Origin of the sequence: Streptomyces sp. HmicA12 (genome assembly GCF_000373565.1) — a bacterium.
Classification (GTDB): Bacteria; Actinomycetota; Actinomycetes; order Streptomycetales; family Streptomycetaceae; genus Streptomyces.
In genome coordinates this window covers 341229-456571 of sequence record NZ_KB891831.1, presented here as the reverse complement: position 1 = coordinate 456571, position 115343 = coordinate 341229, and the positions used below count along the sequence as shown (strand labels likewise).

99 protein-coding genes, 1 tRNA gene and 1 pseudogene (2 of these 101 cut by a window edge) are annotated in these 115343 nt (G+C 72.2%); 51 read left to right on the top strand and 50 right to left on the bottom strand.

Annotation, left to right across the window (positions count from 1 at the left end):
• Positions 1-1849, bottom strand: partial view of an ATP-binding protein gene (locus B072_RS0132235; RefSeq protein ID WP_026246526.1) — the 5' portion only. 218 nt of this gene lie to the left of the window's left edge; only the first 1849 of its 2067 coding nucleotides appear in the window; its start codon is at positions 1847-1849; its stop codon lies off the left edge, out of view.
• 227 nt (positions 1850-2076) lie between these two features.
• Between B072_RS0132235 and B072_RS0132230 the strand changes: the two genes are divergently transcribed.
• Positions 2077-3483 (top strand): DEAD/DEAH box helicase, encoded by a 1407-nt coding sequence (locus B072_RS0132230; protein WP_018534097.1) that lies wholly within the window; start codon positions 2077-2079, stop codon positions 3481-3483.
• 24 nt (positions 3484-3507) lie between these two features.
• Here the strand turns inward: B072_RS0132230 and B072_RS0132225 are convergent, their stop codons facing one another.
• From B072_RS0132225 to B072_RS0132215, 3 genes are all read right to left on the bottom strand, one after another.
• The gene (locus tag B072_RS0132225; protein WP_018534096.1) at positions 3508-4203 is read right to left on the bottom strand and encodes a type 1 glutamine amidotransferase domain-containing protein; all 696 of its coding nucleotides are present in this window, start codon (positions 4201-4203) and stop codon (positions 3508-3510) included.
• An 82-nt stretch (positions 4204-4285) separates the two neighbouring features.
• Positions 4286-4453, bottom strand: coding sequence for a helix-turn-helix domain-containing protein (locus B072_RS47000; protein ID WP_199791113.1), 168 nt, complete (start codon positions 4451-4453; stop codon positions 4286-4288).
• The gene (locus tag B072_RS0132215) at positions 4450-4665 is read right to left on the bottom strand and encodes a hypothetical protein (protein ID WP_158689270.1); all 216 of its coding nucleotides are present in this window, start codon (positions 4663-4665) and stop codon (positions 4450-4452) included. The genes B072_RS47000 and B072_RS0132215 overlap by 4 nt, the downstream gene beginning before the upstream one ends.
• Before the next feature lie 90 nt (positions 4666-4755).
• On the opposite strand from B072_RS0132215, the gene B072_RS48405 reads away from it, so the two are divergent.
• On the top strand, positions 4756-5016 hold the full coding sequence (locus B072_RS48405; RefSeq protein ID WP_158689269.1) for a hypothetical protein: 261 nt from the start codon (positions 4756-4758) through the stop codon (positions 5014-5016).
• On the opposite strand, the gene B072_RS0132210 is transcribed toward B072_RS48405, so the two are convergent.
• The 4 genes from B072_RS0132210 to B072_RS44600 form a co-directional block, all read right to left on the bottom strand.
• Positions 4946-6385 (bottom strand): AMP-binding protein, encoded by a 1440-nt coding sequence (locus B072_RS0132210; protein WP_018534094.1) that lies wholly within the window; start codon positions 6383-6385, stop codon positions 4946-4948. The genes B072_RS48405 and B072_RS0132210 overlap by 71 nt on opposite strands.
• A 97-nt stretch (positions 6386-6482) precedes the next feature.
• On the bottom strand, positions 6483-6959 hold the full coding sequence (locus tag B072_RS0132205) for a (2Fe-2S)-binding protein (protein ID WP_018534093.1): 477 nt from the start codon (positions 6957-6959) through the stop codon (positions 6483-6485).
• A gap of 15 nt (positions 6960-6974) precedes the next feature.
• Positions 6975-9290 carry a molybdopterin cofactor-binding domain-containing protein gene (locus tag B072_RS0132200; RefSeq protein WP_018534092.1) on the bottom strand — a complete coding sequence of 772 codons (2316 nt, stop codon included), beginning with the start codon at positions 9288-9290 and terminating at the stop codon, positions 6975-6977.
• Between the two features lie 106 nt (positions 9291-9396).
• Positions 9397-10398: a YihY/virulence factor BrkB family protein gene (locus B072_RS44600; protein WP_018534091.1), complete on the bottom strand. Its 1002-nt coding sequence runs from the start codon at positions 10396-10398 to the stop codon at positions 9397-9399.
• 197 nt (positions 10399-10595) lie between these two features.
• Between B072_RS44600 and B072_RS0132190 the strand changes: the two genes are divergently transcribed.
• Positions 10596-11060 carry a GNAT family N-acetyltransferase gene (locus tag B072_RS0132190; RefSeq protein ID WP_018534090.1) on the top strand — a complete coding sequence of 155 codons (465 nt, stop codon included), beginning with the start codon at positions 10596-10598 and terminating at the stop codon, positions 11058-11060.
• A gap of 11 nt (positions 11061-11071) precedes the next feature.
• On the opposite strand, the gene B072_RS0132185 is transcribed toward B072_RS0132190, so the two are convergent.
• From B072_RS0132185 to B072_RS0132160, 6 genes are all read right to left on the bottom strand, one after another.
• Entirely contained in the window at positions 11072-11842 is a 771-nt protein-coding gene (locus B072_RS0132185) for an NAD(P)H-dependent oxidoreductase (protein WP_018534089.1), read from the bottom strand.
• Positions 11843-11928: 86 nt separating this feature from the next.
• Positions 11929-12534, bottom strand: coding sequence for a DJ-1/PfpI family protein (locus B072_RS0132180; RefSeq protein ID WP_018534088.1), 606 nt, complete (start codon positions 12532-12534; stop codon positions 11929-11931).
• Positions 12535-12547: 13 nt separating this feature from the next.
• Positions 12548-13516 carry a GlxA family transcriptional regulator gene (locus B072_RS0132175; RefSeq protein ID WP_018534087.1) on the bottom strand — a complete coding sequence of 323 codons (969 nt, stop codon included), beginning with the start codon at positions 13514-13516 and terminating at the stop codon, positions 12548-12550.
• Between the two features lie 110 nt (positions 13517-13626).
• The gene (locus B072_RS0132170) at positions 13627-15219 is read right to left on the bottom strand and encodes a carbohydrate-binding protein (RefSeq protein ID WP_018534086.1); all 1593 of its coding nucleotides are present in this window, start codon (positions 15217-15219) and stop codon (positions 13627-13629) included.
• A 194-nt stretch (positions 15220-15413) separates the two neighbouring features.
• A complete protein-coding gene (locus B072_RS0132165) occupies positions 15414-15746 on the bottom strand; it encodes an ANTAR domain-containing protein (protein WP_018534085.1) in 333 nt (110 codons plus the stop codon).
• Positions 15747-15820: 74 nt separating this feature from the next.
• Positions 15821-16780 (bottom strand): helix-turn-helix transcriptional regulator, encoded by a 960-nt coding sequence (locus B072_RS0132160; RefSeq protein ID WP_018534084.1) that lies wholly within the window; start codon positions 16778-16780, stop codon positions 15821-15823.
• Between the two features lie 255 nt (positions 16781-17035).
• Between B072_RS0132160 and B072_RS0132155 the strand changes: the two genes are divergently transcribed.
• Positions 17036-17356 (top strand): ANTAR domain-containing protein, encoded by a 321-nt coding sequence (locus B072_RS0132155; RefSeq protein WP_018534083.1) that lies wholly within the window; start codon positions 17036-17038, stop codon positions 17354-17356.
• Positions 17357-17383: 27 nt separating this feature from the next.
• On the opposite strand, the gene B072_RS0132150 is transcribed toward B072_RS0132155, so the two are convergent.
• Positions 17384-17905 (bottom strand): GNAT family N-acetyltransferase, encoded by a 522-nt coding sequence (locus B072_RS0132150; RefSeq protein WP_026246524.1) that lies wholly within the window; start codon positions 17903-17905, stop codon positions 17384-17386.
• Between B072_RS0132150 and B072_RS0132145 the strand changes: the two genes are divergently transcribed.
• The gene (locus B072_RS0132145; protein ID WP_043245069.1) at positions 17904-18479 is read left to right on the top strand and encodes a helix-turn-helix domain-containing protein; all 576 of its coding nucleotides are present in this window, start codon (positions 17904-17906) and stop codon (positions 18477-18479) included. The genes B072_RS0132150 and B072_RS0132145 overlap by 2 nt on opposite strands.
• Positions 18476-19690, top strand: coding sequence for an MFS transporter (locus tag B072_RS0132140; RefSeq protein ID WP_018534080.1), 1215 nt, complete (start codon positions 18476-18478; stop codon positions 19688-19690). Before B072_RS0132145 ends, B072_RS0132140 begins: the two co-directional genes overlap by 4 nt.
• A 150-nt stretch (positions 19691-19840) precedes the next feature.
• On the opposite strand, the gene B072_RS0132135 is transcribed toward B072_RS0132140, so the two are convergent.
• The gene (locus tag B072_RS0132135; RefSeq protein WP_018534079.1) at positions 19841-20239 is read right to left on the bottom strand and encodes a DUF5997 family protein; all 399 of its coding nucleotides are present in this window, start codon (positions 20237-20239) and stop codon (positions 19841-19843) included.
• 58 nt (positions 20240-20297) lie between these two features.
• Between B072_RS0132135 and B072_RS0132130 the strand changes: the two genes are divergently transcribed.
• Complete coding sequence (locus B072_RS0132130; protein WP_078506649.1) at positions 20298-21128, top strand: LysR family substrate-binding domain-containing protein; 831 nt, start codon at positions 20298-20300, stop codon at positions 21126-21128.
• Between the two features lie 31 nt (positions 21129-21159).
• Here B072_RS0132130 and B072_RS0132125 read toward each other — a convergent pair whose 3' ends face one another.
• Positions 21160-21738 carry a TetR/AcrR family transcriptional regulator gene (locus tag B072_RS0132125; protein ID WP_018534077.1) on the bottom strand — a complete coding sequence of 193 codons (579 nt, stop codon included), beginning with the start codon at positions 21736-21738 and terminating at the stop codon, positions 21160-21162.
• Positions 21739-21917: 179 nt separating this feature from the next.
• Between B072_RS0132125 and B072_RS0132120 the strand changes: the two genes are divergently transcribed.
• From B072_RS0132120 to B072_RS0132105, 4 genes are read left to right on the top strand one after another with little or no spacing between them, the layout of a single operon-like run.
• The gene (locus B072_RS0132120; protein ID WP_018534076.1) at positions 21918-22517 is read left to right on the top strand and encodes a (2Fe-2S)-binding protein; all 600 of its coding nucleotides are present in this window, start codon (positions 21918-21920) and stop codon (positions 22515-22517) included.
• Positions 22514-23524 carry an FAD binding domain-containing protein gene (locus B072_RS0132115; protein ID WP_018534075.1) on the top strand — a complete coding sequence of 337 codons (1011 nt, stop codon included), beginning with the start codon at positions 22514-22516 and terminating at the stop codon, positions 23522-23524. The genes B072_RS0132120 and B072_RS0132115 overlap by 4 nt, the downstream gene beginning before the upstream one ends.
• Positions 23521-25647: a xanthine dehydrogenase family protein molybdopterin-binding subunit gene (locus tag B072_RS0132110; protein WP_018534074.1), complete on the top strand. Its 2127-nt coding sequence runs from the start codon at positions 23521-23523 to the stop codon at positions 25645-25647. The genes B072_RS0132115 and B072_RS0132110 overlap by 4 nt, the downstream gene beginning before the upstream one ends.
• The gene (locus tag B072_RS0132105) at positions 25640-26734 is read left to right on the top strand and encodes an XdhC family protein (RefSeq protein ID WP_018534073.1); all 1095 of its coding nucleotides are present in this window, start codon (positions 25640-25642) and stop codon (positions 26732-26734) included. Before B072_RS0132110 ends, B072_RS0132105 begins: the two co-directional genes overlap by 8 nt.
• Before the next feature lie 202 nt (positions 26735-26936).
• On the opposite strand, the gene B072_RS0132100 is transcribed toward B072_RS0132105, so the two are convergent.
• From B072_RS0132100 to B072_RS0132075, 6 genes are all read right to left on the bottom strand, one after another.
• On the bottom strand, positions 26937-27446 hold the full coding sequence (locus B072_RS0132100; RefSeq protein WP_026246522.1) for a DinB family protein: 510 nt from the start codon (positions 27444-27446) through the stop codon (positions 26937-26939).
• Positions 27436-27855, bottom strand: a complete 420-nt coding sequence (locus tag B072_RS0132095) for a VOC family protein (protein WP_026246521.1) — start codon at positions 27853-27855, stop codon at positions 27436-27438. Before B072_RS0132095 ends, B072_RS0132100 begins: the two co-directional genes overlap by 11 nt.
• A gap of 130 nt (positions 27856-27985) precedes the next feature.
• Entirely contained in the window at positions 27986-29347 is a 1362-nt protein-coding gene (locus tag B072_RS0132090) for a nucleobase:cation symporter-2 family protein (protein WP_026246520.1), read from the bottom strand.
• A gap of 4 nt (positions 29348-29351) precedes the next feature.
• A complete protein-coding gene (locus B072_RS0132085; RefSeq protein ID WP_018534069.1) occupies positions 29352-30338 on the bottom strand; it encodes an isopenicillin N synthase family dioxygenase in 987 nt (328 codons plus the stop codon).
• Positions 30339-30548: 210 nt separating this feature from the next.
• A complete protein-coding gene (locus B072_RS0132080) occupies positions 30549-31865 on the bottom strand; it encodes an amidohydrolase family protein (RefSeq protein ID WP_018534068.1) in 1317 nt (438 codons plus the stop codon).
• The gene (locus B072_RS0132075; RefSeq protein WP_078506647.1) at positions 31862-33208 is read right to left on the bottom strand and encodes a uracil-xanthine permease family protein; all 1347 of its coding nucleotides are present in this window, start codon (positions 33206-33208) and stop codon (positions 31862-31864) included. Before B072_RS0132075 ends, B072_RS0132080 begins: the two co-directional genes overlap by 4 nt.
• 292 nt (positions 33209-33500) lie before the next feature.
• Between B072_RS0132075 and B072_RS0132070 the strand changes: the two genes are divergently transcribed.
• The gene (locus tag B072_RS0132070) at positions 33501-34562 is read left to right on the top strand and encodes a chitinase (protein ID WP_018534066.1); all 1062 of its coding nucleotides are present in this window, start codon (positions 33501-33503) and stop codon (positions 34560-34562) included.
• A 72-nt stretch (positions 34563-34634) separates the two neighbouring features.
• Here the strand turns inward: B072_RS0132070 and B072_RS0132065 are convergent, their stop codons facing one another.
• The 6 genes from B072_RS0132065 to B072_RS0132040 form a co-directional block, all read right to left on the bottom strand.
• Positions 34635-35294, bottom strand: coding sequence for a histidine phosphatase family protein (locus tag B072_RS0132065; RefSeq protein ID WP_018534065.1), 660 nt, complete (start codon positions 35292-35294; stop codon positions 34635-34637).
• Between the two features lie 91 nt (positions 35295-35385).
• Positions 35386-36789 carry an MFS transporter gene (locus B072_RS0132060; RefSeq protein ID WP_018534064.1) on the bottom strand — a complete coding sequence of 468 codons (1404 nt, stop codon included), beginning with the start codon at positions 36787-36789 and terminating at the stop codon, positions 35386-35388.
• A gap of 103 nt (positions 36790-36892) precedes the next feature.
• Positions 36893-37852, bottom strand: coding sequence for a formimidoylglutamase (gene hutG / locus B072_RS0132055; RefSeq protein ID WP_018534063.1), 960 nt, complete (start codon positions 37850-37852; stop codon positions 36893-36895).
• A complete protein-coding gene (hutU, locus tag B072_RS0132050) occupies positions 37849-39516 on the bottom strand; it encodes a urocanate hydratase (RefSeq protein ID WP_018534062.1) in 1668 nt (555 codons plus the stop codon). Before hutU ends, hutG begins: the two co-directional genes overlap by 4 nt.
• A gap of 172 nt (positions 39517-39688) precedes the next feature.
• The gene (locus B072_RS0132045; RefSeq protein WP_018534061.1) at positions 39689-40474 is read right to left on the bottom strand and encodes an IclR family transcriptional regulator; all 786 of its coding nucleotides are present in this window, start codon (positions 40472-40474) and stop codon (positions 39689-39691) included.
• Between the two features lie 96 nt (positions 40475-40570).
• Positions 40571-41941, bottom strand: a complete 1371-nt coding sequence (locus B072_RS0132040) for a sugar porter family MFS transporter (RefSeq protein ID WP_018534060.1) — start codon at positions 41939-41941, stop codon at positions 40571-40573.
• A gap of 137 nt (positions 41942-42078) precedes the next feature.
• On the opposite strand from B072_RS0132040, the gene B072_RS0132035 reads away from it, so the two are divergent.
• From B072_RS0132035 to B072_RS0132010, 6 genes and pseudogenes are all read left to right on the top strand, one after another.
• Positions 42079-42735 (top strand): maleylpyruvate isomerase N-terminal domain-containing protein, encoded by a 657-nt coding sequence (locus tag B072_RS0132035; protein ID WP_026246518.1) that lies wholly within the window; start codon positions 42079-42081, stop codon positions 42733-42735.
• 81 nt (positions 42736-42816) lie between these two features.
• Positions 42817-43266, top strand: a pseudogene (locus B072_RS44595) (hypothetical protein).
• Between the two features lie 209 nt (positions 43267-43475).
• Positions 43476-43667 carry a hypothetical protein gene (locus tag B072_RS0132025; protein ID WP_018534056.1) on the top strand — a complete coding sequence of 64 codons (192 nt, stop codon included), beginning with the start codon at positions 43476-43478 and terminating at the stop codon, positions 43665-43667.
• Positions 43668-43787: 120 nt separating this feature from the next.
• Positions 43788-45833 (top strand): SPFH domain-containing protein, encoded by a 2046-nt coding sequence (locus tag B072_RS0132020; RefSeq protein WP_018534055.1) that lies wholly within the window; start codon positions 43788-43790, stop codon positions 45831-45833.
• A 101-nt stretch (positions 45834-45934) separates the two neighbouring features.
• Positions 45935-50812 (top strand): DNA repair ATPase, encoded by a 4878-nt coding sequence (locus B072_RS0132015; RefSeq protein ID WP_018534054.1) that lies wholly within the window; start codon positions 45935-45937, stop codon positions 50810-50812.
• A gap of 89 nt (positions 50813-50901) precedes the next feature.
• Entirely contained in the window at positions 50902-51960 is a 1059-nt protein-coding gene (locus B072_RS0132010; RefSeq protein WP_018534053.1) for a PucR family transcriptional regulator, read from the top strand.
• Between the two features lie 4 nt (positions 51961-51964).
• On the opposite strand, the gene B072_RS0132005 is transcribed toward B072_RS0132010, so the two are convergent.
• Together B072_RS0132005 and B072_RS0132000 are read right to left on the bottom strand one after the other, a co-directional pair.
• Entirely contained in the window at positions 51965-53311 is a 1347-nt protein-coding gene (locus tag B072_RS0132005) for a VWA domain-containing protein (protein ID WP_018534052.1), read from the bottom strand.
• Complete coding sequence (locus B072_RS0132000) at positions 53308-54183, bottom strand: AAA family ATPase (RefSeq protein WP_199791117.1); 876 nt, start codon at positions 54181-54183, stop codon at positions 53308-53310. Before B072_RS0132000 ends, B072_RS0132005 begins: the two co-directional genes overlap by 4 nt.
• Positions 54184-54348: 165 nt before the next feature.
• Here B072_RS0132000 and B072_RS0131995 point away from each other — a divergent pair, with 165 nt between their 5' ends.
• The 3 genes from B072_RS0131995 to B072_RS0131985 all read left to right on the top strand — a co-directional run bounded on the left by B072_RS0131995 (position 54349) and on the right by B072_RS0131985 (position 56515).
• Entirely contained in the window at positions 54349-54846 is a 498-nt protein-coding gene (locus B072_RS0131995; protein ID WP_026246517.1) for a winged helix-turn-helix transcriptional regulator, read from the top strand.
• A gap of 95 nt (positions 54847-54941) precedes the next feature.
• Positions 54942-55463: an SRPBCC family protein gene (locus B072_RS0131990; RefSeq protein WP_018534049.1), complete on the top strand. Its 522-nt coding sequence runs from the start codon at positions 54942-54944 to the stop codon at positions 55461-55463.
• Positions 55463-56515, top strand: a complete 1053-nt coding sequence (locus B072_RS0131985; RefSeq protein ID WP_018534048.1) for an LLM class flavin-dependent oxidoreductase — start codon at positions 55463-55465, stop codon at positions 56513-56515. Before B072_RS0131990 ends, B072_RS0131985 begins: the two co-directional genes overlap by 1 nt.
• Before the next feature lie 254 nt (positions 56516-56769).
• On the opposite strand, the gene B072_RS44590 is transcribed toward B072_RS0131985, so the two are convergent.
• Both B072_RS44590 and B072_RS0131975 read right to left on the bottom strand, forming a co-directional pair.
• Positions 56770-57759, bottom strand: coding sequence for a hypothetical protein (locus B072_RS44590; RefSeq protein ID WP_043245063.1), 990 nt, complete (start codon positions 57757-57759; stop codon positions 56770-56772).
• Between the two features lie 30 nt (positions 57760-57789).
• Positions 57790-60927, bottom strand: a complete 3138-nt coding sequence (locus B072_RS0131975) for an acetyl-CoA carboxylase family protein (protein WP_018534046.1) — start codon at positions 60925-60927, stop codon at positions 57790-57792.
• Positions 60928-61004: 77 nt separating this feature from the next.
• Between B072_RS0131975 and B072_RS0131970 the strand changes: the two genes are divergently transcribed.
• Both B072_RS0131970 and B072_RS0131965 read left to right on the top strand, forming a co-directional pair.
• Complete coding sequence (locus B072_RS0131970) at positions 61005-61649, top strand: TetR/AcrR family transcriptional regulator (RefSeq protein ID WP_018534045.1); 645 nt, start codon at positions 61005-61007, stop codon at positions 61647-61649.
• Between the two features lie 21 nt (positions 61650-61670).
• On the top strand, positions 61671-63326 hold the full coding sequence (locus B072_RS0131965; RefSeq protein WP_018534044.1) for an AMP-binding protein: 1656 nt from the start codon (positions 61671-61673) through the stop codon (positions 63324-63326).
• On the opposite strand, the gene B072_RS0131960 is transcribed toward B072_RS0131965, so the two are convergent.
• The 5 genes from B072_RS0131960 to B072_RS44575 all read right to left on the bottom strand — a co-directional run bounded on the left by B072_RS0131960 (position 63274) and on the right by B072_RS44575 (position 68556).
• Complete coding sequence (locus B072_RS0131960; protein ID WP_018534043.1) at positions 63274-63981, bottom strand: HAD family hydrolase; 708 nt, start codon at positions 63979-63981, stop codon at positions 63274-63276. The genes B072_RS0131965 and B072_RS0131960 overlap by 53 nt on opposite strands.
• A 34-nt stretch (positions 63982-64015) precedes the next feature.
• Complete coding sequence (locus B072_RS0131955) at positions 64016-64501, bottom strand: Lrp/AsnC family transcriptional regulator (RefSeq protein WP_018534042.1); 486 nt, start codon at positions 64499-64501, stop codon at positions 64016-64018.
• A gap of 94 nt (positions 64502-64595) precedes the next feature.
• A complete protein-coding gene (locus B072_RS44585) occupies positions 64596-65147 on the bottom strand; it encodes a flavin reductase family protein (RefSeq protein WP_018534041.1) in 552 nt (183 codons plus the stop codon).
• On the bottom strand, positions 65144-67345 hold the full coding sequence (locus B072_RS45800) for a tetratricopeptide repeat protein (protein ID WP_018534040.1): 2202 nt from the start codon (positions 67343-67345) through the stop codon (positions 65144-65146). The genes B072_RS44585 and B072_RS45800 overlap by 4 nt, the downstream gene beginning before the upstream one ends.
• Positions 67342-68556, bottom strand: a complete 1215-nt coding sequence (locus B072_RS44575) for a hypothetical protein (RefSeq protein WP_063746478.1) — start codon at positions 68554-68556, stop codon at positions 67342-67344. Before B072_RS44575 ends, B072_RS45800 begins: the two co-directional genes overlap by 4 nt.
• 584 nt (positions 68557-69140) lie before the next feature.
• On the opposite strand from B072_RS44575, the gene B072_RS0131930 reads away from it, so the two are divergent.
• Positions 69141-70814 carry a glycoside hydrolase family 13 protein gene (locus B072_RS0131930; protein WP_026246516.1) on the top strand — a complete coding sequence of 558 codons (1674 nt, stop codon included), beginning with the start codon at positions 69141-69143 and terminating at the stop codon, positions 70812-70814.
• 62 nt (positions 70815-70876) lie between these two features.
• On the opposite strand, the gene B072_RS0131925 is transcribed toward B072_RS0131930, so the two are convergent.
• Entirely contained in the window at positions 70877-72166 is a 1290-nt protein-coding gene (locus B072_RS0131925) for an SGNH/GDSL hydrolase family protein (RefSeq protein ID WP_018534037.1), read from the bottom strand.
• A gap of 143 nt (positions 72167-72309) precedes the next feature.
• Here B072_RS0131925 and B072_RS0131920 point away from each other — a divergent pair, with 143 nt between their 5' ends.
• From B072_RS0131920 to B072_RS0131890, 7 genes are all read left to right on the top strand, one after another.
• On the top strand, positions 72310-73122 hold the full coding sequence (locus B072_RS0131920) for a MerR family transcriptional regulator (protein WP_018534036.1): 813 nt from the start codon (positions 72310-72312) through the stop codon (positions 73120-73122).
• Positions 73123-73204: 82 nt separating this feature from the next.
• Complete coding sequence (locus B072_RS0131915) at positions 73205-73666, top strand: MarR family winged helix-turn-helix transcriptional regulator (protein WP_018534035.1); 462 nt, start codon at positions 73205-73207, stop codon at positions 73664-73666.
• Between the two features lie 74 nt (positions 73667-73740).
• A complete protein-coding gene (locus tag B072_RS0131910) occupies positions 73741-75051 on the top strand; it encodes an MFS transporter (protein ID WP_078506660.1) in 1311 nt (436 codons plus the stop codon).
• A gap of 48 nt (positions 75052-75099) precedes the next feature.
• Positions 75100-75678, top strand: coding sequence for an isochorismatase family protein (locus tag B072_RS0131905; RefSeq protein WP_018534033.1), 579 nt, complete (start codon positions 75100-75102; stop codon positions 75676-75678).
• A 218-nt stretch (positions 75679-75896) separates the two neighbouring features.
• Positions 75897-77339: an NCS1 family nucleobase:cation symporter-1 gene (locus B072_RS0131900; protein WP_018534032.1), complete on the top strand. Its 1443-nt coding sequence runs from the start codon at positions 75897-75899 to the stop codon at positions 77337-77339.
• Between the two features lie 26 nt (positions 77340-77365).
• Positions 77366-78094, top strand: a complete 729-nt coding sequence (locus B072_RS0131895; RefSeq protein ID WP_018534031.1) for an aspartate/glutamate racemase family protein — start codon at positions 77366-77368, stop codon at positions 78092-78094.
• 73 nt (positions 78095-78167) lie between these two features.
• On the top strand, positions 78168-78770 hold the full coding sequence (locus B072_RS0131890; RefSeq protein WP_026246513.1) for a uridine kinase family protein: 603 nt from the start codon (positions 78168-78170) through the stop codon (positions 78768-78770).
• A gap of 51 nt (positions 78771-78821) precedes the next feature.
• Here B072_RS0131890 and B072_RS0131885 read toward each other — a convergent pair whose 3' ends face one another.
• Both B072_RS0131885 and B072_RS0131880 read right to left on the bottom strand, forming a co-directional pair.
• Positions 78822-80102 carry a YeeE/YedE family protein gene (locus B072_RS0131885; RefSeq protein WP_026246512.1) on the bottom strand — a complete coding sequence of 427 codons (1281 nt, stop codon included), beginning with the start codon at positions 80100-80102 and terminating at the stop codon, positions 78822-78824.
• Between the two features lie 334 nt (positions 80103-80436).
• Positions 80437-81855 (bottom strand): amino acid permease, encoded by a 1419-nt coding sequence (locus B072_RS0131880; RefSeq protein WP_018534028.1) that lies wholly within the window; start codon positions 81853-81855, stop codon positions 80437-80439.
• Positions 81856-82131: 276 nt separating this feature from the next.
• Between B072_RS0131880 and B072_RS0131875 the strand changes: the two genes are divergently transcribed.
• Entirely contained in the window at positions 82132-83859 is a 1728-nt protein-coding gene (locus B072_RS0131875) for a tannase/feruloyl esterase family alpha/beta hydrolase (protein ID WP_018534027.1), read from the top strand.
• A 143-nt stretch (positions 83860-84002) separates the two neighbouring features.
• Entirely contained in the window at positions 84003-85721 is a 1719-nt protein-coding gene (locus B072_RS0131870) for a tetratricopeptide repeat protein (protein ID WP_018534026.1), read from the top strand.
• 46 nt (positions 85722-85767) lie between these two features.
• Here the strand turns inward: B072_RS0131870 and B072_RS0131865 are convergent, their stop codons facing one another.
• The gene (locus B072_RS0131865; protein WP_026246511.1) at positions 85768-86262 is read right to left on the bottom strand and encodes an FBP domain-containing protein; all 495 of its coding nucleotides are present in this window, start codon (positions 86260-86262) and stop codon (positions 85768-85770) included.
• A 71-nt stretch (positions 86263-86333) separates the two neighbouring features.
• On the opposite strand from B072_RS0131865, the gene B072_RS0131860 reads away from it, so the two are divergent.
• The 10 genes from B072_RS0131860 to B072_RS0131815 all read left to right on the top strand — a co-directional run bounded on the left by B072_RS0131860 (position 86334) and on the right by B072_RS0131815 (position 95146).
• Positions 86334-86909 carry a TetR/AcrR family transcriptional regulator gene (locus B072_RS0131860; RefSeq protein ID WP_018534024.1) on the top strand — a complete coding sequence of 192 codons (576 nt, stop codon included), beginning with the start codon at positions 86334-86336 and terminating at the stop codon, positions 86907-86909.
• 11 nt (positions 86910-86920) lie between these two features.
• A complete protein-coding gene (locus tag B072_RS0131855) occupies positions 86921-88078 on the top strand; it encodes a GDSL-type esterase/lipase family protein (protein ID WP_043245172.1) in 1158 nt (385 codons plus the stop codon).
• 27 nt (positions 88079-88105) lie between these two features.
• Positions 88106-89557, top strand: coding sequence for a glyceraldehyde-3-phosphate dehydrogenase (locus B072_RS0131850; protein WP_026246510.1), 1452 nt, complete (start codon positions 88106-88108; stop codon positions 89555-89557).
• 282 nt (positions 89558-89839) lie between these two features.
• Positions 89840-90145: an SAV_915 family protein gene (locus B072_RS0131845; protein WP_018534021.1), complete on the top strand. Its 306-nt coding sequence runs from the start codon at positions 89840-89842 to the stop codon at positions 90143-90145.
• On the top strand, positions 90142-91470 hold the full coding sequence (gene lysA / locus B072_RS0131840) for a diaminopimelate decarboxylase (RefSeq protein ID WP_018534020.1): 1329 nt from the start codon (positions 90142-90144) through the stop codon (positions 91468-91470). The genes B072_RS0131845 and lysA overlap by 4 nt, the downstream gene beginning before the upstream one ends.
• 72 nt (positions 91471-91542) lie before the next feature.
• Positions 91543-91671 carry a hypothetical protein gene (locus B072_RS49690; RefSeq protein ID WP_018534019.1) on the top strand — a complete coding sequence of 43 codons (129 nt, stop codon included), beginning with the start codon at positions 91543-91545 and terminating at the stop codon, positions 91669-91671.
• 122 nt (positions 91672-91793) lie between these two features.
• Entirely contained in the window at positions 91794-92777 is a 984-nt protein-coding gene (locus B072_RS0131830) for an ABC transporter substrate-binding protein (RefSeq protein ID WP_018534018.1), read from the top strand.
• Positions 92774-93553, top strand: coding sequence for an ABC transporter permease (locus tag B072_RS0131825; protein ID WP_018534017.1), 780 nt, complete (start codon positions 92774-92776; stop codon positions 93551-93553). The genes B072_RS0131830 and B072_RS0131825 overlap by 4 nt, the downstream gene beginning before the upstream one ends.
• Positions 93550-94356 carry an ABC transporter permease gene (locus B072_RS0131820; protein ID WP_043245058.1) on the top strand — a complete coding sequence of 269 codons (807 nt, stop codon included), beginning with the start codon at positions 93550-93552 and terminating at the stop codon, positions 94354-94356. The genes B072_RS0131825 and B072_RS0131820 overlap by 4 nt, the downstream gene beginning before the upstream one ends.
• Positions 94340-95146, top strand: coding sequence for an ABC transporter ATP-binding protein (locus B072_RS0131815; RefSeq protein WP_018534015.1), 807 nt, complete (start codon positions 94340-94342; stop codon positions 95144-95146). The genes B072_RS0131820 and B072_RS0131815 overlap by 17 nt, the downstream gene beginning before the upstream one ends.
• Here the strand turns inward: B072_RS0131815 and B072_RS44570 are convergent.
• On the bottom strand, positions 95119-98163 hold the full coding sequence (locus tag B072_RS44570) for an NACHT domain-containing protein (protein WP_158689268.1): 3045 nt from the start codon (positions 98161-98163) through the stop codon (positions 95119-95121). The two genes, B072_RS0131815 and B072_RS44570, sit on opposite strands and share 28 nt — an antisense overlap.
• 157 nt (positions 98164-98320) lie before the next feature.
• Between B072_RS44570 and B072_RS0131805 the strand changes: the two genes are divergently transcribed.
• The 5 genes from B072_RS0131805 (at position 98321) to B072_RS0131785 (ending at position 104601) form a co-directional block, all read left to right on the top strand.
• Positions 98321-100075, top strand: coding sequence for a sensor histidine kinase (locus tag B072_RS0131805; protein ID WP_018534014.1), 1755 nt, complete (start codon positions 98321-98323; stop codon positions 100073-100075).
• On the top strand, positions 100066-100710 hold the full coding sequence (locus B072_RS0131800; protein ID WP_018534013.1) for a LuxR C-terminal-related transcriptional regulator: 645 nt from the start codon (positions 100066-100068) through the stop codon (positions 100708-100710). Before B072_RS0131805 ends, B072_RS0131800 begins: the two co-directional genes overlap by 10 nt.
• A 319-nt stretch (positions 100711-101029) precedes the next feature.
• On the top strand, positions 101030-102217 hold the full coding sequence (locus B072_RS0131795) for a thiolase family protein (RefSeq protein ID WP_018534012.1): 1188 nt from the start codon (positions 101030-101032) through the stop codon (positions 102215-102217).
• A 42-nt stretch (positions 102218-102259) separates the two neighbouring features.
• Complete coding sequence (fabG, locus tag B072_RS0131790; RefSeq protein ID WP_018534011.1) at positions 102260-103018, top strand: 3-oxoacyl-ACP reductase FabG; 759 nt, start codon at positions 102260-102262, stop codon at positions 103016-103018.
• A 68-nt stretch (positions 103019-103086) separates the two neighbouring features.
• A complete protein-coding gene (locus tag B072_RS0131785) occupies positions 103087-104601 on the top strand; it encodes a long-chain-fatty-acid--CoA ligase (protein WP_018534010.1) in 1515 nt (504 codons plus the stop codon).
• A gap of 168 nt (positions 104602-104769) precedes the next feature.
• On the opposite strand, the gene argG is transcribed toward B072_RS0131785, so the two are convergent.
• A complete protein-coding gene (gene argG / locus B072_RS0131780; RefSeq protein WP_018534009.1) occupies positions 104770-106215 on the bottom strand; it encodes an argininosuccinate synthase in 1446 nt (481 codons plus the stop codon).
• 128 nt (positions 106216-106343) lie between these two features.
• On the opposite strand from argG, the gene B072_RS0131775 reads away from it, so the two are divergent.
• Positions 106344-107108: a sulfite exporter TauE/SafE family protein gene (locus B072_RS0131775; protein ID WP_018534008.1), complete on the top strand. Its 765-nt coding sequence runs from the start codon at positions 106344-106346 to the stop codon at positions 107106-107108.
• Positions 107109-107122: 14 nt separating this feature from the next.
• Here B072_RS0131775 and B072_RS0131770 read toward each other — a convergent pair whose 3' ends face one another.
• Positions 107123-109198, bottom strand: coding sequence for an MDR family MFS transporter (locus tag B072_RS0131770; protein WP_026246506.1), 2076 nt, complete (start codon positions 109196-109198; stop codon positions 107123-107125).
• 70 nt (positions 109199-109268) lie between these two features.
• Positions 109269-109757, bottom strand: a complete 489-nt coding sequence (locus B072_RS0131765; protein WP_018534006.1) for a DUF309 domain-containing protein — start codon at positions 109755-109757, stop codon at positions 109269-109271.
• 129 nt (positions 109758-109886) lie between these two features.
• On the opposite strand from B072_RS0131765, the gene B072_RS0131760 reads away from it, so the two are divergent.
• A tRNA-Pro gene (locus tag B072_RS0131760) sits at positions 109887-109960 on the top strand.
• Positions 109961-110043: 83 nt separating this feature from the next.
• Here B072_RS0131760 and B072_RS0131755 read toward each other — a convergent pair.
• Both B072_RS0131755 and B072_RS44565 read right to left on the bottom strand, forming a co-directional pair.
• Entirely contained in the window at positions 110044-110493 is a 450-nt protein-coding gene (locus tag B072_RS0131755) for a hemerythrin domain-containing protein (RefSeq protein WP_018534005.1), read from the bottom strand.
• 10 nt (positions 110494-110503) lie between these two features.
• Positions 110504-112201: a PP2C family protein-serine/threonine phosphatase gene (locus tag B072_RS44565; RefSeq protein WP_018534004.1), complete on the bottom strand. Its 1698-nt coding sequence runs from the start codon at positions 112199-112201 to the stop codon at positions 110504-110506.
• A 236-nt stretch (positions 112202-112437) separates the two neighbouring features.
• On the opposite strand from B072_RS44565, the gene B072_RS0131745 reads away from it, so the two are divergent.
• Complete coding sequence (locus B072_RS0131745; protein ID WP_018534003.1) at positions 112438-113328, top strand: aminoglycoside phosphotransferase family protein; 891 nt, start codon at positions 112438-112440, stop codon at positions 113326-113328.
• A 27-nt stretch (positions 113329-113355) separates the two neighbouring features.
• On the opposite strand, the gene B072_RS0131740 is transcribed toward B072_RS0131745, so the two are convergent.
• Positions 113356-114447, bottom strand: coding sequence for a mechanosensitive ion channel family protein (locus B072_RS0131740; protein ID WP_018534002.1), 1092 nt, complete (start codon positions 114445-114447; stop codon positions 113356-113358).
• Positions 114448-114802: 355 nt separating this feature from the next.
• A protein-coding gene (locus tag B072_RS0131735; RefSeq protein ID WP_043245164.1) for a Gfo/Idh/MocA family protein crosses the window boundary here: on the bottom strand, positions 114803-115343 show its 3' portion. The gene runs 473 nt beyond the window's last position; only the last 541 of its 1014 coding nucleotides appear in the window; the start codon falls outside the window, past its right edge; the stop codon is at positions 114803-114805.

Genomic DNA, 115343 nt, shown 5'->3' with positions numbered 1-115343 from the left:
GGCCGGGATCGTCCAGTGCGCACCAGCCGGTGGCCAGCAGGTCGAGGCCCATGGCGATGCCGAACTGGTCACCGATGCGCCGCTTGGCATCGAGCATGTCGCGCGCATGGCCGACCGCCGCGTGATGGTGGCCCTCGGCCAGGGCGATCAGGGCGAGCTGGTAGTCCAGATACGACCGTGTCCAGTACTCCTGCAGGTCGACGCAGGTCTCGCGCTGCACCTGCGCCTCCCGCCGGGCCTCCGCCAGACGTCCGCAACCGGCGAGGGCGAAGACGCGAACGAGCCTGCACAGCACCAGTCCGAACGTGCGCGACGACTCCGGTGCGACTGTTCCGGACCCGCCGGCGTCGGGCGGCACGGCGCCTCCCGCGCGCAGCGCTTCGTCGGCACTGCGCAGCGCTCCGTCCGGCTCGCCGTCGAGGAGGGCCGCCAGCCCTTCGAGGTAGACCGCCTGTCGGACCCCTTCGACGTCGCCGGCCCCGAAGGCCGCTCGCAGACTCGCGTTCGCGTGCCCGCGCCCCGACGCGTGGTCGCCCTGGAGGATCCGGGCCAGGCCCAGCGCCCACAGCGCCCGCGACCGCCCCGGGGCCTGGAGCGGAGCCACCTCCAGAGCGAGCTGCGCGTAGTACGTCACCTCGTGCAGGTGGCCCGAACAGACCCAGAAGAAGGCGGTGTTCCCCGTGAGTTCGAGCGCCGACGGGGCCTCCGAGTCGATCAGATGGCGCGTGGCGGCGCACACGTCGTGGTACAGATCCCGCATCCGGTCGTACCAGTGCTGCTGCTCGGAGGTCAGCCACCCTTCGTGGGCACGGCGGCTCGTGTCCAGGATCGCGGCGGCGTGCCGGTCGGCGACGACCGGCTCTTCGCCGAGTTCACGCAGCCACATGCGGCCGTAGGCGCGCACGGCGTCCAGCATGCGGTACCCGCCGTCGTGCGCGACGACCACGGACTTGCGGACCAGACCGGTCAGCACCTCCCGCAGCGTGTCGGCCGTCAGCGGTCCGCCGAGACACACCTGGGAGGCGAGTTCTACGTCGAAGGACCCGGGAAACACGGCGAGCCGCGCCCACAGCAGGCGTTCCGCCGGGCGGCACAGTTCGTGGCTCCACCCCACCGCCGTGCGCAACGCGCCGTGCCGCGAGGGGAGGGGGCCCGGCGCGTGGCCGTCCAGCACCTCCAGCCGTTCCTCGGTCAGTTCCCAGGCCTCCTCCAGCGTCCAGCGCCGCAGCAGGCCCGCCGCCAGTTCCAGAGCCAGCGGAACCCCTTCCAGGTGGAGGCTCAACCGCCCCGCCAGCAGCCGGTCCGTGGTGTCCCGCAGCGGCCGTCCCGCCGCTGCGGCCCGCGCCTCGAAGAGAGCGACTCCCTCGGTCGCCGGGTCCAGCGGACCCAGTTCGACCACCTTCTCGTTCACCACGTCCAGCGCTTCCCTGCTCGTGGCGAGCACGGTCAACCGGGGGCACACCGTCAGAAGATCGGCCACGAGCGTCCGGGCCGCCGCCACGAGGTGCTCGCACGAGTCCAGGACCAGCAGGACGCGGCGATCCCCGATCCAGTCGCAGATCGCGTCCGCCAGCGAGCGCGACGTGTGGTCGGACAGGTCCAGAGCCTGCGCGACGGCGGCGGCCAGCAGATCGCCGCCCTGGACCGGCCACAGATCCGCCCAGCACACCGCGTCGAATCCGGCCCAGTCACCGCCGTGCACACCGCGGAGCGCCAACCGTGACTTCCCTATGCCCGCCCCGCCGGTCACCGTCACCAGCCCCGGCTCGCGCAACAACTCCCGCAACTCGAAAAGCTCGGCGGCCCGGCCTACACAGCGCGTCGTCTCACAGGGAACTCTGGTCAGCACAGGAGGATTCTCCCCGCGCGGTGGTCGACGTGTCCCCCACTCCGGGGAATGCCCCGCACGGGCACCGGCGGCACGGGCGAGGCCACTACCGGCAGACGGCCCCGTGCTAGCGTGGAGCGTTTGCAGCGCCCTCGTCCCGGACCCTCGCCCGCTGCCGGGACCGGGCACCGGTCGCTGCCTCCCCGCCGCGCCTTCCTCGGTACGGTCCCTTCGGAGGAAGGCTCTTTGTGAGCGATTCAGCACGCGCCGGCGACCGGCAGGACGACCTGTCCGCGGCATCGACCCCGGCCCCCGCGACGACCTTCGCCGAGCTCGGGCTGCCCGCCGCGGTGCTCCGCACACTCGACGGACTCGGCGTGACCACGCCCTTCCCCATCCAGGCGGCGGCCCTCCCCGACGCCCTCGCGGGCCGGGACGTCCTCGGCCGGGGCCGCACCGGATCGGGCAAGACGCTCGCCTTCGGCCTCGGACTGCTCTCCCGGATCGCCGGACGGCGCGCGGAGTCCAAGCAGCCGCTGGCACTGATCCTGGTGCCCACCAGGGAGCTGGCGCAGCAGGTCGGCGGAGCGCTCGCCCCGTACGCCGAGGCGCTGCGGCTGCGTCTGACGACCGTGGTCGGCGGGGTGTCCATCGGGCGCCAGGCCGCCGAGCTGCGCGAGGGCACCGAGGTCGTCGTGGCCACCCCCGGGCGGCTGCACGACCTCATCGAGCGCAAGGGCTGCCGCCTGGGCCGTGTGCGGATCACCGTGCTGGACGAGGCCGACCAGATGTGCGACATGGGGTTCATGCCGCAGGTCACCGAGATCCTGGACCAGGTGCACCCCGACGGGCAGCGCATGCTGTTCTCGGCCACCCTCGACGGCGACGTCGATCAGCTGGTCGGCAGCTACCTGCACGAGCCCGCCGTGCACGAGGTCGACCCGTCGGCCGGTTCGGTCTCCACGATCGAGCACCACGTCATGGTCGTGCACGGACCGGACAAGTACGCCGTCGCCACCGAGATCGCCGCCCGCGACGGCCGCGTCCTGATGTTCCTGGACACCAAGCACGGGGTCGACCAGCTCACCCGGCACCTGCGGGCCAGCGGAGTCGCCGCCGCGGCCCTGCACAGCGGCAAGGCACAACCGCAGCGCACCCGGACCCTGGCCCAGTTCAAGGACGGTCAGGTCACCGCGCTGGTCGCGACCAACGTCGCCGCGCGCGGCCTGCACGTCGACGACCTCGACCTCGTGGTCAACGTCGACCCGGCGACCGACCCGAAGGACTATCTGCACCGCGCGGGCCGCACCGCGCGGGCCGGCCGCTCCGGCACGGCCGTGACCCTGGTGCTGTCGGGCCAGCGCCGGGAGGCGGGCCAGGTCCTCGCGGACGCCGGTGTCGCGGCCAGGACCACCAAGGTGCGGTCCGGCGAGGCGGAGCTCAGCCGCATCACCGGCGCGCGCAAGCCGTCCGGCACCCCTCTCGACGGCGGGCCCGCCGCGGCGCGGCCCAAGAACCACAATGCCCCGTTCCGCGGCCTGGGCACCAGCAAGGACACCAAGAGCGGCTCCGGCGGCAAGCCGTCCCGCAAGGGCGGCGAGGCCCGCAAGCTCGCGGAGGCCCGCAAGGCGGCCCGCGTCCGCCGCGGCGGCTGAGCCGAGCGGCCCCGGCCGCTCGGCTCAGGCCAGCTTCTTCAGCACCTCGGCGGCCAGCGGTGCGGAGGACGCCGGGTTCTGGCCGGTCACCAGGTTGCGGTCGACGACCACGTGCGGTGCCCAGGGCTCGCCGACCTTCACCGTCACACCGGCCTCGGTGAGGCGGTCCTGGAGCAGCCACTTCGCCTTGTCGGCGAAACCGCCCTGGGTCTCCTCCTCGTTCGTGAACGCGGCCACGTCGTAGCCCTTGAACGCGTTGCCGCCGTCGGCCCCGGTCGCGGCGAGCAGCGCGGCCGGGCCGTGGCAGACCACCGCGAGGGGCCTGCCGGACGCGAGGGCGCGGGTGAGCAGCTCGCCGGATACGGCGTCGACGGCGAGGTCCTCCATCGGGCCGTGGCCGCCGGGGTAGAAGACGGCGGCGTAGTCGTCGAGGTCCACCTCCTCCAGCTTCAGCGGGGAGCGCAGCTCGGCCATCGCGGCGAGCGCGTTCGCGATCCGGTCGGCGCCTTCCTGGCCGCCGTTGACCTCGGGCGCCAGGCTGCCCTTGTCGACGGTGGGGACGACGCCGCCGGGCGTGGCGACGACGACCTCGTGGCCCGCGGCCCGGAACGCCTCGTACGGGGCGACGGCCTCCTCGGCCCAGAAGCCGGAGGGGTGCCGGGTGCCGTCGGCGAGGGTCCAGTGGTCGACGCCGGTGACGACGAAAAGAATCTTCGACATAGGGGGCTCCGTGTTCCGGGATGCGGTGCGAACAGTGACGTACCCGACCGTAAAGCCGGCCCCGCACGGGAAGCCAACGGGCTCACGCAGGTGAGGGACGGGGCACCCGATGACACCCCATCCGCGCGAGCACGAGCATCGTCTCCAGACGGTTGTCCGCGCTGGGCAGCGCGTCCCGGGTCACCTCGGCGATCTGCCGCAGCCGATAGCGCACGGTCTGCTCGTGCACGAACAGGCGCCGGGCCGTCACCACGGCGTTGTCGCCGCTGTCGAGATACGTGAACAGCGGGCCTCGCCTTCCTGCCGCTCGCCGGGGCGCTCCTCGCGTGCACGCCGTTCGCCGAACGCGCCGCCCGGCTCGTCGGCGCGCACCGCTCCATCGCGGCCGGGCTCGCGCTGGTCGCCGCGGGTCTGCTCCTCGTCTCCCGCACCGGCGCGCACGCCTCGTACGCGGAGCTGCAACCGGGGCTGCTCCTGATCGGCGTCGGCTCGTCGCTCACCACGCCCCTGACGGTACGTTCCGTCGCCGGTGTCCCCGCCACGCGTACCGGCATGGCGTCGGGCCCGGTCAGCGCGGCGCGGGAGATCAGCGGCGTGTTCGGCGTCGTCCTCGTCGGCATCGTGCTGACCCGCACCGAGCACGACCGGTCGCGCGGCGGCGCGGACCCGCGCACCTCGTTCCTCGACGGCTACGACACCGGGCTCCAACTGGCCTCAGGCTGCGTACTGTTGGGCGCCGCCGTCACCTGGCTGACGCTGCGCCGTCAGGGCCGCCACCGTCGGGATCGGCACGGTCGTCGTCGAGGAGCGTGACGAACCCGTCGGGCCCGCGCAGCTCCAGCCGTCCCGTACGCACCCAGCCACCCGGCAACGCGTCCTGATACCCGCCGACCCGGAGCCTGCTCACCTGCGGTCCGCGCAGCAGCAACTCACCCGCGTGCCCCGGCAGCGCGTCCGCCGCCAGGGTCCCCTCCACCGCGATCCGCACCTGCGTGCCGGGCAGCGCGAGCCCCGCCGTGCCCGAACGGGCGTCGGCCGTCGGCGGGTTGGCGAGCGCGACGCCGCACGCCGCGGCCGGACCGTACCCCGCGATCACCCGGGCGTCGACGACCGCCCGCAGGCGTGCCCCGGTGACCGTGCCCAGCGGGGCCGTGACCACCGTCCGGATCGTGGCGAGCGCCTCGTGCTCGTGCGCGGGACGGGCCAGCAGGCCGCGCAGGGTGGCGGGCGACGCCGCGAGCACGGTGGGCGCGGCCCGGCGCGCGGCCCGCAGCGCGGTCGCCGGCGACGGGTCCACCACGAGCACGACCCGCGCCCCGACGAGCGGCGCCACCAGCGCGCCCAGCACCAGCCCGCGCACCGTCCACAACGGCACCAAGGACAGCATCCGCGCCCTGCCCCCGGCCAACTGCGGATACCAGGAAGCCAGTTGATGCGCCGCGGCGACCAGGTGCCGGTGGCACAGGACGATCGGGGCGCCCTCGCGCCGGTGCAGCACGGCCGCGATGTCATCGGCCTGAGGATCACGGGACCACTGCCCGTGCGCCACCTCCGGCAGCGTCCCGGCACGTCGCCGGTCGAGATCGCGATAGGCGACGACCACCGCGGTTGCCGAGGGACGCGATGCGACACGCACCCGGGAACTGCCCGCCGTACCGGACTCCTTCCCCGCGTCGTCGACGGCCCAGGACGGCCGCGCACGGGGCGGCACCGCCACCCCCACCGTCACCACAGCCACGCACCCCCAACGGCCCGCGACCTCCGCCGCCCGCTCCTCCGGCACCACGGCCACCGCCGACCCCGCTCGGGCCGCGAGCGCCGCGGCGGCCGCGCCGTGGTCGGTCGGGTCCCACGGCACGGCCACCGCGCCGATCCGCCACGCGGCCCGGTACAGAACGACCAGCTCCGGGCAGTCCGGGAGCAGCAGGAGGAGCCAGGTGCCTCGGCGCACACCGAGCCGTTCGAGGTTCGTCGCGACCCGCAGCACGGACCGGTGCAGTGCGCGGAAACCCGTCCGGCGGCCGCGGTGGGAGAGCGCCGTGCGGCCCCCGTGTCCGCGGGCCGCCTCGTCGAGCAGCGCGGGCAGGGTCACCTCGGGCACCGACAGGTGCGGCGACACCCCGGCGGCGTAGAAACGCGGCCCCGGCTCACCGCCGGGCCGTCGCGCGAAGACGTCCGTCATGCACGGATGGTGGCGCAATGCGCGCGGTCGCCTCTTGTGCCCCGCCCCCGATACGTACGGGCGTCCGTTGTCATCCCGCTGACAAACGCGGCCCCGCTCACATGCGCTCGGCGCCCGCCCTGATCGCCTCGCGGATACGGACGTACGTGCCGCACCGGCAGATGTTGCGCAGGGAGTCGAGGTCGGCGTCCGTGATCGTGCGGCCCTCCTCCTTCACCCGGCGGACCAGCGCCACCGCGGCCATGATCTGGCCGGGCTGGCAGTACCCGCACTGCGCGACGTCCCGTTCCAGCCACGCCTCCTGCATCGGGTGCAGTTCCGCGCCGACCGTGGCGGGCAGCCCCTCGATCGTGGTGACCTCGTCGGTGGGTCCGAGGTCGCCCACGGGGATGGAGCACGGGTTGGCGGCCTTGCCGTTGACATGGCTGGTGCACGCCTTGCAGACGTTGATGCCGCAGCCGTACTTCGGCCCGGTGATGCCGAGGAGGTCGCGCAGCACCCACAGCAGACGTTCGTCGTCGTCGGCCTCGACGGTGACCTGTTCGCCGTTGACGCGGAAGGTGTGGTGAGGCACAGCGGCTCCAGAGGATCAGCGGAGGTGGTCGAGGCCGTCGGTGGGCGACGCGGGTACCGGCGGCACGGTCGGCTTCGGTGTGAACGACAGCGTGCCGTGGTTGATCGGGAAGCTGGTCGGCATCGTGCCGGTGGCGCGGCCGTACGCACAGGCCACCGCCGCCATCGAGGCGGCCACCCCGAGCTCACCGGCCCCGCCGGGAGCGCCCGTCGTCGTCGGCATGACGATGATCTCCAGCTCGGGCGGGGTGTTCCACTGCCGGGTGTAGAAGTAGTTGTCCCAGCTGGCCTCCAGGAAAGCGCCGCCCCGCAGATGGAGGCTGGAGGTCAGCGTCTGGGCGATGCCGTCCATGAGGCAGCCCATCATCTGCGCCTCCAGACCGCGCGGGTTCACCGCCAGGCCCACGTCCACGGCGAGCACCGCCTTCGTCACCCGCGGCCCGGCGACCCCGTCCCGGATCGGCCGGTTGACGGTCTCCTCGCGGCAGTCGAGCTCCACCAGGACCGCGCAGGCCGAGTGGTACTCGCCGTGGAAGGCGATGCCCTGGGCCGTGCCGGACGGCATCGTCCGGCCCCAGCTCCCGGCCTCAGCGACCTTGTCCAGGACCGCCTTCGCCCGGTCGTCGCGCACGAAGTCCCGCCGGAAGCGGTACGGGTCCTTGCCCATCTTCGCCGCCAGCCGGTCCACGATCAGCTCGCGCGCACACGTCACGTCGGGGGAGTAGACGCCCCGCATGCTGCCCGTGTTGAAGCCCTTGTCGACCTCGGACAGCAGCCTGCTGTACGCGCCGAAGCCGTACGGCATCGACTGCGACAGCTGGAAGAACGTCTCGGAGAAACCGATGTCCCCCACCGGCAGCTTCGCCGCGAGCGCGGTGAGCGCCTCGCCGAGCCCGTGCCCGAGGTCGGTGGAGACACTCGTGTGCCGTTGCTTGAAACTCAGCACCGAGCCCCCGACATGCGTCGCGCGGACCCGGGACGTCGCCATGGGATGGACGCGGCCCTGACGTGCGTCGTCGGCCCGGTGCCACATCAGCTTCACCGGCTTGCCCAGCTCTCTGGACACCTCGGCCGCCTCGAGCGCCGCGTCGAAGAACAGTTTCCGCCCGAACGAGCCACCGCCCTCCGTGACATGGACGGTGACCGCGCCCTGCGGCAGGCCGAGCTTCGCCGCGACGGCGGCCTGCGCCACGATCGGCGACTTGAGACCGGACCAGATCTCCGCCCGGTCAGCCCGCACGTCGGCGATGGCACAGTTGGTCTCCAGCGCACTGTTGCCACGGAAGTGGAACGTGAAGGTCTCCTCCACCGAAGGCGTCAACGACGGCAGCCCCATGGGCAGTTCCGCCTTGCGCAGCTCCTCCCGCACGCTCGCGTCGGACGTGCCTTCCGCGGTGCCCGCCCGCCAGGTCACCCGCAGCGCGCGCACCGCGTCGATGCACCGGCCGAACGTCCGCGCCCGCACCGCGACCCCGGTCGACACGACGGCCACATCGGTGACCCCGGACATGGCCCGCACCTCGTCGAGGTTCTCCACCGAGCCGACCGTGCCGTTCACCGTCGGCGGCCGGCACACCATGGTCGGCAGCGCGTCCGGGACGTCGAGGTCCATGGCGAACCGCTTGCGCCCGGTGACGGCGGCGAGCGCGTCGATCCGGTTCCGCGGGGTGCCGATGACGGTGAAGTCCGCCCGCTCCTTCAGCTCCACCGACACCGGACGCTCCGTGCCGCTCGCCGCCTTCCGCGCGAGTTCGCCGATGCCGATCGTGTTGCCGAGCAGGTCGGTGACGGCGCCGGCCTTGATGGTCAGATCCCGTACCGGCGCGCCGAGTTCGAGCGCCGCCGCGTCGAGCAGCCGTCCCCGCGCCACGGCGGCCGCGACCCGGACGGGCGTGAACGTCGAGATGGTGGTGTTCGAGGCGCCGGTGAGCTGGTTGAACAACAACTCGGGCCGCGCGTCGGCCAGTTCGACCCGCACCCGGTCCAGCGGCACGTCCAGCTCCTCGGCGATCAGCATCGCCGTGGACGTCGTGATGCCCTGTCCGACCTCGGCCCGCGGCAGCGCGAACGACACCGTGCCGTCCGTGTTCACCGTGACCTTGACGAGGTTCGACGTCGGCTTCGCCGCCAGCGTCAGGACGTCGTTGAGGTCGACCACATCGGTGACCTCCAGGGACGGAACGCCGTCCGCCGCGGCCCCGGGAGCCGCGCCGAGCTCCGCCGCGGTCACGAGCGTCGGGGCCGCCAGGACGTAGCCGAGAAAGCGGCGCCTGCCGATGCCGCGCGTACCGGCCCCGGGCTCCAGGGCCTCCGCGCGCCCACCTCTGCCCATCGGTAACGCCCTTCCCGTCGGCCTCGTGCGCCGCATGTCCGGGAGGGCAGCATCTCACCTTCGTTCGCGCCCGGGATCGTGAGAATGTGAAGATTCTGAATCATCGTCAGGCCGGCGGCTTGGCGTCCCGAGCCGCCCGGCGGCGCAGCCTGGCCGGCCACTTGCGGGTGTCGCGCGGCTCGACGTACGGCTCCTCGCCCTCGGGATGTCCGCCGGTGATGGCTCGCTGCCGGGCCAGCTCGGCGTCGAGTTCCAGGCCCAGCAGGATCGCCAGGTTGGACAGCCACAGCCAGATCAGGAAGATGACGACACCCGCCAGCGTCCCGTACGTCCTGTTGTACGAGCCGAAGTTGGCGACGTAGAGCGCGAAGCCGCCCGAAGCCACCAGCCACAGCACGACCGCGAGGACGCTGCCCGGACTCAGCCAACGGAACCCCGGGCCACGGACGTTGGGCGCCCGCCAGAACAGCAGCGCGACCATCAGGGCGACCAGCACGAGCAGCACCGGCCACTTGGCGACGTTCCAGGTGGTGAGCGCGGCGTCACCGACACCGAGCGTGTCACCGGCCCGCCGGGCGAGCGGCCCGGTGAACACGACGATCACCGCGCTCACCGCGAGCAGCACCATCAGCGCGACGGTCAGCGCGAGGCGCAGCGGCGTGAGTTTCCACACCGGGCGGCCCTCCGGCAGGTCGTACACCGTGTTCGCGGTCCGGATGAACGCGGCGACATAGCTGGACGCCGACCACACCGCCGCCAGCAGGCTCAGCACGGCGACGACACCGCTGGCGCCGCTCGCGTCCCGCAACTGCCGCACCGATTGACCCAGCAGGTCGCGGGCGGGGCCCGGCGCGAGATGGCGCAGATTGTCGAGGACGGCATCGGTCGCCGCCTCACCGATCACACCGAGCAGCGACACCATGACGAGCAGCGCGGGGAACAGCGACAGCACGCCGTAATAGGTGAGCGCGGCCGCCTTGTCCGGCAGGTCGTCGTCGAGGAACTCCTTGGCCGTGCGCCGCAGCACCGCGGTCCAGGACCGGGCGGGAAGATCCGTCGGGCCCGCCACTTCGGTCCCTGGGACCTCGTCGCGCTCGTCATGGTTCATGCGCCTCTCCTCGGATCCTCGGGACGGGTCGTGCGGACCGCCCGAGTGCCCGCGGAACCCTTGCTCACGCAGGACGGCGGGGAGAGAGAGGGCGCCGTCCCGGCCGGCCATCGCCACCGGGCCCCGCTCGACGTCGTACGGGACGGCGGCCCAGGTGGGAGCGGGTCCCGCCGCGTGCCCCGGGTAGGGTCGTGTGCATGGCGGACTGGGAGATACGACCTGCTCACGCGGGCGACGTCGAGGCGATCGTCGAACTGCGGGCCGTGGTGATGCGACCCGATCTGGAGCGGCTCGGCCGGTTCGACCCGCACCGGGTGCGGCAGCGGTTCCGGGACAGCTTCGTGCCCGCGTACGCCTGGGTGATCGAGGTCGGCGGCGCGTTCGCCGGATGCGTGGCCCTGCGCCCCGCCGACGACTGCCGCTGGGTGGAGCACTTCTTCCTCTCGCCGCACCTCCAGGGCAGCGGCATCGGCACGGCCGTGCTGCACCACCTCCTGGAACGCTGCGACCGGGACGGTGTCGTGGTCCGGCTGAACGTGCTGCGGGGCAGCCAGGCCCAGCGGCTCTACGAGCGGCTGGGGTTCACCGTCGAGTCCGAGGACCCCGTCGACGTGTTCATGGTCCGCGCACCGCAGACCTTCGCGCCCCGCACGCTCGGATGACGCGGCGGGGCTCAGCCCCGCAGATGCACGCCCAGGCCGTCGCGGCCCGCCGCGAGGCCGGGCCGCAGGACGAGCCCCTCGTCGTACTCGCCGCCCGCCTCGGGCCGGAAGTCCAGCGGCTCGGCGTCGGGCAGGGTGCGCAACCGCTCCCGCAGCGCGGCGGACGTACGGGCGTAGTCCGCCGCACCGTGCCGGTCCGCCCCGTACGCGACGAACGGCTCCAGCGGCGCCATCCCCGTGTACCAGAACGTGCCGTGCAGCAGCGGGAACAGCACCTCGTCCACGTGCCCGTGGATCCCGCGCGGTCCGAACCCGGACGGCCGCGCCCCCACCGACGTGACGACCAGGGCCCGCTTCCCTGCCAGACCGCCGTCGCCGTACCTGCGGGTGTGTCCGTCCGCAGCCTTCACGCCGAACCCGAGCCCCTGCACCAGGACCCGGTCGAACCAGCCCTTGAGGATCGCCGGAGGCCCGAACCACCACAGCGGGAAGTGGAACACCAGGACGTCGGCCCAGGCGATCTTCTCGATCTCGGCGCGGATGTCGGCACTCAACTCGCCCTCCGCGTACGCACGTTCCTGCTCGGCCCCGACGAACAGCCGCTCACGCCCGGCCGTCCCGCCGAAGTCGTCGGCGTCGACCACCGCCTTCCACTTCATCGCGTACAGGTCGGACACCCGGTGCGCGTGCCCGAGCCCGTCGAGGGCGGCGAGCGCGTCGGTCATCAGGGAACCGTTGAGGGAGCGCTGTTCGGGATGGGCGAAGACCCAGAGGAAGTTCATGCCTCCGATCGTGCGCCCTCGCCCCGGCCGCCATCAGTGGCCAGACGGCCATGAGGCGAAAGAATCTGGCCGCGCCGGACATCGGCTCAGGCGGCGGGCTCGTCCGCCAGGTACGGCGGCGCCGGCTCGTACTGCAGAGCGCTGCGCACCGCGCGGGCATGGTCACGGCCGTGCAGCCGCCCGACGAGCCAGAGCGCGCTGTCGATGCCCGCCGAGACGCCCTGGCTGGTCAGCAGATCGCCGTCGACGACATAGCGGGCGTCCCGCACCACGGTGACGTCTCCCAGCGCCTCCAGCCGCTCCTCGTGGTGCCGGTGCGTGGCGACGCGACGCCCTCGGGTCAGCCCGGCGGCATGCAGCAGAAAGGCGCCGGTGCACACACTGTGCGTCCACCGCGCCCGCTCCGCGGTCTTGGCGAGCCAGCCGGTCACCACCGAGTTGTCCACCTGGGCGGTGCGCGCGCCCACACCACCGGGCACGACGACCACGTCCAGCGGCGGGTGGTCGTCGAGGGTGTGGTCGGGCAGGACGCGCAGCCCCTTCGCGAAGCGCACGGGGCCGAGGCGCTCGGCGACGAGCACGGCGCTGTCGGCGCCTCCGCGCAGCTGCGCGGAGGTGGTGAACACCTCCCACGGTCCTACGACATCCAGGTCCTCGGCGTCGTCGAAGACGAGCAGTCCGTACACGGTCATGGTGAACTCCCTCTCAAGAGGCGTTGGTCGAACGGAAGCGGGCCCGGTACTCGGACGGGGCGACGTCGAGCCTGCGGTGGAACGTGCGCCGCAGCGTCTCCGCCGTGCCGAAACCGTGCCGCCGCGCGATCGACTCCAGCGGCTCGTTCCCCTCCGCGAGCGAGCGCTGCGCCGCCTCCACCCGTACCTGCTCCACGTACACGGCGGGCGTCACGCCCACCTCGGCGGTGAACCGGCGCTGCAGGTGCCGCGGGCTCAGCGCGGCGTGCGTGGCCAGGTCGGAGATGCTGTGCCGGGCCCCGGGGTCCGCCTGGATCGCGGCGACGGCGGCCCGGATCGGGTCGGTGCCCGGCTGCCGCGTCGCCATGGCCACGCTGAACTGCGCCTGGTTGCCCGGCCTGCGCAGGAAGAGCACCAGGTCGCGGGCGACGGTGTGCGCGAGGTCGCGGCCCAGATCGTCCTCGACCAGTGCGAGGGCGAGATCCATGCCGGCGGTGACCCCGGCCGAGGTCCAGATGTGCCCGTCGCGGATGAAGATGGGCCCGCAGTCCGCGACGATCTCCGGGTGCTCCGCGGCGAGTTGACGCTCGCGGGACCAGTGCGTGGTGACCCGGCGCCCGTCGAGCAGACCGGCCGCCGCGAGGAGGAACACCCCGCTGCACACCGAGGCGACGCGCCGGGCCCCGAGCGCCGCCTCGCGGACCCAGCCGACCAGCTCCGGATTTTCCCGGGCCCGGTCGACCCCCCGGCCCCCGGCCACCACGAGCGTGTCCACACCCGCCGGATCCCGCTCGGCCAGGGAGTGCTCGGCGTGCGTGAGCAGCCCGCTGCGCGAGCGCACCGGCCCGCCCGTCGGGGCGACGACCTCGCACGCGTACGGGCCGCCGAGCCGGCCCCCGTGCTGGAACACCTCGTACGGGCCGACGAGGTCGAGCGACTGGAACCCGTCGAAGATGACGAAGACGATGCGGCGCTGTGTCACCCCTCCACCCTCAGCGCCCCGGCGAATGGCGTCAACGACACGCATCCCACGGATCGTGCCATCGGCCCGCCCCGCACGCGCGGGACGGGCCGAAGCGGTGGGCGGATCGCCTACGGGGTGACGGCGCTGCCCCCGAACGTCACGACGAGCTTGCCGTCCGAGGCGTACGACCAGCCGAGGGCGCCCGTGTACGCGGAGCACCGGGAGCCGTTCGTCCCGGACCAGAACTGGTTCGAACTGTCGGAGTCGCCGATGATCCGGTCGTTGGTGCCGCTGCCCGTGCGGCACGAGGTGTTGCCGCGGAAGACCGAACTGCCGCCGTCGAAGCTGAAGTTGTGTTCGCCGTTGTCGACGGCGACGTTGTTCGAGACCGCCATCGTGCCCGGGTTGCTGTTCCAGGTGAACCCGTGCTTGCCGTTCTTCACCGCGAAGCTGCGCCTCACGATGTGGTTCACGGCGATGTCCTCGCCGCCCAGCTTGTAGCCGTTGCGGTCGCCGTTGCCGGCCTGGGAGCCGTCGCTGAGCGTGCCGTTGTTGTACGAGAGGGAGTCCTCGACGGTGACCGGGCCGATCGCCCCCGTGTCCGACTTCGTGTACAGGTCCCAGCCGTCGTCGATGTTGTTGTGGGAGACGGCGTAGCGGAACACGTTCCCGGTGCCGGTGGTGAGCTTCGCGGCGAAGCCGTCCGCGTCCTCGCCGTCCGAGTCGGCGTTGTCGTGCGACTCGGCGCTCAGGATCAGGTTGTCGGCGGGCCAGTCGGCGGCGGGCGTGCTGGACGCGGTCCGGCCGAGCTGCAGGCCCGTGTCCCGGTTGAAGCGGGTCACCGTGCGCTCGACGACGTTGTGGCTGCCGCCGATGTAGATGCCGTTGTCACCGGCGTGCTCGACCGTGATGCCGTGGACGCGCCAGTAGTTGCCGAACAGCTGGAGCCCGCGGTTCGTCGAACTCTCGCTCTGCGCCGAGAAGTTGAGCACCGGCTTCTCGCTCTGGTACGCGGAGATCGTGGTGCGGGCGGCGGACGTCCCGTTGTTCCCGGCCGGGACCGTGATCGTCGAGGACTGGCTGTACGTGCCGCCGCGCAGGTAGATCGTCCCGCCCGCGGTGACCCGGCCGATCGCGGAGGTGAGGGTGGTCGGGGCGTCGATCGTGCCGGCCGCGCCGTCGGTCCCGCCCGGCGCCACGTAGAGCGCACCGCTCGCGGGCGGGGTGGTGGTGCCGCCGGACGTCTCGACGTCGGCGTAGTCGATGTTGGCCAGGCCGTTCGCGGTGGTGGGGTTCAGCCGGATCGTGTTGCTGCCCGCGTTCACCGGGACGGTCAGCGTCTTGGTCGTCCAGCCGGTCCAGGCTCCGGTGCCCTCGAACGACGCGGTGGTCACGGTCGTGCCGTTGACCACGACGCTCGCGGGCCGGGCGGTGGTGGTGCCGTTGGCGAAGCGCACGCCGAGAGTCGCCGTGCCCGATGCGGGTGCGGTCACGGTGAACTGGGCGTACGCGCCGACGGCGTTGGTGGCGTTGCAGAATCCGCTGCCCGAGTAGCCGGACCACTCGGTCTCGACGGCGCCGGTGCAGACGGCGGGGGAGGACTCGGCCTCGTAGCGGACGGTCGCGGCCTGCGCGGAGGTGCCGGACACGGCGACGAGGGCGCCGGCCAGCAGACCGGCGGAGGAGAGGGCGATGACGGGTCTCGCGGCTCGTAACTTCATGGTTCGTCTCCCGATGCGTGAACGTGGCTGGTTTGAATCCATGAACGGGGTCACTCCGGGGCGCCATAATCGGAGGGGGAAAGCCCTTTCTGCGGACGGTAGAGCTGCTGCCATGCGCACGTCAATAACCATGTATGTGTTTAGTGTTCACTGACATGAACGAAGGTGTTCTGAGGCCGGACGGTGGTCCCGGCCTACCGGCCGTCCGGGCCGCGCCGCATCACCTGTCGCTCCAGCTCGTCCCGGACCGGCCGGGGGAGCTCGCCGGAACGCGCGTACTCGACCAGCTGCCGCGCCACCTGACGCACCGTGACGTCGGTGCGCATGGAGACCTCCCGCAGGACGTCCCAGGCCTCGGCGGGCGTCATCCGGCCCATGGTGAGGATCACGCCGACCGCCTGGTCGATCCCGGCGCGGGCGCCCATCGAGTCGCGCAGCCGGGCGATCTCGGTCTCCAGTGCCGCCTGCGCTTCGGACGCCTCGGTGGCGTCGGGCGCGGACTGCGGTTCACAGGCGTCGGGTTGCAAGGCACGGCCTCCGGGGGCTGGGGGGTCGTCACGTCTCGGTGGTGGGACGAGGGGAGTGGCACGGGACGTGGTGGTCAGTGACCGGCCAGCGTGTGGTGCGGCGGGTGCCCGTAGGCGTCCCGGTAGAGCATCGCGAAGCGCCCGGGATGGTAGAAGCCCCAGCGTGCGGCGACCGCGGTGACCGTCAGCCCCGAGTCCGGATCGGCGGCCCGCAGTTCCTCGTGAACGTGCGTCAGGCGCACCCTGCGCAGGTAGGCGAGCGGTGTCGTGTCCAGATGCCGCCGGAACGCGTACTGCAGCGCGCGGACCGTGACATGGGCCGCGGCGGCGATCTCCGCCACCGTGAGCGGTTCGTGCGCGTGGCCGTCGATGTGGGCGACGGCGCGGCGCAGCGTGGCCGAGTGGGCGTCGTGCCGGTCGGTCCCGGTGGGCTCGGTCAGCGCGGTGTTGGGGAAGGCCGCCAGCACGCTCGCGGCCAGGTGCTGGGCGGCGGTCGACACGATCAGCGGTTCGGCGGCCACCGCGGGATCGGCCAGCACGTGGTCGCGTACGTGGATGACGGTCTGCCGCAGATGCGCGGCCGTGGCGGCCGAGGTGGGCCGGTGACCGGTGAGCCGCACCGGGCCCGGCTTCGCCCGCGGATCGCCGGCCGCGACCCGGGTCAGCAGCTCCGGGTCCAGCATGGTGATGTTGTAGCGGGCGCCGCAGATCCGTCCCTGGTAGGGCAGTTCGGGCGGGGCGAACGACACGACGTCGCCGGGGCCGAAGGCGTCCTCGACGTCCCCGAACGCGTGGTCCTGGACGGTGCCCTCGTGGACGATGCACAGGCAGATCTTCCGCAGCGGCGTCACCGCGTAGCTCATGTCGAAGTCGAGGTCGAGCTCGTCGACCGTCACGCCCGGCATCGTCTCGCGCGTGATGCGCGCCCGGCTGGTGCCGGGGCTGCCGTTCCCGATGCGCATCCGCGCGTAGTTGCGGGAGAGGAAGTCCTCCGTCACCTCGAGATCGCTGCTGTCGAAGTGCAGGGTGCTCATGCCGCCTCACCTAGTGCGTCCGTCTGCCGTGTATCCGCAGGCAGAGTAAGGCCGTGGGCGGTCGCGCTGCCACGGAACAAGTGAGGCCGTGGCGGGCCGACTTCGTTTTACGGACAGGCGTGACCAGCACTGTTCGTTTGCCGTGTGGTGGGGGGTGACCAGGGGTGAGCACAGTGGTGTGTGCGCCCGGAGTCGGCGCCACGCCGATGCGCGCTGCGCCGGGCCGGAGGAAGAAGGTCGGAGGTGCGGTGCGCCATGGCACGGCAGGACGGGGCGCACCGCCGCATCACGGTGCTGCAGGACGAGGTGCGTCAGCTGCACCAGGCCATCGCCTCGCACACCGTCGTCGACCAGGCGATCGGCGTCGTCATCGCGCTCGGCGGACTGACGCCGGACCAGGGCTGGGACGTCCTGAAGGAGGTCTCCCAGCACACGAACACCAAGCTGCGGGAGATCGCGGACCAGGTGGTGCGGTGGACGAACCGGGGCTGGCTCCCCGACGACACCCGCCAGGCCCTGGACGCGGCACTGGTCCGCGCGCGAGACCGCGGGGCGGGGCCGGGAGGGGCCCGCTGACCACCGCTCGCCCCTCGCCGGCCGGCTTCAGTCCAACTGCCGCCGCATCAGGGTCAGATCGAGCCACCGGCCGAACTTCGTGCCCACCTCGCGCACCGTGCCCGCGTGTTCGAAGCCGTGGCGTTCGTGCAGGCGGACCGACGCGGTGTTCCGCGCCTCGATACCGGCGATCATGACGTGCAGGCCCGCCGCCGAGGCCGAGGTGACCAGCGTGCCCAGGAGGTCGGAGCCGATGCCGCGGCCGTGGTGGCCCTCGGCGACGTAGACCGAGTTCTCGACCGTGTGCCGGAAGCCGGAGTAGTCCTTCCAGGGGCCGTAGACGCCGAACCCGACGACCTCGCCCGCGCTGTCGGCCACGTACGCCGAACCGCGCTCCAGGTGCGCGCCGAGCCACGCCACGCCCTCGTCCCGGGTCTGCGGGGTGTCCGTCCACAGGGCCGTGCCGTGCTCGATGGCGTGATTGCGGATGGCGAGGACGGCGTCCAGGTCGGCGGGGTGGGCCGGACGGACCTTCACGGACCCCGGCCGCGTCTCATATCGTAGATCCATGTCCAATATCGTAGATCCCCTGGTGGAGCGCATCGGTGCCCGCATCCGTGCCGAGCGGGACCGGCGGCACTGGACGCTCGCCGAGCTCGCCGACGCGTCGGGGGTCTCGCGCGCCATGATCCACCGGATCGAGCGGGGCGAGAGCAACCCGACCGCGGTGGTGCTCGGCAAATTGTCCGCGGCGTTCCGGCTCAGCGTGGCCACACTGCTCGACCCGGACGGGACGGGGGAGGCGGAGCGGGTCCGGCGCGCGGACGAGGCACCCCGGTGGCACGACCCCGGTACGGGGTACGCGCGGCGCCAGATCTCCGGCCCCGGGTTCCCCGCCGAAGTGGCCGAGATCCGGCTGCCCGCCGGGGCCCGCGTGCCCTACCCCGCGGCGGCGTTCGCGTTCCACCGGCAGACCATCTGGGTGCTCGACGGGCGGCTCACCTTCCACGAGGGCGACGCGGTGCACGAACTGGACGCCGGTGACACGGTCGAACTGGGCGCCCCGGCGCCGTGCGTCTTCGTCAACGCCACGGACCGGGAATGCCGTTACGCCGTCGTCCTCGTGCGCGGGGAGGCACCGTGAGCCTGGCCCGGGGAGGTGTCGCGCTCCTCGGCTGCGTCGCGGGCGTCGCGATCGCCAACAACTACGCCGTCCAGCCCGCCCTCGGTGACATCGCCCGCGACACCGGGACGTCGGCCGCCGCCATCGGCCTCGTCACCACGGCCGCGCTCGCCGGGTGCATCGCGGGCTTCGCGTTCCTGATGCCGCTCGTCGACCGCGCGGCGCCGCGCCGCCTCGTCGCGGGGCAGCTCGCGCTCCTGTCGGCCGGCCTGCTGCTGGCGGCGAGCGCGAGCGGGCTCGGACAGCTGCTCGTCGCGTACGTCGTCGTGGGCGCGGGCGCCAGCGTGAGCGCCATGGCCTCGGCCATCGCGGGGCGCGGCGTCCCGGGGGAGCGGCGCGGCGCGGCCGTGTCGCTGGTCGCCGCCGGGATGTCGGCCGGGATCCTGCTCAGCCGGCTCGTCGGCGGGGCGCTCGCGGACGCGCTCGGCTGGCGCGGCATGCTGCTGGTCTTCGCCGGGCTCGTGCTCGTCTGCGCGGGCGGCGCGTGGTGGCGGCTGCCCGGGGAGCGGCCCGCGCCGCAGAGCGGCTACCTGGCCACGCTCGCGGCCCTGCCCGGGCTGCTGCGCCGCCATCGCACGCTACGCCGCGCCGTCGTCCAGGGCTGCCTGTGGTACTTCGCGTTCAGCCTGGTGTGGGTGGCGCTGACGGTACGGCTCGCGCAGCCGCCGTACGATCTCGGCGCCGCGGCCATCGGGCTCTACAGCCTGGCCGGTGCGCTGGGCTTCGCCGCGCTGCCGGTGGCAGGGCGGCTCGGTGACCGGTACTCGCCGCGGGCCGTCATCTGCGTGAGCATGGCCGTCGCCGCGGTGGGCGCCGCGCTGCTCTGCACCGGGCTCGGGCGGCCCTGGGTGACGGGGCTCGGGCTCGCGCTCGTCGACGCCGGGTGCTTCACCGCGCAGGCCGCGAACCAGTCCCGCATCCTCGGGGTCGATCCGGAGCGGGGCGGGAGTCTCAGCGGGGTCTACCTGCTGCTGTACTTCGTCGCGGGGGCGGTGGGAGCGGGGGTGGCCGCGCCGCTGGGCTGGGGCGTGGCGTCCGCGGTGGTGCTGGGCGCGCTGCTGGCGGCCGGGGGGTTGGCGCTGGGCTGGGACGCGGCTGGCTCCGCCGGGTCGGGGGTGCGTGGGCGTCTGCGGGCCGGTGGTCCTGCTGCGCGCAGTTCCCCGCGCCCCTGAGGCATGCGCTGCGCGCAGCCTCCCCTGGGCGAGCGAAGCTCGCTTCAGGGGCGCGGGGCTGTGCCGATCAGCGGCTCCGCCGCGGGGCGCGAGAAGCCCCACCACCCCGCAGACGCCGCACCCGGCAGACGGATCAGCGGCCCGGGGAACTCAGGAGCGGGCCCGCTTCTCCGCCTCGTCCGCGTGCTTCTGCTTGATGCGGACGTTCTCCTTGCGGACGTCCGCCTGCGTGGAACGTTCCTTCCGCAGCCACTCCGGGTTCTCGTCCTTGAGCGCGTCGATCTGCTCCGTGGTGAGCGCCTCGGTGACACCGCCGCGGGCGAGGCCCGCGATGGAGACGCCCAGCTTCTGCGCGACGACCGGACGCGGGTGCGGGCCGTCGGCGCGCAGGTCGGTGAGCCACTGCGGCGGATCGGCCTGCAGCGCGGCCAGCTCGGCGCGCGTGACGACACCCTCCCGGAAGTCGGCGGGCGTGGCGTCGAGGTACACACCCAGCTTCTTCGCCGCGGTGGCGGGCTTCATGGTCTGGGTGGTCTGGTGCGAACTCATGAGGTCAAGGGTATCGAGCCGAGCGGAGAGGTCCGACCACGGCGGGTAGCCTTGCCGCGTGACAGGCACGGAAGAAACCCCCGCACAGCCCGAGGTCCCCGGGTTCAGGCTCGCGTACGTTCCCGGAGCGACCCCCGCCAAGTGGGTGCGGATCTGGAAAGAGCGCCTGCCCGACGTCCCGCTGACCCTCGTCCCCGTGTCCGCCGCGGAGGTCTCCGACGTCCTGCGGCGCGGGGAGGCCGACGCGGGTCTGGTGCGGCTGCCCGTGGACCGTACGTTCTTCAGCGCCATCCCCCTCTACACGGAGACGACCGTCGTCGTGGCCCCGAAGGACCACCTCGTGACCGCCGTCGAGGAGGTCTCGGTCGCGGACCTCGCCGACGAGATCGTGCAGCACCCGCTCGACGACGTACTGGAGTGGGAGGAGCGCCCGCCCGGACAGGCCGCCTTCGAGCGGCCCGCGACCACCGCCGACGCCGTCGAGCTGGTCGCCGCGGGGGTCGGCCTGCTCGTCGTGCCGCAGTCCCTGGCCCGCCTGCACCACCGTCGCGACCTCACGTACCGCACGGTCACGGACGCGCCGGAGTCGGGCGTCGCGCTCGCCTGGCCGGAGGAGCGCACCACCGACCGGGTCGAGGACTTCATCGGCATCGTGCGCGGTCGGACGGTGAACAGTTCCCGGGGCCGCGCCACGTCTCCGGCCGGGCAGGACGACAGGCGGGCCGCGAAGAAGCCCGCCGGTACGGGGAAGAGCGCGGCCCGTCCGAAGGCGGCCGGCGGCCGTCGCCAGGGCGCAAAGCCCCAGGGCGGCGCCAAGCAGGGCGGCAACAAGCAGCAAGGAAGCAAGCAGCAGGGCAACAAGCGCGGCAAGCCCCGCAAGCGCTCGTAGCGCCGTCGCGGGCGGCGGCACCGCGAGAGATTCAGCCGCGCGCCCCCGCCCGCAACCCGTCCATCACCAGATCCAGCAGGCGCCCCGCGCGGGACTGCCAGTCGCCGCCCGGGTCGATCTGCCACAGTCCCGCGATCGCCAGCATGAAGTCGTCGGGCGTGACGCCCGGGCGGATCGTGCCCGCCGCCTCGTTCGCGGCCAACAGGAGTGTGACGGCCTCGGTCAGCAGGTCGTGGGCGATGCTCTTGAACGTGCCGCGGGCGGTCGTCGCCTCGCGCAGCGCGTTCGCCAGGCCCGCCTTGGCCATCGCGTACTGGGCGAGCCGGTCCATCCACTCGCGCAGTGCCACGTCCGGCGGCCGGCTGCACAGCAACTGGGCCGCCGTGTCGGCGACTTGCTGCACCTCGTACCGGTACACCTCCAGGACGAGCGCCTCACGGCTCGGGAAGTTCCGGTAGAAAGTGCCCTGCCCGACACCGGCCTTCTTCGCGATCGCGCTCAGCGGCGCGGTGGCCGACCGGGTCAGCTCGGCCAGGGCCACTTCCAGGATGCGCTCGCGGTTGCGCTGGGCGTCCGAGCGCAGGGGGGCCTGCTTGTCCGGGTGGCGCACGCGTCCTCCTCGGGCCGTGGCGCGGAAGCGTCCTTGATGAACGGACAGTTGTCCACTACGTTCAAGAACCATAGAACGGACAGATGTCCACTTAGGGTCACCATAGTGGCCCGCGCTTTCCGAGTACAGCGCCGATTCTTTTTGCACCAGAGCAACGGATATGCGAAAGAAGGCTGTTCATGGCTTCGGCCGACAACTCTGCCAACTCTGCGTCCAGCACTGTCACTCTGCACGTCAACGGGGAGAAGCACACCCTGCCCGTCGACCACCGCACCACCCTGCTCGACGCCTTGCGCGAGCGCCTCGATCTGACCGGCACGAAGAAGGGGTGCGACCAGGGCCAGTGCGGCGCGTGCACCGTGCTCGTGGACGGACGTCGCGCCGTGTCCTGCCTCCAGCTCGCGGTCGCCGCCGAGGGGCGGGAGATCACCACCATCGAGGGGATCGCCGAGGGCGACCGGCTGCACCCGGTCCAGCAGGCCTTCCTGGAGTCCGACGGCTATCAGTGCGGCTACTGCACGCCGGGCCAGATCTGTTCGGCGCTCGCCGTCCTCGAGGAGCACGCGGCGGGCTGGCCGAGCGCGGCGACCGACGACGTGCGGCCCGAGGCGGGGCCACCACCGCTGACCCCGGAGGAGATCCGGGAGCGGATGAGCGGCAATCTGTGCCGCTGCGGCGCGTACGTGTCGATCGTGCGGGCCGTCGCGCAGGCCGCCGAGCACGTTGACGGACAGGTCGACGGCCAGGCTGCCGACGAGGCGAAGGAGCAGGTGGCGTGAGGGAGTTCGGATACGAGCGGGCGCTCGACGTGTCGGGTGCCGTGGCGGTGCTCGGCGCCGATCCCGAGGCGCGGTTCCTCGGGGGCGGCACCAATCTCGTCGACCTGATGAAGGCCGGGGTCGAGCGCCCCGCGCGCCTCGTCGACGTACGGGAACTCCCCCTGGACCGGGTGGAGTCGACCCCCGACGGCGGACTGCGGATCGGCGCGACCGTCACCAACAGTGATCTCGCCGCCCATCCCGAAGTGCGGCGCCACTACCCCGCGTTGACGCAGGCCGTGCTCGCCGGGGCCTCCGGGCAGCTGCGGAACATGGCGACCGTCGGCGGCAATCTGCTGCAGCGCACCCGCTGCGGCTACTTCACCGACGTCAGCAAGCCGTGCAACAAGCGGACGCCCGGCAGCGGTTGCCCGGCCGTCGAGGGCGAGCACCGCAATCACGCCGTCCTCGGCGCGAGCGAGCACTGCGTGGCCGTGCACCCGTCCGACATGGGCGTCGCGCTCGCCGCGTTCGACGCCGTCGTCACCTACGAAACCGCCGACGGCTCGGGCGAGTTGGCGCTGGCCGACTTCTATCTGCCCGTCGGTGACACACCTCATCTGGAGACCGCGCTGCCGGCCGGCGCGCTCATCACCGGCGTCACCCTGCCGCCCGCGCCGGTCGCCGCCCACTCCCGCTACCGCAAGGTGCGCGAACGCGCCTCGTACGCCTTCGCCATCGGGTCCGCCGCAGCCGCGCTCGATGTGCGGGACGGCGTCGTGCGGGACGTACGGCTGGCCTTCGGGGCGGTCGCGTCCCGGCCGTGGCGGGCGCATGCCGCCGAACAGGCGCTGCTCGGCGGGCCCGCCACCGGTGCGGCGTTCGCCGCCGCGGCCGACGCCGAGCTCGCCGCGGCCCGCCCGCTGCCGCAGAACGCGTACAAGGTTCCCCTGCTGCGCAATCTCGCCGTGGCGATGCTCACCGAGCTCGCCGGACTCGCCGATCTGGACCAGGAGGCCGGCCGATGACCACCACTGTGAAGCCCGCCGCGACGAACGCGTCCGGGATCGCGCGGACCCGGATCGAGGGCGTCGAGAAGGTGACCGGCGCGGCGCGCTACGCGAGCGAGCTGCCGTTCACCGAACTCGTCCACGGCTGGCTGGTGTTGTCCACCGTGGCACGCGGCCGGATCAGCGGGATCGGCGACGAGGCGGTGCGCGGGATGCCCGGCGTCCTCGCCGTCCTGCACCACGGGAACGCGCCCCGCGTGACCACCGACTACATCGGCCAGCTCGGCGCACCCGACCCGATCCTCGGCGTCTTCCAGGACGACCGGGTGCCGCACGCGGGCTGGCCCGTGGCGCTGGTCGTCGCCGAGACGTCCGAGCAGGCGCGCGAGGCCGCGGAGGCGCTCACCGTCACGTACGACACCGAGCCGCACGACAGCGTCTTCCGCGCCGACCACCCGGCCGCCTACACGCCGGACGCCCTGACGGAGACCAAGGGTGACCTGGAGGCCGAACTCGCCTCCTCCGCCGTGGTGTTGGACGCCGAGTACACGACGCCCGAGCAGCACCACAGCGCCATGGAGCCGCACGCGTGCACCGCGCGCTGGGAGGACGGGCGCCTCGAGGTCGTCGACTCGAACCAGGGCAGCATGTGGGTCGCCGACGAGCTGGCCAAGCTGTTCTCCCTCGACCTGTCGGCCGTGCGCGTCACGTCCGAGCACGTCGGCGGGGCCTTCGGCTCCAAGGGCGTCCGGCCCCACCACGTCGCCGCCGTGATGGCAGCGACCCAGCTGCAGCGGCCGGTCCGCATCTCCCTGACGCGCCGCCAGGTCTTCGCGGCCACCGGGTACCGCAGCCCGACCGCGCAGCGCATGCGGCTCGGTGCCGACGCCGACGGACGGCTGCGCGCCTTCGGGCACGAGGCGAGCTGCGTCACCTCGCACCTGCGGGAGTTCGTCGAGTCGAGTGCCGGGTACGGGCGCGCGATGTACGCGGCCGACGCGCACCACACCGTGCACCACGTCGTGCCCGTGGACGTGCCGACACCGACGTTCATGCGGGCTCCGGGCGAGGCGCCGGGCTCGTTCGCCGTCGAGTGCGCGCTCGACGAACTCGCCGAGAAGCTCGGCATGGACCCGATCGCGCTCCGCGTCCGCAACGAACCGGACGTGGGCCCCGTCTCCGGCCTGCCCTTCAGCAGCCGCAACCTGCTGGCCTGCTTCGAGGAGGGCGCACGGCGCTTCGGCTGGGCCGACCGAGACGCGCGGCCACGCGTGCGCCGCGAGGGCCGCTGGCTGATCGGCACCGGTGTCGCGGCGTCCACGTTTCCCTCCGGGGTCGCCCCGTCCACGGCCTCGGTGACCGCCGAGCCGGACGGCACGTACACGGTCCGGATCACCGCGTCGGACGTCGGCACGGGAGCGCGTACGGCCCTCACGGCGATCGCCGCCGATGCGCTGGACGTCGCCCCGGAGCGGGTCGAGGTCCGCATCGCCGACAGCGACTTCGGGCCCGCCTGGGTCTCCGGCGGCTCCATGGGCACGCGCTCCTGGGGCTGGGCCGTCATGGCCGCGGCCCGCGAACTGCGCGAGCGCCTGCCGCTGGCCTCGGGCGAGATCCCGGAGGGCGGCATCACGGTGCGTACGGACACCGCGGCACTCGTCGGGGAACTGGCGCAGAAGGAACGGCACTCGTTCGGCGCGCAGTTCGCCGAGGTGGCGGTCGACGTGGCGACCGGCGAGGTACGCGTACGCAGGCTCCTCGGCGTCTTCGCCGCGGGCCGGATCATCAACCCGCTCACCGCGCGCAGCCAGTTGGTGGGCGGCATGACGTGGGGCGTCTCGATGGCGCTGCACGAGGAGGCCGTGCGCGACGAGACGTCCGGCGGGCACGTCGGCGCGGACTTCGCCGGCTACCACTTCGCGGCCAACGCCGACATCCTCGACATCGAGGCCGACTGGGTCGATGACCCGGACCCGGACGACCCCGTCGGGATCAAGGGCATCGGTGAGATCGGCATCGTGGGGACGTCCGCCGCGATCGCCAACGCGGTCTGGCACGCCACCGGGGTCCGGCACCGCGATCTGCCGATCCGGCCCGACCGGGTACTGCTCGCGGAGGCCGAGACGGAGCGGCATGCTTGACCTCGCCGCCGAACTGGCCGGGTGGGCCGACCAGGGCCGGGAGTTCGCTGTCGCCACCGTCGTCTCGGTGAGCGGCAGCGCGCCCCGGCCGCCCGGCGCGGCCCTGGCCGTCGACAGCGCGGGCGAGGTCATCGGCTCGGTCTCCGGGGGCTGCGTCGAGGGCGCGGTCTACGAACTGTGCGAGCGGGCCCTCGCGGACGGGACGCCGATCAGGGAGAGCTTCGGCTACAGCGACGACGACGCGTTCGCGGTCGGCCTGTCCTGTGGCGGGGTCGTGGAGGTCCACGTCGTCCCCGTCCGGGCCGACTCCTCGTCCCGTACGACGGTTCGCACGGCCCTCGCGCTCGCGGCGCGCGGGGAGGCGGTGGCCCTGGCCCGGCTCCTCGACGGCGGCGCGGGCCTGGTGCTTGTCCGCCCCGACGGCACGTACGAGGGCGCGCTCGGCACGGCCGACGACGCGGGGCTCGCCGCGCAGGCCCGCGCCCAGCTCGACCTCGGGCACACCGGGACGTGCGTGGTGCCGCAGAGCGAGACGGGCTGCGACAGCGACGTCACGCTCTTCGTCGAGTCGAGCGTGCCGCCCGCGCGGATGATCGTGTTCGGCGCGGTCGACTTCGCCGGGGCGCTCGTCCGCGTCGGCAAGCTGCTCGGGTTCCACGTGACGCTGTGCGACGCGCGCGGGGTGTTCGCGACGCCGGCCCGTTTCCCGGAGGCCGACGAGGTCGTCGTCGAGTGGCCCGACCGCTATCTGCGGGGCACGGAGACGGACGCGCGCACGGTGCTGTGCGTGCTCACGCACGATGCCAAGTTCGACATCCCGCTCCTTGAGGTCGCGCTGCGGCTGCCCGTCGCGTACGTCGGCGCGATGGGGTCGCGGCGCACCCACGACGACCGTCTGCGGCGGCTGCGCGATGCGGGCCTCGGCGACCGCGAACTCGCCCGGCTGCGCTCGCCCATCGGCCTCGACCTCGGCGGCCGCACCCCGGAGGAGACGGCCGTGTCGATCGGCGCGGAGATCGTGGCGGTACGGCGGGGCGGGAGCGGGGTGCCGCTGGTCGGCCGGGGCGGTCCTGTCCACGCGGGGTGAGCCTGTTCGTCGGCTGACGGCCGGTGGGGACCGGTCGCGTAGCCCCCCGCCCCCGGCGGGGCGCGGGGAACTGCGCGCAGCAGGACCACCGGCCGTCAGGTCGCGACGAGACCCCCGTGGGGCAGACGCGGATCTCTCAGGGGCACGGGGAACTGCGCGACCAGCCCCCACCGGCCCGCAGCCGAATCACGACCAGCAACGACTACGCCCCGACGGTGCCATCGACCCCCTCGCGCAAAAAGTCCGCGTGCCCGTTGTGCCGGCCGTACTCCAGGAGCACGTGCACCATCACCATGCGCAGCGACACGTCCTCGCCCCACCGCGGCTGATGCCCGGCGACGTCCAGCGACGCGGCCTCCCGCTCGATCCGACGGGAGTTCTCCACCTCGGTCTCCCACGCCCCGAACGCCTCGGCCCGGGTCGAGGCACTCGCGTCGTACGCGGCCTGGAAGTCGATCTTGTCGGACCAGACCATGGGCGCGTCGTTGTCCTCGAAGCACCGGCGGAACCAGGTGCGTTCGACCTCGGCCATGTGCCGGACCAGGCCGAGCAGCGACAGCGTCGACGGTGGCATCGACCGCTGCCGCAGTTCCTCGTCGGTGAGGCCCTCGCACTTCATGGCGAGGGTCGCGCGCTGGTAGTCGAGGAAGGCCCGCAGCGTGTCGCGTTCCGAGCCGAAGTGCGGGGGGCCCACACGGGTGTCAGTGGTCACTGGTGGCAGATCCTTCGAGCGGTTTGACGCGGCCCTTGAGCAGGCAGAACACATTGCCCTCGGGGTCGGCGAGCACCTTCCAGGGAACGTCCGCGCCCTGGTCGATGTCGGCCGGCCCGGCCCCGAGGGACAGCAGCCGCTCCAGCTCGGCGTCCTGGTCGCGGTCGGTGGCGCTGACGTCGATGTGCAGCGGGTGCGCGGAGTTGTCCGGTGCCTCGTGGCGCAGCAGGAAGAGCACCGGCTGCGCGCCGCCGTATCCCTCACGCGGTCCGATCTCGACGCCGTACTCTTCGCCGTCGACCTCGCCCTCGCGGCTGAGGACGACGAAGTCCAGGACCGCGCACCAGAACTCGGCCATGGCGTCCGGGTCACGGCACTGCAGAACGAGTTCGCTGATGCGGCATGCCATGGACGTGACCTTCTTCCGGCGGGAGGTGTCGGGGCTCTCGCACGGCACGACGGGCGGCCGCGGCGCGAGCATCCGGCGACCGTACCCGCTGCCGTGATCTTGGCGGAAGCGATTTCCCGGCCCCCGGAACCTAGGCCGCGGCCTCGACGCGCTCCGTTCCCGTGCCCTCGGGCGACGGCACCCCGGCCCGCGCCGTACGACCCCCGTTGAACGCCAGGTTCAGTCCGAACGCCAGCAGCGTCGCGCTGGTCACCGGCGACCCGAGCACGATCCCGACGCCTTCCGGGAACCGCGAGTACAGGTCGGGCGCCACCTCCGGGGCCATCCCGACCCCGATCGAGACCGCGACGATCAGCAGATTGTGCGTGCCGTCGAAGTCGACCTTGCGCAGCGTGTTGATGCCGACCGTGGCGACGGTCGCGAACATCACGAGCCCCGCCGCGCCGACCACCGGCTGGGGCAGCCCGGCCACCAGGGCGCCCAGTTTGGGGATGAGACCGAGGACGACGAGCATGCCGCCGGCGACCGTCGCGACGTGCCGGCTGCGCACCTTCGTCATCGTCACGAGGCCCACGTTCTGCGCGAACACCGTGTCCAGGAAAGCGTTCATGACGCCGCCGAGCACCCCGGACAGGCCGTCCGCCGCGAGGCCGCGCGCCATGTCGGCGGGCGTCAGCTTCTTCCCGGTCAGCTCGGCGACCGCGATCAGGTCCGCCGTCGACTCGGCGAACAGGACCAGCATCACCACGCACATCGACAGGACGGCGACCGCCGGGAACTGCGGCGCCCCGAAGTGGAACGGCGCGCTGACCCCGACCCAGTCCGCCGTCCGTACGGCGGAGAAGTCGACGAGGCCGAACGGCACCGCCACCGCCGTCCCCGCCAACAGGCCCAGCAGCACGCCGGTCTGCGCGAGGAAGCCACGGCCGAACCGGGCCACCAGCAGGATCACGATCACCACGAACGCGGCGAGCGCGAGCCGGGACGGAGCGGCGTGATCGGCGGCCTTCGGATCGTTGCCGACGACCAGGTTGACCCCCACCCCGATCAGCGCGAGTCCCACCACCGTGATGACGACCCCGCTCACCAGCGGCGGGAAGAAGCGCACCGCCTTGGCGAACGGGTAGGCGATGAGGAGTCCGAAGACCCCGGCCGCCAGCATCGAGCCGTACACGGCCTGGATGCCGTACTCGCCGGCGATCAGGATCATCGGCGTCACCGTGGTGAACGCCGCCCCCGCCATCACCGGCATCCGCACGCCGAGGATCCGGCCCACCCCGGCGCCCTGGATCATCGTGACGACGCCCGCGACGAGCAGATCGGCGTTGATCAGCAGACCGATCGTCGCGGCGTCGAGCCCGGCGGCCGCGCCGAACACCAGCGGCACGGTCACACACCCCGTGTACATCACGAGCACGTGCTGCAGACCGAGCACGGCCAGCCGCCCGAACCCCGCCTTCACCTTCGTCGCAGGCGTCGTCACGTCAACCATCCTCCTAGCGGGCGAAGTTGGCAGCGATGCGCTGCTGGATGTAGTCGGCGGCGGTGATCGCCGGGTAGCGCCGCTCGGGCCCCTCGATCACCACGTCACGGTCGGCCTGCGCGAAGAACGCGATGCTGTAGCGCGCCGACCGGTCGTCGTGCGGGCCCGGCGACTTCACCCGGTGGAAGTTCGACGGCAGCTTGTCGTCGCTCCACCGCATCAGCATGTCGCCGATGTTGCAGGTGATGGCGTCGTCGGCCGGCTCGACCGGCGTCCACTCCTGCGCCTCGGCCTCCTTGCCGGGGCAGACCTGGAGCCCGCCCTGTCCGTCCCGCTGGAACAGCAGGGTGAGGCAGTCGAAGTCGGTGTGCGCGCCCGCCCGCCACACGTCCGCCGGGATCTCGGCGTCCTCGGGCACCGCGAAGTAGTGCAGCATCCGCAGCGTCGACTGGTACTGCGCGCTCTCCGGGTCGTGGGCCCGCGCGAAGAACCCTTCAGGAAGCCCCAACTTGTCGGCGAAGCAGCCCAGTACGCGCATCGCGAGCTCCCGGCACCGCGCCTCGAAGGCGAGGGTCCGCTCGCGGAAGTCCGGCAGTACGTCGTCGGGCCACAGGCCGTCCATGTGCGGCCGCGTCAGCTGGTACGACTCCTTCTGGTCCGGCGTCCCGACCGACGGCCTGACCTGGGTCATGGACTCCCAGCCGGAGTTGAGGCCCTTCTTGAGGCCGTGCCGCGCCTTCGTCTCCTTGGGCAGGGCGAAGAAGCGGGAGGCGTCGGCGAACGCCCTGTCCACGACGGGCTGTTCGATGCCGTGGTTGACGAGCTGGAAGAAGCCGATGTCGGTGGCGGCCGCCCACAGCTCCTCGGTGATCTCGGCCCTTCGGGCGTCGAAGTCGGTGAGGTCGATCCGGCGGATCTCCCGGGCGGAGGTCTCCGTCCCGGCCCCGCCCATGCGGGTTTCCTTGGCCAACTCGGCAAGCTGGTACGTGGTGTCGGTCATCGCGGCTTTCGCTCCTGAGGAGTGAGGTCCTACGGGATGCAGTCACCGCCCCTGCGCATCCCCACCGCGGACACTCAGAGGTCCGCGGGCACGGTCGCGGCGTACCCCGTCCGGGTCCGGCGCCGTGTGCTGGCACGGGCCCCGGTCTCCCGGGGCCGTGCGCGATGACCTCACCCTGCCCGGCGCGTGTTTCGTCCGCGGATCATGGTGTTACGCGGCCGTAAAGGTGAGGCCGGCCGCCAACTCGCTTCCGGGCAGCCGTACATGCTCCCCGTCCTGGACCAGCACCTCGCCGCCGACCAGCACGGACGCCACCGTCCTCGTGCCCGCGCACGTCAGCAGGGTGGCCCCTGGATCGCGTACGGGAAGGCAGGCGTAGTCGCGGTCGAAGCGGTGCAGCACCAGGTCCGCCTGCATACCCGCCCGCACGCCTTCGGGGCGTTCCTCCAGGCCGAGGACGCGGTTGGCGCCGTTCGCGGCCAGCGCGAACATCTCCGGGAAGCCGAGCAGGTCGGACGTGCGGTGCGCCGCCCGCTGCAGATACGCGCCGATGCGCAGCGCCTCCAGCATGTCCTGGGTGTCGTTGCTGGCTGCCCCGTCCACCCCGAGCCCGACCCGCAGGCCGGCCTCCAGCATGTCCGGCACGGGGGCGATGCCGCTGCCGAGCCGCATGTTGCTGAGCGGGTTGTACGAGACGCCGACACCGTGCCGGGCCAGCGTCGCGCGCCCCGCCGCATCCAGCTCCACACAGTGCACGGCCAGCAGCCGGTCCCACAGGAAGCCGGCCCGCTCCAGATACTCGACGGCGCCGACCCCCGCGTGCTCCCGGCACATCACGTCGTCGGTGGTCGTCTCCAACAGGTGCAGGGAGACCGGTAGTTCGCGTTCGTCGGCGAACGCGCGCACCGCCGCCATGCCCTCCGGCGTCAGGCACCGCGGATTGGGCACGGCGACCCCCACCTCGACCCGGCTCCCGCGCGCGGCGCCGATCAGCTCGTCCGTGTGGGCGAGGGACTCCTTGAGCGGCTGCATCAGGCGCGGGTCGAACCCCCACTTGCGGCTGCCGTCGGCCCGGTCGGCGACCCCGCGGCCCAGCACGGCCCGCACCCCGCTGTCGCGCAGCGCCCGCAGCACGGCGTCGTGCACCTCGGTCGAGGGATGCGGCCACATGTGCTCGACGAGGGTCGTCGTGCCGCTGCGCAGGGCCTCGGCCGCGGCGGCGGCAGCGGTCCAGTAGGCCCGCTCGGGGGTGAGCGCCACCGCCTCCTCGCCGACGGCGCTCAGCCACGACAGGAGCGGCAGTCCTTCGCCGATGCCGCGCAGCCCGGCCTGGAAGAGGTGGGTGTGCGTGTTCACGAGGCCGGGCGTGAGATGGGCCCCGGATCCATCCAACACCGTCTCTCCGTGCGGCAGTTCACCTTTCGGTACGAGGGCGTGGACGCGGCCGTCGACGAGGTGGACGTCCGTACCGGCACGCCACTCGCCGCCGCTGTAGACCGTGACGTCGGTGATCGTGTCGATGCTCATCGTGCGGCTTCCTTACGGAGACGGAAGGGGAGTTCGGGCGTGTGGTGGAACAGCAGGTTCAGGAGGAAGGCGACGATGCCGGTGACGGCGATGCCGCTGTCCAGGACGGTGCGCGCGAACGAGGGGAGCGGCGCGTAGAAGTCCGGGGCGCCGACCGGGATCATGCCGAGCCCGAAGGCCAGCGCCACGGTCAGCAGATTGCGGGAGTCCGTGAGATCGGCCCGCGCGAGGATGCGGAGGCCGACCGCGCCGACCGTGCCGAACATGACGAGCGACACCCCGCCGAGCACGGGCCCCGGCACGGCGGCGACGGCCGCCCCGAGCACCGGCACGAAGGCGAGTACGACCATCAACGCGCCGGACAGTGCCACGACATGACGGCTCTTCACCCGCGTCACGCTCACCAGCCCCACCGACTGCCCGAACGTCACGATGGGGAAGGAGGCGAGAGCGCCCGAGACCACGGTGGCCGCGCCGTCCGCGCGCAGCGCCCGTACGACGGTCGGCGCGTCGTCCCCGCGCCCCACGATCTGCCCCACGGCCAGGGTGTCGCCGACGGACTCGACCATGTTCACGAGCTGGACCACGAGCATCGCGGCGATCGCCGGCACGACGAACGTGGGCGCCCCGAACGCCGTCGGCTCGGGCACGGTGACGGCAGCGGCGTCCGTCACCCCCGACCCGTCGAACAGGCCCATCGGCACGGCGAGCACGGTCCCCACGGCCATCGCCACGAGCACCGAGAACCGGGCGAGGGCGGGCGGCGCGAGCCGCTCGACGAGAATCACCAGGACGACGGTCACGGCGGCGAGGGCGAGCCCCTTGCCGCCCCCCTTCCCGCCGCTCACGAGCCCGGCCGCGGACGGCACCAGCGAGAACCCGATGACGGCGATCACGGTCCCCGTCACCAGTGGCGGGAACAGATGCAGACACCGCCCGAACCACGGCGCGACGGCCAGCGTCACCAGACCCGACACGATCGTCGCCCCGAACACCGCGGCGAGTCCGTGGTCCTGCCCGATGAGGATCGCCGGGGTGATGGCGGTGAACGTCGAGCCCATGACGAGGGGGAGCCGCGCCCCGACGAGCTTCTTGAACCCCAGCGACTGAAGCAGCGTGGCGAGCCCGCTGACCAGCAGATTGGCGCTGATGAGGATCCGGATCCGGTCCTCCGGCAGGTGCAGCGCGGTGCCCACGAGCAGCGGCATCGTGGCCATGCCCGCGTACGCGACGAGCAGATGCTGCAGGCTCAGCGGTACGAGCCGGCGCCACGGCGGCCGCACGTCGACGGGGTCGGGTTCGGAGTGCGCGCCCTGCTCGGGCACGCGTGTGTCCACAGCCATCGTTCCTCCCGGGAACCTCGGTGGAAGACGGCTGGTTCGCACCCGGGCCCGTGAACGGCCCCGCGCCCACCGGCCGTTGCAGCCATGACCGGTGTGTCGGGGACGCTAGGGAGGCCGTGTTTCGTCCGCGTTGCGCCGAGGAAACCGAACGGAACCGGCGGCTCTGACCCGGGATTTCATATTGGTCCAGACCCATTGACGAAAGGTCTGGACCTCCTTAACGTGCGTCATGCTCGCGACAACCCAGGCACCCCACCCCTGTCCGGCGATCAGCGATCACACGGGAGCCCCCATGCCCTTCCGCCCGCGCACCCCCCGCCTCATCGGCGCCGCCCTCACCGCCGCCGCCACCGTCACCGCCCTTCTCGCCACGGCGCCGACCGCCCCCGCCGCCGCGGCGGCCGACACCTGCGCCACGAAGCCGAGGCCGTCCGGCAAGGTCCTCCAGGGCTACTGGGAGAACTGGGACGGCGCCGCCAACGGCGTCCACCCGCCCTTCGGCTGGACCCCGATCACCGACCCCGCGATCGCGCAGCACGGCTACAACGTCATCAACGCCGCCTTCCCCGTCATCCGCTCCGACGGCACGGCCCTGTGGGAGGACGGCATGGACACCGGCGTGAAGGTCGCCACCCCCGCCGAGATGTGTCAGGCCAAGGACGCGGGCGCGACGATCCTCATGTCCATCGGCGGCGCCACGGCCGGAATCGACCTCAACTCCACCACGGTGGCCGACCACTTCGTCGAGACGATCGTCCCGATCCTGAAGAAGTACAACTTCGACGGCATCGACATCGACATCGAGACCGGCCTGAGCGGCAGCGGCGACATCAACCGACTCTCCGCGTCCCAGGCCAACCTGATCCGCATCATCGACGGCATCCTGGCGCAGATGCCGGCCGGCTTCGGCCTGACGATGGCCCCCGAGACCGCGTACGTCACCGGCGGCAGCGTCACGTACGGCTCGATCTGGGGCGCGTACCTGCCCATCATCAAGAAGTACGCGGACAACGGCCGCCTGTGGTGGCTCAACATGCAGTACTACAACGGCTCCATGTACGGCTGCTCCGGCGACTCCTACTCGGCGGGCACCGTAGAGGGCTTCACCGCCCAGACGAGCTGCCTCGACAAGGGACTCGTCGTCCAGGGCGCCACCATCAAGGTCCCCTACGACAAGCAGGTACCGGGCCTGCCCGCCCAGTCCGGCGCCGGAGGCGGCTACATGACGACCGGTCAGGTGGCGCAGGCCTGGAACACGTACGGCGGGGCGCTCAAGGGACTGATGACCTGGTCGATCAACTGGGACGGGTCGAAGGGGTGGACCTTCGGGGACAACGTGAAGGGGCTGTCGTAGAGCGCCGCGGTCCGGTGCGAGCGCGAGGGGCGCTCCGGCGATGCCGGAGGGCCCCTCGCGTCAGTGGTCGGCTCAGGCCGAGACCGGTGCGCCCGTCGGCCCGTCGGCGTCCGGCGCGGGGTCCGCGGGGCCGAGCGGCTCGCCCTCCCAGACGAGGACCCGCCAGCCCTCCTCGGGCGCGCCGGAGAGGATGACGACGCCGGTGTTGGCGAGCGGGTGGGACCGGGAGTACTCCACGTCGACGTTCGTGGCCCGGGCCGCGACCCAGGTACGGATCGCCGCGCCGTGGCTGACCATCGCGACCGTCGCCGCGCCGGACGCGGCGGCCTCCGCGACGACGGTGTCGAAGCGGCCCAGGGCCTGGTCGCCGGTCTCGCCGCCGGGCATCCGGCGCGCGGTGTCGCCCGAGGACCAGGCGAACGCGGTCGTCATGTAGACGTGCGCCGCCTCGTCGTCGCCGCGCATCTCCAGGTCGCCCGCGATCAGCTCCCGGATGCCGTCACGGATGTGCGGCTTCAGCCCGGTCGCGGCGGCCAGCGGCGCGGCCGTGAGCTGGGTGCGCAGCAGCGTCGAGACGTACAGGGCGCCGATCTCCTCCTGCGCCAGGGCCTCCGGCAGCGCCGCGGCCTGCTCCTGGCCGAGCGGGGTCAGGCCAGGGCCCGGCGCGTCGGTGTCCAGCAGATGCTTCAGATTGGACGGCGTCTGGCCGTGGCGGATGAGGATCAGGCGCATGCGGAAATGCCTCCCGGGGGTCGTGAACGGTCTTCTTCCACTGTGTCACCCGAACCGTGCGTGTCACCCGAACCGGGGGACCCCTCGGCCGCTAGTGCACCATCTCCTCGGCCGTGACCGTGTCCTTCGTCTCAGGCGCCCACAGGAAGCTGCCGACGGTGCCGAGGGCGAGGACGCCGGCGAGCCAGGCCATCGACCAGCCGACGCCGACCGCGGTGAGGCTGACCGGCAGGACGAAGGTGCCGACGGCGGAGGCGACGCGGCTGGAGCCGTTGAGGAGGCCGACACCGGAGCCGCGCAGCGGGGTGGGGAACAGCTCGGCCGGATACACCTGGGTGATGTTGGAGGCCCCGGCCATGATGAACGTGTACAGCAGGAACGGCACCATCAGCCACCAGGCTCCGGCGCCGGAGAGCAGCGCCATCGCGGACAGACAGACGGTCATCAGGAGGAACGACCACGTCGTGAACGGGCGCCGGCCGACCCGGTGCAGCGGCCACAGGCCCAGCACGCCGCCCGCCAGCAGGAAGAGGTTCAGGAGCACGTACTGGAGGTCGGCGTCGGAGACGCTCAGCGCCGACAGGATCGACGGGACGAACGTGTAGATCGCGAAGTACGGCAGCACCTGAGCGCTGTAGAAGAGGACACCGAACCAGGTGTTGCGGCGCTGCCCCTTCGCGAACAGGTCGCGGTAGCGGGCCGTGCTCTTCGGCCGCGCGCCCGGCTTCTCGGTCAGCGGGCGGGCGTCTCTCTGGCCCAGGTAGTCGCGGCGGATCCTGGCCGCCTCCTCGTGGCGGCCGCGGGTGTCCAGCCAGGACGGCGACTCGGGCGTGCCGATGCGCAGGACGAGCACGAGGACCGCCGGTATCGCGCCGGAGGCCAGCAGCCAGTGTGCGGCCGAGTCGCTGAGCGGCACGAACGTGCCGAGGATGTTGGCGACGACGTAGCCGACGGTCCACATCACGGTGAGCGAGCCGAGGAGGATGCCGCGCAGCCGGCGCGGCGCGAACTCGGAGAGCAGCGTCGGGCCGACCGCGTAGTCCGCGCCGAGTCCGAAGCCGATCAGCAGGCGCAGCACGAACAGGGTCGCCGGGTCGTGGGCCCACAGCTGCGCGGCCGAGGCCAGCGTGATGAGGATGAAGTTGGCGACGTACAGCTTCTGGCGGCCGATGCGGTCGGCGAGGCCGCCCAGCAGGATCGAACCGAAGAAGAGGCCGATCAGCGCCGAGGCACCGAGCAGGCCCTGCCAGACACCCGACAGGTGCATGGTGTTCGTGAGGACGGGCAGGGCCGCGCCGATGATGCCGAGCGCGTAGCCGTCCGAGAAGTTGGCGCCGAAGGTGGTGGCGGTGACCCGCCAGTGGAACCGGGTGACCGGTTCGTCGCCGCCCCCGGAAGAGGCGGCGGAGGCGGACGAGGCGGACCCTCTGGGCACGCCGCCCGACGCCGGATCGCGGGTCGCGGCTTCAGTGTCGAGCTGCTGCGAGAGTGCCATACGTGCACCTCCAGGTGGAGCGGAAGGACAGGAGAAAACTGGAGAAAAAGGGAGTGGGGCGGCGGCCGTGAGGGCGGCCGCCGCCCCGGAACGGGAACCGGACTCAGGGCTTGAGCGGCTCCCACGAAAGGGCCGTGCGGTGGATCAGGCGGGCGGCCGCGCGAGCGGTGCGCCGGTCCACGTCGTACGACGGGTTGAGCTCGGCGACGTCGCACAGGGCGAGCTTGCCGGAGGCGGCGACGCGGGCGCAGACGCGCTCGACCACCGGGATCGGGACACCGTACGCGGCCGGGGCGGACACCCCGGGCGCCTCGGCGGCCGGCAGGACGTCCAGGTCGATCGTCAGGTGGGCCACGTCGCAGCCGTCCAGGAACGTGTCGACGAAGGCGTCCACGGCCGGCAGGTTGTCCACCCCGCACTCGGTGTCCGGCAGATGCCGTACGCCGAGGTCGCGGGCGGTCGCGAAGAGCCGCTCCGTGTTCGCGGGCTGGCTGATGCCGAGCACCGCGTAGTGGAACGGGCGCCCCGCCGCGTGCTCGTCCCGAGCGATCTGCCGGAACGGGGTGCCGGAGCTCGGCACCGCGTCGTCGCGCAGATCGAAGTGGGCGTCCAGGTTGAGGATGCCGAGGCGCCGGCCGTCGTCGAGGAGGCCGCCGTGGGCCAGGGCCCGATAACTGGCATAGCCCACGGCGTGGCCGCCGCCGAGCACGAACGTGCGGCGGCCCGCGGCCAGGTGCGGGCCGACGAGCGCGCCGAGGCGCTCCTGCCCGGCGCTCAGGTCGCCGTCCGCGACGACGACGTCACCGGCGTCGACGGCGGTCGGCGCGTCGCCGGGCAGCGCGAGCCCGGCCAGGGCGGCGCGCAGCTCGGCAGGACCCTCGGCGGCACCGACGCGGCCCTTGTTGCGGCGCACGCCCTCGTCGGAGGCGAACCCGGCGAACACGAAGTCCGACCAGCTCTCCGCGGAGGCCGTACGGACCACGTGGTGCCAGCGGCGCAGATCCGGGTCCGGGCCGTCGTCGCGCCCGGACCAGGCGACTGCCGCGCGGTCGGGATCCGTCACTTGTCTCCCTCGCGCATGGGCACCCGCACCCCGCGCTCGGCGGCGACGTCCGACGCGTGCTCGTACCCGGCGTCGACGTGACGGATGACACCCATCGCGGGGTCGTTCGTCAGGACGCGCTCGATCTTGCGGGCGGCCAGCTCGGTACCGTCGGCGACACAGACCTGACCTGCGTGGATGGAGCGGCCCATGCCGACGCCGCCGCCGTGGTGGATGGAGACCCAGGAGGCACCCGAGGCGGTGTTGACCAGGGCGTTGAGCAGCGGCCAGTCGGCGATCGCGTCCGAGCCGTCCTTCATGGCCTCGGTCTCGCGGTACGGGGACGCGACCGAGCCCGAGTCGAGGTGGTCGCGGCCGATGGCGACCGGGGCCGACAGCTCGCCGGAGGCCACCATCTCGTTGAACTTCAGCCCGGCCAGGTGGCGCTCGCCGTAGCCGAGCCAGCAGATGCGCGCCGGGAGGCCCTCGAACGCGATGCGCTCGCCGGCCATGTCGATCCAGCGGTGCAGGTGCTTGTTCTCGGGGAACAGCTCCTTGATCGCGCGGTCCGTCTTCGCGATGTCCTCCGGGTCGCCGGACAGGGCGGCCCAGCGGAACGGGCCGAGGCCCTCCTCGAACAGCGGGCGGATGTGCGCGGGCACGAAGCCGGGGAAGTCGAAGGCGCGGTCGTAGCCGGCCTTGCGGGCCTCGTCACGGATCGAGTTGCCGTAGTCGAAGACCTCGGCGCCCGCGTCCAGGAAGCCGACCATGGCCTCGACGTGCGCCCGCATCGACTGCCGCGCCTTGTCGGTGAAGGCGGCCGGGTCCTTCTCGGCCTCCGTGTGCCAGTCCTCGACCGAGATGCCGACGGGCAGGTAGGAGAGCGGGTCGTGGGCCGAGGTCTGGTCGGTCACGATGTCGATCGGGGCGCCGCGGCGCAGCAGCTCTGGGAAGACCTCGGCGGCGTTGCCGACGACACCGATGGACAGGCCGCGCCGCTCGTCGCGCGCCTGGACCGCGAGCTCCAGGGCGTGGTCCAGGCTGTCGGCCTTGACGTCCAGGTAGCGGGTCTTGATGCGGCGGTCGATGCGGGTCACGTCGACGTCGACGCAGATCGCGACGCCCTCGTTCATCGTGACGGCGAGGGGCTGGGCGCCGCCCATGCCACCGACACCGGCGGTCAGGGTGATGGTGCCCGCGAGCGTGCCGTCGAACTTCTTCCGCGCCACGGCGCCGAAGGTCTCGTACGTGCCCTGGACGATGCCCTGCGAACCGATGTAGATCCACGAGCCGGCCGTCATCTGGCCGTACATGGTCAGGCCCGCGGCCTCCAGCTTGCGGAACTCCTCCCAGTTGGCCCAGTCGCCGACCAGGTTGGAGTTGGCGAGCAGCACGCGCGGCGCCCACTCGTTCGTGCGCAGCACGCCGACCGGCTTGCCGGACTGGACGAGGAGCGTCTCGTCGTCCTTGAGCGTCTTGAGGGTGCGCACGATCGCGTCGTACGCCTCCCAGGACCGGGCCGCCTTGCCGGTGCCGCCGTAGACGACGAGCTTGTCCGGGTACTCGGCCACCTCGGCGTCGAGGTTGTTCATGAGCATCCGCAGGGCGCCCTCCTGCTGCCAGCCCAGAGTGGTGAGCTCGGTGCCGCGCGGGGCGCGTACGGGGCGAGGGGCGGAGCCGGTCATGAGACCTCCAGGTGACGCGGAAGGGGTGGATCACCGTCTCGGACGGGAGACGGTTCGTGCTCCGACATCACAGAAGACGGAGCGGGACCAGACCAGTACGGCCGTGAACATGTCTCGGATCCGAGACGAATGTTGGTCGGTGCGCGCATGAGGCCGACGGGTCCGGGGCGGGTCACGCGGGGGAGTGCCCGAGCATCGAGGCGGTGAGCCGGGCCGCGGCCCGCCGCAGCCGCTCGGCGATCTCGTCGACGGAGTGGTGCCCGGCCGCCCGGCGCCAGGTCGTGGACAGGGCGGCGACCGGCTGCCCGAGGTGGTCGAAGGCGGGCGCCGCCAGCGAGCGCATGCCCTCCGACACCAGCTCGACCTCCTCCGACCAGCCCCGCTCCCGCTCGACGGCGAGGCTGCGCCGCAGCTCGGCGGGGGTGCGCGGTCCGCGTCCCGTACGGGTGAGCAGCGGCCCGGACGGGAAGAGCGCGCGTACCTGGGCGGGCGAGGAGTGGGCGAGCAGGGCGCGGCCGTTCGCGGTGAGGTGGGCGGGCAGCCGGACGCCGACGTCCGTGACGAGTTCCGGCGCGGGCTCCGGGGCGTGCGAGGCCGACGGCAGCTCTTTCAGCAGGTAGACGCTCTCCGTCCCGTGCAGCACACCGAGGTGCACGGGCTGCCCCAGCTGCTGGGCGAGAGCGCGCACGAGCGGCCGGGCGAGCCGCTCCAGGGGCTCGTGCCGCAGATAGGCGGAGCCGACCTCGAAGGCGGAGACACCGAGCCCGTACAGCTGTCCCTCGGGGATGTACGTGACGAAGCCGCGGTCCACCAGGACGGTGAGGATGTGATAGACGCTGGACCGCGGAATGCCCAGGTCGGCGGCGAGTGCCGGAGCGCGCACCGGGCCCGGCCGGCTGGACAGGTGGAGCAGGATGTCCAGGGCGCGGCCGACGGCCGGCGAAGCGCTGGTGGGCATGGGACGGCACCGCCTTTCGCGAATGGTGCTGCCTGGCGGAGCCTACGTGGGAGAGCTGTGATCTGGGAAAATGGCGATCTTCGCGCAGGATTCCCGTCACGACAGGCGGACCCGCAGCTCCTCCTCCAGTTCCTCCAGGGTCCGGCCCTTGGTCTCGGGCACGTACCGCCGTACGAAGCCGAGCGCGACGAGCCCCGCCCCGACGAAGAGGAAGAACGTGCCGGCGATCCCGATGCCGGAGACCAGCGGCGGGAAGAGCAGCCCGACGGCGAAGTTGGTGAGCCACAGCACGACCACGGCCACGCCCATCCCGAAGGCCCGCATCCGCATGGGGAAGATCTCGGACAGCATCAGCCAGGTGACCGGTGAGATCGCGCCCTGCTGGAACGCGAGGAACGTGACGGTCATCGACAGCACGGCGAACGCGCGGCCCGTCCCCTCCGGGATCGCCAGCGAGAAGACGCCGATCAGCAACAGGCAGCAGATCGTGCCCAGTTGACCCGTCATCAGCATCGGGCGGCGCGGCACCCGGCCCAGCAGCCAGATGCCGACGAACGTGGCGAGGACCGAGATCACGCCGTTGGCGATGTTCGCGGTGAGCGCGGCGTCGGAGGTGAACCCGGACTCGGTGAGGATCTGGGTGCCGTAGTACATGATCGTGTTGACGCCGGTGATCTGCTGCACGACCGCGAGGCCGAAACCGATCAGCATCAGGCGGCGCAGCCACGGCGTGGACATGAGGTCGTGCCGGCCGCCGGAGCGGGCGCGCGCGTCGTCGGCGGCGAGCACGGCGACCTCGTCGACCTCGGCACGGGCCCGCGCCTCCGGTCTGACCTGCCGCAGGACGTCGAGCGCCGCGTCGCGCCGACCGTGCGCGGCCAGCCAGCGCGGGCTCTCCGGCATCACCAGCATGCCGAGCCACAGCACGAGCGCGGGCAGCGTCGCGACGGCCAGCATCCACCGCCACACCCCGTCGGACTCACCGCCGAGCCGGGCGATGACCGCGTTGCAGGAGAAGGCGAGCAACTGACCGGTGACGATCATGAGTTCGTTCCGGGTGACCAGGGCGCCGCGTCGCTCGGCCGGTGAGATCTCGGCGAGATAGACGGGCACCGTCACCGAGGCGCCGCCCACCGCGATCCCGAGCACGAAACGGGCCACGACCATGAACGCGGTCGTCGGCGCGAAGGTGCAGGCGACCGTCCCGGCGACGAACAGGACGGCGAGCAGCAGGATGCCGCGCCGCCGCCCGCTCCGGTCCGCGACCCTGCCGCCCAGACCGGAGCCGAGCGCCGCGCCGAGCAGCAGCGAACTCGTCACCATGCCCTCGGTGAAGGGCGTCAGGCCCAGGTCGTCGCTCATGTACGGGAGCGCGCCGTTGATGACCCCGGTGTCGTAGCCGAAGAGCAGACCGCCGAACGTCGCGATCACCGTGATGATCCACAGCCGCCGGGACACGTCGCTCATGGGGCCGCCTCCGGGTGGGTGGGGTGGGGGTACGCCGCCCGCCGGCGGACGCTGACGCCGATCATGCCCACCGGGGCCCGGGGGAGCCGGAAACGACGCGCCCCCGCCCCCCCCGTCGCGCCGGTAGCGTGCGGGGCGTGGATCTCTTCTCACGCACCTGGACGGCCCTGCTCGAGGCGGTCGGGAACCTGACGGCCGAGGACTTCGCCCGGCCTTCCGGCTGTACGGGCTGGCTCGTCCGGGACCTGGTCTGCCACCTCGTCATCGACGCCCAGGACGTCCTGATCACCCTCGTCACGCCGGCCGACACCGCGCCGACCCGGGACGCGGTGACGTACTGGACCATCGACGACCACGAGGCGGGCGGCGACGATCCCCTCGCCGCGCTGACGGTCCGGCTCGCCGCCGCGTACCAGGACCCGGCGCTGCTCACGTTCCACCTCGACGACGTCGGCTCCGCCGCGGGCCGCGCGGCCCGGCTCGCGGACCCCGCGCTGCGGGTCGCCACCCAGGGCGAGGTGCTCACCGCGGGCGACTACCTCGACGCGTACGTCCTGGAGTGGACCCTGCACCACCTCGACCTGATCGCCGACCTTCCCGGCGCGGCCCGCCCGCCGGCCGAAGGGCTCGCCCGCGCACGGCAGTTGATCGAGGGGATCGCCGGGGGCCCGTTCCCCGCGGCGCTCCCGGACACGGACGTCCTGCTGATCGGCACCGGGCGGCGACAGCCGGACGAGGCGCAGCGGGCCGCGCTGGAGCGGAGCGGTGTCCGCTACCCGGTGGCGCTCGGGTGAGAACGATGGGCGCGTCGGCCGACGCCTCGTAGGGTGAGGTGCCGTACGGCGCGAGCGGACCGAGCAGGGGGAGAGGCGTACATGCCGACATGGGGGCTGGTCGTCGAGACGACCGTGGGCACGGGGGACCGCAAGCACATCGAGGCTGCCGTGGCGGCGCAGGTGGAGGGCTCGCGGGACGACGCGCTCGCCGAACTGGAGCGGCGGGCCCGGGCGTTCGTGCCCACGCATCCGATGAGCCCGAAGCGGCGTCGGCTGTACCGGCAGACGGACGGCTTCCTGCTGGTCGTCGAGGGGGCCTGGCAGACGTTCAGTACGCGGTTCACGGTGGCGGAGCTGCTGGCGGACTCGGCGGCGCCTTAGCCCGCGCCGCCGGTGGAGCCGGTGGCGGAGACCCCCGCGGCGCCGGTCCCGAAGCCGGTCCCGAGGCCCGTTCCGAAGTCCGCGCCGGAGCCGGCTCCCTTCGTGCGCTACGACGAGGACGGCATCCCGGTGAAACCGTCCTGGCTGGGGCGCCCCGATCTCTCGTGACCCGCACCGGTGCGGAGACGCCCGGGCGTCGGTCATCGGCATCAAGGACGCGTAAAGATTGCCGGGATCCGGCAATGCGCCGCACGGGGTCGCCGGGCCAGGATGAGGGCGGCAGAAACGGGGGCCGAACCCCGGTGCCGGACCCCGGAAACGGGGTCCGGCACCGGGGTGGAGTCGAGCGCGGTGGCAGCAGCGAAGGGGGCGCGGGAATGGGGGAGTTCCTCGCTGCCGTCGTCGGGTTCCCCGGACTGACGCTCAGTTGCGCGCTCGTCGTCGCCGCGGCCACGCGGCTGCCGATCGCGACAGGGCGGGCCGACGTGGCCACCTCCGACATCGTGTACGGCGCGATCAAGCACGCCCCTGACGAACCCGGGCCGCCGTCGTACGGCGTGCCTCGCTAGCCCACCTCCGCCCGGAGGGCTTCGGCGTCGCCGGACGCGTACGACGCGGCCACCCCGGATCCTGCTTCTCTCGTCCTCGTCACGGGGTGCCGACTGCCCCCGGATCCAAAGGATTTCACCATGGATGCCACCACCGTGGGCATCGGCGTGTCCGCCGTCGTTGTCCTGCTCGTCGTCGCCGTACTGGGCTTCGCGTTCGCCCGATTGTTCCGCAAGGTGGAGCAGGGCAAGGCGCTGATCGTCTCGAAGATGCGCGCGGTGGACGTGACGTTCACCGGGCAGGTCGTGCTTCCCGTGCTCCACAAGGCCGAGGTGATGGACATCTCGGTGAAGGCCATCGAGATCACCCGGACCGGACGCGACGGGCTGATCTGCCGGGACAACATCCGCGCCGACATCCGGATCTCGTTCTTCGTGAAGGTCAACAAGACCGTCGACGACGTGATCCGGGTCGCCCAGGCGGTCGGCACCGCCCGCGCCAGCGACCAGAAGACCCTCCAGGAGCTGTTCCACGCCAAGTTCTCCGAGGCGCTCAAGACCGTCGGCAAGCAGATGGACTTCACCGACCTCTACACCAAGCGCGAGGAACTGCGCTTCAAGATCATCGAGGTCATCGGTGTCGACCTGAGCGGCTACCACCTGGAAGACGCGGCGATCGACTACCTGGAGCAGACACCGCTCGCCCAGCTCGACCCGCACAACGTCCTCGACGCCCAGGGCATCCGGAAGATCACCGAGCTGACGACGATCGAGCACGTGCGCACGAACGAGTTCCAGCGCACGGAGGAGAAGGAGATCACCCGGCAGAACGTCGACGCCCGGGAGACCATCCTCGAACTGGAGCGGCGCCAGGCCGACGCCGAGATCAAGCAGAAGCGCGAGATCGACACCGTACGGGCCCGCGAGGAGGCCGAGACGGCGCGCGTCGTGGAGGAGGAGCGGCTGCGCTCGCAGGGCGCGTTCCTCGCCACCGAGGAGAAGCTCGGGGTGCAGCGCGAGAACCAGGCCCGCGAGGTCGCCGTCGCGCAGAAGAACCGTGAGCGCGTCATCGCCGTCGAGAACGAGCGGATCGAGAAGGACCGCCTCCTCGAAGTGATCGCGCGGGAGCGGGAGACGCAGCTGACGCGGATCGCCGCCGAGAAGGAGGTCGAGGCGGAGAAGCGGGAGATCGCCGAGGTCATCCGCGAACGCGTCGCCGTGGACCGCACGGTCGCCGAGCAGGAGGAGTCCATCAAGAAGCTGCGCGCCGTCGAGGAGGCCGAGCGCGACCGGCAGGCCGTCGTCATCGCCGCCGAGGCCGAGGCGCAGGAGAAGCTCGTCAAGGACATCAAGGCCGCCGAAGCCGCCGAACAGGCCGCGACCCACCGCGCGGCCGAGCGACTCACTCTCGCCGAGGCCCAGTTGAAGGCGTCCGACCTGGAGGCCAGGGCCAAGGTGCGGCTCGCCGAGGGCATCCAGGCCGAGAACGCGGCCGTCGGGCTCGCCGAGATCCAGGTGCGCGACAAGGAGGCCGAGGTCATCGAGAAGACCGGGCGCGCCGAGGCGGAGGCCACCGAGGCCCGGATGCGGGCCGAGGCCGAGGGCGACCGGGCCAAGGCGCTCGCGCAGGCCACGGCCATCGCCGAGAAGCTGAAGGCCGAGGCCGAGGGCATCAACCGGAAGGCCGCCGCCATGGCCGCCCTCGACGACGCCTCGCGCGGCCACGAGGAGTACCGGCTGCGCCTGGAGGCCGAGAAGGACATCCGGCTCGCCGGCCTCGACGCGCAGCGGCAGGTCGCCGAGGCACAGGCCACGGTGCTCGCCACCGGCCTGGAGAACGCCGACATCAACATCGTGGGTGGGGAGTCGGCCTTCTTCGACCGGCTGGTCTCCTCGATCTCGCTCGGCAAGGGCGTCGACGCCTTCGTGCAGCACTCCGACACCGCGCAGGCCCTCGCGAGGCCCTGGCTGGACGGCTCGGCCAGCTTCACCGAGGACATCGGCAGGATCCTCGGCTCGGCCTCCACGGCCGACGTGCAGAACCTCACCGTCTCCGCTCTCCTGATGAAACTGATGAACAGCGGCGGCGCGCAGGCCGGACAGCTGCGGGAACTGCTGGACAAAGCAGGCCAGTTGGGCGTCGCCGACCTGCCGCTCGGTCACCTCAACGGCGCCGCGCGCGTCTGACCGCACAGACCGGCCGGGGTCACCGTACGGGGGTCGGTGGCCCCGGCCATTCAGGACCGCGGGACTTCCAGCACCGCGGGGAACGAGAAGGAGCGCCGTAGATGAAGACCGGGACGGCCGGGCCGGTCGACGGCCTGGACGCGGGAACGTACGAGGTGCTGCGTGACAGGCTCGCCGCGCAGGCCCGCGAACTGGCAGACCGCACCGACGAGTTGAACGAGCGGCGCGGCGTCGCGTTCGGCTCCACCGGGCTGACGCTCACCGGCACCGCGGCCGTGCGCACCGACACCCCGCGGCTCGCCCGTGACGTCGTCGCCGTCGGGGGCGCCCTGCTGATCGGCGTACGGGACGTCCTCGGCGCCCGGCCGCCCGCGGTCGGCGACATCCTCACCCTGCACGCCCCGGACCGCGACTGGGCGCGACTGCCCGACGAGGCCGTGCCCGGACTGCTCGACGACCCGGCGTTCGCCGCCGAGTTCGCCGCCCTCTTCCGCTACTACCGCGACAGCCGCCTCCTTGAACTCCGCCTGATCGACGGCAAGTTGCTCGCCGTGTTCCAGACCGGCGACAAGGCCGCCGACATCCGCGTCCTGCGCTGGGAACTGGACCCGTCCGGCGGCGGCGCCCGGTTCCTCGACGCGCGCGGCGACCGGGACGACGTCCGCCCGCCCGCCCACGACATCACCTGGCAGGACACGACCCGTGAGGACCACGTCCTCGGCCGCCACCCGCACGTGGCGATCCAGGGCGGTGAGCTGTACGTGTCGACCGTCGGCGGCAGCCTCACCGTCAAGACCGACGACGACACCGAGACCGGCGAGGGCATCCACACCGAGCCGGTCGACGAACCCCTCCAGTCGCTCGCCGACGCCGACATCGCGCACGCCCGCGTGGGCCCGCTGATCCTGCTGCGCGTGCGCCCCTACAAGGAAGAGACCGAGCGGCACCTCGTCTTCGACACCCTCACCAAGACCGTCGTCCGCCTCGACGGCATCGGGCAGGCGTGCCGCGTCCTCCCCGACGAGCAGGGCGTCGTCTTCCCTGGCGGCTACTGCCTGGCCGCCGGCCCGCACAAGACGTTCGACGCCGTCGACACCGCCGGCCTCGCCTACGAGCGCACCGTCCGCGCCCCCGACGGCGAGCACGTGCTCTACGTCTTCCGTGCCCGCGCCGCCGGCCGCACCCTGCTGCTGCCGTACCACCTCATCCGCAAGGAGATCGCCACCCCGCTCACCGGCCGAGGCCACGCCCTGTTTGACGACGGCACCCTCGTACTGCTGCGGGACGACGCCGCGGGCGAACCCGCGCGGACGCACGCCGTGCAGACCTGGTCGACGCCGTTCGCCGCCGACACCCACGCGACCCGATCCGGTTCCGGCGACCCGGAGCTGGCCCGCATCGGCAACGCGGAACTGGTGCGCGGCATCGCCGACTGCCTCTCCCTCGTCCGTACGGTCCAGGAAGCCGCCCGCACACCGACCTCCGCCGCCTACGAGGCCCTCGCCGCCGCCTGCGAACGCGTCACGGACTCCTACCCCTGGCTCGGCGACACCGGCGAACTCCGTGACGTCGTCGACGTGTTGCGGGCCACCGCCACACAGATCATCACCGAGTACGCGACCGTCCGCGACCTCACCCGAAAGGCCGACGACGCCCTCGGCGAGGCCGCCGCACGCACCACCACCCTCGTGCGCCGCATCCGCGGCGAGGCGCCGCGCAGCGCCCACGAATGGGTCGACCGGCTCACCGAACTGCGGCGCGCACAAGGGCAGTTGCTCACCCTCAAAGAACTGCGGTACGCCGACGTCGAGCAGATCGACAGCCTGGCCGGGGACCTCGCGGCCGACCTCGCGTCGGCGGGCGCCCGCGCCGTCGCCTTCCTCGCCAGGCCCGACGCCCTCGCCGCCCACCACGCCGACCTCCACCGGCTCACCGAACAGGCCGGACAGATCGCCACCACGGCCGAGGCCGCACCGGTCGCCGAGCGCGTCACCGAACTCGCCGACCAGCTGCGCACCGTCGCCGATGTCGTCGGCGGCCTCGACATCGACGACGCGACCGTACGGGCCGACGTCCTGGAGCGCGTCGCGGGCGCCCTCGCCGGGGTCAACCGTGCCCGCGCCACCCTGGACGCCCGCCGCCGCGAACTCGCCGTCCACGAGGGGCGGGCCGAGTTCGCCGCCGAACTCTCGCTGCTCGGCCAGGCCGTGGCCGGTGCCCTGGCGGCCGCCACGACGCCGGAGGAGTGCGACGACCAGCTCGCCCGCCTGCTGCTCCAGCTGGAGAACCTGGAAGGCAGGTTCGCCGAGAGCGACGACTTCCTCGCCGACCTCGACGCCCGGCGCATCGAGATCCACGAGGCGTTCGCCACCCGCAAGCAGACCCTCGCCGACGCCCGCGCCCGGCACGCCGAACGCCTCGCCGCGTCCGCGCACCGCATCCTGGAGACCGTCGCACGCCGCCTGGCCGGCCTCGGCTCCCTCGACGAGATCAGCACGTACCTCGCCTCCGACCCCATGGTGGCCAAGGTCCGCCGCACCATCGGCGAACTGCGCGAGCGCGACGACCAGGTCCGCGCCGACGAACTCGACGGCCGGCTCTCCGCCGCCCGCCAGGACGCGCTGCGCGCCCTGCGCGACCGCACCGAGCTGTACGCCGACGGCGGCACCGCACTGCGCCTCGGCCGCCACCGCATCGCCGTCAACGGCCGCCCGCCCGAGCTCGCCCTCGTCCCGCACGGCGACGACCGCATGGCGTACGCCCTCACCGGCACCGACTACCGGGCCCCCGTCGACGACCCGGCCTTCACCGAACTCCGCGACCACTGGGGCCAGTCGCTGCCCTCCGAGAACGCCCACGTCTACCGCGCCGAACACCTCGCCGCCCGCCTCCTCGCGGAACACGGCCCCGAGGACCTCCTCGCCCGCGACGACCTGGCGGCCCTCGTCCGCGCCGCGGCGGAGGAGGCGTACGACGAGGGACACGAGCGCGGCGTCCACGACCACGACGCCACGACGATCCTCGCCGCGCTGCTCCGCCTGCACACCGAAGCGGGCCTGCTCCGTCACACCCCGGCCGTCCGCGCCGCCGCCCAGCTCTTCTGGGCCCACGCGACCGACGGGGCCGAGCGCGCGCAGTGGACCCGCCGGGCCGTGTCCCTGGCCCGCGCCCGCGACACGTTCGGCCTGGCACCCGCGATCGACGACTGGTGCGCCGAGCTCGCCGAGCGGATCGGGGACAAGGGCACCGCTCACCCACCACACGTCGCCGCCTACCTCTTCGAGGAGCTGACCACCGGCCCCGCGGGCTTCGTCACCTCCACCGGCGCCCGCACCTTCCTCGACAAGTTCCGCCGCGCCGTGGACAGTTCGGCCTACGAGGACGATCTCGCCGCCGTGCCGGAGCTCACCGCGCGCCGCTCCCTCGTCGAGGCCTGGCTGACGGCGTACGCGAGCGCCGCGGGCGACGGCGCCGGCGACCTCCCGGAGGCCGTGGCCATCGAGCTCTGCCCGGAGCTCGACCGGTACGACACCGACGCCCCGCTGACCGCCACCGTCGAGGGACTGCTCGGCACCCATCCCCGGATCGACGGCCGCCGCCTCACCCTCCGGCTCGACGAACTCCTCTCCCGCACAAGGGACTTCCGCGAGCGCGTCGTCCCGGGCTTCCGCGCCTACCAGCGGCTGCGCACCTCCCTCGTCGCCGCCGAGCACGCACGGCTGCGCCTCGACGAGCACCGGCCGCGCGTGCTGCCCACCTTCGTGCGCAGCCGGCTCGTCGACGAGGTGTACCTGCCGCTGATCGGCGACAGCCTGGCCAAGCAACTGGGCACCACGGGCGGCCTGTTGCTGCTCCTCTCGCCACCCGGATACGGCAAGACGACACTCGTCGAGTACGTCGCCGACCGGCTCGGCATGCTCCTCGTGAAGATCGACGGGCCGGCCCTCGGGCACACCGTCACCTCCCTCGACCCCGCCGAGGCCCCGAACGTCACCGCCCGCCAGGAGATCGAGAAGGTCAACTTCGCGCTGGAGGCGGGCAACAACGTCCTGCTGTACCTCGACGACATCCAGCACACCTCGCCCGAACTGCTGCAGAAGTTCATCGCCCTGTGCGACGGGCAGCGCCGCATGGACGGCGTGTGGAACGGCGAGCCGCGCAGCCACGACCTGCGCGGCAAGCGGTTCGCGGTGTGCATGGCCGGCAACCCGTACACCGAGTCGGGGCAGCGCTTCCGCATCCCCGACATGCTCGCCAACCGCGCCGACGTGTGGAACCTCGGCGACGTCCTGACCGGCAAGGAGGACGTCTTCGCGCTGAGCTTCGTCGAGAACGCGCTCACCGCCAACCCGCACCTCGCCCCGCTCGCCGGCCGCGACCGCGCCGACCTGGACGTCCTGCTGCGGCTCGCCGCGAACGACCCGACGGCCCGCGCCGACCGGCTCAGCCACCCCTACGCCCCGGCCGAGACCGCACGCGTCGTCGCCGTGCTGCGGCACCTGTGCGCGGCCCGGGACACCGTCCTCGCCGTCAACGCCGCCTACATCGCCTCCGCCGCCCAGTCCGACGACGCCCGCACCGAACCCCCGTTCCTGCTCCAGGGCTCCTACCGGAACATGAACAAGATCGCCGCCCGCATCGACCCCGCCATGAACGACGCGGAACTCGCCGCCGTCCTCGACGACCACTACACCGGCGAGGCCCAGACCCTCACCACGGGCGCCGAGGCGGGCCTCCTCAAGCTCGCCGAACTCCGCGGCCGGATGAGCCCCGAACAGGCCGACCGGTGGCGGGAGCTGAAGGCCGCCCACGTGCGGGCGCGCACCCTCGGCGGCGCCGACGGCGACCCCGTCGTCCGCGCCGTCGCCGCGCTCGGCCTGCTCGCCGACCGCGTCGCCGCCGTGGAGTCCGCCATCACCCGCGCCACCGGCCCCGACCGGCCGACCGCCCCCGCCGCACGTCACGCGCACCGCCCGTGACCGGGCGAACCACGGACCCCCGCACGATCGTCCCCGTCGGCAGTGCGTTAAAAAGACGGAGCCGACACAGCACGACAGCGAGGGCGAGCATGGCCGACCACGACATACCCGCCCCGTATCTGCACGGGTACGCGGACCTGCTCGCCGACGCCTCCGCCACCGGCCGCCGCCTCACCCGCGACGAGATCGCCGCCCGCCGCGCGCTCGGCGAACAGGCCGCCGAGGCCGGGTACGGACTGCGCGCCCTGGTCGCCGCCCACCTGGCGGACGCCCGTGTGAACTGGCCGGCCGGCGGGGTCGCCCCGGACAGCGTCATGGCCGCCGTCGAACAGGCCCTCGACGCCTTCGCGGAGGGCTACGAACGCGCCCAGCGCCAGGCCATGCGCCAGGAGGAGGCGGCCCGCCGCGAGTTCATCGACGACCTCCTCTACGGCCGCAGCGACCTGGGTCAACTCGCCGAGCGCGCCGAGCGGTTCGGCCTGCGCCTGTCCCACGAGCACGCCGTCGCCGTGGCCGAGGGCGAGGCCGCGTACGACGAGGGCGACGCCGCGCCGCGCAGCGTGGAGCAGGCGATGATCGGCCGGTTCGGCGACCGCGACATCCTGCTGACCACGAAGGACGGCCGCCTGGTCTGTGTCGCCCCCGGCGACCAGGCGGAGATCCTCGGCTTCTTCGCCAAGCAGGCCTACGCCGCCACCGACGGCGGCCATGTCGCCATCGGCCGCCCCCAGCCCGGTCCGGGCGGCGTCGTCCAGTCCTACGAGGAAGCCCTGAGCACCCTCGAACTCGCTGAACGCCTGGAGTTCGACGACCCGGTGCTGCACGCCGCCGACCTCCTCGTCTACCCGGTGCTCACCCGCGACCGGCAGGCCATGGCGGACCTGGTGCGCTCCACGCTCGGGCCGCTGCGCGAGGCACGCGGCGGGGCCCAGCCGCTCGTCGACACGCTCGTCGCCTACTTCGACTCCGGCTGCGTCGCCGCGGAGGCGGCCCGGCGGCTCGCACTGAGCGTGCGCGCGCTGACGTACCGCCTGGAACGCATCCACAAGCTGACCGGCGCCGACCCCTCCGACCCCGTCTCCCGCTACACGCTGCAGACCGCGGTGATCGGCGCCCGTCTCCTCGACTGGCCGAACCGTCCCCTGTAACCGCCTACACGGGCAGGAGGCGTCCCACCAGCGCGCTCAACTGCCGTGCGTTGCGGCACTCGTACATCTCCACGACGTCCCCGTAGAGCCCGGCCGCCGAGTCGCCGGTGTCCCACTGGGAGCGGGACTCCGGGTTGAGCCAGTACGTGCGGCGGGCGGCGCGCGCGATGCGGCGCAGGGCGGGCAGGTTCGGGTCCTGCTGGTTGTTGCGGGCGTCGCCGAGGACGAACACGGAGGTGCGCGGGCCGACCGCGGCCCCGTAGCGCTCCACGAACTCGCCGAGCGCCGTGCCGTAGTCGCTGCTGCCGTGCCAGCCGGTCAGCGTCGCCTCCGCGGTGATCCGGCCACTGAGGCCCTCCGGGTCGGCGGCGCCGTGCGCGATCAGCTCGGTGACCTCGTCGACACGGTTGACGAACGCGAACACGCGGATCTTGCTGAACTGGTCGTGCAGCGCCTGGACGAGCAGCATCGTGAAGTTCGCGAAGCCCGCCACCGAGCCGGACACGTCGCAGAGCAGGACCAGTTCGGGGCGGGACGGGCGCCGCTTGCGCAGCACCGGATTCATGGGCACGCCGCCGGTCGACAGCGAGCCACGCAACGTACGGCGCAGGTCGATGTGGCCGCGCGCGGCCCGCCGCCGACGGGCCGCGAGACGCGTGGCGAGCTTGCGGGCCAGCGGGTGAACGGTCCTTCTCAGCTCGGCCAGTTGGTCCTTGCCCGCGTACAGGAACAAGGTCCTGTCGGGCGTCTGCACCGGCATGCGGCGGGCGATCTCGTCCCGGTCGCGCGCCTCGGCGACCCGCCGCCGGGCCTCCCCGCGCACCTGCGCGCGGAACGCCTCGATGCGGCGCCGGATCTCGTCGGCCTCGATCCGGTCGGTGAACGCCCCCGATCCGCCGCCGCCCGCCCGGATGCCCGCCATGATCTGCGCGAGGAGCGTCTGGGGGCGCAGCCGGTCCAGGGTCTGCTGCGATGACCAGCCGGAGCCGCCGTCGTAGCCGCCGAAGCCGGCCACTGCCTCCGCCGCCAACCGGGCCGTCGCCGCGCGGTCGTCGGCCGCCAGCGCCTCGGCGAGCCGCTCGCGCAGCTCGTCCCGGTCGACCGTTCCCGACGGCTGCTCCGGCGCCCCGACGGCGCGCGGGAAGTACAGCTCGAAGACCGGGTCGAAGACGGCGCGCTGCCCCTGGTCGTGCAGGAGCGCGGAGGCGAGGCCCTCCCGCAGGTGGTCCCGGTTGTCGAGGCCGAGCGCCGCGACGGCCCGCGCCGCGTCCACGCTCTCGCCCGTGCCGATCCGGACCCCGTGCGCGCGCAGCGCCCGCACCAGCGACGTGACCCGCTCGGCGGTGCTCACACGGCGTCCAGGTCGAGCTTGGCCGCGGCAGTCTGCACGTCCTCCTGGTGCTTGAGGACGACGCCGAGCGTCGCCCGTACGACCTCCTCGTCGAGCCGGTCCGCGCCGAGCGCGAGCAGGGTGCGCGCCCAGTCGACGGTCTCCGCGACCGACGGAACCTTGCGCAGATCCATCGCGCGCAGCGCGCCGACGACGCGTACCAGCGACTCGGCGAGCACGGTGTCCAGCTCGGGCACCTTCAAAGCGACGATGCGCCGCTCCAGCTCCTCCTCCGGGAAGCCGATGTGGAGGAACAGGCAGCGGCGGCGCAGCGCCTCGGACAGCTCACGGGACGCGTTCGAGGTGAGGACGACGAACGGGCGGCGCGTCGCCTGGATCGTGCCGAGCTCCGGCACCGTCACCTGGAAGTCGGAGAGCACTTCGAGGAGCAGCCCCTCGACCTCCACGTCGGCCTTGTCCATCTCGTCGATGAGCAGGACCTTGGCGTCGTCGTCGCGGATCGCGCTGAGCAGCGGGCGCGCGAGCAGGAACTCCTCGCTGAAGATGTCCGTCCGCGTCCGGTCCCAGGTCTCGTCGCGCCCGGCGGTGATGCGCAGCAGCTGCTTGGCGTGGTTCCACTCGTAGAGCGCGCGGCTCTCGTCCACGCCCTCGTAGCACTGGAGCCGGATGAGCCGCGCGTCGCCGATCGCCGCGACGGCCTTCGCCAGTTCGGTCTTGCCGACGCCCGCCGGGCCCTCCACGAGCAGCGGTTTGCCGAGCTTGGCGGCGAGGAAGACGGTGGTCGCCACGGCGGGGGAGGCCAGGTAACCGGTCTCGGCCAGACGGGCGGTGACATCGTCCACGGACGCGAACGTGAACAACGGGGCCTCCAGAGCGGTGCGTAGCGGAGCCTTCAGCTGATCAGTCCCGGCGGCCGCCCACAACAGGGTTGAGCGCTTTCATGGCGAACGTCACGTCCTGAGTCTTGTACAAGGACTGACAAGGACCGGCACGGACTGAGCAGGGTTCACTCGGCGGGCCGTCCGTATCCTGACCTCATGAGGCGCACTTCCTTTGCCGACTGGCCCTGCTCCATCGCCCGCACCATGGACCTCCTGGGCGACTGGTGGACGCCGCTCGTGCTGCGCGAGGCGTTCTACGGGATCACCCGCTTCGACGTCTTCCAGCAGGAGCTCGGCATCGCCCGCACCACCCTCGCCGAGCGGCTGCGCCGCCTGGTCGACGCGGGCCTGATGGAGAAGCGTGCCTACGAGACGGCGCCCGTCCGGCACGACTACGTCCTCACCGAGAAGGGCCGCGACTTCTTCGGCGTCCTCGCCGCCATGAACGCGTGGGGCAACCGCTGGCTGTCCGGCGACGAGGGCGCGCCGGTCGTCTTCGAGCACGACCGGTGCGGGCACGTCGCCGAGGCCGCCGTCGTCTGCGGCGACTGCGGCGAGCCGATGACCGCCGCCGACACCCGCCCGCGGATGGGCCCCGGCTACCCGGAGCGGCTCGCCGCGCGCCCCGACATCCGGGATCGTTTCACCCGCTGAACCGCGCCGCCCGACGACCGTGTACCTCTTGACTTGGTGAGTCCATCTACGAAACTCTCATGGTCAGAGCCGTGGATACAGAGAGGTGGGCCATCATGGAGTGGACGGGCGCGCGCTACGCGGACACGCCGACGGTCGAGGTGCGGCGCACGATCAGGGCGGCACCGGAGCGGGTGTGGGAGCTGGTCACGGACATCGGCCTGATGCCACGCCTCAGCGACGAACTGCAGGCCGCCGAATGGGTGGGGGACAGGAGCGGGCCCGAGGTCGGCGCCCGGTTCGTCGGGCACAGCCGGCACGAGGCGTTCGGCGAGTGGGAGACCACGTCCTACGTCGTCGAGTGCACACCGCACAAGGTGTTCGCCTGGGCGGTCGCCGATCCCGAACTGCCCAGCGCCGTATGGCGTTTCACGCTCGACGCGCAGGACGAAGGCTCCACCGGGCTGACCCAGTGGGCACAGCTCGGCCCCGGCCGCTCCGGGCTCTCGTACGCCATCGACCGGATGCCCGAGAAGGAACAGAAGATCGTCCACGTGCGGCTGCAGGAGTTCGAGCGCAACATGGGCGCGACGCTCGACGCCCTGAAGGCGCTCGCGGAAGGCACGGTGACCCTCTGATGCGTACGTCGACGACGATCGAGGCGTCCGGCGGGAACTGGCGCGAGACGGTCGACTTCGTGACCGAGGCCGAGAAGCTCGGCCTGGACGTCTGCTGGGTCGCCGAGGCCTGGGGCTCCGAAGCGCCGTCCCCGCTGGGCTACTTGGCGGCCCGCACGGAACGGATGCTGCTCGGCTCCGGCATCATCCAGCTCGCCACCCGCACCCCGGCCGCGATCGCCCGCGCCGCGATCACCCTCTCGAACATCTCGGAGGGCCGCTTCCTGCTGGGCCTCGGCCCGTCGGGGCCGCAGGTGATCGAGGGCCTGCACGGGGTGCCGTTCGCCCGCCCGCTGACGAGGATGCGCGAGACCGTCGAGATCGTGCGGATGGCCGCGTCCGGCGAGAAGATCGCCTACGAGGGGCGGGAGTTCACGCTCCCCCTCCCCGGCGGCGACGCCCGCCCCATGCGCCTCTCCATGGCCGCCGAGCACGAGATCCCCGTCTACCTGGCGACGTTGTCGCCCAAGATGCTGCGCCTGACGGGCGAGGTGGCGGACGGCTGGCTGGGCACGAGCTTCGTCCCCGAGGGCGCGAAGGAGGCCTACTTCGACCACCTCGACGCCGGTCTGGCCGCGGCGGGCCGTACCCGCGCCGACCTCGACATCTGCCAGGGCGCTGAGGTGAACTTCGCCGAGGACGAGGACTCCCTGCGCACGATCGTCGCGAGCCGCAAGAAGGAACTGGCCTTCAGTCTCGGCGGCATGGGCTCCGCCTCCACCAACTTCTACAACCAGGCCTACAGCAGGCAGGGATGGGCCGATGTCGCCGCCGCGGTCCGCGAACGCTGGCAGTCCGGCGACCGCGACGGGGCGGCCGGTCTGGTCACCGACGACATGGTGCTCGCCACGACGCTCATCGGAACCGAGGACATGGTGCGGGACCGGTTGCGGGTGTGGCGGGACGCCGGGGTCGACAACGTACGGATGTATCCGGCCGGCGACTCGCTGGAGGCCCGCTTGTCGACGCTCGGGCGGGCGATTGAGCTGGTGCGGGAGGTGGATCGGGGCTGAGGCCCGGCGGGTTGCGCCAGGGCGCCGTGGCTCCGGTTCGTCGTCGTGCGGCTGCGGCCCGGTGGGGCTTCTCGCGCAGTTCCCCGCGCCCCTGGAGCGAGCTGCGCTCGCCCAGGGGAGGCTGCGCGGGGAACTGGGCGAAGCAGGACCACCGGCCGTCGGACCGCGACGAAGCCTCACCCGGCAGACGCGGATCCTTGAGGCCCTGACCAGCCACACGCCACCCGCACCCGCCGGACGGCAAGGGCGTTCACTCAGGACTGCCCGGCCACCCTCAACACCCGCGGCGCGCCCGGCGAAACGACCGGTTCCGCCCACGCCGCGCCGTCCCCCTCGATCCGCCGCAGCAGAATCCCCTCCCGGATCGCCCACGGCGAGATCGTCAGGCGGCGGATCCCCATCAGCTTCATCGCGGTGTGCCCGACCAGCGCCCCGGCCAGGGACTGCGCGGCGCGCGGCGCCGAGATGCCCGGCAGCTCGGCGCGGCGCGCGACCGGCAGCGCGGCGAGATCCGAAACGGCCGAGCGCAGCGCCGACCGGTGCAACTCCCTTGGCACAAAAGGCCCGTGCCGCCCCGCAGGCGCCCCGCACAGGCGGGCCAGCTGCGTGAACGTGCGCGACGTCGCGGCCATCGTGATCGGCCCCTCCCAGCGGATCCGCGCCGCGACGTCCCGGAGCTGATGGCGCACATACCGGCGCAGGGCACGCAGTTCCTCCTCGCCGGGCAGCTCCGCGTCGTGCAGATGCTCCCGCGTGAGCCGTCGCGCACCGAGCGGCAGCGACACCGCGAAGTCCGGCAACCGGCCGCGCCCGAAGGCGACGTCGAGCGTCCCCCCGCCGATGTCGAGCACCCCGAGGGGACCCGCCCGCCAGCCCATCCACCGCCGGGCCGCGAGGAACGTCAGCTCGGCCTCCACCTCGCCGGGCAGCACCCGCAGCCGTACCCCGGTGCTGTCCGCGACCGCGCCGAGCACCTCGTCACGGTTGGGCGCGTCACGGACGATGGCGGTGGCGAACACGAACGGCTCCTCGCTGCCCCACCGTTCGGCCTCCGCGCAGGCGTCCGTGACCGCGGCGACGATCCGCCGGACGGCGCGCGGGCCGAGTCTTCGGTCCCCGTCCACCTGCTCCGAGAGCCGCAACGGGTGCTTGGCCGTGTGCACCGGCAGCGGCGCCCCGTCGCGCGCGTCCACCACCGCGAGCCGCACCGTGTTCGACCCGACATCCACCACACTGATTCTCATGATCGTTCGAGTACCCCTTCCGCGTACCGGTCAAAGCCGTGCGGCGGGCGCGTCGAGGGCCGCGAGCAGCCAACTCCGCGACCGGGCCGGGTCGATGACCGCGTCGATCTCCAGCGCGGCGGCCGCGTTGACCGCCTTTCCGTGTTCGTACAGTTCGGCGACCCGCGCCTCGAAGGCCCGCTCCCGCTCGGCGGGATCCGCGATGGCCGCCAGCTCGCGCCGGTAGCCGAGCCGCACCGCGCCCTCCAGACCCATCCCGCCGAACTCCCCGCTCGGCCAGGCCGCCGTCGCCACCGGCGCCTGCGTCGAACCGCCCATCATGGCCATCGCCCCGAGCCCGTACGCCTTGCGCAGCACGAGGCACACGAGCGGCACCGTCAGCCGCGCGCCCGCGACGAACAGATCCGCGAACTGCCTTACCGTACCCGTCCGTTCGGCGTCCGGGCCGACCATGAACCCCGGGGTGTCGCACAGCGAGACGACCGGCAGCCCGAACGTCTCGCAGAGCCGCAGGAACCGGGCGGCCTTGTCGGCGGCGTCCCGGTCGATCGCGCCGCCGAGATGCGCCGGATTGTTGGCGACGAGCCCCATCGGCCGGCCCTCGATCCGCACCAGCGCCGTGATGACGCCGACCCCGAACCCGCGGCGCAGTTCGAGCACCGAGTCCGTGTCGGCGAGCCCGTCGATCGCGGCCCGGATGTCGTACGCGCGCCGCCGGTTCTCGGGCACCGCATGCCGCAGCAGCCGCTGATCCGGCGCCTCCCAACTCACCGGCGAACCCTGGAAGTACGCGAGGCACGCGCGGGCGACGCGCACCGCCTCCGCCTCGTCGGCGACCGGCACGTCCACCACCCCGTTCGGCACCTGCACCGACAGCGGGCCGATCTCCTCCGGCCGGTACACGCCGAGGCCGCCGCCCTCGATCATGGCCGGGCCGCCCATCCCGATGTTCGCCTCGGGCGTCGCGATGATCACGTCGCAGCAGCCGAGCAGCGCCGCGTTGCCCGCGAAACAGCGGCCGGACGCGATCCCGACCAGCGGCACCCGGCCGCTCAGCCGCGCCATCCGCTGGAACGTCGGCACGTTCAGGCCCGCTATGACGGCCGTGTCCGTGTCGCCGGGCCGCCCGCCGCCGCCCTCCGCGAACAGCACCACCGGCAGGCCGCGTTCCTCGGCGATGTGCAGCATCCGGTCGGTCTTGCGGTGGTTGTTGTGGCCCTGTGTCCCGGCGAGGACCGTGTAGTCGTACGACATCACGACCGCGGGCGCGCCGCCGACCCGCCCGGTGCCGGTGACCATGCCGTCGGCGGGCGTCGCCCGGATCAGCTCCTCCAGCGGGCGGCGCTGCCGCTGTGCCGCCACGGCCAGCGCCCCGAACTCGGTGAACGTGCCCGGGTCGCACAGCTCCTCGATGTTCTCGCGGGCGGTGCGCCGGCCGGTCGCGTGCCGCTTGGCGACGGCCTCCGGACGGTTCTCGTCGAGGCCGAACGCGTGCCGGTCCAGGGCCGCGGCGAGGTCCGGCCGCACGGCGTCGGGGTCCAGCGCGGCCGCCGCCTCCCGCTGCTCAGGTCCGTCGTCGTCCGCCACGTCCAGGAGAACCAACTCGGTACCCTCCGCGACTGTTTCACCGATGCTCGCCCGCACCTCCCGTACGACACCGGAGCCCTCGGCGCGCACGACGTGCTCCATCTTCATCGCTTCCAGGACCAGCAACACCGTCCCGGACGCCACGTGTTGACCCGGCCGGGCCTCGACGGCGACCACGGTGCCGCTCATCGGCGCCGTGACCGTTCCCGGTTCCGGGGCGGACGCCTCCGTGAGCGGCGCGGGGTTCAGCTCCGCGAGATGCCGCCGCACGAAATCGGTGTCGACGCCGCCCGCCGTGAACCCGGGATGCTCAAGCAGCGCGCCCAGCAGAGGGATTCCCGTCCGCACGCCCTGCACCGCGAACTCGTCGAGGGCGCGCCCGGCCCGCGCGCAGGCCGCCGCGAACCCGCCCCGCGGCGCATGTGCGATCACCTTCGCGAGGAGCGAGTCGTAGCGCGTCCCCACCTCCGTGCCGGTGCGCGCGGCCGTGTCGACCCGCACCCCGGGCCCCGTCGGTACGTCGAAGCGGGTGATCCGTCCCGCCGACGGACGCACCGCCCCGTCCGGCGCCGTCACCTCCGCGTTCACCCGCGCCTGCACCGCGAACCCGCGCACCGGCGGCGGCACGTCGAGCCCCAGATCGGCAAGCGTCTCGCCCGCCGCGATCCGCAGCTGCGCGGCGACGAGGTCGACACCGGTCACCTCCTCGGTCACCGTGTGCTCCACCTGGAGCCGCGGATTGGCCTCGATGAACACGAACTCCTCGCCCCTGACGAGGAATTCGACCGTGCCGAGCCCCTGGTAGCGGGCGGCGCGCGCGAGCCGCAGCGCCGCGTCGAGCAACCGCTCCCGCACGGCCGGCTCCAGTACGGGGGCCGGGGCGATCTCGACGAGCTTCTGATGGCGTCGCTGCGCGCTGCAGTCCCGCTCCCACAGATGCCCGACCGTCCCGGCGCCGTCGGCGACGACCTGCACCTCGATGTGGCGCGCGCCCTCCCACAGTCGCTCCACGTACAACTCGGCGCGACCGAAGCCCTGTTGCGCCTCGGACCGGCACCGCTCCCATGCCGGCTCCAGCTCCTCGTCTGCGCGGACGACGCGCATCCCGCGGCCGCCGCCCCCGCCCACCGCCTTCACCATCACCGGACCGCCGGCGAGGAACGCCCGCGCCTGCTCCAAGGACGTCGCACAGTCCGTGCCCGGCAGCACCGGCACGCCCGCCCCGACGGCCAGCGCCCGGGCCCGCGCCTTGTCCCCGAACAGGTCGAGCGCCTCCGGCGAAGGGCCGACGAACACGATCCCGGCCTCCGCGCACCGCCGCGCCAGACCGGCCGACTCGCTCAGGAACCCGTACCCCGGGTGCAGATACCCGCAGCCCGTCCGACGGGCGGCCGCCACCAGCGCGTCCGCGTCCAGATAACCGCCCGCCGCGAGCGGGACCACCTCGTCCGCTCGCCGGACATGCCCGTCGTCGCCGGGCTCGTGCACCGCGATCGCGCGCAGCCCCAGGTCGGCGGCGGCGCGCAGGACACGTACGGCGATCTCGCCCCGGTTGGCGACGAGTACGGCGGCAGACCCCATAAGACCCTCCGGAGAGTGGCGTGCACGAGTTCCGTCATGCTCATTGACACTGACGTCAACGTCAATAGTCTGGCGCTGTGGCAGCACGCAGACGACAGGCAGCTCAGGAGTGGGCGACCCGCACCGCCCGCGACCGCACGGACGCACCGGCGCGCGGCCGGCTCCTCGACGCGGCCGAGTCGGTCTTCGGACGGCTCGGACACGGACCCGCGACCATCGCCGACATCACGGCGGAGGCCGAGGTCTCACGCGCGAGCTTCTACGTGTACTTCGCGTCGAAGGACGAGGTGTTCCGGGTGCTCGCGGCGCGGGTACGGGACGCGTTCCTCGCCGCGCAGGACGTGCCGGGCGTCGACACCGACGACGTGGCGGCGGTCGCCGGGGCCTCGACGGCCGCCTTCATCGCCGCGTACGCCCGCCACCTTCCGCTACTCGGCCTCCTTGAACAACAGGCGCGCGGCGACGCCGAGGTGCGCGCCCTGTGGGAGGAGATCCGCGAGCGGCCGGTCCGTCGCGCCGCCCGCTACGTCCGCCGCGTCGCCGCCGAGGGGCGCGCGCACCCCGTCGTCGACCCGCTCACCCTCTCGCGTGCCGTCGGCGGCATGAGCGTGGAGTTCGCGCGCATCGTGGCCGCGCACCCGGCCTCGTACGAGTCGGCGGTGCGGGACGTCACCACCATGTATCTGCACCTTCTCGGTCTCGGGGCACCACCGCAGCAGTAGCCGACAACAGGGAGCCGCACCTTGTCCACAGGCATAGCGATCGACGCCTACCTGAGCGACCTCAGGGCCCGCCAGGCGAAGGCACGGCAAGGCCGCCAGCCGTCCGGAACCGCGCACGAGGCAGGGGAGTTGACGGTTCCCGCCCATGTCGCGCGCTGGGCCTCGCTCCACCCCGACCGGCCCGCGCTCGTCACCGCCGACGAGACGCTCTCGTACCGGCAACTCGACGACCGGGCGGCCCGGTTGGCGGGATGGCTCGCCGCGCACGGCGTGGCGCCCGGCGACCGTGTCGGTGTCTTCCTGCCGAACGGCGCACGCTTCGTCGTGGCCTTCCTCGCCGTGCTGCGGCTCGGCGCGGTCCACGTACCCGTCAACCCGATGTTCCGCGCGGCCGAACTGCGCCACGAACTGAACGACGCCGCACCGGAGCTGGTCATCACCGCGGCCGCCCTGCTGCCGGTCCTCGACGAGGTGCGGGACGACACGCCCGTACGCGCCGTGCTCGCCGACGCCGACTGGCCCACCGCCCTCGCCCACCCCCGCCACGAGCCGATCGCGGACGACCTCGACGCGCTCGCCGCCCTCAACTACACCGGCGGCACCACCGGACTCCCCAAGGGCTGCGAACACACCCAGCGCCACATGGTCTACACGGCCACCGCCATCGACAACGGCCGCATGCCCGACGCGGACGCCCGGACGAACGGCATCGTCTCCGTCTGCTACCTGCCGATCTTCTGGATCGCCGGAGAGAACCTCGGCGTGCTCGCCCCGCTCGTCTCCGGCGGCACCAGCGTGCTCCTCGCCCGCTGGGACGCCGGTGAGGTGCTGCGCGCCGTCGCGACCCACGGCGTGACCACCATGGCGGGCACCGTCGAGAACTACCTGGAGATCCTGGAGCATCCCGAGCTCGACCGGTACGACCTGTCCACGCTCACTACCCCGCTCACCGTCTCCTTCATCCGCAAGCTCACCCCCGCGCTGCGCGCCCGCTGGAAGGCGGCCGTCGGCGAGCACAGCGTGCTGCGCGAGGCCTCGTACGGGATGACGGAGACGCACACCAGCGACACCAACACCCTCGGCTTCCAGGACGGCGACCAGGATCTGCTGAGCGATCCCGTCTTCTGCGGGCTGCCCGTCCCCGGCACGGACTTCATGGTCGTCGACTTCGCCACCGGCGCCCCGCTGCCGCTCGGCGAACGCGGCGAGATCGTGGTCCGCGGCCCGTCCGTGCTCACCCGCTACTGGCGCGCGCCCGAGGCCACCGCGGGCGCCCTGCGCGACGGCTGGCTGCACACCGGAGACATCGGCGCCCTCGACGAGGAGGGCGCTCTGCACTACCTCGGCCGCGACAAGGACATGATCAAGGTGAAGGGGATGAGCGTGTTCCCGACCGAGGTCGAGACGCTCCTCGCCCAGCACCCGGACGTCCTCGCCGCGGCCGTCGTCGCCGTGCCGGACCCCGAGCGCGGCGAGCGGCCCTACGCGTTCGTGCGCACCGTCCCCGCGTCGACGCTCACCGGGGAGGCGCTGCGGGAGTGGGCGGCCGCGACGATGGCGACGTACAAGGTGCCCTACGTCGTCGAGGTCGTCGACGACCTTCCGCTCACCCCCACCGGGAAGATCAGGAAGACCGAGCTGACCGTTCGAGCCAGTCGCACGCGGCCCGCGCCGTGAACTCCTCCTGACCGCCCTTGAAGAGCAGGTCGGCCGCGGTGAACGCCGGATCGTCCGCCTGCGCCGCCACGTACGGCAGCGCGATGCAGCGCATGCCCGCCGCGTGCGCGGCCCGCGCGCCGGGCGCCGCGTCCTCCAGGACGACGCAGCGCGCCGGGGTCACGCCGAGCCGGCGGGCCGCCTCCAGGAACACGTCGGGGGCCGGTTTGCCGTGTGCGACCTCGTCCGCCGAGACGTGGCGCGGGAGTTGGGCGATCAGGCCGGTGCCGGTGAGGATCGTCCCGATCGCCTCCGGGGACGACCCGGACGCGACGATCATCGGGACGCCGGCCGCGTGCAGCCGCTCCACGAACAGCCGCATCTGCGGGAAGACGTGGGTGTCGGCGCGGGCGATGTCGAGGTAGCGGACGTTCAGGTCGGCGAGGAGTTCGGCGGCCGACGCCTCGATGCCGTACCTCCGCCTCCAGATCGCGATCGTCTCGAGCGTGGAGATGCCGACGTAGGTCTCGTGGTCGGCCCAGGTGAAGTCGTGCACGCCGTAGCGGGCCAGTGTCCCCAGGGACGCCTTGAAGTAGTTGGGCTCGCTGTCGACGAGCGTGCCGTCGAGGTCGAAGACGACGGCGGTGTCGCCGAAGAGGTGGCTGGGGTCGTTCATGCCTTCCAGCATGCAGGAAGCGACGGACGAGTGATCACTTACGGTCCGCTGCCGCCGCCTTGCCGATGGCCTCCACCAGCGGCAGCACCCGGTGCGGCACGCGCTCGCGCAGCGCCACCTCGGTACGGGTGCGGACCACCCCGGGCAGCCGGTTGAGCTGCTGGATGACGTCCTCCAGGTGCTCGGCGTCGCGGGCCGCCGCGCGGGCGAGGAGATCGCCGCCGCCGGTGATCGAGTGCGCCTCGATGATCTCCGGGACCCCGGCCAGTTCGTCGGCGACGTCGGCCAGGTGGCCCTGCGTGACCTCGATGTGCACGAAGGCGAGGACCGGGTGGCCGAGCGCGGCGGGGGAGAGGGTGGGGGCCGCGCCGGTGATGACGCCGTCCCGCTCCAGCCGGTCGAGGCGGGCCTGCAGGGTGCCGCGGGCCACCCCGAGGATGCGCGCGTACTCGCGGACGCTGGTGCGCGGCTGCTCCAGGAGGAGCCGCAGAATACGGGTGTCGAGCTGGTCCACGGCCATCGGCGGCGGGCTCCTTCAGGGGCCGGAACTGCTGGGCTGATCCTTGCCGACTGTACCAATGGGCCAGTGCGCGGCGCCTGCCGTGGCCGATGAGTCAGCCCGGGGTGGTGGCCGTGGCCGGAAGGCCGACGAACTCCCCGTCGTGGTGGACCAGCGGCCCGGCGTCCGTGACCCGCACGGCCCGCACGACGAGCCCGATGACCAGCGCGTGGTCACCGACCGGGCGGAAGGTGACCGGTGCGAGCACGAACCGGGCGAGCACCCCGTCGAGCGCGGGCAGCCCCAGCGGATCGCGGTGCCAGCGGGTGCCGGGCCCGAACCGGGCGTGGCCCGGGCCGCCGAACACCCGGGCCACCTCCTCCTGCCCCGCCGCGAGAAGCTGCACCATCACCCACGTCGCGTCCCGCACCGCGCCCCACGACGCCGAGCGCAGCCCGACCGTGAACGACATCAGCGGCGGGTCGAGGGAGAGCGAGGCCAGCGACGTCACGCAGAACCCGACGGGCGGCTCCCCGCCGACCGTCACCACGGCGACGCCTTTGGCGTGCCGCCGCAGCACGGAGCGGACGAGGTCGGCGCGGGCCGGCTCCAGCGGCCCGGCCGGGACCGGGCCGCTGTCCTGCCGCACCGCTTCGGCGCCGCTCACGCCGCGCCTTCCCGCAGCGCGGCCCCGGCGCGGGCGTGGATCCGCTCGGCGTGCGGCGAGGCGTCGTCCTTCGGGTACGCGGCCAGATGGGCCCGCCAGTCCGCGAGGGCGCCCGCCTCCTCGCCGAGAGCGAAGCGGCTGACCCCGCGCAGATACAGCAGTTCCGGGTCGGGGGCGCCGGACGCGTCGAGCACCGCCCGGTCCAGGTCCTCGACGGCCCGCCGGTGGTCGCCCAGCGCCTGGAGCGCGACGGCCCGGTTGGTCCGCAACTCGGCGTCGTCGCTGAGCGCGAGCGCCGCGTCCAGGTCGGCGACCGCCCGGCCGTGGTCCCCGGCCTCGAAGGCGAGCACGGCTCGGTTGGCCCAGGCGGCGACACAGCCGGGGTCCGCCCGCAACGCCGCCGAGTAACTTTCGTACGCGGCACCGGTGTCGCCCCGTTCGGCCAGCAACGCGCCCCGTGCGGCGAGAAGTTGGGGCTGACCGGGGGCGAGGGTGAGGCCGTGGTCGATGTCGGCCGCCGCCCGGTCGAGGTCGCCGCGTCCCAGGTGCAGGTCGGCGCGGTGCACCAGGGACTCGATGTGGTCGGGTTCGAGGTCGAGGGCGTGGTCCAGGTCCCGCGACGCGCCCGCCTCGTCGCCGAGCTCGCGCAGCAGGTCCGCCCGGTTGAAGTGTGCCTCGTAGAACGGCGGGGTGAGCCGGATCGCCGCCGCGTAGTCCGCGAGCGCCGCCCGGTGCCTGCCGAGCGCCCGGTGCTGCGCGGCCCGCTCGAAGTAGTAGTCGCCGTAGTCGGGATCACGGCGGATCACCTCGTCGTAGTCGCGCAGCGAGCCTGAGTGGTCGCCGCGGGCGCCGCGCACCTGCGCCCGGTTGTACAACAGCACGCTGCGGTGCAGGAGTTGCTCGTCCGGGCCGAAGTCCGCGTCCGTGATGGCCATCGCCTCGTCGACCAGGGCGAGCGAGCCGTCCACATTGCCGCGGTGCAGCTCCACCAGGGCGCGCGCGTTGCGCATGAACGCCCGCACCAGGATCCGCTTGTGCGGGTCGGGGTGCACGTCGGCGATCGAGATCGCCGTGTTCACCCAGGCCAGAGCGAGATCCTCGTCGTGGTCGTCCTTCGGCAGGAAACGGGTGTACAGCATCGCCATCAGATACGCCGTACCCATGTGGACATCGGGCGAGAGCGAGCCGCGCCGCATCTCCTCGAAGCGGGGGAAGGCGTCGTGCCCGCGCCCCAGGTAGCACAGGCACGCCCCGATCTTGTGCGTGAGGTTCCAGTACGTGCGCGAACCCTCCCCGGGGCCGAGCAGCGCGCGCCCGCGCTCCGCGAGGTCGATCACCGCCTCGTAGAAGCCCTTGTCGAAGCAGGTGTTGACCGCTTCGACGATCGCGGCGACACCCGCGCCGCGCGGGTCCGTGCCGCGTTCGAGGTGGTAGGGGATCGCGCCGAGCCGCAGCGTGGGCTCCTCGCGGGCGGCGAGCAGCGCGGCCCGCGCGGAGTGCCGGCGGGCCCGCTCGTCGGCGGGCAGCGCGTCGTAGGCGTGGCGCAGGCGCGGGTCGTCTCCGGTGCCGTCGGCGTCGACGTACAGCTGCGCCGGATCGCTGTCGGGCAGCAACTCCCCGTCCATGAAGGGAAGCCGGGGTGCCCGGTGGGCGTGCGCGGCCAGGGCCTTGCCGAGCAGGTCGTCGGCGGCCCCCGCGCCGTCGACGACCACGGTGAGCACGGCGGGATCGCAGCGGCGCAGCAGCACGGCCACCAGATCGCGGTCCGTGGGATCGGCGTCGTCGAGGCCGCGGAAGGCGACGGCCACGCCCTTCGGGTGGGCCGACCGGGCCCAGTCCATCAGGAGTTCGGCCACACCGTGCGCGATGCGCAGGGCGCGCGTCGCCGGATAGAAGCGGGTCCGCTCCTTGGCGGCGGCGAGGTTGGTGAGGGTCTGCGGCGGCGTCGGCACCATCGCCATCAGCTCCGGCGCGATCGACTCCACCTCCAGGGCGCGGGCCGCTGCCACCAGCTCACTGTCCCGCTCGACGAGTTGGGGCACCGCTTGATGCAGCAGGCAGTGCGCGGCGGTGAACGGTCCGCGCAACCGGCGGTGGGAGCGCACCGTCAGCGCGGCGGTCGGCGGGGGCTGCCCGTCGGTGAGGTGCGTGGTGGCGTCCAGCCACCAGTGCCGGGTGGACACGGCAGAGGTCGTCATGACAGGTCTCCTTGAGGTACGGGTGTGGACGGGTGGGCGGGGGCGCCCGGCGCGCGGCGCGCACGCCGGTCCCGCAGCGTCACGTGGACGAGCAGCCCGATCTGCAGCCCGGACAGGGCGATGAAGACGGCCGCGTCGAACAGATCCCAGAGCGGGGTGTCGCCACCGCCGAGCCGGTCGGCGATCGTCGACCAGAAGTGCACCGCGGTGGGCAGCCCGGCCCACGCGAGCGAGGCCAGCGAGAACCCGTACCCGGCGATCAGCAGCGGCGCGTACCAGCGGGCCACCGCCCGGTCCCGCTCCGAGAACGCGGACCCTTCCACGTCCGGCGCGGGCCGCCGCAGCGCGCGCCGCACCCCGCCGCGGATCCGGAACCGCGTGGCGTTCTGCAGATCCGTGCAACGGGCCGCTGTCGTCACCACGTAATAGAGGTCCGTCTCCAAATAGAAAAGGAATTGCCAGATGATTCGGAGGAGACACGTGAAGGCGACAGCGAGACAGAGTTTGTGCACCCACGAAGGAAAGCCGAAATCTTCGATAGCGAGCGACAGCAGTGTGAGCCCGCACAGCAGAACGACATCGGCCAGCATGCCGGCGCAGAACGGAAGATAGCGTTTCCGGCGCTCCACGCTGAGCAGGGAATCGAGCCGGGTCTCCGCGACCAGGTAGTAGAGCCTGCGTCCGATCCCGAGCGTCGACGGAAGGCCGAGCCGGCGCCCGGCCAGCGCGTGGGCGCCCTCGTGGATCACGATGCACGGGATGGCGAGGGCGAAGACGGTCAGCGGGATCAGCGACAGATAGTGGGTGAAGAACACCTGGTGGTACGAGGGCCGCAGCCCCGGATCGCGCACCATCACGGTCACCGCGACCGCCACGACGACGCCGTACGCGCACCAGGCGGGCCAGGAGAACACCAGTTGTCCGAGCCGCTGCCAGCGCACCCGGCCGGCCTCGGGGACCGGCTCACCGGTGTGCAGAAAGCCCAGGTCGGCAAGGGTCTCCAGGAAGTCGTCCATGTCGAGCGGCGCCCCGTAGGCCCGCTCGTACCAGGCGGCGACCTCGTCGACGCGCGCCCCGTCGCCGAACATGCGCAGCGCCTGTGCCCCCTCCTCGGGGAACACCGCGTACGAGCCGGTGTCGGGCCGGCCGATCATTACTCCGTCGTCCTCGGCGACCATCGTGAGCCGGTGCAGACGAACGGTTGCGCTCATCCGGCGCACCTCCCTGAAAGGGACTCTCTGAAGGGAACTCCGAAAGGGAGATCGGAGCCGGCCCCGGAGGCGGCACGGCTCCGATCCGCGGGCAGGACTTACGCGGCGTCGCCGCAGAGGTAGTAGCAGGCGGTGGTCAGACGGATCGGACCGGCCTTGCGGACGGAAATCTTCTTCATGGTGTTCCTCCTCTCGCACCGATTGGAGTTCTGCGAATTTCCGGAATCGCTGGTGACGCAGCCAGCATTGAGGCCCCGGATCGGGCTTGTCAACGAGGAACGAACACATCCGGAAAAGAATTCGCGCAACCGATTTGACGCTTTTTTCGGGCAGGGGAAAGCGCAACTCCGAGCGTGGAAAAAGGAATGAGGCACCCACCCGAGAAGAGTGAAGTGATCAACGGCCGGACACGTCACGGCCGTACCGCCCGCCTCAGCGGAGCGCTCTGCGCACCATCCGTACCTCCCGCACGGCCCCCGTCGTCGTCCGCCCGTCCTCAGGACCGCGGACTCTCAGCAGCATACGGATGGCCGCACCCGCGCGTTCAGCACCCCCCGCTGTCCGCCTTCTTCTACCTTGTCCGGATGAGCCAGCACTCCACGGACCAGTCAGCAGTGACCCCCTCGTTCGTCACGACCACCCGAGAGGCCGTCGACTGGTGGCGGGATGCGGTCATCTACCAGGTGTATCCGCGCAGTTTCGCCGACAGCAACGCCGACGGGACCGGAGACCTGGAGGGCGTCAGGCGGCGGCTGCCGTACCTCAAGGAGCTGGGTGTGGACGCGGTCTGGCTGTCGCCGTTCTACGCGTCGCCGCAGGCCGACGGCGGGTACGACGTCGCGGACTACCGGGCCGTCGATCCGATGTACGGCACGCTGCTCGACGCGGACGCGGTGATCCGTGACGCGCACGCGCTCGGTCTGCGGATCATCGTGGACCTGGTGCCCAACCACTCGTCGGAGCGGCACGAGTGGTTCAGGCGGGCGGTGGCGGAAGGCCCCGGGTCGCCGTTGCGCGAGCGCTACCACTTCCGTCCCGGCAAGGGCGCGGCCGGTGAACTGCCGCCCAACGACTGGGAGTCCATCTTCGGCGGCCCGGCCTGGACGCGTCTGCCCGACGGGGACTGGTACCTGCACCTGTTCGCGCCCGAGCAGCCGGACCTGAACTGGGAGCACCCGGCGGTCGCGGACGAGTTCCGCTCGATCCTGCGGTTCTGGCTCGACATGGGCGTGGACGGTTTCCGTATCGACGTCGCGCACGGTCTGGTGAAGGCGGCCGGGCTGCCGGACCTCGGGGGTGGCGGTCAGGCCCGGCTCCTCGCCGGTGACGCCATGCCGTTCTTCGATCAGGACGGCGTGCACGCGATCTACCGCTCCTGGCGCACGGTCCTGGACGAGTACGACGGTGAGCGCATCTTCGTGGCGGAGGCGTGGACGCCGACCGTCGAGCGCACCGCCAACTACGTCCGCCCCGACGAGCTGCACCAGGCCTTCAACTTCGAGTATCTGTCGGCCTCTTGGCTGGCGGACGACCTGCGCGCCGTGATCGACCGCTCGCTGGACGCGATGCGTCCCGTCGGCGCCCCCACCACCTGGGTGCTGTCCAACCACGATGTGACCCGGCATGCGACGCGGTACGCGAATCCGCCCGGTCTGGGTACGCAGATCAGGACGGCCGGCGATCGGGAGCTGGGGTTGCGGCGGGCCCGCGCGGCGACGCTGTTGATGCTGGCGCTGCCCGGATCGGCGTACATCTACCAGGGCGAGGAACTGGGTCTGCCGGACGTGACGGACCTGCCGGACGAGGTGCGCCAGGATCCGTCGTTCTTCCGCGCGCAGGGCCAGGACGGGTTCCGTGACGGCTGCCGGGTGCCGATCCCGTGGACCCGGACCGGAGCCTCGTACGGCTTCGGGGGCCGCGGCAGTTGGCTTCCGCAGCCTTCCACCTGGGGCGAGTTGAGCGTCGAGGCGCAGACCGGGGCCCCGGACTCGACGCTGGAGCTGTACCGCGCGGCGCTCGCCGTGCGCCGCGAGCGGCCCGGGCTCGGCGCGGGCGACAGTGTCACATGGCGGGACGACGTGCCCGCCGGAGTGCTGCACTTCGAGCGGCCCGGTTTCGCCTGCACGGTCAACACCACCGCCACGCCCGTCCGCATCGCCGCGCCCGGCACCGTGCTGCTCGCCTCCGGACCGGTCGCCCCGGCGGACGGACACCTGGACCTGCCCGCCGACACCACGGTGTGGTGGGCGGCGGAGTAGGCCCCAACGGGCAGGCGTGACAGGCCGGTTGGCGACGGCCTGCCACGCCCCCACGCGCTACGTCACCTGAGCAGCCCGAGCGGGAACGCCGCGGCCATCGCGGCCATTCCCGCGTCGTTCGGGTGCAGGCCGTCGCCACTGTTGTACGCGGGCAGCAGCCGCCCGGGGTGGTCCGGGTCGCGGGTGGCCGCGTCGAAGTCCACGACACCGTCGTAGGCGCCGCTCGTCCGGATCCACCGGTTCACGGCCTGCCGCACCGCCTCTCGCCGTGGCGTGTGGAAGCCGAGCGTGTCGCCCTCGAAGGGCAGGATCGTCGCGCCGAACGCACGCAGCCCCCGGTCGTGCGCACGACGGATCAACTGCCGGTATCCGGCGATGAGTTGGTCGGCCGTGACCTCCTCGTCGGCCGGGGCCGTGGTGCCCGGATGGCCCAGGTCGTTGACGCCGAGCAGGACCACCACCGCGGCCGCCCCCGGCTGGCTCAGCACATCGCGGTCGAACCGCTTCAGGCCCGCCTCGCCGAAGTACGCGGCATAGGACTCGGCGGGGGAACCCTCGGGCGGGTGGGGGTCGCGCAGCAGACGGTTGCCGCCGATGCCCGCGTTCAGCACTCCGGTCGCGGCCAACTCGTTTTCCGTGCGCAGGCGTTCGGCGAGCCGGTCGGGCCATCGGTGGTTGGCGTCGACCTGCGTACTGGACCCGTCCGTGATCGAGTCGCCGAACGTGACGAGCGCCGAACTCGCCTTCCCCCGGCGCCGGTCGACGGCGACGCCGGACAGGAAACGCCAGCTCGTGGTCGTGGCGGTCGGGGTGAGGTCGGGCTTGCCCGCGACATTGCCCGCCGCGACGTAGTTGTGCTGGAAGGCGGAGGAGTGGACCGTGGCGGCGGGTGTGCGGCGCGGCAGATAGAGGCTGATGACGAGATCGCCGGCCGCGGCTGTGGGCAGAGCGACCGGGTCGCTCCAGCGCTGTGTGCCCGCGGCGAGCGTCGCCCCGGCTCTGCCGCCGAAGCGCAGCAGCCGGTCGGAGGCCGAATCGACGGCCGTGGCCGGACCGCCCGCGGCCCGCCGCGCGACATGCGCCTCGCCGATCGTCAGCGGCGTGCTGCCGAACTCGTTCGTGAACCGGACGCGCAGGGTGCGCCCGGCGACGCTGGTGCGCACGATCTGCCGCAGCGTCTGGTCCTCGTACGTCGTCGTGTCCGTGGCGGGCACGCCGGTGGGCGCAGCCGCCCAGGTGCCGGTCCATCCGCGCGGGGCGTCCCGCGCGGACGCCGGCAGCGCGAGCGTGGCGGCGAGCAGCCCGGCGAGGGGCAGGACCATGACCCTGGCGAGGGTGCGTCTGTGGCGCATGGGCGTCGTTCCTTCCGTGGCAGGGGCGGGACGGCGCGAGGAACGTACGGGTGGGCAGGCGGCGCGTCAATGGGGCGGATGGTGCCGGCCGCGATGATGGGGTTGACCCTGACACCGTGTGAGCCCGTGGAGTGGGAGACGTCATGTTCACCATCGGAGACTTCGCCCGCCACGGCCGCGTGTCGGTCCGCATGCTGCGTCACTACGACGCGCTCGGACTGCTGCGTCCGGCCCATGTCGACACCGCCACCGGCTACCGCCACTACACCGCCGCCCAGCTCGCCCGGCTCAACCGTGTCATCGCGCTCAAGGACCTCGGCTTCACCCTCCAGCAGGTCGGGGAGATCCTCGACGAGAAGCTGGACGCCGAGGAACTGCGCGGCATGCTGCGGCTGCGCCGCGCCGAACTGGAGGCGGAGATGGCGGCGGCCGCGGCACGGCTGACGCAGGTCGAGGCGCGGCTCCGGTCCATCGAGAGCGAGGGACTCATGTCCACCGAAGATGTCGTCGTCAAGCGCCTCCCCGGAGTGCGCGTCGCCGAGCTGACCGCCGTCGCGCCGGACTTCGAGCCGCCCGGCATCAGCGCGGTGATCCAGCCGCTGTACGAGGAACTGTTCCGTCGCCTCGAAGCGGCCGGCATCGAGCCGACCGGACCCGGTGTCGCCCGCTACGAGGACGCGCCGGGGGGCGGCATCCTCGTCCACGCGGGCATCGAGGTGTCCGCCGCGCCGCGCGACGACGACGGCCTGCGCGTCCTCGACCTGCCGCCCGTGGATCGCGCGGCGACGGTGGTGCACCGTGGCCCGATGGAAGCGGTCCTGCCCTCGGTGCAGCTGCTCGCCCGGTGGATCGACGAGCACGGGCACCGCTCCGCCGGCTACCCGCGGGAGATCAACCTGGAATGCCCGGCGGACCGGGAGGAGTGGGTGACCGAGCTCCAGGAGCCGATCGCCTAGCCCCGCACCTCCCGAAATAATCAACAGCCCAGACTGTGCAGTTTTAGTTGCACAGTCTGGGCTGTCGAATTACGGTGGAGGCATGACCGAGAACCAAGAACCCGTGTCCGAGGCCGCCGCGCAGGCGGCCGCCGAGGTGTGGGTGGTCGTCGGCCGGCTCCGCCGCAAGCTGCAGTCCCTGCTCGGCGACATGGACGGGGGGAGCGACCTCTCCCCGGCGCAGGCCTCCGTCCTCGTCCGCCTCGACAAGGCCGGCCCCGCCTCCGCGAGCGACCTCGCCGCGATGGAGGGCGTGCGGCCCCAGTCCATGGCCAAGACCGTGATCTCCCTGGAGGAGGCCGGGCTCGTCGAGCGGCACCCCGACCCCGACGACGGGCGCCGCCAGCTCGTCACCCTCACCGAGAGCGGCCTGGAGCGACGCCAGGACGACCGCGAGGCCCGCCGCGTCTGGCTCGCCCGCGCCCTGGACGAGCACGGCACCGAGGAACAGGTCCGCGCCGTGATCACCGCCATGGCCCTGCTCGACGAGGTGGCGCAGGCGTGAGCACACTCGCCGGGCGGATACGCCGGGCCCGGACGGGTGACCCCGCGGGCTTCGACCACCGCCTCGTCGCGCCGATGATCCTGGGCTCGATCCTGAACCCGATCAACTCCTCGATGCTCGCGGTGGCGCTGGTCCCCATCGGCCACGCCTTCGGCGTCCCGCCGTCCCAGACGGCCTGGCTCGTCTCGGGCCTCTACCTCGCCACGGCCGTCGGCCAGCCGGTCATCGGCCGCCTCGTCGACTCCTACGGGCCGCGCAAGCTCTACCTCATGGGCACCGCCCTCGTCGGTGTAGCCGGACTGCTCGGCGTCCTCGCGCCGAGCCTGTGGGTCCTCGTCCTGTCCCGGGTCCTGCTCGGCTTCGGCACCTCCGCCGCGTACCCGGCGTCGATGACCCTGCTGCGCACCGAGTCCGAGCGCACCGGCATGAAGAGCCCCAGCGGCATCCTCGCCACGCTGACCGCCTCCTCCCAGGTCATCGCCGTGATCGGACCCACCCTCGGCGGCGTCCTGATCGGCGTCGGCAGCTGGCACCTGATCTTCGCCATCAACGTGCCGCTGTCCGTGCTCTGTCTCTTCCTCGGCGCGCGCCGACTGCCCAAGGGGGCACCGAAGGGAGCGCCCCGGGGCACGGACGTGCCCGGCATGCTGCTGTTCGCCGCATCCCTCACCGCCTTCATGCTGTTCCTGATGGAACCGGGCCTCGCGCACTGGTACCTGCCCGCGCTCGGCCTCGCCGCGGGCGCCTGGTTCGTCCGCCGGGAACACGGCGTCACCGAACCGTTCGTCGACCTGCACGTGCTGCGCGGCAACACCCCGCTCCTGGCCACCTACGGCCGCCAACTCCTCGCCTACACCACGTCCTACGCGTTCCTGTACGGCTACGGACAATGGCTCCAGGAAGGACGCGGCCTCAGCGCCTCGCAGGCCGGACTGCTCCTGCTCCCGATGTCCGCCGTCGGCATCCTCGTCACCGCGCTCACCGGCCGCCGCCGCGAGGTCCGCGCCAAGCTCGCCGTCGGCGCGGTCGCCCAACTCGCGGGCTGCGTCGCCCTGTTGCCACTCGGCGACGACAGCCCCGTCTGGCTCCTGGTCGTGATCGGCGCGCTCTTCGGCATCCCGCAGGGCCTCATCGGGCTCGCCAACCAGAACGCCCTGTACGCGCAGGCCGATCCGGCCCGGATGGGCTCCTCGTCGGGGCTGCTGCGCACCTTCACCTACCTCGGCGCCCTGCTCGCCTCCGCCGCGAACGCCGCCTTCTTCCACGACGGCGCCACCAGCGCCGGGCTGCACAGCATGGCCTGGATGCTGATCGGCGTGGCCTCGCTGTGCCTGGTGGCGAGCGTCGCCGACCGTTCGCTGGCCCGCGTCGGCCGCGACGCCTGAGAGACCTCCCTCCGTTCCCACACCCCTTTTCCAGAGAGCGAGTTCAGCATGTCCCTCACGACCCTCGATCCCCGCACCGCACTCGTCGTGGTCGACCTCCAGAACGGCGTCGTCGGCCTCCCGGGCGCCCCGTTCCCCACCACCGAGGTCGTCGAGCGCAACGTCCGGCTCACCGACGCCTTCCGTGCCGCCGGGCTCCCCGTCGTCCTGGTCCGGGTCTCCTTCGCCGGGGACGGCGCCGACGTGGTCCCCGGCCGCACCGAGCGGGGGCCGCGCAACGCGACCCCGCCGGCCGGCTGGGACCAGATCGTCGACGCGCTCGCCGGGCACCCCGAGGACATCGTCGTCACCAAGCGGAACTGGTCGGCCTTCTACGGCACCGACCTCGATCTGCACCTGCGCCGCCGCGGCATCACCCAGGTCGTCGTGACCGGCGTCGCGACCAGCATCGGCGTGGACTCCACCGCCCGCGCCGCCCACGAGCACGGCTACCACGTCACCCTCGCCACGGACGCCATGACCGACCTCGATGCGGAGGCGCACCGCAACAGCGTCGAGCGGATCTTCCCGCGCCTCGGCGAGACCGGCACGACGGACGACGTTCTGAAGCTCCTCGCGGCGCTCTAATCGTTGGGTGATCACACACGCAAGACCTGTGCAGTATGGCGTTTTTCACCAAGTGATCACCGGCCGGAATCTGTTGACCTGCTGAAATCCCCACCCGTAACGTCCACTCCGCAGCAACGGAAGATTCATTTCGTATAGCGGAACGGGAGGGGTCCCCAGTGGCCACTGCTCAGCAAAGGACCCCATCCCCGGCGCAGGACCCCGTGACGGTGGCAGGCGTGGACATCAGCCCGCGCCTGTACCACCACGATCTGGCGCCCACCAAGACGCAGGGCCGCAGTTGGGGCGCGTACAACGTCTTCACCCTCTGGGGCAACGACGTGCACAGCCTCGGCAACTACGCGTTCGCCATCGGGCTCTTCGCCCTCGGCATGAGCGTGTGGGACATCCTCATCGCGTTCGCGATCGCCTCCGCGCTGCTGTTCGCGCTGCTCACCCTCTCCGGACGGATGGGACACCGCACGGGTGTCCCGTTCCCGGTGATGAGCCGCATCGCCTTCGGCGTGCGCGGCTCCCAACTGGCCGCCGTGGTCAGGGGAGGCGTCGCGATCGCCTGGTTCGGCATCCAGACCTATCTGGCCTCCCAGGTGCTGCGCACCCTCCTCAAGGCGCTGTGGCCGGGCGTCGCCTCGTACGACACGAACTCCTTCCTCGGCCTCTCCACGCTCGGCTGGATCACCTTCCTCGCCCTGTGGCTGGTGCAGGTCCTCATCGTCAGCTTCGGGATGCAGGTCATCCGCCGCTACATGGCCGTCGCCGCGCCCACCGTCCTCGTCACGATGCTGGCGCTCGCCGTGTGGATGTTCGTGCGGGCCGACGGGTCGATCGCGCTCAGCGGCGACACCCACTTCACCGGCGGCGCCCAGTGGCTGCACATCTTCGAGGCCGCCGCGCTGTGGGTCGTCGTCTACGGCACGTTCGTCCTCAACTTCTGCGACTTCACCCGCTCCGCGACCTCCAACCGGGCCATCGTGCGCGGCAACCTCATCGGCATCCCCGTGAACATGCTGTTCTTCGCGGCCATCGCCGCCGTGCTCAGCGGTGCCCAGTTCCGCCTCGACGGCGAGGTCATCACCAGTCCCACCGACATCGTGCGGACCATCCCCAGCACGACACTGCTCGCACTCGCCTGTCTGGCGCTGCTGATGCTGACGGTCGCGGTGAACCTCCTGGCCAACTTCGTGGCTCCGGTGTACATGCTGGTCAACCTCTTCCCGCAGCGGCTCGACTTCCGCAGCGCGGGCGTCGTGAGCGCCGTCATCGGCCTGGTGATCCTGCCGTGGAACCTCTACGACAGCCCGGTCGCCGTCACCTACTTCCTCGGCGGGCTCGGCGCGCTCCTCGGCCCCGTCTTCGGCATCGTCATGGCCGACTACTGGCTGCTGCGCAAGGCCCAGATCAACGTCCCGCACCTGTACACCGAGGACCCCACCGGCACGTACCACTACCGGCGCGGCGTCAACCCGAGGGCCGTCGGCGCCTTCGTGCCCGCCGCCGGGTGCGCCGTGGTCGTCGCGCTCGTGCCCGCCTTCTCCGGCATCTCGGGCTTCTCCTGGTTCATCGGCGCGCTCCTCGCCGCCGCGCTGTACTGGGTCGTGAGCGACCGCACGCAGACCTTCGAACACGTCGACGGCGAGGCCATCGCCGTCGCCGCCGAGTGACACCCCCGCTGTTCAGGAGAACACCCATGCGCATCCTCGTCGCCAACGTCAACACCACCGAGTCGATGACGAAGAGCATCGCCTCGCAGGCCGAGGCCGTCGCCGCTCCCGGCACCGAAATAGTGGGGCTCACCCCGGACTTCGGCCCCGAGTCGTGCGAGGGCAACTACGAGAGCTACCTCGCCGCCATCGCCGTCATGGAGAAGGTGCGCGCCTACCAGGAGCCCTACGACGCCGTCATCCAGGCCGGCTACGGCGAGCACGGCCGCGAGGGCCTCCAGGAACTCCTCGACGTGCCCGTCGTCGACATCACCGAAGCGGCCGCCAGCACCGCCCAGTTCCTCGGCCACAAGTACTCCGTCGTCACCACCCTCGACCGGGCCGTGCCGCTCATCGAGGACCGGCTCAAGCTGGCGGGACTCACCGACCGGCTCGCCTCGGTGCGCGCCAGCGGACTGCCCGTCCTCGCCCTGGAGGAGGACCCGGACGCCGCCGTCGCCGCGATCGTCGAACAGGCCGTCGCCGCCGTCGAGTCGGACCACGCCGAGGTCATCTGCCTCGGCTGCGGCGGCATGGCGGGCCTGACCGAACAGGTCGTCGCCCGCACCGGCGTCCCCGTCGTCGACGGCGTGGCCGCCGCCGTCACCATCGCCGAGTCGCTCGTGCGGATGGGCCTGACCACGTCGAAGGTCCGCACCTACGCGCCGCCGCGCCCCAAGAGGATCCGCAACTGGCCGCCCCGCCAGGCGGGTTGACGAGGGACCGGCCCCCGGGACGCGGGCGCCGGTGTACGAAGTCCCTTTCGCCGCGCCGCAGGGATCGGTCACGATGACCTTCATGACCATGATCCCGACGGGCGCCGACAAGGTCGCCGCCGCCCTCGACGCCCGTACCCGCGACGGCTTCGTCCTGGTCGCCCTGGAAGGGATGGGAGGCTCGGGCAAGTCGACCCTGGCCGAGGCGCTCGCCGGACTGTGCGCGGCGACCGTCGTGCACGGCGACGACTTCTACCGGCCCATGGACCCCGGCGAGCGCGCCGCCCTCACCCCGGAGGAGGGCGTCGACCGCTACTTCGACTGGCAGCGGCTGCGGGACGAGGTCCTCGCCCCGCTCACCGCGGGCCGCGACGCCGTGTACCGCCGCTACGACTGGGGCAGCGGCGGCCTCGCCCCGGACGAGACGCACCCCGTCGCCCGCACCGGCGTCGTCGTGGTCGAGGGCGTGTACACGGCCCGCCCCGAACTCGCCGGGTTCTACGACCTGGTGGTCTACGTCGACACCCCGCCCGAGGAGTCCATGCGACGGCTGCGCGAGCGCGGCCACGACCACGGTCCGCTCGACTGGGAGGCCCGCTGGCGCGTCGCGGAGGAGCACTACGTGGCCACGACCCGACCGCGGGAGCGCGCGGACCTCGTCGTGCCGGGGCACTGAGGTCCCGGGCGCGACGTACGGGACCATCGGCCGTTCGAGAAAGCCCTGCGGTCAGCAGACGCTGTCCGTCGGCTTCGGGTTGCCCAGGCCGAACAGGGGGCGCAGGCGCAGCCCCGCCCAGGTGCCGACGAGCGCGACCGCGCCCCAGATCCAGCCGTGCAGGGAGCCGGAGGCGATCCCGGCGAGGTAGGCGCCGATGTTGCAGCCGCCCGCGAGGCGCGCGCCGATCCCCATCAGGATGCCACCGAGCACCGCGGCGAGGGCCGTGCGGGCCGGGACGCCGCGGTGCAGCTGCCACACGCCGCCCGCCGCCGCCGCGACGGCCGCGCCGACCATGATGCCGATGTCGGTGAGACTGTTCTTGTCGGCGAGCACCGGACCAGCCAACTGGGCCGCGCTGCCCGGCTGTTGCCAGAAAGCCCAGGTCTCGGGGGAGCCGCCGAGTACGCCGACCAGCTTCGAGCCCCACAGGGCGAACGCGCTCGTGATGCCCCAGGCGCCGCCCGACACGAGCAGCACCCCGGCGCCGAGCACCGCGAGCACGAGGGCGCCCACGGCCAGCGGCCAGGAACCCCGGACGGTGCGGGCGAGCGCGCCCCGGGCCGACGGCGGGGCGCCGACCGGCGGCGGTGTGCGGCGGGCCTGGACGGCACGCGCCACCCACCAGATCGCGGCCAGCGCCAGGATCGTCACCGCCCAGGACCCGAACCAGCCGACATGGTCGGACAGGAGGTACGGGTCGAGGGAGGGAAGATCGTTCCAGAGCCCGAACTGCCAGGCGGCCAGGGTCGATCCGGTGATGAATCCGAAGAGGGTCAGCACGATCGTGGACTGCCCGGAACCTACGGCGAACAGGGTGCCGGACGCGCAGGCGCCACCGAGCTGCATGCCGACGGCGAAGAGGAACGCGCCGATCAGCAGCCCCACACCGATCGGCCCGGCGCTGGGCGCGGGCACCGCGCCGAACAGTCCGCTGCCGGTGCCGATGATCAGCGCGAAGAGCGTCGCGGTCGTACCGAGCAGCAGGGTGTGGGCGCGCAGTCCGGTGCCGTTGCCGACGGCCACCAACTGCCGCCAGGCGGAGGTGAACCCGAACCGCGAGTGGAACAGTGCGAACCCGAGGCCGATGCCGAGCAGCAGCAGGACGCCGGGCTTGGCGCCGTGCTCCGCGAAGACGTACGTGGCGAGCGCCGCGCCGATGACACCGGCGACGGCGAGCGGCCACCGGCGGACCGGCGGCGCGGGCTCGGCCACCGGAGCGGGAGCGGACGTGGGGGCGGGCGGGAGCAGGGCGGCACGAGGTGACGCCCCGGCGGGGGGAGCGGTGGTCACGGCAGGACTCCGGAGAGATCAGGCGGGGAGATCGGACGGGCGCGGGGGAGTGGTCAGCGGCGACAGAGCGCGTCGTCGACGCTCCACGGCGTGGCCGCGAAGAGCGCGAGAGCCAGCTGACGGGCGGGTCCGAACATGTGCGCCACTCTAAGGACCGGAGCCCCATCGCAGAATCCTGTCTCACATCGCGGTCGCGGGGGTGGGTCGCGGTGAGACGATGCCGCCGCCACCTGCGAAGACCGTGTTCGTGCTCGACACGGCGAAACGGCCGACCGGGTGGGGTGCCCGGCCGGCCGTTCGCCGTGTGCGGTGGTGCGCGGCGACGTGGTGCGGATCAGACCGCCGCGCGCTGATCCTTGCGCTGCTTGACGTATCCGGCCAGGGCGAGCGCGCCGACCAGGATCGCGGAGACGTACAGCTGGTCGCGGCCGCCGTCGGTGGTGGCCATGGCCACGAACACGCCGACGATCGCGACGAGCGCCACCCAGGTCAGGTACGGGAAGCCCCACATCCGCACGGTCAGCAGCTCGGGCGCCTCGCGCTCCAGGCGCCGGCGCATCCTCAACTGCGTGACGCAGATGAAGATCCAGCCGACCAGGACGGCGACACCGGTGGTGTTCATCAGCCAGGTGAAGACGGTGTCCGGCCACCAGATCCCGGCGAAGACGGCGAAGAAGCCGAAGGCGCAGGAGGAGAGGACCGCGGCCATCGGCACGCCGCGCGTCACCTTGCCGATGAAGCGCGGGCCGAGGCCCCGGCTCACCAGGGAGTACGCCATGCGGGACGAGCCGTAGATGTTGGCGTTCATCGCGGACAGCAGGGCGACCAGGATGACGACCTGCATGATCGTGCCCGCGGCCGGGATGCCGAGCCGGTCCAGGACGGTGACGTACGGGCCGTCGGCGACCACGGACGCGTCGTTCCACGGGACGAGGACGACGACCAGGGCCATGGAGCCGACGTAGAAGAGGCCGATGCGCCAGACGGCGGTGCGCACGGCGCGGGCCACGTTCTCGCGGGGCTTGTCCGACTCGGCGGCCGCGATGGTGACGGTCTCCAGACCGCCGTACGCGAACACGGCCGTCAGCAGACCCGCGATGAGCCCGGCGGTGCCGGTCGGGAAGAAGCCGCCGTCGCCGGTGAGGTTCGAGGTGCCGGGAGCGTCGCCGAAGACACCGCAGATGCCGAGCACGCCGAGCACCAGGAAGGCGCAGATCGCGGTGACCTTCAGGGCGGAGAAGACGAACTCGAACTCGCCGAAGTTGCGCACGGCGAGGAGGTTGCTGGCGCAGAAGAACACCATGAAGACGGCGACCCAGCCGTACGCGGGCAGGAACGGCACCCAGCCGTGCATGATCTGCCCGGCCGCCGTCGCCTCCGCGGCCACGCCGCAGCAGAGCATCGTCCAGTACGTCCAGCCCGAGGTGGCCCCGGCCCAGGCGCCGAGCTCCTTCTCCGCGTGCACCGAGAACGACCCGGTCGCGGGGCGGGCGGCCGACATCTCGCCGAGCATCCGCATGATCAGCATGACGACGGCGCCGGCGGCGGCGAAGAGCAGCACGATGGCGGGGCCCGCGGCCGCGATGCCCGCGCCGGATCCGACGAAGAGACCGGCGCCGATGACGCCACCGAGGGCGATCATCGAGAGATGGCGCTGCTTGAGGCCGTGCGTGAGGCCGGTGCCGGCCTCCGGCGCGGGGGCCTCCGTGGTGTCCGCCGGCCGGTCGGCGACGGGTGTGGGGGTGCTGGTCAAGGTGGTGCCTGTTCTGCGCGTTCCGGACCGGAGCGGTCCGTGATGTGAGACAAGGGCCGCCCAGTATGCGGGCACTGTCCGATGATCAAAGTTGAGTGTTCGTTATTCGGACGCACCGATCACGCGGTGTACCGAGGTGATCCCGCGGCGGAACGATCGGGGCCGGAAATGGTCAACAATTTCGTCGACACCCTTGTGGTGGGGGAGCGGCCGGAGCTACGTTCCTTCGCCGTAACACCCCTGACAGGCCGCGCAGTTGCAGATCGGAGACCGAGCATGCCCACGCTCCTCAGATGGTGCCGGCGCAGAACAACCCCGCTTCTGGCGTCCCTCGCCGCCGTGTTCGCGCTCGTCGCGGGCTCGACCCTGGCGCTCGCCGACCCGGCGTCCGGCGGCGCTGCCGCCGGTATCGCGCCGGCCATGGCCTGCTCCGGTGTCACCGGCCTCGACCTGGCCGCGGCGGCGCCCGGCGCGCCCTTCGAGATCAGCTCGGCCAAGGAGGTCGCCGCCGATGCCAACTCCCTCGGCGACTGGGCGTACTGCGACGTCCAGGGCGTGATCGCGCCGCAGATCCACTTCCAGCTGAGGCTGCCGCAGACCGGCTGGCAGGCCGACTATCTGCAACTCGGCTGCGGCGGGCTGTGCGGCAGCGTGAACACCGGCAGCGCCCCCGCGTCCAACGGCTGCGTGCCGCTGACCGACGGCGCCTTCGCGGTCGCCTCCAGCGACGAGGGGCACTCCCAGGGCGGCGGTCTGTTCTCCACGGACCCGACCCTGCGCGCCGACTTCGGCTACAAGTCCGACCACCAGCTCGCCCTCGCCGCGAAGGCCGTCATCGCGCGGTACTACGGACGCGCCCCGGCCCACTCCTACTTCGACGGCTGCTCGCAGGGCGGCCACCAGGCGCTCACCGAGGCCCAGCGCTATCCGGACGACTTCGACGGCATCGTCGCGGGCGCCCCGGCGAACAACTTCACGGCGCTCAACACCTTCTCGCACGCCTGGACCGCGCAGTCGGTCTTCCTGAACGGCGGCCCCGCCACCCTCACCACCGCCGACCTCGCACCGCTCCACAAGGCCGTCCTCGAAGGCTGTGACGCGCCCGCCGACGGCATCATCACGGACCCGCTGAAGTGCACCTGGGACCCGGCGTCCATCCGGTGCCGGGCCGGGCAGACGTCCACGGCGTCCGCCTACTGCCTGACCGCCGACCAGGTCACCACCCTGCGCCGCATCTACGCGGGCCCGACCGACGAGCACGGCCGACTGCTCTACCCCGGCTACCAACTGCGCGGCTCCGAGCTGAACTGGCCCGGCGTCATCGTCCCGACCACCGCCACCGGCACGACCGGCGACATGAACTTCGTCAAGGAGACGATCCGCTACCAGATCTTCGACAGCCCGCAGCCGACCGCGACGTACAAGGACATCGAGTTCACGGCGGCCTACTACAAGAAGGTCATGCGGCTCGGCGAGGGCATGTACGACGCCACCGACCCGGATCTGAGGGCCTTCAAGAAGGCCGGCGGCAAGCTCATCCTCTGGCACGGTCTGGGCGACCAGCACATCCCGGCCGTCGGCACCATGGCGTACTACAAGGCGGTGCAGAAGGAGATGGGCGGCGCCTCGGCCACCAGTGATTTCGCCCGGCTGTTCCTGCTGCCCGGCGTCGCCCACTGCGGCGGCGGCCAGGGCCCGGACTCCTTCGACGCGCTGAGCGCGATCACCGCCTGGGTGACGAAGGGGAAGGCCCCGCAGAGCCTGCTCACCACGTCCGAGGACAAGGACGGGAACGTCACCGCCTCGCGCCCCGCGTACGCGTTCCCCTACGTCGCGCAGAACACCACGGGCGGCCCGGCCGACGACCCGTCCAGCTACACCCCGGTCCGGTCCACGGCCGAGGCGGGCCTGACGCTCGACCGGCTCGGCTCCTTCCGCTCCGGGTACGAGACGGAAGGCAACTGGGTCGGCGGCAAGTGGGTGGTGAGCAGAGCCAAGATGTGACGCGCGGCGCCCGCGCGCACCGGAAGTCCGCGGCGTCCGCGCGCCCCGGACCTCCGGTGCGCGCGGACCGTCGACTGGACCCGCGGTCCCGCGCACCGGTAAGACAGGCGCAGGAGCGGGCTCGCCGGTCTCAAGGAGGACACATGGATGTCACCGTCGTCACCGACCACTACGACCTCGGGCGGCACACGCGGCCCGTGACCACGTCCTCCACCGCGGCGCAGACCTGGTTCGACCGGGGCCTGAACTGGACGTACGCCTTCAACCACGAGGAAGCGGTGCGCTGCTTCGAGGCAGCGGCCGCGGCCGACCCCCGGTGCGCCATGGCGGAGTGGGGCGTGGCCTACGCCCTCGGCCCCAACTACAACAAGCCCTGGGAGTTCTTCGACGAGCGGGAACTGGCGCAGACCGTGGAGCGCACGCACGCCGCGGTGCAGCGGGCCCTCGCCAAAGCCGATGAGAGTGACGTCGGTCCGGTGGAGCGGGAGTTGATCGATGCCCTGCGCGCCCGCTACCCGCAGGCCGGCGCCGCGTCCGCCGACGACTGCGCGGTGTGGAACGCCGCGTACGCCGACCGCATGCGCGACGTCCACCGGCTCGCCCCCGACGACCTCGACGTGGCCGCCCTGTACGCCGACGCGCTGATGAACCTCACCCCCTGGCAACTGTGGGACATCCACGCGGGCAGGCCCGCGCAGGGCGCGCGCACCGTCGAGGCCAAGGACGTCATCGAACGGGCGATGGCGACGGAGGCGGGCGCCCACCACCCGGGACTGCTGCACTCCTACATCCACCTCATGGAGATGTCCCCGACGCCGGAGCAGGCGCTCGCGGCCGGTGACCGGCTGCGGGACCTGGTGCCCGACGCGGGACACCTCCAGCACATGCCCTCGCACCTCGAAGTGCTGTGCGGCGACTACCGGCGCGTGCTCGTCGACAACACCCGCGCCGTCGAGGCCGACGAGAAGTACCGTGCCAGGGCGGGGGAGTTGAACTTCTACACCCTCTACCGGTGCCACAACATCCACTTCAAGATCTACGGAGCGATGTTCCTCGGCCGGTACCAGGACGCGATGGACGCGGTGCGGCAGCTCGAAGAGGCCGTGCCCGAGGAGCTGTTGCGTGTTCCGAGCCCGCCCATGGCGGACTGGCTCGAAGGGTTCGTCGCGATGCGGGTGCACGCCCTGGTCCGCTTCGGCCGCTGGTCCGACCTGCTCGCCCTGCCCCTGCCCGGCGACCCCAAGCTGCACTGCGTCACGACCGCCATGCTGCACTACGCGCGGGGCCTCGCCCACGCGGCCGGCGGTCACCTCGACGAGGCGGAGACGGAGCGCGAGCTCTTCCGTGCGGCGGTCGGCCGGGTCCCCGAGACCCGCATGCTGTTCAACAACACCTGCGTCGACCTGCTCGCGATCGCCGCGGAGATGCTCGACGGCGAACTGGCGTACCGCAAGGGGGACTTCGACGAGGCGTTCGCGGCGCTGCGCCGCTCCGTCGAGAAGGACGACACGCTGCCCTACGACGAACCGTGGGGCTGGATGCAGCCGACCCGGCACGCGCTCGGCGCGCTCCTGCTCGAACAGGGCCGGGTCGCGGAGGCCGAGGCCGTCTACCGCGCCGACCTGGGGCTCGACGACACCCTCCCGCGCGCCCAGCAGCACCCGGGCAACGTCTGGGCGCTGCACGGATTCCACGAGTGCCTGGTGCGGCTCGGCCGGGACGGCGAAGCACGCATCGTGGCCCAGCAGTTGAAGATCGCCACGGCCTTGGCGGACGTACCGATCCAGGCGTCGTGCTTCTGCCGCCTGGAGGCCGTGACCGCGCCCGGCTGCTGCTCGGGCCAGGACGGGCCGACCGACTGACCGGCCGAGCGAGCGACGGACCGGCCGGGTGGCCGACAGGCCGACGTCAGGCGGTCACCTTCGCGACGAACGCGGCGACGTTCGCCACGGTGCGCTCGATCTTCTCCTCCAGCGTGAGCGTCTCGTGCATCCGTGCACCCGCGCCCGCGTCCTTCTTGCCGCGCACATACAGCGAGCAGGCGAGATCCACGCACATGTAGGCGCCCACCGAGTCCCCCTGCTTCCCGGCCTTGCCCGCCTTCGGCGCCACCAGGAGCGAGACGCCACCGGTGTGCGTCGTCACGCAGAGCGAGCACATGCTGCGCCGCGTCTGCCAGGAAGCGGCCGACTGCGCGCCGCGCAGGGCGACGCCCCGGAAGCGGCCGTCGATCTCCGCGACCAGATAGGCGCGGTCGGGCGCCTGCGGGTCGCGCCAGCCGAAGAAGTCGAGGTCCTCCCACGGCTGCTCGGCCAGATCGCGCGGAACGGACAGGCGCTTCGCTTCGCCCTTGCTGCAGTTCACGAAGGCGCTACGGATGTCTGTCTCGGTCAATGGCTTCATACACATGAGGCTAAGTTGCCTAAAGGTTTTAGGCAAATGCATAATGGCCATGGTCGAACGGAAGGATGGTTATGGTGCGCGTGGGGCTCAACACTGAACGCCTGGCACAGGCCGGTGCGGAGCTGGCCGACGAGGTCGGCTTCGAGCAGGTGACCGTGTCGGCGCTCGCCCGGCGGTTCGACGTCAAGGTCGCGAGCCTGTACTCCCACGTGAAGAACTCGCACGACCTCAAGACCCGGATCGCGCAGATCGCCCTCCAGGAGATGGCCGACCGGGCCGCCGACGCGCTCGCGGGCCGGTCGGGCAAGGACGCCCTGACCGCGCTGGCGAACGTGTACCGGGACTACGCCCGCGAGCACCCGGGCCGGTACGCCGCCGCCCAGTTCCGCCTCGACCCCGAGACCGCCGCCGCCAGCGCAGGTGTGCGGCACTCGCAGATGACCCGGGCACTGCTGCGCGGCTACGACCTCACCGAGCCCGACCAGACCCACGCGGTCCGGTTGCTCGGCAGCGTCTTCCACGGCTACGTGAGCCTGGAGATGGGCGGCGGCTTCAGTCACAGCGCCCCCGACTCCGACGTGACGTGGGAGCGCACCCTGGACGCCCTCGACGCGCTGCTGCGTGCCTGGCCGGAGGAGAAAAAGTGACCACCCCCTTGATGACGGCCGACCTCACCGCCGAGCTGCTGCGCGGCGCCCTCGACGTCGAGCGCACCCCGGCCGGCCTGCTCCCGCACCGGCTGCCCGCACGGGCGCGAGCCCAGAACACCGACGGCCAGCTCGCCATGGCCGAGTCCCAGCCCGCGGGCGTCCGCGTCGCCTTCCGCACCCGGGCCACCACCGTCGAACTGGACACCCTGCCGACGAAGCGCGTCTACGTGGGCGCCCCGCCACGCCCCGAGGGCCTGTACGACCTGGTCGTCGACGGCCGTCTCGCCGGGCAGGGCAGCGTGCACGGCGGCCACACGCTCACCATCGACATGAGCGCCGGAACCTTCGAGCACACCCCGGGCGCGCCCGGCACCGTCCGCTTCACCGGCCTGTCCGACGCCATGAAGGACGTCGAGATCTGGCTCCCGCACAACGAGACGACCGAGCTGGTCGCCCTGCGTACCGACGCCCCCGTCGAGCCCGCCCGCGCCGTGCGCCGCCCGGTCTGGCTGCACCACGGCAGCTCCATCAGCCACGGCTCCGACGCCGCGAGCCCGACCACCACCTGGCCCGCACTCGCCGCGTCCCTCGGCGGCGTCGAGCTGATCAACCTGGGATTCGGCGGCGGCGCGCTCCTCGACCCCTTCACGGCCCGCGCCATGCGCGACACCCCCGCCGACATCGTCAGCGTCAAGATCGGCATCAACGTCGTGAACTACGACCTGATGCGGATGCGCGCCTTCACCCCCGCCGTGCACGGCTTCCTGGACACGATCCGCGACGGCCACCCGACGGCGCCCCTCCTGGTCGTCTCACCCCTCCTCTGCCCGGTCCACGAGGACACCCCGGGCCCGGGCGCCGCCGACTTCCGCGGGGCGGACAGCGGGCGGATCACGTTCAAGGCGACCGGCGACCCCGCGGAGGTCGCCCAGGGGAAGCTCACCCTGCGCACCATCCGCGACGAACTGGCCCGGATCGTGAAGCAGCGCGCGGCCGACGACCCGCACCTGCACCACCTGGACGGACGCGAGCTCTACGGCGAGGCCGACTACGCCGAGCTGCCGCTGCCCGACGAGATCCACCCCGACGCGGCCACCCACCGGCGCATCGGCGAGCGCTTCGCCGACCTGGGGCTCGGCGCTCTGATCAAGGGGGTTAGCATATGAGCGCCATCTAGCTCGAAAGAGATGATCGTGACTGTCAACGACGACTCGTTCACCAATTGGAAGCACCGCGAGGAGACCGCGGAGGCGATGATCCCGATCATCGGGAAGCTGCACCGCGAGCGGGACGTGAACGTCCTTCTGCACAGCCGCTCCTTGGTGAACAAGTCGGTGGTCAGCATTCTCAAGACCCACCGATTCGCCCGGCAGATAGCCGGCGCAGAGCTCTCGGTCACCGAGACGATGCCGTTCCTGCGGGCGCTCGCCGCCCTCGACCTCGGCCCCTCGCAGATCGACCTCGGCATGCTCGCCGCGACGTACAAGAGCGACGAACGCGGCCTGAGCGTCGAGGAGTTCACCGCCGAGGCGGTCGCCGGGGCCATCGGCACCGGCTCCGTCGAGCCGGGCGCCGGCCGCGACGTCGTCCTCTACGGCTTCGGCCGCATCGGCCGCCTCGTCGCCCGCCTGCTCATCGAGAAGGCGGGGTCCGGGAACGGCCTGCGCCTGCGCGCCGTGGTCGTGCGCGGCGGCGGCGAGGCCGACCTGGTGAAGCGGGCGTCACTGCTGCGCCGCGACTCCATCCACGGCCCGTTCCAGGGCACGATCACCGTCGACGAGGCGAACAGCACCATCGTCGCCAACGGCAACGCGATCAAGGTCATCTACGCGAACGACCCGTCCGAGATCGACTACACCGCGTACGGCATCCGCGACGCGATCCTCATCGACAACACCGGCAAGTGGCGCGACCGCGAGGGCCTCTCCGAGCACCTGCGGCCCGGCATCGACAAGGTCGTCCTCACCGCGCCCGGCAAGGGCGACGTGCCGAACATCGTGCACGGCGTCAACCACGACACGATCAAGCCGGACGAGCGGATCCTGTCCTGCGCCTCCTGCACCACCAACGCCATCGTGCCGCCGCTGAAGGCGATGGCCGACGAGTACGGGGTGCTGCGCGGGCACGTCGAGACCGTCCACTCGTTCACCAACGACCAGAACCTGCTGGACAATTACCACAAGGCCGACCGCCGCGGCCGCTCCGCGCCGCTCAACATGGTCATCACCGAGACCGGCGCCGCCTCCGCCGTCGCGAAGGCGCTGCCCGACCTCAAGGCACCCATCACCGGCAGCTCCATCCGGGTGCCCGTGCCGGACGTCTCGATCGCCATCCTCAGCCTGCGCCTGGGCCGCGAGACGAGCCGCGAGGACGTCCTGGAGTACCTGCGCGACGTGTCGCTGACCTCGCCGCTCAAGCGGCAGATCGACTTCACCGACTCGCCCGACGCGGTCTCCAGCGACTTCATCGGCTCGCGCCACGCCTCGATCGTCGACGCCGGCGCCACCAAGGTCGACGGCGACAACGCGATCCTCTACCTCTGGTACGACAACGAGTTCGGCTACTCGTGCCAGGTGATCCGCGTCGTCCAGCACGTCTCCGGGGTGGAGTACCCGACGTTCCCGGCGCCGGTTCCGGCCGTCTGACCGGGAACACGCGTGTGAAGGTCCGAGGCCGTCTGTGAGGGCGGCCTCGGCTCTTTGTGCGGGCCGCCGAAGGGCAGCCGTCGTCGCGGGGCCGCCGTCAGTGACGCGTCAGGGCCGCCGCCCCGGCCGTCAACATGGCGTCATGGGTGGGCGGTCGGAGGGTGTGGCCGGGCAGAGCGTTCGTAGCGTTCCGGAGACGGAACCGAACGAACCACCTGAATCACCTGAACCACGGGAACCACCGGGACCACCGGCCCCCCCGACGCCTCCAGGAGGCACCCCATGGCAGACCACATCTGCGGCGACGACCCCGAGCCCTGTGAACCCGGCCCGGCCGGATGCCGGGGATCGCTCTACGTCCCCGTCCGGCCGGGACCCGCCGGATGTGCCGCCCTGCTGCTGCGCACCCCGCTCGGCGGCCGCACCGCCGTCGGCTTCACCAGCGCCCAGCGGCTCACCGCGACCCTGGGCCGCGAACAGGGCTGGATCAGGCTCGCCGAACCCGCCCTGCGCTCCCTCACCGAGCCCCTCGGCGTGACGGCCGTCGCCGTCGACCCCTCGATCCGCCCCCTGGCGGTGGCCCGATGACGACACTGCACCCCGTCGCGCCCGTCACCGGCGAACTGTCCGTGTGGCCCGCCTCCGCCGCCCCGCTGCCCGACGGCGACCTGGCCGTCGGCGGAGTCCCGCTCGCCGAGATCGCCGACCGGTTCCGCACCCCCGCGTACGTCCTCGACGAGGACGAGGTCCGCGAACGCTGCCGCAGGTACCGCGACGCCTTCCCCGAGGCCCAAGTCCTCTACGCGGCCAAGGCGTTCCTGTGCCGCGCGATGCTCCACTGGGTCGAGGAGGAGGGCCTCGGCCTCGACGTCTGCTCCGCCGGCGAACTCGAACTCGCCGTCACCGCGGGATTCCCCGCCGACCGGATCGTGCTGCACGGCAACGCCAAGACACCCCAGGACATCGAGGCCGCCCTGCGCCTCGGCGTCGGCCGCGTCGTCATCGACAGCCCCTCCGAGATCGCCCGGCTCGCCGCCGCCGTGGGTTCGGACGGACACCAGAAGGTCATGGTCCGCGTCGTGCCCGGCATCAGCGCGGGCGGCCACGACAAGATCCGTACCGGTACCGACGACCAGAAGTTCGGGCTCTCCCTCACCGACGGGTACGCGCAGCACGCCATCGCCCGCATCCTGGACCAGCCACAGCTCGAACTCACCGGCCTGCACTGCCACTTGGGCTCCCAGATCACGACGGTCAAGCCCTATCTCGCCGCCGTCCGCCGCATGGTCGGCCTCATGGCCCGTATCCGCGACGCGCACGGCGTGACGCTGCCCGAACTCGACATGGGCGGCGGCCACGGCATCGCCTACCGGCCCGGCGACACCGCGCTCGACGTCACCGGACTCGCCCGCAGGATGCGCGCCGAACTCACCGAGAGCTGCGCCGCCGCGCACCTGCCCGTGCCCCGCCTCCTCATCGAACCGGGCCGGGCCGTCGCCGGGCCCGCCGGAGTCGCCCTGTACCGCGTCCTCACCGTCAAACACTCCGGCGACCACGTGTACGCGGCCGTCGACGGCGGCATGAGCGACAACCCGCGCCCCGCCCTGTACGGAGTCCGCTACGCCCCACGCCTGGCGGGCCGCGCCTCCGCCGCCCCGCCGCGCCCGGTGACGGTGGTGGGCCGCCACTGCGAGGCGGGCGACGTGCTGGCCCAGGACGTCCCCCTCCCGGGCGACCTCAGGGCCGGCGACCTCCTGGCGGTCCCGGTGGCGGGCGCGTACCACCTGTCGATGGCGTCCGGCTACAACCTGGTGGGCCGCCCGCCGGTGGTGGCGGTGCGGCGCGGCACGGCGCGGTTGCTGGTCCGCCGCGAATCCCTCCAGGACCTGTACAGCCGGGATGTCGGCATGTGACCCCAGGCGCAAATCCCCCGCACCGGCGAGGCAGGCGACAAACCGGCACCCCATACTGACCGGGCCCCGCGCATGAACCTGCCCCGCACCCACGCCCCCTACGTCGTCGACGGCACCCTGGCCGCCCTGGTCCTCTTCGCCGTCTCCCTCCGGCTGCTCGTCCCGGGCCCGCCGCGAGGCGACACGGTGCGCACGCTATGAGTGCACTGTGAGAATCCTCAACTACCTGCCCCTTATGGGCATTGACCCTCTAGGGTGCGGGCTCTACGTTCCCGCTGAGCATCAGGCATCAGTTGGGGATGGCTGAGCATCCGGGGGGACACATGCGCTGTACTCACCGCACGTTCACCGCACTGGCCGCCGTGGTCCTGCTCGCCGCCACGGCGGCCTGCGGCTCCGACTCGGACTCCGACAACCCCAAGTCCCCGGCTGCCGGCGGCACCGGGACCACCACGATCAAGGTCGGCGTCATCCCCATCGTCGACGTCGCCCCGCTCTACCTCGGACAGCGGCGGGGCTTCTACAAGGAGCGGGGCCTGAAGCTGGAGATGACCACCGCGCAGGGTGGCGCCGCCATCGTGCCCGGAGTGGTCAGCGGCCAGTTCCAGTTCGGCTTCTCCAACTCCACGTCCCTGATGATCGCGCAGTCGACGGGCGTCCCCGTCAAGGTGGTGGCCAACGGTGTCGCGTCCACGGGCGAACAGGGCGCCGACTTCGGCGCCGTCGTCGTCAAGAAGGGCAGCTCCCTCAAGTCCGCCAAGGACCTCGAGGGCAAGAAGGTCGCCGTCAACACCCTCAAGAACATCAACGAACTCACCGTGCGGGAATCCGTCCGCAAGGACGGCGGCGACCCCGACAAGGTGACGTTCGTGGAACTCGCCTTCGACCAGATGCCGGCCGCCCTCACCAAGGGCCAGATCGACGCCGCCCAGGTCGTGGAACCCGCCCTCGCCACGGTGAAGGCCCAGGGCGGCACCGAGATCGCCTCCAACCTCGTGGACCCCGCACCGAACCTGACCGTCGCCATGTACTTCGCGTCCACCCAGTACCTGCAGCAACACCCGGACATCGTCAAGAAGTTCCAGGCCGCCACGGCAGAGTCCCTGAAGTACGCGAGCAGCCACCCCGACGAGGTCCGCGAGATCCTCACCACGTACACGAAGATCCCCCGGGGGACCCTCGACAAAATGGTGCTGCCCGACTGGCCGGCCGACCCGAACCGCGCCTCGCTCGACGTCCTCGCCGAACTGGGCCAGAAGGACGGCCTGTTCAAGAAGTCCCCGGACCTGAACGCACTCCTCCCGTGAAGGTTCCCGTGCGGACGGCGATCCCCGGGGCGATCGGCCTGCTGGTCTGCGCGGCACTGTGGGAGGCCGTGCCGCGCCTCGGCCTGGTGGAGTCCGACTACCTCCCGCCGTTCACGACGACGCTGCGCGCGCTGGGCGACGAACTCGCGGACGGGGCCTTCTGGTCGGCCCTCGGCGACACCCTGACCGGCTGGGCCCTCGGGCTGGCCCTGGCCACGGCGGGCGGTGTGCTGGCGGGCCTCCTGATCGCCACGGTCCCGTACCTGCGTGAACTCACCACGTCCACCGTCGAGTTCCTCCGCCCCATCCCGTCCGTCGCCCTCATCCCGCTGGCGATCCTGCTGTTCGGCACGGAACTGCGGTCGGTGCTCCTGCTCGTGGTCTACGCATCCTTCTGGCAGGTCCTCGTCCAGGTCCTGTACGGGGTGCAGGACGTCGACCCGGTCGCCGAGGACACCGCCCGCTCCTTCGGCCTCGGCCCCTGGGCCCGCGTCCGGCACGTGGTCTGGCCGACCGCGCTCCCGTACGTCATGACGGGCGTCCGCCTCGCGGCCGCGGTCGCCCTCATCCTCACCATCACCGTCGAACTGGTCATCGGGGCACCGGGGTTGGGCCACGAGATCAACGTCGCCCAGTCCTCCCAGGCCGTCCCCGACATGTACGCCCTGATCCTCGTCGCGGGCTGCCTGGGCGTGGCCATCAACGTGGCCGCGCGGATCGTCGAACGCCGCGCACTGTCCTGGCACCAGTCGGTACGTTCCGAGGTGCCGGCATGAGACGCCCCAGCCCGCGGCGGATGCTGCGCGCCACGCTCTTCGCGCTCGCGCTGCCCTGCGTCCTCGTCGCGGTGTGGTGGCTGGCGTCCGACCAGAGCACCAGCTTCTACGCGCCGCCCCTGCGCACGATCCTCTCCCGCTTCGACGACACCTGGACACCGGACCGGCTGCGCGACGACGTGCTGCCGAGCGTGGCGCGGCTGGTCGCGGGGTACGCCGTCGCGGGCGTCGTCGGAGTGACGGTCGGCGTCTTCATCGGCACGTCCCGACGGGCCCGCGCCTTCAGCGAACCGGCCCTGGAGTTCCTCCGGGCGATCCCGCCCCCGGTCCTGGTCCCCGTCATCATGCTCTTCGCGGGCATCGGCGACACGATGAAGATCGCGGTGATCGCGTCGGGCTGCGTGTGGCCGGTGCTCCTGAACACGGCGACAGGAGTGCGCTCCGTCGACCAGGTGGCATCCGAGACGGCCCGCTCCTACGGAGTGACGGGCCGGGCCCGGCTGCGCCACCTGGTCCTCCCGGCGGCGAGCCCGCAGATCTTCGCGGGCCTGCGCCAGGCGCTGTCCATCGGCGTCATCCTCATGGTCATCAGCGAGATGTACGCCTCCAGTAGCGGCCTGGGCTTCGCGATCGTGCAGTTCCAACGCTCGTTCGCCGTACCGGAGATGTGGACGGGCATCCTGGTCCTGGGCCTGCTGGGCTTCGCCCTGTCGGTGCTCTTCCGGATCGTCGAACGACGCGCCCTCGGCTGGTACCACGGATCGCGCGGCGCGCGACGGAAAGCGGGTGGCGGGAGTGCTTGAGGTCAAGGGCCTGCGCAAGGTCTACGAAGGTTCGGGCAGGCAGGTCGAGGCACTGCGGGACCTCACCTTCCGGGTCGGGGCCGGGGAGCTGGTGTGCGTCGTCGGCCCGTCGGGATGCGGCAAGACGACACTCCTGAAGTGCGTCGCGGGCCTGCTGCGCCCCACAGACGGATCGGTGTCGCTGGCCGGAGTCCCGGTGACGGGCCCGCGCCCCGGCCTCGCGGTCGTCTTCCAGGAGTACGGCCGGAGCCTGTTTCCCTGGAAGCGGGTGACGGAGAACGTCGAACTCCCGCTGCGCCAACGGGGAATGAGCAAGCCGGAGCGCCGCGCCCGGGTGTCCGACGCGCTGGAGGCCGTCGGGCTCGGGGACGTAGGACGGGCGTACCCCTGGGAACTCTCGGGCGGCATGCAACAGCGGGTCGCGATCGCGCGGGCGCTGGCCTACGAGCCCGAGGTACTGCTGATGGACGAGCCGTTCGCGGCGGTGGACGCGCAGACCCGGGCCGATCTGGAGGATCTGGTGCGGGGGCTGTGGCGGGAGCGCGGGATGACGGTGCTGTTCGTGACGCACGACATCGACGAGGCGGTGTATCTGGGGGAGCGGGTGCTGGTGTTGTGTTCTTCGCCGACGATGGTGCGGGAGGAAGTGTCTGTCGAACTCCCCCTGGAACGGGATCAGTTGACCACGCGGGCGGATGCGAGGTTCACCGGGTTGCGGAGTCGGGTGCTGGAGTTGATCCGGGGTGACGGGCGGAGTGAGGATCAGGGGGTGTCGAAGAGCTCGGGATAGTGGCGTTGGAGAATTCTGTGCAGGCGGTTCCCCAAGCCGCTGGGTGGCGTGTGCGAGGCGAGGTAGTCCGAGAGCCGCTGGCCCAACGCGGTGAACTCGTTCACGGACGCGGCAGGGAGGCGGTGCTGGTCACGCCGGTAGGCGGTGAGGAGGAGATCCAGCAACGCGGCCGAATCCGACGACATGGGTATCAGGTTGAGGCCGCGTAGCAACCGGTCGTAGCGGACGACGAGCTCGGCGTCCGACCACTGGTCGGGATCGTCGAGGGTCAGACTCAGCAGCTCGTGCGCGACAGAAGCGGCGGGCTTGCCCTCCTCGGGCAGGAAGGTGGTCAGTGTGAGTCCGAGATTGCGGAACACCGGATCCATCGCGTGCCGCACGATCCCCTCGGGCGTCGGGCCGGCCAGGGACATCTTGTGCCAGATGTCCGGCCAGTACGTCCGCTGCCAGTGTTCGCCGCCGTGTCCCTCGGGATAGCCGAACAGCCAGTTCGCGTCGATGGGCTGCGGATCGTTCGGAGGCCCCGCATCCCGCAGGATGATCTCCAGCGCTCGGTGCCCGTCATCACCCCAGTGCCGCCGCGTCGTGAAGGTCAGGGCGAAGTCCGTCCACTGCTCTTCGTCCATCGCGGAACGCCACAGCAGACAGTGCCGGTTCCACAGGTGCACGGGTTCGTCCGCGTCGGGGAAGACCTCGGCCACCGTGGTCCGGCCGAGCAGAACCACGATCATGAGAACGAGATTCGCCCCGTAGAGGCCGTGCCGTGAGGCGGTGCGCAGATCGGAGGGCCGGTACTGGACATGCCGCTCCGTGGTCCGGGTCCGGTGCGCGCGCAGCGCCTTGATCAGCTGTCGGGCCAGCCGGTCCCGCTCGGCCGCGGGCCGCTGCCCGGCGAGTTCACGCGCGAACCGGAGCATCTGCCGGGACGACAACGGCGCGTACGACAGCAGGGAGTACACCAGGTCGTCGTCGATGCGGCTCGCGCCGAGGGAGAGGGACGGGCGCGGCGCCAGCAGATCGGTGAGCAGCCGCAGCGCGAGCCGCACCACCAGATACTCGCTGAACGTCGCGTGCAGGAACTCGTACGTGGACAGGACCTGGCCGCCGCGGACGGACTGGGCCCGCTGAACGAAGAAGAACCGGCCGAGCGCGACGTCGGCCGCTCCGAGCGGCGCGCGGAAACCGGCGGACTCGACCGCCCGCTTGCCGAGCAGCGCCGTCAGGTCCTCGTCGAGCTCGGCCGCCGACACCCACTGGCGGTTCCGGTTGACCAGGGCGAAGGCGACGAGGGAGAGGCGTTGCAGTTCCTGCTCGACGCGCTGCGCGGTCTCGTCGTCCGGCACCGCGTCCCGGGTCGCCTTGCGCACTTCGCGGCGCGCGAACGACGACAGCAGTTCCTCGTACAACTCGGTGACGTCGAGCGTGCCGCCGTCCCGGTTCAGCCGGCCCTCGGTCGCGTCGTAGAGGGCGAGCATGGTCAACAGAAGCGGCTGGGAGGCCAGTTCGGCGTGCCGGGTCACCGCCTCCCAGGTGAGGGGGCGCAGGGTGTGGGCGTTCGCCTCGTTCCAGATGGCCAGCCACCGCTGGATCTGCTCGGGGCGGAACGGTTCGAGACGCAGGGCGACCATCCCTTGCGGATAGCGTGCCCGGTCGGCGACGGAGGTGCGGCTCGTCACCAGAGCCACCACCGGCCGGCCCTGTTCGGCCTCGCGCTGCTGGAAGCGGGCCACCCTGATCAGGAAGTCGGTGTGGTGGACGCCGGTGGTCTGCAGCAGTTCGTCGAACCCGTCGAGCAGGAGGACGGGAACGGCGCCACGCGCCGAGCGAACCAGCTCGGGCCATGTCGTGCGCTCACCCGTGGCCGCGCGGATCGCCTGCTCGATCTGGTCCTGCAACTCGTCCTCGGCGCGGACGTCGCGCAACGGCACCCGCACGGGCAGGAACCCGGCGTCCGGCAACCGCGCGGCCAGCACCCGGGTCAGGACGGACTTGCCCGCGCCCGGCTGGCCGAGGACCAACAGCGGGGCCGCGGTGACCCCGGGATTCGTGAGCGCGCCCGCGAGGTAACGGGTCAGGTCGTGGCGCACGTCGTGCCGGTCCCACCACGACTCGTCGGCGGGGCCGGTCTGTCCGGACGGTTCGGCGATGCGGAAGTCCGGGTCCAGGTAGAGGTCGCGGAGGGTGGGGACGCGGATGCCCTCGGGTGCGGTGGACGCGTCGAGAACCAGCTGGTCGAGGACGGCCTCGTGGTGACGGGCCAGCGCCGCGGCGATGTCGACGGGCGACGCGAACCCGTGCGCGGTGGCGGCCAGCAGAGTGTCGATCCCGTCGAGTGCGCGGCGCACTTCGACGCGGGTGGCCTGATGGTCGTTCTGTGCCACCCAGAAGGCGAACTCCGGTACCTGTACGGCCAGTTGAAGGAAGAGGGACCGGTACCGGTTGACTGCGGCGACGTCGAGCGTGAACAGGCTGCCCGCGGCGGTCCGCTGCTGCGTCACGGTCAGGCGTTCCCACAGGGCGAGACCTTCGATGAACGTCAGCATCCGGCCCGCGTACGCGTCGAACCACTCCAGGAGGCTCTCGCCCAGGCTTTCCGGCGGCATGTGGGGCGACGGGAAGGGCAGGTCCGCCGTGAACAGCGGGAACCGGTTCGGGCCCGACGCGCCACCCACGAGTGCCAGCTGTTCCTCTCGTGTCAGCTCCAACTCCGACAAGGAGAAAGGCAGTTCGAGTTCCTCCAGGACCTCGAACCATGCCACGATCACGATCACCGCATGCGCCGCCCGCACCACCTCGCCGCGCTCGGTACGGCTCCCGGCCCGCCCGAGGCGTGCCCCGACGCCCCGCACCGCGTCCCGGCCGAGCCCCAGGATGCGGCCCCGCTCGCTCACCATCCCGACCACGGTTCCGCTCACCCCGCCGGTGGCCAGATTCAGGGCGCCACCCAACGCCCGGTCCACCGCGGCGACCCGCGCGGACTCGACCCCCAGCAGCGCCAACGCATCAGCGAACGACAACAGCCTCCGCGACCCCACCGCATCCCCCGTCTCCCCGTACTACGCAGCACCTTACGAGGACGGCACCGCGGCCATGACGTCTTCCGGCAATGCCGGAATGCTGTGCGTACCCAACCTGTTTACGCTCCGTGCGCCCCCATGGCTTACGGTGTGGCGCGTGGACAGTCAAGGTGAGCGCGCGCTAGGGCTGCGCCTGACCGGGGCCGCGGCCCTCGCCGCCGTATCGGCGGCGGCCGGTTCATGGGCGTACGCCCGGACCGGCGCGTCCGCGTCCGGCCTGGTGCGCGACCTCGCGGTCGGCGGTGCCTATGTGGTCGCGGGGACCGTGGCCTGGAAGCGCAGGCCCGCCAACCACACCGGCCGTCTGATGGTCGCCGAGGGCATCACCTGGTTCTTCGGCAATCTGCAGGGCACCAGCGTGCCCGCGCTGTTCGCCTTCGGCGCCTGGTGGGAAGCGCTGAACATGGCGGTGCTGCTGCACCTCGTGCTCTCGTTCCCCGAAGGGCGCCTCACCACGGTCCTCACCCGCCGCCTCGTGCAGTTCACGTACGGGCTCGTGGCCGTCGGCGGCCTGATCCGCACGCTTCTCTTCGATCCGGCCACCGACACCGGCGCGACCTACCTGGACTGCCGCGCCTGCGGCCCGAACCTCTTCTCGGTCCCCGGCTGGCACCGGTTCTTCGACACCTTCGACGCGGCGTACCACGCGGTGGGCTGGGTGATCTCCGTCGTGGCCGCGTACGCCGTCGTGCAGCGCTGGCGGCACGCGTCCGCGGCCCGGCGCCGCGCGCTGCTGCCCGCATGGTTCGGCATCGGCACCGCCGTCGCCTTCCTGATGTGGGACATGCTCTTCTACGTCGTCCCGTGGTTCGGCGGCGTCGGCTCCCTCGGCGAGCAGGCCGTGTACCTGATGTCCGACCTCGCCCAGGTCGCCGTCCCGTTCGCCTTCCTCGCCGGTCTGCTGCGCATGCACCTGCAGCGCGCCGAGGTCAGCGGTCTGGTGATCGACGTCGGCACCGACCCCGACCCCTCGCGCGTCCGCGAGGCCCTCGTCCGCGTACTCGGCGACGCGACACTGCGGCTCGGCCTGTGGCGCGAGGAACGGCGCGCGTACGTCGACGGTTCCGGCCGCGAGGTCGCCGTCGACGGTCCCGGACGCACCCCGGTGCGCGCCGCCGACGGCCGGCCGCTCGCCCTGCTGCACCACGACCCGGCCCTCGCCGACGACCCCGAACTCCTCGACTCCGTCGCCGCCGCACTCCGCCTCGCCCTGGAGAACGTGTGGCTGCGCACCCGCGCCAAGGACGTCGCCAGCCGCATCGTCCAGGCCGCCGACGCCGAACGCGGCCGGCTGGAGCGCGACCTGCACGACGGCGCGCAGGCCCGCCTCGTCTTCGCCCTCATGTCGGTGCGGCGGGTACGGCGCGGCCTCGCCGACCACCCCGACGAGACGCTGCGCGCGGCCGCCGACGAGGCCGAGTCGAGCCTGCGCCTGGCCATCGAGGAGTTGCGCGGCATCGCCCAGGGCATCCATCCCGCCGTCCTCACCCGTGAGGGGCTCGCGCCCGCGCTCAACGCGCTCGCGAAGGAAGCCGCCATGCCGGTCGTCGTCGCGGCCGATCCGCGCCGCTACGACCCCCTCGTCGAGACCACCGCCTACTTCACGGTCTGCGAGGCCCTCTCCAACGCGGCCAAGCACGCCAAGGCCCGCGCGGTCAGCGTCTCCGCCCGGCACGAGGGCGGGCGTCTCGTCGTCGAGACCGTCGACGACGGCGTCGGGGGAGTCGACGCCGCGCGCGGCACGGGCCTGCGCGGCCTCGCCGACCGGCTCGCCGCCGTCGACGGCGTCCTCCACATAGACAGTCCCACCGGCGGCGGGACCAGGATCAGGGCGGAGCTTCCGTGCGGGTGATCGTGGCCGAGGACTCGGCACTGCTCCGGCAGGGGATCGTGCGGCTCCTCACCGACGAGGGCATCGAGGTGGCCGCGGACTGCGGCGACACCGCGCCGCTGCTCGCGCTCGTCGCCGAGCACACCCCCGACGCCGTTCTCCTCGACATCCGGATGCCGCCCACGCACACCGACGAGGGCCTGGTCGCGGCGGCCGCCATCCGCTCCGCCCACCCCGGCACCGGAGTCCTGCTGCTCTCCCAGTACGTGGAGACCACCTCGACCGTGCGAGCACTCGCCGAGGAGCCGGAAGGCTTCGGCTATCTGCTCAAGGAGCGGGTCGCCGACATCGACGAACTGGGCGGCGCCCTCAAGCGGGTCGCGGCGGGGGAGACGGTCCTCGACCCGCTCGTGGTGGCCCGCCTCATCGACGCGCCACGCGCCTCTGGGCCGCTCGACAAACTCACCGGGCGCGAGCGTGACGTCCTGGCCCTGATGGCCGAGGGCCGCTCGAACGAGGCCATCGCGCAGAAGCTGGTCATCGGTGGGAAGACGGTCGAGACCCACGTCCGGAACATCTTCACCAAGCTGCGCCTGGAACCCGACCTGCTGGAGCACCGCCGGGTGATGGCCGTTCTCACCTACCTGCAGGGCTGACCGCTCCCGCTCTCCCCGCGCGGGGAGCTTCGTGCAAGAGATTCCGGCTTTCCGCTCCGGAGACGACGCCCGTTCCCCCGTTCCCCCGTGGTCCCCCGTGCGTCGTCCGCGGAGCGGTGCCGGACCTCCACAGTAGGCAGCCCGGAAGCGCGGGACATCAGGGCCAGCCCTGAGATGTGGAATCCCCCTTGCCTCTTTGATCACGGCATACCCCTTTTTGATCACCCAGAGATACTTCACAGCTGCCGCGACGCGGGTCTATAGTCCAAAACTAGCAGTGCTAATTAAGTGCCGTTCCAGCCGTTCACTGGAGTTGACCGTGCGCCCCGTTCACTTCGCCGCCGCCCGCCGCACCCCGATCGGGAAGCTGCGCGGCGCGCTCTCCTCCGTGCGCCCCGACGACCTCGCGGCCGCGGTCGTCAAGGGCCTCGTCGCCGACGCGCCCGCGCTCGACCCGGCCCGCATCGACGACATCTACTGGGGCGCCGCGAACCAGGCGGGCGAGGACAACCGCAACGTGGCCCGCATGGCCGCCCTCCTCGCGGGCCTGCCCGAGACCGTCCCCGGCGCGACCGTGAACCGCCTGTGCGCCTCCGGAATGGAAGCCGTCACCAGCGCCGCCCGCGCCATCGCCTCCGGCGAGGCCGACGTCGTCCTGGCCGGCGGTTCCGAGTCCATGAGCCGCGCCCCGTTCGTGCTGCCGCGCCCCGACGACGCGCTGCCGCACAAGATGGAGACCTACGACACCCGGCTCGGCTGGCGCATCGTCAACCCGAGGATGAAGGACCTGCACGGCGTCCTCGCGATGGGGGAGACCGCCGAAGAGGTCGCCGACCGGTTCGGCATCTCGCGCGAGCGCCAGGACGCGTTCGCCCTGCGCAGCCACCAGAAGGCCGCCGCCGCCCGCAAGGACGGCCTGTTCGACGCCGAGATCCTCCCCGTGACCCGGCCCGACGGCGTGGTCGTCGACGCCGACGAGTGCATCCGCCCCGACACGTCGCTGGAGAAGCTCGGCGCCCTCAAGCCCGTGTTCCGCAAGGGTGGCTCGGTGACGGCGGGCAACGCATCGCCGATGAACGACGGCGCGGCCGGCCTGCTCCTGGTCAGCGAGGAGGCCCTGGAGGAGTTCGGCCTCGTCTCCCTCGGCCGCTACGTCGCCGGCGCCTCGGCCGGCGTCCACCCGGACGTCATGGGCATCGGCCCGGTCCCCGCCACGCAGAAGGCGCTCGGCCGCGTCGGCTGGTCCATCGGCGACATCGAGGAGGCCGAGTTCAACGAGGCGTTCGCCGCCCAGGCCCTCGCCTGTGTCGACGGCCTCGGCATCGACCCCGAGGTGGTCAACCCGACCGGCGGCGCCATCGCCATCGGTCATCCGCTCGGCTGCTCCGGCGCCCGCATCCTCACCACGCTCCTGCACCGCCTGCGCCGCACCGGCGCGACCCGCGGCCTCGCCACCATGTGTGTCGGCGTCGGCCAGGGAAGCGCGGTGCTGGTCGAGCGCGCCTGAACCCGCCCCTCCCGTACGACACTTCAGAGCTTAAGGACACAGATGAGCAGGTTCAACGGCCGCGTCGCCGTCGTCACCGGAGCCGCCCAGGGCATCGGCGCCGCCACCGCCCAGCGGCTCGCCGAGGAAGGCGCGGCCGTCGCCGTCGTCGACCTCACCGCCGAGCGCGCGCAGGCCACCGTCGACGCCATAGAAGCCAAGGGCGGCACCGCCCGCGCCTACGGCTGCGACGTCACCGACCAGGACGCCGTCGAGGCCGCCTTCGCCCGGATCGACGAGGACCTGGGCGCGCTCCACATCCTCGTCAACAACGCGGGCATCACCCGCGACGGCATGTTCTTCAAGATGCCGAAGACGGACTGGGACGCGGTCATCAACGTCAACCTCAACTCCGTCTACACCTGCTCGCAGGCCGCCCAGAAGTACATGTCGCGGCAGAAGTACGGAAAGATCGTCTCGCTGTCGTCGCGGTCCGCCCTCGGCAACCGCGGCCAGGCCAACTACGCCGCCGCGAAGGCCGGCATCCAGGGCTTCACCGCGACCCTCGCCATCGAGCTGGGCCGCTTCAACATCAACGTCAACGCCGTGGCCCCCGGCTACATCGCCACCGCGATGACCGCGGCCACCGCCGAGCGCGTCGGCTCCAACGCCGAGGAGCACCAGAAGCTCGCCGCCGAGCGCACCCCGCTCGGCCGCGTCGGGCAGCCCGAGGACGTCGCGGCCGTCGTCGCGTTCCTCGCCAGCGACGACGCCTCGTACGTCAGCGGCCAGACGCTGTACGTCAACGGCGGCGCCCGCTAGGCCGGTTCACGACCCACGACCTGGTTCACCGAAGCACCAGCAGTCAGCACGAAACGGAGCAGCACCCCATGGCCACCCTGTCCCTCGCCGCGATCCTCGCCGAGAACGCCCGCCGCCACCCCGCCAAGGTCGGCCTCGTCGAGGGTGAACTCCGCCTCACCTTCGAGGAGTTGTGGCTCCAGGCCCGCAAGCAGGCCGCGGCCCTCACCGGCATCGGCGTCCGCCCGGGGGACAGGGTCGCCCTGATGGCGCCGAACACCGCCGAGTTCCCGCGCGCCTACTACGCCGCGCTCGCGGCCGGCGCGGTCGTGGTCCCCGTCCACTTGCTGCTGTCCGCGGAGGAGGTCGAGCACGTCCTGAAGGACAGTGGCGCGACGCTCCTGCTCTGCCACCCGGCGCAGGCGGCGGTGGGCGCGGCCGCGGCGCAGGCGACGGGCGTGCGCATGGTCACCCTCGGCGCGAGCGGCGAACTGGAGCAGCTCACGGCCGCCGCCGAGCCGCTGGTCACGTACGTCAGCCGCGAGGCGGACGACCCGGCGGTCATCTTCTACACGAGCGGCACGACCGGCGTGCCCAAGGGCGCCGAGCTGAGCCACTTCAACCTGGTCATGAACGCCACGGTCTCGGCCTTCGACGCCAACAACGTCGCCGCCGACGACATCGCCCTCGGCGCGCTGCCGCTGTTCCACGCGTTCGGCCAGACCGTCTCGATGAACGCGACCTGGCGCGCGGGCGCGACCCTCGTCCTGCTCCCGCGCTTCGACGCGGCCCGGGCGATCGACCTGATGGTCGCGGAGAACGTGAACACGTTCCACGGTGTCCCGACCATGTTCGTGAACCTGCTCGCGGCCGCGCCCGCCGCGGAGAAGCTCCCGCGGCTCAAGATCTGCATCTCCGGTGGCGCCTCGCTCCCGGTCGCGGTCCTGGAAGGCTTCGAGAAGGCCTTCAGCGCCACCATCTACGAGGGCTACGGCCTGTCGGAGACGTCCCCCGCGGCCTCCGCCAACCAGCCGGTCTTCGGCGCCCGCCCCGGCACCATCGGCCGGCCGCTGTGGGGTGTCGACGTGGAGATCGCCCGCGCCGAGATCGAGGACCGGGTCGAGTTCCTCCCCGAGGGCGAACTGGGCGAGGTCGTCGTCCGTGGACACTGCGTCTTCAGCGGCTACCTGGGCCGTCCCGACGCGACGGCGGAGTCGCTGGTCGACGGCTGGTTCCGCACCGGCGACCTCGGCACCAAGGACGAGGACGGCTTCCTGCGCATCGTCGACCGCAAGAAGGACATCATCATCCGCGGTGGCTACAACGTGTACCCGCGCGAGGTCGAAGAGGTCCTCATGCGCCACCCCGCCATCGGCCACGTCGCGGTCATCGGCCTGCCCGACGACATCCACGGCGAGGAGGTCTGTGCCGTGATCGTCCTGAAGCCGGACACGACCCTCGACGCCGCGGAACTCACCGAGTGGTCCAAGGAACACCTCGGCAAGCACAAGTACCCCCGCCGCATCGAGTTCACCGACCAACTCCCGCTGGGCCCGAGCATGAAGATCCTCAAGCGCGAACTCCGCGCGACGTACGGCAAGTAGCGAGCGCCCCGCAAGAGAGCGCCCCGCAGGGGCGCGGGGAACTGCGCGAGCAACCACCCACGCACCCGCAGTCGCCACGCGACGAACGCACCCACCCCCGTAGGCAAAAGAGGACCGGGCCCGACGCCTCCCAGCGCCGACCCGGTCCTCTCCGGTGATCCGACGGAGTCAGTCCGTGCCGAACTCCATCGCGGCCCTGTCCAGCGCCTCGTCGTCCCCGGCGACCTCACCGCGGGAGGCGATGGCCTGCGCCCCGCCCTCCGGCATGGTGCCGATCAGCCCGGTCGCCGCGGCCTGGGCGGAACCGACCGCCGAGTCGCCGGCGCCGAGCAGGCCGAGACCGGCGTACTGCTCCAGCTTGGCCCGCGAGTCCGCGATGTCGAGGTTGCGCATCGTGAGCTGGCCGATCCGGTCCACCGGGCCGAACGCCGAGTCCTCGGTCCGCTCCATGGAGAGCTTGTCCGGGTGGTAGCTGAACGCCGGTCCCGTCGTGTCGAGGATCGAGTAGTCCTCGCCGCGGCGCAGCCGCAGCGTGACCTCGCCGGTGACCGCGGCGCCGACCCAGCGCTGCAGCGACTCGCGGATCATCAGCGCCTGCGGGTCCAGCCAGCGGCCCTCGTACATCAGACGGCCGAGACGACGGCCCTCGGTGTGGTACTGGGCGAGGGTGTCCTCGTTGTGGATCGCGTTCACCAGGCGCTCGTACGCCGCGTGCAGCAGCGCCATGCCCGGGGCCTCGTAGATACCGCGGCTCTTGGCCTCGATGATCCGGTTCTCGATCTGGTCGGACATGCCCATGCCGTGGCGGCCGCCGATGGCGTTGGCCTCCATCACCAGGTCGACGGCGGAGGCGAACTCCTTGCCGTTGATGGTGACCGGCCGGCCCTGCTTGAAGCCGATGGTGACGTCCTCGGTGGGAATCTCCACCGACGGGTCCCAGAACTTCACGCCCATGATCGGCTCGACCGTCTCGACACCCGTGTCCAGGTGCTCCAGGATCTTAGCCTCGTGCGTGGCACCCCAGATGTTGGCGTCCGTCGAGTACGCCTTCTCCGCGGAGTCCCGGTACGGCAGGTCGTGCGCGACCAGCCACTCGGACATCTCCTGGCGGCCGCCCAGCTCGGCCACGAAACCGGCGTCGAGCCACGGCTTGTAGATCCGCAGGTTCGGGTTGGCCAGCAGGCCGTAGCGGTAGAACCGCTCGATGTCGTTGCCCTTGTACGTCGAGCCGTCGCCCCAGATCTGGACGTCGTCCTCGAGCATCGCCCGGACCAGGAGCGTGCCGGTGACCGCGCGGCCCAGCGGCGTCGTGTTGAAGTACGCGCGGCCGCCCGAGCGGATGTGGAACGCGCCGCAGGTGAGCGCGGCCAGGCCCTCCTCGACCAGCGCGGCGCGGCAGTCGACCAGGCGGGCGATCTCGGCGCCGTAGGCCTGGGCGCGGCCGGGCACCGAGTCGATGTCGGGCTCGTCGTACTGGCCGATGTTCGCGGTGTAGGTGCACGGGACGGCGCCCTTGTCGCGCATCCACGCGACCGCGACGGACGTGTCGAGGCCGCCCGAGAAGGCGATGCCGACGCGCTCGCCGGCGGGAAGGGAAGTGAGGACCTTGGACATAGGAAGAGTATGCATCATCACGCATGGTCATGCAAAGGCCGTACGGCCATCAGCTGTCATGAGGCGCGTATCACCATGTGGCGACCCTGACGCACGGCAGATAGGTGGGTCTAGCATCGGTCCCCGCCATGTACGACATATTCGGGGTCACCCCATGGGAGTTCACCGCTCTCGCCGCCGCGGCCCTCCTGGTGGGCTTCTCCAAGACCGCCGTCAGCGGGGCCAACACCGTCAGCCTCGCCATCTTCGCCGCGATCCTGCCCGCGCGCGCCTCCACCGGAGTGCTGCTGCCGATCCTCATCTGCGGCGACATCCTCGCCGTGCTCACCTACCGCAGACACGCGCACTGGCCGACCCTGTGGCGGCTCTTCCCGGCCGTGGCCGGGGGAGTGGTGGTCGGCACCGTCTTCCTGGCGTTCGCCGACGACGCGCTCGTGCGCACGTCGATCGGGGCGATCCTGCTCCTCATGGCCGCCGTCACCCTGTGGCGGCGCCGGCGGGCCGAGGCACCCGGGGCCGAGGAGACGGCGACCCGCGCGGCCCGCGTCAAGGCGGGCTCGTACGGGGTGCTGGGCGGCTTCACCACGATGGTCGCCAACGCGGGCGGCCCGGTGATGTCCATGTACCTGCTGTCCGCCGGGTTCAAGAAGCTGGGCTTCCTCGGCACCTCCGCGTGGTTCTTCCTCATCGTGAACTCCGCGAAGGTGCCCTTCAGCGTGGGCCTCGGCCTGATCGACGGCCGCTCGCTCCTGCTCGATGCCGCGCTCGTCGCCTTCGTCGTGCCGGGCGCGCTCATCGGCAAGGCCGCCGTGAACCGCATCAATCAGCGGCTCTTCGAGCGGCTCGTCATCGCCGCGACGATTCTCGGCGGACTGCAGCTGCTCCTGCGCTGACGTTCGGCGCCGGGCTAGGAAGCGCTGAGCGACCGGTCCGTGCCGGACTGGTGCGGCAGGCCCTGGGCGAGGTCCTCGACCAGCAGCCGCTTGGCGATCGAGTCGACCGCGGCCCGCAGTTCCTTGCCGGGCGGCCTGCCGAGATCGGCCTCGACCTGCTTGCTCAGCCAGTCGCCCCATGCGCGGTTGAGCACGTCGGCCTCGCGCCGGCCCGCGTCCGTGTGCGAGAAGTACGAGCCCGTACGCGTCAGATAGCCCTCGTCGACCATCCGCTGGAACACCGGCACCAGCACCTCCGGCGGCACCCTGCGGCGGGCCGCGATCATGCCGAGGGACGCGTGCCCGACCATCCGCGTGTAGAACTCCACCTGCATCACGGCCCAGGAGCCCGCGATGTCCAGGCGGCTGTCGGAGGCGGCGAGGATCGTGCGGGCGGTGTCCAGGCTCGACTTCTTCACGATGTTGCCCACGGCCCGCTCCAGGAGGTGCGCCGGGTCGCCGGTGCTGGGCTGCGCGAAACCCTCGCCCATGTCCGTCGACCCCGCCCGCGCGGTGTCGCGCAACTGCACCTGCTTGAGGAAGAGCGCCACCACGAACCCGACCAGCGCCACCGGCACCGTCCACAGGAACACCGTGTGCAGCGAGTCCGCGTACGCCTGCGCGATGGGTTCCCTCGCCGCGGCCGGCAGCGAGTGCAGCCCCTCGGGGCTCTGCGCGGCCTTCGCGAGCGCCGCCGGATCGATGCCGGTCCCGGCCCGCGCCGCCTCCTCGACGCCCTGCGTCAGATTCGGCTTGAGGCTGTTGGCGTAGATGGTGCCGAACACCGCGGTGCCGAAGGAGCTGCCGAGCGTGCGGAAGAACGTGACGCCGGACGTGGCCGTGCCCAGATCCGCGTACTCGACGGTGTTCTGCACGGCGATGGTCAGCACCTGCATGCACAGCCCGATCCCGAGACCGAGCACGAACATGTAGAGCGACTCCAGCCAGGCGGAGGACGACGTCCCCATCAGGGAGAGCAGATACAGGCCGACACCCATGACGAGCGAGCCGACGATCGGGAAGATCCGGTACTTGCCCGTCTTGCTGACCACGTTGCCGGAGAAGATCGACGCGATCAGCAGACCGATCACCATCGGCAGCGTACGGACACCGGAGATGGTGGCCGAGTCCCCGTCCACGTACTGCAGATACGTCGGCAGGAACGTCATCGCGCCCAGCATCGCGAAGCCCACGATGAAGCTGAGGATCGAGCAGACCGTGAAGACCGGGTTCGAGAACAGCCGCATCGGCAGCATCGGTTCGGCCGCCCGGGACTCCGCCCAGCAGAACAGGGCGAGCGCGATGATGCCGCCCGCGAAGAGGCCGATGATGACGCCGGAGGTCCACGCGTACTCGTTGCCGCCCCAACTCGTCGCCAGGATCAGGGCGCTCGCCCCGATCGCGACGAGCCCGATGCCGAGATAGTCGATGACCGGCCGGACCGCCGACTTCACCACCGGGATGGTGCGGGCCGCCGCGATGACGACCACGATCGCGATCGGCACGTTGACGTAGAAGGCCCAGCGCCAGGTCAGATGGTCGGTGAACAGGCCGCCCAGGAGCGGGCCGATGACCGTCGAGACACCGAACACGGCACCGATCGCACCCTGGTACTTGCCGCGCTCGCGCAGCGGGATGACGTCCGCGATGAGCGCCATCGCGGTCACCATCAGGCCGCCCGCGCCGATGCCCTGCACCGCGCGCCAGGTGATGAGCAGCGACATGTTCGTCGACAGGCCGCACAGGAACGAGCCGGTGATGAAGATGATCGCCGAGAGCTGGAAGACGATCTTGCGGCCGAACATGTCGCCGAACTTGCCGACCAGGGCCGTGGCGACCGTCTCCGCGAGGAGGTACGACGTGACGACCCACGACATGTGCGACGCGCCGCCGAGGTCCGAGACGATCGTCGGCAGGGCCGTGCCGACGATCGTCTGGTCCAGGGCCGCGAGCAGCATGCCGAGCATGATCGTCGCGAAGACGACGTTGCGGCGACGCTTGTCGAGGACTGGCGGGGCCGGGGCCGGAGCTTCTGCCGTAGTGGTGGTCACTCTCGCAGGGTCACACCGGGGTGGGGGCGTCGCATGCGGGTGGGGGCCGGATTGGTGACGGTCCCGCGCCCTAGGTCAGCCGGGGCGCGCCGGTGGCCGGATCCACCGGGCCTCCGTCCCGTTCGACCCCGTCCGCGAGCGACCGGGCCCAGGCCACGACCGTCTGCGTGTCCAGCCGGGCGGGCGGGGTCCCCGGCCAGTCGGCCACCGCGTCCGCGCCCCGGCGCAGCAGGCGGGCGCCGCCCGTCGTGTTGCCGCGGGCCGCGTGGGTCAGGCCGACCGCCATCTGGGCCAGGCCGCGCCACAGTTCCCGTTGCTCCGGTGGGCCCGCCTTCCACGCGTCCTCGAAGACCTCGTGCGCGTGGAAGGGGTGCCCCGCGTCGAGCAGCGCCTGAGCCTCCGCGACGGTCTCCTCGGGGGTGCGGACGACGCCCTCGGGCTGGCGGGCGACGCCCGGGGTGCCGTAGGGGAGCGGGCGTCCCAGGCCGTCGCGTGGGCGGGCGTTGCGGGCCCGGCCCTCGTCGTCGCGGTCCCGGCCGGCGTGGCGATCGGTGCTCATGGCTCGATTGTCGCCCAGGTCGCGCGGCGGTCGCGGAACCGGTTTCAAACCACCCGTGAGCTTGGGGTATTGTTCTTCCTGTCGCCGCCGGAAAGGCCCAGCAGGACAGGGTCGGGCCGCAGTCGACATCGGGACGTGGCGCAGCTTGGTAGCGCACTTGACTGGGGGTCAAGGGGTCGCAGGTTCAAATCCTGTCGTCCCGACTTTTCGAAGTCGTAGGCCGTGGGGCCGTTTCAGAGAGATCTGGAGCGGCCCCATTGTCATGTCGCCCGTGGCGCAGGGGAGTTCACGCACGGGCGGCGCGCCAGGCCGCCATCGACGTGTTCCAGTCCTCGCCCGACAGCGCGGTGAGGGACGCCGGGAACAGACCGTCCTCCTCCTTCGCGATGTGCTGGTGCAGCTCCCGCACCGCGTCGGTGAACGTGCGGACGTCGGCGGGCGCCGTGAGGTCCAACGAGGGCAGTAGCGCGGCCAGTTCACGGTGCTCACCCTCCAGTGCCGCGATGTAGTCGGCGTACTCGGGGTCCGCGCTCATCACCCGGAACAGGCCGTCCTCCTCGCCGCGCCAGTGCGCCGCGAGCTCCACCGCCATCCGGTCCACGAGTTCGCGCGCCCGCCCGGCGTCCCCCCGCTCCAGGGCGCGCAGCGCGTCCCCGGCGGCGTCCGTGACGCGTTCGTGCTCGGCGATGAACTCCTTGATGAGCGGGATCTCCCGGCAACCGCAGTAGTGGCACATGAGGTCAGTGTCAGGGCGCGGGCTGCGGTGCGGCCGGATTGCCGCGCCGCAGCGCCATCAGGCACGAGTCGTCCTCCTGCGGCGTCGGCAGCAGCTCGGCGCTGACCGTGTCCACCAGCTGCTGGGGCGACAGGTCCGCGTGCCGCTCGACCGCGCGCAGCAGCGCCGTCAGCCCCTCGGTGATGTCCTCGTCGCGGCGCTCCACCAGCCCGTCCGTGCACAGCAGCACCGTGTCGCCCTCGCGGAAGGGCAGCTCGCAGGCCGTGTACGTGACCTCCGGCAGCACCCCGAGCAGCAGTCCCGTGTGCTCGTCGAGGAGGCGGGCCGTCCCGTCGCGCAGCAGGACCGGCGGCAGATGGCCGGCGCACACCCAGCGCAGCAGCTCGCGGTCCGGGTGGTAGCGGCAGACCACGGCGGTCGCGGTGCCGTCCATGCCGTTGTCGCAGGTGATGCGGTTCAGCCAGGCGGCCAGTGCCTCCACCGGCTGCCCGGTGTACGCGAGCCCCGCGAGACCGCCGCGCAGGGCCGCCATCCGTGCCACCGCGTCGAGCCCGTGCCCGGCCGCGTCACCCAGGGCGTACAGCACCCGGCCGTCGGGCAGCGGAGACACGTTGTACCAGTCGCCGCCGATCGAGGAGTGGGTCTCGGCGGGGCGGTAGGCGACCGCCGAGGTCATGCCCTGCACCGTCGTCTCCGGCGGATGGGAGGGCAGCACCGCCTCGCGCAGCCGGGCCGCGACCCTGGCCTCGGCCGACGCCCGCTGCTTGCGGCGTTCCGCCGTGTGCACCGCGGCGTCCAGCTGGAAGCGGCTCCGGTACGACTTCGAGACGTCCTGTACGAGGGCCTGGACGCCCCACACCGGTCCGGTCGGCGACCGCCGCGGTTCGAGGAGGAAGCGGATGTGCCGCACCTGCTCCGTGAGACGCAGCCGCAGGTCCTGTTCCATGGGGATCCCGGACAGTACGTGCTCCAGGGCGACGCGGAAGGCGGTGCGGTCCTCGGGGACCAGGTGGCCGGCCAGGTCACCCAGGGTGAGCGGTGGCGTGTCCAGGGGCAGGTCGAAGATCACGTACAGGCCCGGTGACCAGTCGCAGCGCCCTGAGGACAGCTCCCACTCGCCCCAGCCGATCAGGCCCTGTTCCTGCACCCGGTCGCTGATCAGCTCGTGGCGGCGGGCCGATTCGTCGAAGGTCAGCACCACGTGGTCGCGGTAATGGGTCGCTGTGAGCCGCAGCCGCCGGTGCAGGGGCGCGCCCTCGATCAGCAGCGTCGCGTCCCAGTCGCGGCCGGTCAGTGGCTCGCCGGTGTCCAGGACCTGCCGCATCGCCGCGAAGATCCCGGAGGGGGCCGCCGACGGCTGGGTCACCGTGAGCAGCTGCCCGCGCTCCTGCCGGACACGCGGAGCCAGCGCGCGGGCCGCGAGGTTCACGGCCACGTCCACGAAGTCCACGACCTGCCCCGACGCGTCCCTGACCGGGGCGAACACCACGGTCGGCTCGGCCGCCGCGTCCGCCACCGCCTGCGCCCAAGGGGGCGGGGTCACCGGTACCGGGGGCGTGGTCAGGGCGGCCTCGCGCGCCGCGTCCCCGCCGAGCAGCTGGAAGGAGTGGCGCAGCGCCTGCCGGGCCTGCCGGGCCAGGAGCGCGTGGATCGCGGTGAGCTCCGGTGGGCCGGGCGGGGCCGGTGTGTCGGGGGCCGCGTGGGCCATGGTGCGTCCTTCGGGAGGTCTGGGATCTCGTGGGGCGCGGGCGGGGTGGTACCTCCAGTGGACCCTGGTCCGTGGCCGGGCGCACACCGGCCGTGGCCCGGCCGGGCCACGGACCCCTTCACGGGGTGGCCGCGGCAGGAGCGGGAGCCCCCGGAGCGCCCCGGGAAAATGCGGGTGCCGCTCGCGGAGCCCCTCGGTATCGTCGCCCGCCGGATCACCGGCCCCGAAAGGCGACCATGACGGCTCCGCGCAAGCTGCACGACGGCGAACCCGACATCGACGCGGGACTGGTGCGGGAGCTGCTCGCCGACCAGTTTCCCGAGTGGGCCGGGCTGCCGGTGCGGTACGTCGAGTCGGACGGCACCTCGAACATGCTGTTCCGGCTCGGCGACGACCTGGTCGTGCGGCTGCCGCGCACCCCGGGCTCCGCCGCGGACGTGCCGCGGGAGCAGCGCTGGATGCGGCGGCTCGCCCCCGAACTGCCCGTCGCCGTACCGGCTCCGCTCGGCGCGGGTGCGCCCGGGCGCGGCTATCCGTGGCCGTGGTCGGTGTACCGGTGGATCCCCGGCGTGCTGCCGACGGTCGGGGAGGGGGTCCAATCCGAGCTGTTCGCGCGGGACTTGGCCGGCTTCGTGCGGGCCCTGCAACGGGTCGACACCGCCGGCGCCCCGGCGGCCGACCGCGGCAAACCCCTCGCGCCGCGCGACGCCTCGACCCGTGACGCCATCGGGCGGCTCGACGGTGTCATCGACACGGCAGCGGCTCTCGCCCTGTGGGAGACCGCCCTGCGCGCGCCCGGGTGGGCCGGGCCCGACGTCTGGGTGCACGCCGATCCGGAGCCGGGGAACGTGCTCGTGGACCCGGTGAGCGGGCGCCTGGCCGCCGTCATCGACTTCGGCTGCATGGGTGTCGGCGACCCGGCCGTGGACCTGATCGTCGCCTGGTACGTCCTCGACGACGCCCTGCGGGACACCTTCCGCGCGGCCGTCGGCTGCGACGCGGCGACGTGGACACGCGGCCGTGGCTGGGCCCTCACCATCGCCGTCCACGAACTCACGTACTACCGGGGCCGCAACGCCTTCATGGCCGACACGGCGGCACGGGTGGTGGGCCGACTGCTCGGCTGACCCGTGCCGGTGTCACGCGGCCCGGCCTCAGGCGATCGGGTCCTGGACGCTCTCCGCGCCGCTGCGCTGGTGCGGGATCACGATCTGCGGGTTGCCCGGGGCGATCGCCACCTGCCGCACCGGCGACGGGATACGGATGCCCTCCGCGCGGAAGCGCTGGTGCAGGCGCTTGATGAACTCGTGCTTGATCCGGTACTGGTCGCTGAACTCACCGACGCCGAGGATCACGTTGAAGCTGATCCGGGAGTCGCCGAACGTGTGGAAGCGCACCAGCGGCTCGTGGTCGGGGACCGCGCCCTCGACGTCCTTCATGACCTCGGTGACGACCTCCACCGTCACGCGCTCGACCTGCTCCAGGTCGCTGTCGTAACCGACACCGGCCAGCACGGTGAGCGTCATCTCCTGCTCGGGGCGGCTGAAGTTGGTCATGTTCGTGCCCGACAGCTGAGTGTTCGGGATGATCACGAGGTTGTTGGAGAGCTGCCGCACCACCGTGTTGCGCCAGTTGATGTCGACGACGTAGCCCTCCTCGCCGCTGCTGAGGCGGATGTAGTCACCGGGCTGCACCGTCTTCGACGCGAGGATGTGTACGCCCGCGAAGAGGTTCGCGAGCGTGTCCTGCAACGCCAGGGCCACCGCGAGACCGCCCACACCGAGGGCGGTGAGCAGCGGTGCGATCGAGATCCCGAGGGTCTGCAGCACGACGAGGAAGCCCATCGCGAGCACCACGACCCGGGTGATGTTCACGAAGATCGTCGCCGAACCCGCCACCGCGGCGCGGGACTGCGCCACCGTGCGGACGAGCCCGGTGATGACCCGGGCCGCCGTGAGCGTCGCCGCGACGATGACGAACGCGGTCAGCGTCATGTTCACGTTGCGTCCGGTGCGCGCGCTCAGCGGCAGCGCCTCGGCCGCCACCGCCGCGCCCGCGGCGACCGCCGCCCACGGGACGAGGGTGCGCAGCGCGTCGACGATCACATCGTCCCCGCCCCACCGGGTCCGCCCGGCCCGCACGCCGAGCCAGCGCAGCAGGATCCGCAGCAGCAGCCCCGCCAGCAGCCCGCCGAGCAGCGCGGCACAGGCGAAGATCAGGTCGTGGACCTCGACGGCGCGCGTCATCGGCCACCTCCGACCGGCCGGAACGCGGCTGTGGGGACGGGTATGTGATGTTTCGTCACGTGGTACCTGCTTGCTCGGGGATGTGGAGGGCGCGTGTCGACAGGGTGACGATCCGCGCGCCGGGGCCATCCTGCCGTACGCGGCCGGCCCGGGGTGCGGGGGTGTCGTGTGCCGGGTGCGGTCGTGATGCCGGTGCGGCTGTCGTCGTGGCTGGTCGCGCAGTTCACCGCGCCCCTGAGAAGCGAGCTCCGCCCGCTCCCAGGAGAAGGCTGCGCGCAGCGCATGCCTCAAGGGGCGCGGGGAACCGCGCGATCAGCCCCCACGCGCCCGCACCCGCGGACGAACCTCCGTGTCCCTAATCGAGCCGCACCGCGCACCCCGTCCGGGCCGACTCGTACGCCGCCGAGACGATCCGTAGCGCGCGCAGCCCCGCCGCGCCGTCCGTGACATCGATCGGGCCCTCGCCGAACAGGAACGCGCGCAGCATCAGTCCGTCCAGGTCGACGCCGTAAGGGAGTTCCATCGCGGCCCGCGACGACTCGCTGAAGCCGTGGACCTTCTGGTCGAAGGCGTCCATCTCCAGGATCGCCCGGTCGCCGACGACCTGCATCGACAGGCCGCCCCACGCCGGGTGGTGGCGCGGCTGGCTCCAGCTGCAATCGAGGGTGAGCACCGCGCCGTTCGCGTACGTGAGGGTGAGCAGGCCCGCCGTCTCCACCGGGACGTCGCCCACTGCCTCGTACAGGATGTTGTTGGTCTGCGCGTAGACGGAGGTGACCTCGCTCGCCTCGAAGAGGTCGTCGAGCAGGTCGACGACGTGCACGGTGTGGTCCATCAGGGCGCCGCCGCCCGCGAGTTCGGGGTCGACGAACCAGCGGCGCCTGGCCCCCGGCATG

Excerpts from the sequence above, each read along its gene's own strand:
- B072_RS0132135 (WP_018534079.1), bottom strand. The coding sequence starts at position 20,239 with ATGAGTTCGCACCAGACCACCCAGACCATGAAGCCCGCCACCGCGGCG.
- B072_RS48405 (WP_158689269.1), top strand. The coding sequence starts at position 4,756 with ATGGCGTCGGGCCCGGTCAGCGCGGCGCGGGAGATCAGCGGCGTGTTC.
- fabG (WP_018534011.1), top strand. The coding sequence starts at position 102,260 with ATGAGCAGGTTCAACGGCCGCGTCGCCGTCGTCACCGGAGCCGCCCAG.
- B072_RS0132190 (WP_018534090.1), top strand. The coding sequence starts at position 10,596 with ATGGCGGACTGGGAGATACGACCTGCTCACGCGGGCGACGTCGAGGCG.
- B072_RS0131905 (WP_018534033.1), top strand. The coding sequence starts at position 75,100 with ATGTCCCTCACGACCCTCGATCCCCGCACCGCACTCGTCGTGGTCGAC.
- B072_RS0131755 (WP_018534005.1), bottom strand. The coding sequence starts at position 110,493 with ATGTGCCACTACTGCGGTTGCCGGGAGATCCCGCTCATCAAGGAGTTC.
- B072_RS0132075 (WP_078506647.1), bottom strand. The coding sequence starts at position 33,208 with ATGGCTGTGGACACACGCGTGCCCGAGCAGGGCGCGCACTCCGAACCC.
- B072_RS0132210 (WP_018534094.1), bottom strand. The coding sequence starts at position 6,385 with ATGACGGACGTCTTCGCGCGACGGCCCGGCGGTGAGCCGGGGCCGCGT.
- lysA (WP_018534020.1), top strand. The coding sequence starts at position 90,142 with ATGACGACACTGCACCCCGTCGCGCCCGTCACCGGCGAACTGTCCGTG.
- B072_RS0131745 (WP_018534003.1), top strand. The coding sequence starts at position 112,438 with ATGACGGCTCCGCGCAAGCTGCACGACGGCGAACCCGACATCGACGCG.
- hutU (WP_018534062.1), bottom strand. The coding sequence starts at position 39,516 with ATGACCGGCTCCGCCCCTCGCCCCGTACGCGCCCCGCGCGGCACCGAG.
- B072_RS49690 (WP_018534019.1), top strand. The coding sequence starts at position 91,543 with ATGAACCTGCCCCGCACCCACGCCCCCTACGTCGTCGACGGCACCCTG.
- B072_RS0132145 (WP_043245069.1), top strand. The coding sequence starts at position 17,904 with ATGTCCAATATCGTAGATCCCCTGGTGGAGCGCATCGGTGCCCGCATC.
- B072_RS0131910 (WP_078506660.1), top strand. The coding sequence starts at position 73,741 with ATGATCCTGGGCTCGATCCTGAACCCGATCAACTCCTCGATGCTCGCG.
- B072_RS0131820 (WP_043245058.1), top strand. The coding sequence starts at position 93,550 with ATGAGACGCCCCAGCCCGCGGCGGATGCTGCGCGCCACGCTCTTCGCG.
- B072_RS0131930 (WP_026246516.1), top strand. The coding sequence starts at position 69,141 with ATGAGCCAGCACTCCACGGACCAGTCAGCAGTGACCCCCTCGTTCGTC.
- B072_RS0132085 (WP_018534069.1), bottom strand. The coding sequence starts at position 30,338 with ATGACCGACACCACGTACCAGCTTGCCGAGTTGGCCAAGGAAACCCGC.
- B072_RS45800 (WP_018534040.1), bottom strand. The coding sequence starts at position 67,345 with ATGACGACCTCTGCCGTGTCCACCCGGCACTGGTGGCTGGACGCCACC.
- B072_RS0132070 (WP_018534066.1), top strand. The coding sequence starts at position 33,501 with ATGCCCTTCCGCCCGCGCACCCCCCGCCTCATCGGCGCCGCCCTCACC.
- B072_RS0132065 (WP_018534065.1), bottom strand. The coding sequence starts at position 35,294 with ATGCGCCTGATCCTCATCCGCCACGGCCAGACGCCGTCCAATCTGAAG.
- B072_RS0131860 (WP_018534024.1), top strand. The coding sequence starts at position 86,334 with ATGGTGCGCGTGGGGCTCAACACTGAACGCCTGGCACAGGCCGGTGCG.
- B072_RS0131920 (WP_018534036.1), top strand. The coding sequence starts at position 72,310 with ATGTTCACCATCGGAGACTTCGCCCGCCACGGCCGCGTGTCGGTCCGC.
- B072_RS0132110 (WP_018534074.1), top strand. The coding sequence starts at position 23,521 with ATGACCACCACTGTGAAGCCCGCCGCGACGAACGCGTCCGGGATCGCG.
- B072_RS0132060 (WP_018534064.1), bottom strand. The coding sequence starts at position 36,789 with ATGGCACTCTCGCAGCAGCTCGACACTGAAGCCGCGACCCGCGATCCG.
- B072_RS44590 (WP_043245063.1), bottom strand. The coding sequence starts at position 57,759 with ATGAGAATCAGTGTGGTGGATGTCGGGTCGAACACGGTGCGGCTCGCG.
- B072_RS0131785 (WP_018534010.1), top strand. The coding sequence starts at position 103,087 with ATGGCCACCCTGTCCCTCGCCGCGATCCTCGCCGAGAACGCCCGCCGC.
- argG (WP_018534009.1), bottom strand. The coding sequence starts at position 106,215 with ATGTCCAAGGTCCTCACTTCCCTTCCCGCCGGCGAGCGCGTCGGCATC.
- B072_RS0132025 (WP_018534056.1), top strand. The coding sequence starts at position 43,476 with ATGGGGGAGTTCCTCGCTGCCGTCGTCGGGTTCCCCGGACTGACGCTC.
- B072_RS0132095 (WP_026246521.1), bottom strand. The coding sequence starts at position 27,855 with ATGGCATGCCGCATCAGCGAACTCGTTCTGCAGTGCCGTGACCCGGAC.
- B072_RS0132170 (WP_018534086.1), bottom strand. The coding sequence starts at position 15,219 with ATGAAGTTACGAGCCGCGAGACCCGTCATCGCCCTCTCCTCCGCCGGT.
- B072_RS0131975 (WP_018534046.1), bottom strand. The coding sequence starts at position 60,927 with ATGGGGTCTGCCGCCGTACTCGTCGCCAACCGGGGCGAGATCGCCGTA.
- B072_RS0131895 (WP_018534031.1), top strand. The coding sequence starts at position 77,366 with ATGCGCATCCTCGTCGCCAACGTCAACACCACCGAGTCGATGACGAAG.
- B072_RS0131875 (WP_018534027.1), top strand. The coding sequence starts at position 82,132 with ATGCCCACGCTCCTCAGATGGTGCCGGCGCAGAACAACCCCGCTTCTG.
- B072_RS0131985 (WP_018534048.1), top strand. The coding sequence starts at position 55,463 with ATGCGTACGTCGACGACGATCGAGGCGTCCGGCGGGAACTGGCGCGAG.
- B072_RS0131955 (WP_018534042.1), bottom strand. The coding sequence starts at position 64,501 with ATGGCCGTGGACCAGCTCGACACCCGTATTCTGCGGCTCCTCCTGGAG.
- B072_RS0131890 (WP_026246513.1), top strand. The coding sequence starts at position 78,168 with ATGACCTTCATGACCATGATCCCGACGGGCGCCGACAAGGTCGCCGCC.
- B072_RS0132150 (WP_026246524.1), bottom strand. The coding sequence starts at position 17,905 with ATGGATCTACGATATGAGACGCGGCCGGGGTCCGTGAAGGTCCGTCCG.
- B072_RS0132080 (WP_018534068.1), bottom strand. The coding sequence starts at position 31,865 with ATGAGCATCGACACGATCACCGACGTCACGGTCTACAGCGGCGGCGAG.
- B072_RS0131870 (WP_018534026.1), top strand. The coding sequence starts at position 84,003 with ATGGATGTCACCGTCGTCACCGACCACTACGACCTCGGGCGGCACACG.
- B072_RS0131960 (WP_018534043.1), bottom strand. The coding sequence starts at position 63,981 with ATGAACGACCCCAGCCACCTCTTCGGCGACACCGCCGTCGTCTTCGAC.
- B072_RS0131845 (WP_018534021.1), top strand. The coding sequence starts at position 89,840 with ATGGCAGACCACATCTGCGGCGACGACCCCGAGCCCTGTGAACCCGGC.
- B072_RS0132010 (WP_018534053.1), top strand. The coding sequence starts at position 50,902 with ATGGCCGACCACGACATACCCGCCCCGTATCTGCACGGGTACGCGGAC.
- B072_RS0132160 (WP_018534084.1), bottom strand. The coding sequence starts at position 16,780 with ATGAGCACCCTGCACTTCGACAGCAGCGATCTCGAGGTGACGGAGGAC.
- B072_RS44600 (WP_018534091.1), bottom strand. The coding sequence starts at position 10,398 with ATGAACCATGACGAGCGCGACGAGGTCCCAGGGACCGAAGTGGCGGGC.
- B072_RS0131990 (WP_018534049.1), top strand. The coding sequence starts at position 54,942 with ATGGAGTGGACGGGCGCGCGCTACGCGGACACGCCGACGGTCGAGGTG.
- B072_RS0132225 (WP_018534096.1), bottom strand. The coding sequence starts at position 4,203 with ATGTCGAAGATTCTTTTCGTCGTCACCGGCGTCGACCACTGGACCCTC.
- B072_RS0132155 (WP_018534083.1), top strand. The coding sequence starts at position 17,036 with ATGGCACGGCAGGACGGGGCGCACCGCCGCATCACGGTGCTGCAGGAC.
- B072_RS44575 (WP_063746478.1), bottom strand. The coding sequence starts at position 68,556 with ATGAGCGCAACCGTTCGTCTGCACCGGCTCACGATGGTCGCCGAGGAC.
- B072_RS0132105 (WP_018534073.1), top strand. The coding sequence starts at position 25,640 with ATGCTTGACCTCGCCGCCGAACTGGCCGGGTGGGCCGACCAGGGCCGG.
- B072_RS0131765 (WP_018534006.1), bottom strand. The coding sequence starts at position 109,757 with ATGAGCACCGATCGCCACGCCGGCCGGGACCGCGACGACGAGGGCCGG.
- B072_RS0131830 (WP_018534018.1), top strand. The coding sequence starts at position 91,794 with ATGCGCTGTACTCACCGCACGTTCACCGCACTGGCCGCCGTGGTCCTG.
- B072_RS0131865 (WP_026246511.1), bottom strand. The coding sequence starts at position 86,262 with ATGAAGCCATTGACCGAGACAGACATCCGTAGCGCCTTCGTGAACTGC.
- B072_RS0132015 (WP_018534054.1), top strand. The coding sequence starts at position 45,935 with ATGAAGACCGGGACGGCCGGGCCGGTCGACGGCCTGGACGCGGGAACG.
- B072_RS0131915 (WP_018534035.1), top strand. The coding sequence starts at position 73,205 with ATGACCGAGAACCAAGAACCCGTGTCCGAGGCCGCCGCGCAGGCGGCC.
- B072_RS0131925 (WP_018534037.1), bottom strand. The coding sequence starts at position 72,166 with ATGCGCCACAGACGCACCCTCGCCAGGGTCATGGTCCTGCCCCTCGCC.
- B072_RS0132185 (WP_018534089.1), bottom strand. The coding sequence starts at position 11,842 with ATGAACTTCCTCTGGGTCTTCGCCCATCCCGAACAGCGCTCCCTCAAC.
- B072_RS0132020 (WP_018534055.1), top strand. The coding sequence starts at position 43,788 with ATGGATGCCACCACCGTGGGCATCGGCGTGTCCGCCGTCGTTGTCCTG.
- B072_RS0132040 (WP_018534060.1), bottom strand. The coding sequence starts at position 41,941 with ATGAGCGACGTGTCCCGGCGGCTGTGGATCATCACGGTGATCGCGACG.
- B072_RS0132120 (WP_018534076.1), top strand. The coding sequence starts at position 21,918 with ATGGCTTCGGCCGACAACTCTGCCAACTCTGCGTCCAGCACTGTCACT.
- B072_RS0132180 (WP_018534088.1), bottom strand. The coding sequence starts at position 12,534 with ATGACCGTGTACGGACTGCTCGTCTTCGACGACGCCGAGGACCTGGAT.
- B072_RS44565 (WP_018534004.1), bottom strand. The coding sequence starts at position 112,201 with ATGGCCCACGCGGCCCCCGACACACCGGCCCCGCCCGGCCCACCGGAG.
- B072_RS0132090 (WP_026246520.1), bottom strand. The coding sequence starts at position 29,347 with ATGGTTGACGTGACGACGCCTGCGACGAAGGTGAAGGCGGGGTTCGGG.
- B072_RS0131775 (WP_018534008.1), top strand. The coding sequence starts at position 106,344 with ATGTACGACATATTCGGGGTCACCCCATGGGAGTTCACCGCTCTCGCC.
- B072_RS0131740 (WP_018534002.1), bottom strand. The coding sequence starts at position 114,447 with ATGACGCGCGCCGTCGAGGTCCACGACCTGATCTTCGCCTGTGCCGCG.
- B072_RS0131995 (WP_026246517.1), top strand. The coding sequence starts at position 54,349 with ATGAGGCGCACTTCCTTTGCCGACTGGCCCTGCTCCATCGCCCGCACC.
- B072_RS0132045 (WP_018534061.1), bottom strand. The coding sequence starts at position 40,474 with ATGCCCACCAGCGCTTCGCCGGCCGTCGGCCGCGCCCTGGACATCCTG.
- B072_RS0132200 (WP_018534092.1), bottom strand. The coding sequence starts at position 9,290 with ATGGGCAGAGGTGGGCGCGCGGAGGCCCTGGAGCCCGGGGCCGGTACG.
- B072_RS0131855 (WP_043245172.1), top strand. The coding sequence starts at position 86,921 with ATGACGGCCGACCTCACCGCCGAGCTGCTGCGCGGCGCCCTCGACGTC.